Genomic DNA, 115,343 nt, shown 5'->3' on the forward strand with positions numbered 1-115,343 from the left:
CACAGCAGGTAGCCGCGCATGCGGTTGAGCGAGCCGATCATCGCGGCGACCTCGTCGCCGGCGAGCGGGGGTTCCTGAGCGAGGTGGAGGGTCGTCATGTCCGGCACACTAGGAGCATTCCCGGACGATCCGCTTCCCCGACCGCTCGTGCTCTCGTCGCGCTCGAGCTGATCCAGGCACGCCCCGGGATCACCGCCGACGAGCTGGGCCTCGCCCTGGGGGTCACCGGGCGGGCCGCGCGCCGGTACGTCGCGATCCTCCGCGAGGCCGAGCTGCCGATCGAATCGGTGAGCGGTCCGTACGGCGGCTACCGGGTCGGCCGCGGGCTGCGGCTGCCGCCGCTGATGTTCACCGCCGCCGAGGCGGCCGGGCTGGTGATGGCCACGCTCGAGGGGCACCCGGGCGCGGCCGACCCCGCCGACGTCGTGGGCGGCGCGCTCGGCAAGATCCTGCGGTCGCTGCCCGACCGGGTGGCGGTCGCGCTGCCGGAGCCGACGCGGCCGGCGACGCCGTACGAGCACCTCGACCGGCTGCTCGCGGCGTGCTCGTCGGCGCGGCTGGTCCAGGTGTCCTACGGGCTGGGCGACCACGCGTCGGAGATGGTGCTGGAGCCGTGGGCGGTGGTGCTGCGGCACAGCCGCTGGTACCTGCTCTGCTGGTCCCGGAGCCGGTCCGCCCGACGGGTGCTGCGGGTCGACCGCGTCCTCGACGTGGTCTCGCTGCCGGAGACCTTCACGCCGCCGGCGGACCTCGACGCGCTGCGGACCATCGAGGAGAGCTTCTCGCAGGGCTGGCCGCTGACGATCGAGGTGCTGGTCGACGCCCCGCCGTCCTGGGTCTCCCGATGGGTGCCGCGGAGCCTCGCGCTGCTCGAGCCGGTGGGCGAGGACCGGACGCGGATGGTCGCGACCACCGAGGACCCGGACTGGTACGCCCGTCAGCTCGCCGCCATCCCGGTGTCCTTCACCGTCGTCGAGGGTCCCGAGCTGCGCGCGGCGCTGGCGGCGCTGGCCGCGCGGCTGGCCGGGTCGGCGGGTCCGGCAGGCGCGTGAGCGGCAGCCGGCGTCACCGCGTGACCTGGAACGCCACGTTCCGGGTGTGGTGGTGGCCGGAGGCGTCGACGTAGGTGACGGTGTAGCGGTGCTGGTGGCCGACCTTCAGGTGGTCGGTGCCGATCCGCAGGCTGGCGGTGCCGTCGGGGTCGACCGTGGTCCGGCCGACGACGGAGCCGTGGGAGTGGCGCGCGACGACCTTCGTCGACGGCTTGGCGCCGGTCACCGTGACCGCGGCCTTGCGCCCGGACCGTACGGCGTCGCTGACCGTCACCGAGCTCTGGCCCGAGGAGACCGGGCCGGTCGGGGCCGAGGCGGGGTCGGTCGGGAGCTGGTGCGGGACCGTCTGCGCGGCACCCGGGCGGGCGGGCATCGGCAGCGCGGACGCCGTCAGCTGGGCGGAGTAGTCCGCCTGGCGCACGTCGGGGTCGGCGGCCGCCATCGCGGCGCCGGGCGCGGCCTGGCCGGCCACCGGCTGGAACGCGCCGGCGAGGTCGTCGAAGGTCGACCGGCGCCAGGAGGTGATCGCGTCGAAGGTGACCGGGCCGTGGCCGGAGAGCCCACCGGCTGCGGCGATCGCCTCGATGAGCTGGAGCGGCGAGGTGTGGTCGGCGACCTGGGAGTAGACGTGGCCGCCCACGGTCCACGGCGAGATGATCAGGCACGGCACCCGGAAGCCCGCGCCCGCCGGGAGCCCGCCGCCGGGCGTGCCGCGCGGGGAGGGCATGTCGACGTACTCCTCGGCGTGCAGGACCGGGTCCGGGACCGGCGGCGGCACGTGGTCGAAGAAGCCGTCGTTCTCGTCGTAGTTGATGATGAAGACCGTCGACGCCCACAGGTCCGGGTTGCTCGCCAGCGCCTCGAGCTTGGACGCCAGGAAGTAGGCGCCCGCGGCGGGGGTGTTCGGCGGGTGCTCGTCGGAGGCGTAGGGGCCGTCCGGGAAGAGCCAGGTCACGTCGGCGAGGGTGCCGTTGGCGCAGTCCTCCTCGAAGGCGAGGTAGCTGACCGCCGCCCGCGTCGGGTTCAGCGGGTCGCCGACGCCACCGGGCTGGCCGTTGCCGTAGAGCGTGCCGGTGCCGTTGACCAGGTTGTAGAGCTCGGTGTCGACCTGACCCGGGGTCTTGAAGCTCTGCCACCACTTGAAGTAGTTGTACGACCCCGAGCTCGTGTAGGTCTTGACGGTGTAGCCGGCGTCCCACAGCACCTCGGCCGCGGACTTCCAGGTGAGGGTGTTCGGCGCGACCGTCTCCAGGATCGGGCCACCCTGCTGGCCCTGCGGGTCGTTGGTGCCCGACATCCAGATCGCCCGGTTGGGGTACGTCGGTCCCATCACCGAGCAGTGGTAGTTGTCGAGGAGGGTGAAGTTCTCCGCGAGCGCCCAGTGGAACGGGATGTCGTCCTGGGTCATGTAGCCCATCGTGTAGCTGCCCTTGGCCGCGCCGTCCGAGGCGACGTGGGTGCTCAGCCAGCCGTCCATCGCGCCCTTGTTCCACGACGCGTGCTGGTCGCGCCAGTCGTGCGAGAGCGACGGGATCGCCGCGGCGCCGGTCGTCTTGGTGTCCATGTGGAAGGGGAGCAGGTAGCCGTCGGGGTTGGCCGCGTCGGGCTGCATGAAGACCGAGTTGCCGTTGGCGAGCGTCATGGCGTCCGGGTCGTCGAAGCCGCGCACCCCCGGGAAGGTCCCGAAGTAGTGGTCGAACGACCGGTTCTCCTGCATCACGTAGACGACGTGCTTGATCCGCGAGAGGTCGAACTCCTCCGGCTCGGCCGCGGCCGCCGCCTCGAGCCGGGTCGGGAGCAGACCGGACATGCCGGCCGCGCCCGCGACCGCGGCCGCGCCCATCACCACCGTGCGGCGGGTCGTCTGCGCGTGGACGGGGTTGGTGCTCTGTTCGGTCATGGTTCCTTCTCGTGGGCTCTTCGGGATGTTCGGGTGCGGGAGGCCGGGTCAGCGGGCCCGGACGGCGTGCGTGACCCGTGAGGTGGCGGAGGCCGTGCGGTAGCCGGGGTAGCGGCCGGTGACCTCGACCGCGATCCGGTCGTGCCGGAACGTCCGCGTGATCGCCAAGGTGGCTCGCGTGGCGCCGGCGATGCGCCGGCCGTCGGCGTACCACTGGTAGTCGAGGTGGCTCGCGCCCAGGCGCACCGTCCCGGCCCGCCACGTGCTCGGCGAGGCGGTCAGCGTGCGGCCCACCCGCGCCTTGCCGCGGACCTTCGGCTTCCCGTGGGTCAGCGCCGCGGGCGACACGACGTGCGACCGGGAGACCACCGACGCCGACGGGTACGACGGGAAGCTGCCGGTCACGCGGACCGAGACGGTGGTCCGGGCGTCGGCGGCCGTCAGCGTGTAGGCCGGCGACGTCGCGCCCGTGATGGGAACCCCGTTGCGCAGCCACTGGTAGTCGAACGACGTGACCGTCGCGGTGCCCGCCCTCCAGGTGCCGGGGTCGGCCCGTACCGTCCTGTCCACGGTGAAGCTCCCGGACAGGGTCGGGACCCGGGTCGACAGCGTCTGGCCGGGGTCGCCCGGGTCGCCGGGGTCGCGCACGATGGACACGCCGGGCGAGGTGGCGCTCGCCGGGGCGAAGCCCTCCTTGACCGCGGTCACCGCGACCGAGACGACGCGGCCGCCGTCGGCGGTCGTCGTGGTGTACGTCGCCGCCGTCGCGCCACCGATCGGCACGCCGTTGCGCAGCCACTGGTAGGCGAAGCGGTCCGGCGTCGGCGTCCACGAGCCGGGGTCGGCGGTCAGCACCGAGCCCACGTCGAGACCGCCCGAGATGCTCGGCGCGCTCACCGACACGACCGGGCCGTTGGCGAGCTCGGCGCACGCGCCGGCCGAGAGACCGGAGCCGGTGATCGCGACCTGGTCGGCCGGCTCGGTCGGGCCCGCCGCATTGCCGTCGAACGCCGCGTGCACCACCTGGGCGACCGCGTTGTTCTTGGTGTCAGCGATGTAGAGGACGTTCGTCGACCGGTCGACCGCCACGGCGGACGGCGTGTTGAGGTGGGTGCTCCAGGGGAAGGAGCCGCCACCCACGGGGCTGATGTTCTCGGTGCCGCTGACCGCCGAGGTGTTGACCAGGGTCGAGATCGTGCCGTCGGCGGACACCTGCCGGATCGCGTGGTTGAAGGTGTCGGCGATGAAGAGGTCGCCGGCGCGGTCGAGCGCGATCGCCTGCGGCGTGTTGAGCTGGGCCGACGTCGCCGGGCCGCCGTCGCCCGAGTAGCCGCCGAGGCACTCGTTCTGGGTCTGGCCCGCGGCGAAGTCGCCGGCGACGGTCGTGATCACCCCGGACGCGGCGTCGACGCGGCGCACCACGTTGTTGGACGCGTCGGCGATGTAGACGTTGTCCTGGTGGTCGACCGCCACGCCCGTGGGCTGGGAGAGCCGGGCCGTCGGGCCGGCCGTGCCGTCCCCGGTGTAGCCCGCCCGGCCGGTGCCGGCGACCACGGTGATCGCACCGCCCGCCGTGACCTCGAGGACCCGGTTGTCGTAGGTGTCGGCGATGAGCACGTTGCCGGCGCTGTCGACCGCGACGCCGTTCGGGTGCCACAGGTTGACGCTCAGCGGGGTGCTGGCCTCGGTGACGGCGGCGCCCGCGCCACCGGCCACGCCGGTGCCGGCGAAGCGGTGGATGACGCCGTCGGTGGTGACCCGGCGGATCACGTTGTCGCCGCTGTCGGCGATGTAGACGTTGCCGGCGTCGTCGACCGCGGTGCCGCCGGGCTGGTAGAGCTGGGCGTCCTCGGCCGGACCCTCGTCGCCGAGGTCGCCGTACCCGGTCAGCGAGCCCGCCACCGTGCTGGTCTCGCCGCCGGTGATGGCCGCGAGCACGTTGTCACCGGTGTTGGAGACGTAGACGGTGCCGTCGGCCGCCGAGATGCCGCCCGGCCGGTAGAGACCGCCGGCCGGCGGCAGGGGCAGGCCGGTCGTCTCGTCGATGACCGGGTCGCCGCCCGTGCTGGAGTCGTAGGGCACCGCCGTGAGCAGCGGGCCGGTCGTGTCGACGATGCCGGCGCCGTCGGTGTAGGCGTAGCCCTGCGGCGCGAGCAGGGTCACCCAGTCCGAGGCGGCGAGGGTGAAGCCCGTGGTGCCCGACGGGAGCGCGAGGTGGGCGCCCGCCGCGAGCGTGGTCCCGGACGGCAGCTGGTAACGGGCTCCGGCCTTGTCCTCGAGGACGTAGCCGGACGCGTCGACCGTGGAGCTCGCCGTGTTGGTGAGCGTCACCGCGACGGCGCTGGTCTCGGTGATCTTGATGGCGCGGGTGAAGCCGAGCTGCTCGAGGTCGATCGTGCTGGGGCTGCTGAGCGACTTCTTCAGCGGGTGCGCGACCGAGTCGCCACCGGCGTACAGCGAGTTGTACCAGACGGCCGCGTCCGCGTTGCCGCGGTCGGCGGGCACCGCGTAGTGCTCGGCGTAGTTGCCGTTGGTGGCGGTGCAGACGACCGATCCGTTGAGCGTGTTCGCCGCGCACGGGGTGTCGACCCAGGCCCGCGAGACGAGCGTGCTGCCCTGGTTGACCGAGATGTAGTAGCTGTGGTCACCGCCCGAGTTGGCCATCGAGGTGAACCCGTAGACCAGGACGACCGGGGTGGACGCGGGGATCCCGTAGTTGGACCGGAACTGCGTCGTCGTCTTGACGCCGAAGTACTGGTTCTCGACCCACCAGAAGACCTGGGTGCCGTGCGCCGGGATGACCGGGTCGACCGTCGGCGAGGACTGGCTGGTGTCGGACGGGTCGTGGAAGGTCATCACGGCGCCGCTCTTGGTCATCGTGAGGCCGTACGCCGCGAAGTCGATCGGGTGGTCGGTGGTGTTGGTGACCTCGCTGTACTCGTAGTAGTCGGTGGAGTTGTTGTCGTAGTTGACCTCGGTGACCAGCAGGTCGTTGGGGCCGATCTCCGGGGTGCCGCTGTTGGCCGCACCCTTGGTCGCGTACGCCGAGACCGCGAAGTCACCGCTGCCGTCCGGGTAGCGCGCCCACGACGTCGGGGCCGCCGACGACCACGAGGTCTGGTCGAGCAGGGTGTCGTCGGACTCGGTGAGGTAGAGCGTGTCGGCGGCGGCCGCGAGGTCGACGTCCGCCGCGGCCAGGTCGGCGCCGTCGACGACGGTGAACCCGTGGGCCGCGACGTCCCGGGCCGGCAGCCGGACCGTGTCGCCGGCGCTGTCCTCCAGGACGAGCACCGCGTCGGTGATCGCGGCACCCGTGTTGTAGACCTCGACCCAGCTCTGCGCGGGCGTGTCGCCGACCCGGACCTCGTTGATGGTCAGCCCGGCGAGCGGGTCGCCCGGCTGGGGACCGCTCGTCGACGGGAGCACCACGATCGCGAACTCTCGCGAGACCGTCGCGTGCTCCGACGCGACCCCGCTGTCGATCACGGTGACCCGCACCCGGGAGCGGCCGATCGCCCCGGTCGGAGTGCCGCTGATGACGCCGGTGCTCCGGTTCAGCGTGATGCCGGCCGGCAGACCCGACGCGGTGTAGCTGTAGCCCGGGTGGCCGCCGTGACCGGTCAGCTGGATGTCGGTGATCGCCGTGCCCTGGTGGACCGAGACGTCCGCGACCGGGTCGAGGCGCAGGACCTTGCTCAGGGTGAGGACGAAGGACGTGGTGGCGGTGTCGCTCGGGACGTCGTCGGAGACGGTGACGGTCACGTCGTAGTCGCCGAGGGCGTCGGTGGCCGACGGCGTACCGCTGATGACACCGGTGGCCGGGTCGATCGAGACGCCGTCCGGCAGGCCGCTGGCGGCGTAGGACAGCGCGCCGTACACGGCGGACGCCTGGACCTGGATCGGGTTCATCTCGGCGCTGATCGAGACCTCGGCGTCGCCGACGGGCGTGATCGCGACCCGGTCGTCGTGCTGCGAGTGCGCCGCGAAGGAGTCGAGGTCGGCGACCGTGGTGAAGTCGGCGTTGTTCGCGTCGGAGTCGATGGCGTAGCCGCGGGCGAACTTCCGGGCGATGACACAGGCGTTGTTGGTGCCCGAGTCGAGGCCGGCCACCGTGGCGGAGCCCTTGCTCTCGGCAGCGGTCGGCTGGTTGGTCGAGGCGTTCATCCACCCGACCGCGTCCACGGCGCCGGCGGACTTCGCCGCGGACGACGAGAGGTCGCCGTTGATCGGGCTGGTCCCGCGGGTGGCGTCGAGCAGCTCGATCTGGCCGCCGGTGTTGCAGCCACCCATGTTGCTGCCGCCCTGGTTGCCGTTGGCGGCCGTCGCGACCGACATGTCGAGGTCGGGGGTGAAGCCCGCGGGGTAGGTGCCCTGGTCCGCCGGCGTGTGCGCGTTCTTGTACCAGACGAAGAAGTAGTGGTGCGGCGCGACGGTGCCGTAGAGCTTCACCAGGCTGGAGCAGGCGCCGGTCGCCGAGTAGCTGCGGTAGCAGAGCGCGTAGGCCGGGGTGACCGTCGCGTTCGGCGTCGTCGTCGGGTCGATCGTCCCGAGCGAGATCGGGTGGTCGGTCGGGTTGTAGAGCTCGACCCAGTCGTTGCTCCACCGGACGGTGTCGGAGTTGGCCCCGAAGACCGCCGCGATCACCAGGTCGTCGGTCGCGTAGACGGCGGGTAGGGCGTTGGTCGCGCCGCGGGTGACCCGCTTCGAGACCGCGAAGTCGCCGGTCCCGTCGGGGTAGCGCGCCCAGGAGGTGGACGGGTACGACGTCCAGCTGGTCTCGTCGAGGACGGTGTCGTCGGACGTGGTCAGGTCGAGGGTGTCGGTCGCGGCCAGGTCGAGCCCGGCGGTGGCGAGGTCGGTGCCGTCGACGACGACGTACGCGCCGGCGGCGATGTCACGCGTCGGCAGCCGGTAGGCGTCCCCGTCGGCGTCGACCAGGCTCACCGAGGCGCCGGTGAGGGCGCCGCCGATGTTCACCAGCTCGACCCAGTCGTCGACCGCGGTGCCCGTGGCCGTGACCTCGTTGATCCGGAGGCCGGCCAGGGGGTCGGTGCCGGAGGGGGCCGTGGTCCGCGGGCGCTCGACGACGGTGAAGTCCATCCCGGTCGACTGGTGGGCGCCACCGACGCCGCTGTCGCTCACCGTCACGTGGACGGAGTAGCGGCCGACCGCGTCGGCCGGGGTCCCGCTGATGACGCCGGTGGCGGGGTCGATGGCGAGTCCGGCCGGCAGGCCGGTCGCAGCGAAGGCGTAGTCGGGAGTGCCGCCGTGCGCCGTCACCTCGATCGGCGTGATCGCCATGCCCTTCCGCGCGGTGACGGTGTCCTGCTGGTCCACCCGGAGCGTGCTGCTCAGGCTGAGCGTGAAGGTGGTCGTGGCGGTGTCGGCCTGGCTGGGGGTCTGGTCGGAGACGGTCACCGTGACCGGGTAGTCCCCGAGGTCGTCGCTCGCGGCCGGCGTACCGCTGATGACGCCGGTGCCCGCGTCGATGTCGACGCCGGCCGGCAGGCCGGACGCGGCATAGCTCAGCGAGCCGACGCCCTTGCTGCCCTGGACCTGGATCGGCGCCATCGCCTCGCCCCGGCTGATCTCGGTGTCGGCGACGTCGGCGACCGCGACGCGGCTGCTGGCCTGCGAGCGGAGCGTGAAGTCGGCCGTGGTGAGGGGCGTGAAGTCCGCGGCGTTCTTGTCGGTGTCGACCGGGACGCCGTCGGTGAAGGTCCGGACGGAGACGGAGGCGTTGCTGGTGCCGGCCGAGGCACCGGTGATGGTGGCGACGCCACCGGTCTCGGCGCTGCCCGGCTGGGTGTAGCTGGGCGAGGCGTACTTGGTCCACGCGACGGCGTCGACCACGCCGGCCGTGCGCGCAGCCGACGACGAGAGGTCGCCCGAACCGGTGTAGACGCCGCCGGTCGCGGCGCTCAGCAGCAGGATCTGGCCGCCGGTGGAGTAGCCGCCGAAGCCGGTGTTGGACTGCCCGGAGGGATCGCTCGAGGTGCCCGCGGTGTTGCCGGCGTCGAGGGCGAAGTTCAGGTCCGGCCGGACCCCGGCCGGCGGCGTACCGCGGTCGGTGCCGGCGGCGGCGTTGTGGCCGTCCCAGATCAGGAAGTAGTGGTGCGCGAGCACCGTGCCGTAGAGCTTCATCGAGCTGCAGCTCGTGCCAGCCAGGCTGCGGTAGCACTGGTAGTAGCTCGGGGTGACCGTCGACCCGCTGATCGTGCCGAGCGAGATGTCGCTGTCGGTCGGGTTGTAGAGCTGCACCCAGTCGCTGGTGTAGGCGCCGCCGTCGCTGCCGAAGACGGCGGAGATGACGAGGTGGTCCGGCGTGGTCGCGGCCTCGGCGGGAGCCGCGGTGAGGGAGGCCGTCATCGTCGCGGTCAGGCCCGCGGTCAGGAGGGCAGCGACGAGGCCGCGCCAGCTCTTCAGGATGGTCACGAGGCGCGAGCATCTTGGTGACGACGCAACGGTCGGGGTTGGCCGGATGAACGAACGGGGGGCGTCAGATGATCGTTAGGATTCCTATGTAACTCGTGCCAGGGTGACCGATCGTGGCCGCCCTGAAGGACGTCGAGCACCTGCTCCTCCTCGTCGCCGAGGACGTGCTCGTCGAGGACCTCACCGCGGTGCCCGAGCAGGTCACCACCTGCCGCCGCTACCACCTCACGCCGGCGGGGGAGGACCGCGCCGAGCGCGTGTGGCCGGGCTTCGCGGTGGTGCTCCGCGAGGCCGACATCACCGTCCATCTGCGGGCGTCGATGCCCGACACCCTGGGCGACGTCACCGTGGTCGAGGCCGGCCGCGACACGGTCGAGGCCGTGCTGGGTGGACTGGACCGGCTGCCGCCCGCGACCCTCGTCGCCGTCGCGCTCGGCGGCGGCGACGCACCGCCCGTGGCCGAGACGTGGGGCGCCGCCCTCGGCGGGCCCGGGGTCCTGCTGCTGCACACCCCCTGGACCGAGCGCGCGTGGGTCAGCGACGAGGTCTGCGACCACACCTCGCTGATCCAGCTCTGCGAGCGCTGGGCGGCCAGCCGCGGGACCGACGTGCGCTACTGGATCTCCGAGTGGCGGCGGCACGTGTGCGGCGACCTGGTCGACGCGCTCGATCTCGGCGAGCCGGCCGACGGCCCGGACCGTCCGCTCCCCTACTCCCCGTCGGCGGACGTCGAGGTGGCCGACGGCCTGGTCACGCTCCGGCTCGCCAACGCCGGCGGCACGCGCGGGATCCACCTCCGCATCGACGACGGCACGGGGCCGACGGGCACGACGGTGCCCGCGTCCTCGCTCGCGCGCCCGCGCGCCGTCACCCTGCCGGTCGCGGTCCGCGACGGCCGGTACGACGTCTCCGTGACCGGCCCCGGCTTCACCCGACACCTCACCGGAAGGCTCCCATGAGCGACCCGACCCTGCCCGTCATGCCCCTGCTGCTCGAGCTCGACGTCGTCTCTCTCACGATGTCGCTGGTCAACATCCCCTCGGAGACCGGCGCCGAGGACGGCCTGGCCGCCGCGATCGAGGCCGCGCTCGCACCCCTGGCCCACCTCGCCGTCGAGCGGGTCGGCAACACCGTCGTCGCCCGCACGCCGGACGCCGGCGTCGCCGAGCGCGTGCTCGTCGCCGGGCACCTCGACACCGACCCCGGTGACCCCGACTCCTTCGCCTACGTCGAGATGGGCAAGCTCTTCGGCATCGGCGCGTGCGACGCGAAGGGCGGGCTCGCTGTCCTGCTCCGTTCGGCCGCCGCGACCCCCTCCCCGGGCGTCACCTTCGTCCTCCACGCCGGCGGCGGCCTCGCGACCCTGGCCGAGACGCGTCCCGAGCTCCTCGCCGCGGACGTGGCGGTCCTGGTCGCGCCGACCTCCGGCGGGGTCGCCGACCCGACCCACCCGGCACACGCCCGGCTGGCCGGGCTGGCGGACACCGCCGGCGTACCCGCGTCCGCGGACCGGCAGGCCGAGGTCGACCTCCTGGTCGCTCGCGGGATCCCCACCGTCTCCTTCGGGCCGGGCGACCCGGCGGTGGCACACGCGCCCGGGGAGTTCGTGCCGACGGCGGAGCTCACGCAGTGCGAGTACGTGCTGCGCACCTGGCTAGAGGGCTAGGCGCCCCGCCGCTGCGGTCCCGGCCGAGCCGACTGAGCGGCGTACTTCTCAGGCGACCCCGTCACTTCTCAGGCGTTGCAACGCCTGAGAAGTGAGGGATTCACCGGTGCACCGGTGAATCCTGCAGCAGCTACAGGCCCTGCCACTCCGGCTTCGCGGCGAACACCTCGCGGTAGTAGTCGGCCCGGGCCAGGCCCGAGGCGGCGGCGTCGTCGAGCAGGACGGTCGCGTGGGGGTGGAGCTGGAGCACCGACGCCGGGCAGGTCGCGGAGACGGGCCCCTCGACGGCCGCTGCGACGGCGGCCGCCTTGCCGGGGCCCGAGGCGATCATCACGAGGTGGCCGGCGCGCAGGATCGTGCCGAGGCCCTGGGTGAGCACGTGGTGCGGGACGTCGTCGACGGAGTCGAAGAAGCGCGCGTTGTCCTCGCGGGTCTGGGCGGTGAGCGTCTTCATCCGGGTCGCCGAGGCCAGCGACGAGCCGGGCTCGTTGAAGGCCAGGTGGCCGTCGCTGCCGATGCCGAGCACCTGGAGGTCGACGCCGCCGGCGGCCTCGATCGCGGCCTCGTAGCGGGCCCCGGCCGTGGGCAGCCCGTCGGGCGTCGGGTCCGGCGACTGCACCCGCTCGCGGGCGATGCCGAGGTCGTCGGTGAGCTCGCGCAGGATCGTCTCGCGGTAGCTCTCCGGGTGACCGGCCGGCAGGCCGACGTACTCGTCGAGGGTGAAGCAGCGCACCGCGTCGTACGACGGACCGGTGCCGGCGCGGTGCCGCGCGATCAGCTCCTGGTAGATCGGGAGCGGGCTCGAGCCGGTCGCGAGACCGAGCACGGCGTCCGGTCGGGCGCGGACCAGTGCCTCGATCGTGTCGGCGGCGAGCGCGCCCGCGGCGTCGGTGATCACGACCTCCATCAGGCCAGCTCCATCTCGTCGGTCAGCTCGATCGTCTCCTCGCGCGGCGGCAGGCCGAGCAGCGCGAGCGGGGTCGTGGTGGCGGTCGCGACGGCGTCGGCGACCGAGCAGCCGGTCTGCGCGACCAGCACCCGCAGGCAGTCGAGCAGCGACGCCGCGGACCCGGCGAGGGTGCCGTCGTGCAGGCGGACGGTGCCCGCGGACACGACGACGTCCTGGTCGCCGAGCCGGGCGGGACCGTCGGGCAGGCCGAGCGCGGCGGTGGTGTCCGAGACCGACACGAAGCGGTCCGGGCCGAGGGCGCGCCAGGCGGTCCGCACGAAGAGCGGGTCGAGGTGGTGGCCGTCGACGATCAGCCCGGCCCGCAGGTCCCCGCCGAGCGCGGCACCGACGGGACCTGGCTCGCGGGGCAGGAGCGGGGCCATGGCGTTGCCGAGGTGGGTCACGTACGTCGCGCCTGCGTCGACCGCGGCTGCGATCTCGGCGGTGGTGGCGGCCGTGTGGCCGACCGAGACGACGACGCCACGGGCGACCAGCAGCTCGATCACCTCGAGGGCGCCCCGCAGCTCCGGCGCGATCGTCACCATCAGCACCCCGGCCTCGCGCGACCAGCCGTCTACGAGCTCCGGCGACGCCGGCCGCAGCCAGTGCGTGGGGTGCGCGCCCTTGCGCGACGGCGCGATCATCGGCCCCTCGAAGTGCAGGCCGAGCGGCTCGGCCCCCGACCAGCCTGCGGGCGGGCCGGCGGCCAGCGTGGCCATGGCGGTCGCCCGCGCGGCCGGGTCGCTGGTGATGACGGTCGGCACGAACCCGACGACGCCGTACGCCGGGAGCGCGGCGGCGACCTCCCAGAGCCGGTGCGGCTCGGCGGTCAGGTCGATGCCGGCGGCGCCGTTGACCTGGATGTCGACCAGGCCGGGGTGGGTGGTCATCGGCCGAGCAGCGCGGCGCCGACGGCGGCGACCGGGCGGTCGGCCGGGACGACGCGGAGCCGGCCGGCGAGGTCGAGCGAGGCGAGGAACGGCGAGGACGCGGCCTGGTCGAGCAGCGCCGCGGCGACCACGGCCCGCAGCTGATCGCCGAGCTGGGCGACGCCCCCGCCGACCACGATGGTGCGGGGGTCGACCGCGAGGCTGAGCACCCGGATCGCCTCGGCGACGCCGACGGCGAAGCGGTCGCGCACTGCGATCGCCTTCTCGTCGCCGGCCTGGGCGGCCGCGAAGAGTGCCTGCGCCGGGGGGAGGTCGGTCGACGGCCATGCCGCCGCGATGGCCGACCCCGACGCGACGGTCTCCAGGCAGCCGCGCTGGCCGCACTGGCAGTAGACGCCCATCGGGTCGACGGGCACGTGGCCGATCTCGCCGGCGGCGCCGTGGACACCGCGGCGCAGCCGGCCGTCGAGCACGAGGCCGGCGGCCAGGCCGGTGCCGATGCTGAGGTAGACGAGGTCGTCCTCGCCGCTGAGCGCGGCGGCGCCGAGGCTGGCGACGTTGACGTCGTTCTCGACCACGACCTGCGCGCCGAGCCGGTCGCCGAGCAGGTCGCCGAGCGGCACCCAGTCGCCGTCGAGGCCGAGGTTGACCGCGTGCTTCACCGCGCCGCGCTCGACGTCGACGAGGCCGGGTACGCCGACGCCGACCGGGCCGGTCCACGGCTCGTCGACCGCGTCGCGCAGGGCGTCGACGACCTTCGCCGCGGTCCGCACGACGCCATCGGCGCCGGGCTCCGTGGGCTCGCGCACCTCGGCCTTGATCACGCCGTCGTCGGCGAGCACGAGCCCGAGGGTCTTGGTCGCGCCGATGTCCAGGCCGAGCCTCACCGGTCCCACCCCGCCTTCCTCAAGAGCTCGGTCACGGCCGCGGCCCCCGGCCGAGAGTAGCCACGTGTACAGATCCGGGGCCCGGGTCCGTCGTAGGGGCCGGGCCAGCCCCACTCGATGACGACCGGCGCGAGCCCGATGCTCACGAGTCGCGCCATGAGCTCGCCGATCTCGGGGCGCCGGTGCGCGTCGCGCACCTGCACGATGACAGGGCCGACGCCAGCGGCACTGAACCCGCTTCCTGGTGTGACCGTGAAGTCGGGAGGCAACCCCCAGGGAACCTCGCCGACCGCGATGTTGGCGGCGGTCGCGACACTGATGACGAACGCGCCCTTCAGATCGGGCAGCTCGCCCTCGATGGTGATCGCGGCCCGGGCGCCGGCGAGCTGCGCCTCGTCCAACTGGCGCAATTGCGCTGGTGGGGCAGTCGGATCGGCCATCTGGGCGTCGAAACGGCGCAATTGCGCGATTCGGTCGGCCGCAGACTCGAGCCGCTCGCGTGAGAGTCGCCCGTCGTGGACGGCAGCCACGATCGCGGCCTGGGTCTCGCGGACCAGGGACGCGGGCTTCTCGGGGCCGATGCAGAGCAGGTCGGCGCCGGCCGCGAGGGACAGCACCGCGGCCTCGGGGATCCCGCGGCCGGCCGAGGCGCCGGCCATGTCGAGGGCGTCGCTGACGATCACGCCGTCGTACCCGAGGCGCTCGCGCAGCAGGTCCAGGACCGGCGCGCTCAGCGTGCCGGGCAGCTCCGGATCGACGGCGGGTACGACGATGTGCGAGGTCATCACCGACGCGATCCCGACCTCGACGACCGCCGCGAACGGCACCAGCTCTCGGGCCGCGAGCGTCTCGAGCGGGGCGTCGATGGTGGGCAGCGCGAGGTGGCTGTCCTCGGCGGTGTCGCCGTGGCCCGGGAAGTGCTTGGCGCACGCGGCGACGCCGGCCTCCTGCAGCCCCATCGTCCAGGCGGCGACGTGGGCCGCGGCCAGGTCGGGGTCGGAGCCGAAGCTGCGGGTGCCGATCACCGGGTTGTCGGGGTTGGTGTTGACGTCGGCGACGGGGCCGAGGTCGAGGTTGATGCCGGTCGCGACCAGCTCGGCGCCGATCGCGCGGCCGGTGGCGCGGGTCAGCTCCAGGTCGTTCGCGGCACCGAGCGCGGCCGGGCCCAGCACCGGGCTCCCGTCGACGGCGTGCAGCCGGGTGACGTCGCCGCCCTCCTCGTCGACCGCGATCACGGCACGCGGGTTGGCCGCGCGGATCGCGGCGCTGAGCGCGGCGACGGCCTCCGGCCCGTCGGCGGTGTTGGAGCCGAAGTAGCAGACGCCGCCGAGGCCCTCACGCAACAGCTCGTCGTACTCCGCCGGCAGCGCGGAGCCCGCGAAGGCCGGCAGCTGCACCTGGAGCGCGAGCTTCTCGAGGGAGGTCGTCATCCCTTCACCGCCCCGGAGGTCAGGCCCGAGACCATGCGGCCCTGGACGATGAGGAAGAAGACGATCACCGGGATCGCGATCAGCGTCGAGCCGGCCATGATGCCGCCCCAGTCGGTGCCGCGGTTGACGTCGGTGAAGGTGGTCAGCCAGAGCGGCAGGGTCCGGTGGTCCTCGCGGGTCATCACGACGAGGGCGAGGGTGAACTCGTTCCAGGCCTGGATGAAGCCGAAGACACCGGTCGCCACGAGGCCGGGCGCGAGGAGCGGGAAGGTGACCCGGAAGAACGCCTGCACGCGGGAGCAGCCGTCGATCATCGCGGCCTCCTCCAGCTCGTAGGGGACGCCGGTGACGAAGCCGCGCAGCGTCCAGATCGTGAAGGGCAGCACCTGCGCGACGTAGACCAGGCTGAGGCCGATGACCGTGTTGAGCAGGTCCATCGCCTCGAGCATCTTGTACTGGGAGATGAAGAGTCCCTCGACGGGGATCATCTGGATGACCAGCAGCACGACGATGAAGGACATCCGGCCGCGGAAGCGGAAGCGGGACACGGCGACCGACGCGACGAACGCGAAGAGCAGCGCCACGAAGACGGTCAGCAGCGTGACCATCAGGCTCATCTTCAGCGCGTTGACGAACTGGTCGGTCTCGAAGACGGTCCGGTAGTTGTCGAGGCTGCCGCCGAACGGCACCCAGGTCGGGACCGGGTTGCGGATCTCGTTGCGGGCCAGGAAGGAGCTGTTGACCATCCAGTAGACCGGGAAGACCGCGACCAGGAAGGCCAGGACCCCCAGGACGTTGGCGGTGACCCGCAACGAGCGGCGCGCGGGGCGGGGCATGTCGTCAGGCCTCCCCTTCTTGCTTGAGCATGGCGCGGACGTACGGCGAGGTCAGCACGACGGTCAGCACGAGCATGAACATCGCGACCGCGGCGGCCATCCCGAACTCACCGCCGCCGATGCCGAGCCGGTAGATGTAGGTACCGAGCAGGTTCGTGTCGTGGGTGCTGCCGCCGGCCTTCTGCAGGATGTAGATCTGGCTGAAGACGCGCAGGTCCCAGATGATCTGCAGCAGCCCGACCACGAGCAGCACCGGGCGGACGCTCGGCAGGATGATGTGGCGCAGCCGCGACCACGCGCTCGCGCCGTCGATCTCGGCGGCCTCGAGCAGGTCCTCGGGCACCTGGGTGAGCGCGGCGTACACGGTGAACGCGACGAACGGGACGCTCATCCACACCACGATCACGGTCGCGACGAAGAAGAAGGAGAGCGGTCGCAGCAGCCAGGAGTGGCCCTCGAAGTCGAAGCCCATCTGCGTGAGCAGGTAGTTGATGACGCCGTACTGGGTGTCGAAGAGCCACTCCCACACGGTCAGCGACGCGACGACCGGCATCGCCCACGCGAGCAGGAGGCCGGTCTGCAGCAGGATCCGGACCGACCTGGCCATGTGCCGCATCAGCAGCGCGAGGCCGACCCCGACCGCCATCGTGGCGACGGCGTTGACGAGGCAGAAGACCAGGGACCGGAGGGTGACCCGCCACAGGTACGGGTCGGTGACCAGCTCCCGGTAGTTGTCGAGGCCGATCCACTCCGGCGGCCGGCCGAACTGCTGGGCCAGGCCGAAGTCCTGGAAGGAGAGGACCACCTGCCGCAGGAGCGGGTAGCCGAGCGCCACGAGCAGCGCGGCGATCGCGGGGACCAGCAGCACGTACGGCAGCGCCGTACGACGCGGGCGGGGTGCGGTGTCGCTCACCGGCTCCTCCTTCCTTCAGGCAGTTTCGGGCATGGCACGGCCGGGGCGGCGGATCGCACCGCCCCGGCCGTGGTGTCGTGCAGTCGAGCCGGATCAGCCGTTGAGCTGGCTGTCCATCTGCTCGTCGGCCTTGGCCGCGAGCTCGCTCACGTCGCCGCCCTGGGCGATCGCGCTGAAGAGGTCCTCCAGGACCCGCGAGCCCTCGACGTTGGCCCAGCCCGGCGCGGCCGGGGTGAGCTTGGCGTTGGACGCGGCGGCGATGGTGGCCTGGGCGTACTCGTCGTCACCGAGGAGCGAGGCGAGGGAGTTCTTGGCCGGGGTGAGGCCGTTCTGCGCCAGGATCGTCTGGTAGTCGTCGCTCAGCATCAGGGCGACCGCCTTCTGGGCCAGCTCCTGGTGCTGGGACTTCGACGCGATGGCGATGTCGGAGCCGCCGAGGAGCACCGGCGCGGGGCTGCCGTCGGAGCCGGGCATCGCGAAGACGCCGATCTGCTTGCCGAGGGTGTCGGGGCAGCCGGACTTCGGGTCGTTGATCAGGCCGGTGACCCAGCCCGGGGTCGACATCATGCCGACCTCACCGGCGCACCACGGCGTCCACGGGTCGGCCTCGTTGCCGTCCTTGGGCGCACCCGAGGCCTCGGTGAAGAGCTTCTGCGCGGTCTCGAGACCGGCGATCGACTCGTCGGACTCCAGGGAGCCGCTCCACTCGCCGCCGTCGTCGGTGGCGAGGTCGCCGCCGGCGTCCCAGATGAACGCGGCGCCGTTGCGCCAGTCCTGACCGGGGAACCAGAAGCCGGAGAAGTTGGCCGGCTTCGGGTTGGCCTGCTTGAGCTTGATGGCGTCGTCGACGAACTCGTCCATGGTGGTCGGGACGGCGTCGATGCCGGCGGCCTTGAAGAGGTCCTTGCGGTAGAAGATGTACTTCGAGCCGGCGTAGTAGGGCACGGCGTACGTCTTGCCGTCGACGGTGGCGCCGTCCACGAAGCCCTGGAGGAGGTCGTCGCCGCCGAGGTCGCCGAGCTGGTCGGTCATGTCGGAGAACGCCCCGGCACCGGTGAACGTCGGGGCCTGGGTGTTGCCGATCTCGACCACGTCGGGGGTCTCGGACTCGCTGGAGAGGGCGGTCGTCAGCTTCTCGACGAGGCCGTCCCACTCCTGCTGCTCGATGGTCAGCGTGGAGCCCGGGTTCTGCTCCTCGAAGGTCTTCTTCAGCCAGTCCCGCGCGTCCTGCGGGGTGTCCGTGCCGTTGAGCCAGACCCGGATGTCGGCGGCCTGGGGGGTGCTGTCACCGGACGAGCCGTTGTCGCCGTCGCTGCTGTCGCTGCCGCACGCACTCAGCGCGGTCAGGGCCAGGGCCGCCAGCGCGGCCCCCGCCAGGGTCTTCTTCATGCGCACCGCAGTGTTCCTCTCTCACGGACTTCTCTGGTGGTGATGGGTGGTGATGTGGGTGGTGGTTCCGAGACGTGGTGGGACGGTGGTGGACGGGTGGGTCAGGAGACGCCGAGCTGACCGGCGAGGACCAGGACGGCGGCGCCCACGAGGACCACGTCCTCGCCGAGCTTCGACGTCCGCACGACGAGGCCGTCGGAGCTGACGGGCATGGTCCGCTCGCGGATGGTCCGCTCGGCGGCCTCGCGCAGCGGGCCGTCCAGCAGCTCTGCCGGGCCACTCAGGACCAGCTCGTGCAGGTTGAGGGTGCCGACGACCGGCGCGAGCGCGGCGCCGAGCAGCTCGCCGGTGGAGGTGAGCACCCCGGCGCTGTCGTGCTGCTCGAGCCGGCGGCGCAGGTGGGGTACGGCGAGGATCGTCTCCAGGCAGCCGGTGCGCGAGCAGGCGCAGCGCTCGCCGTCGGGGTCGACGACGACGTGGCCGATCTCGCCCGCGGCGCCGAGGTGACCGTGGAGGAGGGCGCCCTCGAGGACGAGGCCCGCACCGACACCGGTGCCGACCCGGAGCAGCATCAGGCCGCCGTCGCCGCTCTCGCCGAACGTGTGCTCGCCGAGCACGGCGGTGTTGGCGTCGTTCGCGACGAAGACGGGGAGCCCGAGGTCGTCGGCGAGCGAGGTGGCGAGCGGGGTCTCGGACCACTCCAGGTTGGGGGCGTCGATGACCGTGCCGGCGGCGTCGACGACGCCGGGGCTGCCGACGCCGACGCCGAGGACGGGGCGGTCGGTCATCGCGATGAGCTCGGTGGCGAGGCGGTGGACCAGAGCGACGGCGGCGGCACCGCGGGCGCCGGCGATCTCGACCTCGTGTCGGGCCTGCACCTCGCCGGCGAGGTTGATGACGGCGCCGGTCATCCGGTCGGTCGCGGAGAGGTCGATGCCGATGATGTGCGTCGCGTCGGCCGCGAGGCCGACCAGCGTCGGCGGCTTGCCGACCCGGCTCTCGGCCGGCGCGCCCAGCTCCTCGACCAGCCCGTCGGCGACCAGCTCGGCCATCAGGTCGGAGACGGTCACGCGGGTCAGGCCCGTCGTCCGGGCGAGGTCGGCGCGGCTCGCGGGGCCCTCGCGGAAGAGCTGCTGGAGCAGCAGCGACCGGTGGTGGCGGCGGGTGTCCTCCTGGAGGAGCTTGCCGCGGGGCCGGAGCGGGCGGCCCACCGGAGAGGTCTGCGTCACGTTTGTTAGTTCAGCGCACTTACATATTCCTCGTCAAGTGTTTCGCCGAGATTCACCGGGTACCCGGTGGATCTCGCGCTGCCGGGACGAACCTTTGCCGGGGAGGCGTGAGCTCCGTCGGGGAACCCCTACGGCGTGAGCGCCGGCCGGTCGGGGAGGGCCAACGTGAGCACGGCGTCCTCGACCAGGGGGTGGTGCTCGATGTCCTCCTCCACCGCTCGCAGGCGGACGGCGAGGTGGTCCTCGGTGTCGTCGCCGACCAGGTCGACCGCCGCCACGACGAAGAGCCGCTGCGGGCCGACGAACTCCAGGTGCAGGTAGGTCAGCCGTTCGATCTGGGGGTGCTCGAGCAGCCGGGCGATGACGACCGAGCGGGTGCCGTCGGTCGGCGACTCGCCCAGGAGGTAGTCCATGTTGCGGCGGATCAGGAAGACCGCGACGAAGCCGAGCAGAACGCCGATCGCGATCGAGCCGAGCGCGTCGAAGCGCGGGTCGCCCGTGAGCTGGTGCAGGCCGATGCCCGCGGCGGCGATGAGGATGCCGAGCAGGGCCGAGAAGTCCTCGAGGAAGACCGCGCGGAGGGTCGGGTTGGAGGTGCGGTCGACGTAGCGCAGGGGGTGCATGCCGAATCGCTGCGAGGCACCGTGCACCTGCCGGCTGGCCTGCACGAAGGAGGTTCCCTCCAGCACGAAGGCGATGGCCAGGACCACGTAGTTGACGGTGAAGCTCGTCTCCTCGGTCTCGGCGGTCAGCTCGGTCAGCCCGTGCCACACCGACACGACCGCACCCGCGCTGAAGAGACCGAACGCCGCGATCATCGACCAGGCGTACGTCGCGCGGCCGTACCCGCGCGGGTGCTCCTCGTCGCGGGGGCGGCTGCCCTTGCGCTCGGCGAGCAGCAGGAAGACCTCGTTGCCCGTGTCCGCCCACGAGTGGGCCGCCTCGGCGACCATGGCCGCCGAACCGGTCAGCGCCGCCGCGACCGACTTGGCGATCGCCAGCAGCCCGTTCGCCACGAGCGCGATCACCACCGTCAGGAGCGACTCCGAACCGGTCTCGTCGGCGGCCTCCTCGGCCGGTGCGTCTCTGGTCACCATGTCTCCTTCGTACCCACTTCGACACGTACGGTCGACCCCATGCGCCGACTCGTACCCGCCCTGCTGCTGGTGGCCGCAGCCCTCGCCGGGTGCAGCGACGAGGCCTCACCGGCACCGGCGCCCGCACCCGCCGAGACCACCGGCTCCCCGACCGGCGCGCCGACGCAGTACGACCAGTACGTCGCGATCGGCGACTCCTACACGGCCGCGCCGCTGGTGCCGCCGACCGACGCCACCACCATCTGCCTGCGGTCGGAGCGCAACTACCCCGCGCTGCTGGCCGCGGCGATGCCGGGCACCGAGCTGACCGACGTCAGCTGCAGCGGCGCCCGGACCCGCAACGTGATCGAGCCGCAGACCGGCGCCACGGGATCGGTCCCGCCGCAGCTCGAGGCGGTCACGGCCCGCACCGACCTGGTCACCATCGGGCTCGGCGGCAACGACGACTCCCTCTTCGCCGGGACGCTCGGCCGCTGCATGAAGCTCGGCGGCACCGACCCCGACGGCTCCCCCTGCACCGACCACTACCGCGGCACCTCGACGGTCCGGGACGCCCTGGTCGACATCCGCGGCAACGTGGCGGCCGTCGTCGCGGCCGTGCACGCGAAGGCGCCGGACGCGCGGATCGTCGTGGTCGGCTACCCGCAGATCATCCCGGCGTCCGGCAGCTGCGACGACCTGCCGCTGGCCACCGGCGACTACGACCTGGCCCGGCGCATCAACCACGGCCTGGCGAGCGCGGTCGGCGCCGGCGCGCAGCTGGCAGGGGTGGAGTTCCTCGATCTGTGGACCCCGAGCGAGGACCACGACATCTGCGCCGAGGAGCCCTGGATCAACGGCCGGGTCACCTCGGCCCAGGTCGCGCTGGCCTACCACCCGATGGCGATCGAGCAGCAGGAGGTCGCCCGCCTGCTGATGCACCTGCTCGCCTCCGACTGATCGGCCCCGAGTTGCTGCATGCTGGCGCCATGCAGGCGCCACGCTGGGCGCGAGCGACGCCGATCGACGTCACGCGCATCACCGAACGGCTCTACCTCACGCGCGGCGACCGGGTCCGCAACCTCTCGGCCTTCGCCGTGCTGCTCGTCCTCGCCGCGGTCATCGCGTCGGCGGGCGTGGTCTCCGACTCCACCGCCACCGTCATCGGCGCCATGATCGTCGCGCCGCTGATGACGCCGATCCTCGGGACCGCGACCGCGATCGTGCTCGCCGACCGCCGGCAGATCCTGCACGGCATCGCGCTCACCGCCGGCGGTGGCGCAGCCGTCGTGGTGATCGGCTACGCCCTCGGGCTGCTCACCCAGGGCGACGTGGTCGCGGCCACCAACTCCCAGGTCGCGGGCCGGGTCAGCCCGGGACTGATCGACCTCCTCGCGGCGCTCGCCACGGGCGGCGTCGGCGCCTTCGCGCTGGTCCGCTCCGACGTCTCCGACACGCTGCCGGGGGTCGCCATCGCGATCTCGCTGGTGCCGCCGCTCGCGGTCGTGGGCCTCACCGCGGAGTCCGGCGCGTACGACGAGTCGCTGGGCGCCCTGCTCCTCTTCGGCACCAACGTGGCCGCGATCATCTGCACCGGCGTCGTCGTCCTGCTCTGGTCGGACCTGCGGGACGCGGCGGTCGCCGCCGGCGAGCCGGTCGGCGCGCTGGGTCGACGGACCCTCGCGGTGCTCGCGGCCTCGATGGTCGTGCTCGTCGTGCCGCTCGCGCTGGGCACCTGGCAGGTGGTCCAGGAGCAGCTCGTCATCGCCGCCGCGCGTCCGGTCGCCGACGACTGGGCGCACGACCAGGGGTGGGAGGTCACCGACATCGAGCTGCGTCAGGGCACGCTGCACATCACGGCCGTCGGCCGCACCTTCAAGGCGGACGACGCCGCCCTGCGCGCCGCGCTCGACGACGCCGGGCTCGCCGACCTGCCGGCCGAGGTCACGCTCGTCGCCGGCGGCTCCCGGTCGGTCCCGGTCAGCTGAGCGCGTCGAAGACCAGCCGGCCGTCGACCACGGTGGCGGCCACCGGCATCTCCCGCAGCGCCTGGCCGAGCGCGGCGGTGTCCGTGTCGTCGAGGTCGCGCAGCAGCGGGTCGCGGTCGAGCAGCACCAGGTCGCCGAGCGAGCCGACGCCAACGGTCGGCTGGCCGTCGACCGAGGCGGCCAGGGTCTCGCGCGGCGTGAGCGCCTGCTCGCCGTGCCAGGGGCCCCGCTCGTCGGCGCTGCGGTGGACGGCCGCGGCCATCGCCAGCCAGGGGTCCAGCTGGGAGACCGGCGCGTCCGACCCGAGCGCGAGCTCGACGCCGTCCTCGAGCATCCAGCGGAAGGCGAAGCACCGCTCCGACCGCTCGCCCCAGATCTTGTCGGTCAGGTCGCGGTCGTCGAGCAGGTGCGCGGGCTGGACGCTCGCCCGGATCCCGAGCTCCGCCATCCGGCGCACGTCCTCGCGGCGCGCCATCTGCGCGTGCTCGACCGAGCCGCGCGCACCGGTGTCGGCGTACGCCGCGAGCGCCTCCTGGACGGCCGCGTCGCCGATCGCGTGGGTCGCGATCTCCAGGCCACCGCCGTGGGCGCGGGCGAGCTGCTCGCGCAGCTCGACGCCGGACAGGTTGGGCTGGCCCGCGGGGTACTCCAGGCGGTGCGCGTCGCCGTAGGGCTCGCAGCACCAGGCGGTGCGGGTGTTGAGCGACCCGTCGCTGATGATCTTCAGCGGCCCCATCGTCAGCCGCGGGTCGCCGAAGAGCGGGTCCCCGGTGCGCAGCCCGGCCGCGATCACGTCGTCGAGGGTGTCGACGTACGTCGCCCACCGGATCCGCAGCAGGTCGCAGTCGTTGGCCCAGCGGTCGGCCCAGTCGTCGCGGCTGGCACCGAACTCGAAGTCGACCATGCCGACGATGCCCTGGCTCGCGGCGACGTCGAGCATCCGGCGGTAGGCCTCGGGCGAGGTGCCGTCGGTGCCGACCAGCGTGACCAGGCGGGGGTAGGCCGCGAACCACTCGGTCTCGCGCACCACCGAGTCGCGCACCGGCATCGCGAAGTGCAGCAGCGCCGTGGTGTTGAGCCAGGCGTGGTGGCCGTCGCCGCTGATCAGCACGACCGCGGTGTCGCCGGAGACGGCGTCGAGCTCGGAGACGGTGACCTCGCGGTCCCAGCCCGCCGATCGGTGGCCCCAGCCGATGACCGGGAGGTCCGGGGCGGCGGCGATCCGTTGCGCGACCGCGCGGGTGACCTCCTCGGGCGAGCGCGCGGGGGCGAGGTCGAGCCGCTGCGAGGACAGGGTCCACTGGGCCAGGTGCGTGTGCTGGTCCCAGAGGCCCGGCGCGACCCACCGCCCCGCCGCGTCGATCTCCTCGACCCCGGCCGGCCGGTCGAGGCCGGCACCGACGGCGGTCACCGTGCCGCGCTCGACGAGCACGTCGACCGGGGCGTCCGGGACGGCGTCGCCGGGCTGGACCGGGACCAGGCGGGCGTTGCGGAGGAGCAGGCTCGGCATGGGCCAGACGCTAGAGCAGGGGCAGGTCAGGCATGACGCCGGGACTGCACCATCCGGAAGCGGGGCGAGACGTACGACGCGTCGACGTACGACGCGCCGGAGGGGCTGCCGCCGCCGTGGAAGTCCGAGAACGCCCACGCTGCGTTGAGGACCACCTCCGCGTGCAGGTTCTCCGAGAGCATGATGCCGTGGTCGAGCGCGACCGATCGGACCTCGGCGACGACGTCCTCCGAGGTCGAGTAGACCGAGGCCGCCACGGCGCCGTGGCGGTCGGCGGTCAGGTAGAGCAGCGCGATCGACTCCTCGGTGTCCGCGGTCTCGATGAGGAAGGTGACGGGGCCGAGGGTGTCCCCGGGGTAGATCTCGGCGTCGACCGACGAACGCCCGAGCACCAGCGGCGTCCGCAGCACGGCGCCGGGGTGGTCGGGGTGCTTGAGCGGGCGGCTCGGGACCAGGACGGAGCCGAGGGAGGGTCGCGCCATGGCCTGGTCCACGGACGCACCGGCTTCCTCGCCGGCCAGGACCCCGATCAGCTCGACCGCCTGGCGCTCGTCGGCCAGCAGCCGGTCGAGCGCGGCGCCGATCCCGGCGGCGACCTCGGCCGGCGTCTTGGTGCCCTCGTCGGTCTCGATGCCGCCGCGCGGGACGAGGATGTTGTGCGGCGCGGTGATCATCTGCCCGGAGAAGATCGCGAGCGAGAGCGCGAGGTTGTCACACATCGCCTCGAAGTCCGGGGTCGAGTCGATCACCACGCAGTTGACCCCGGGTGTCTCGGTGAAGAGCCTCGCCTGGCCGGCCCGCCGCTCGAGCCACTGGCAGAAGTCGGCGTTGCCGGTGTAGTCGACGATCGCCACCTCGGGCCGGACCGCGAGCGACTGCCGCAGCGGGTCCCCTGGCTCGGCCACGGCGAGGGTCACCAGGGTCGGGTCGAAGCCGGCCTCGGCCAGCACCTCCTGGCAGACCTGGACGGTGATCGCGAAGGGCAGCACCGTCCGCGGGTGCGGGTGCACGATCACCGGGTTGCCGGCAGCCAGCGAGGCGAAGAGCGCCGGCCAGTCGCTCCAGGTCGGGAAGGTGTCGCAGCCGATCAACAACGACAGCCCGCGCGGGATCACCGTGTAGGTCTTGTCCATCGGCGTCCACCCGGGCCGCTCCCACCGGGCCGACCCGGCGACCGAGGTCATCACGCTCCACGACCAGGCGAGCGTCTCCAGCGACCGGTCGAGCGCGTTGGTGACGCCGGCGGCGTACGCCAGCCCGATCGGCATCCCGCACGTGTGCTGGAGCGCGTGCGCGAGCTCGAAGGCACGCGCATCGAGGCGGTCGAGGATCTCCAGGCAGACGCCCACGCGGGCGTCGGGCCCGGCGTCGCGCCAGGGCCGCCGACGGCGGCCGGCCGCGGCGACCAGGGCGTCGACGTCGACCACCCTCGGGTAGGCGACCCGGAGGTCGTAGCCGTACGGCGACCGCTCGGGCGCGATGGTGCCCTCGGCGCCCGGCGTGGCGATCGGGAACGTCGTGCCGAGCCAGGCCTCGAACGCCCGTCGTCCGGCGGCCATCGGGTCGGCCGGGGGCGACCCGGCGGACTCCGCGTCGGGAGGAGCGGCGGGCTCGTCGAACACGGAGAAGTGCGTGCGCAGGGCGGCCGCCTCGACGGCGCCGTCCAGACGCGCACGGTGCCGGTCGAACCAGCCGGAGCCGCGATCGTGACCCACGTGCCCTCCCGAGTGTTGTCAGGCGAGCACACTGTGACACACGGAAACCGGGTCGGCTGGCGAATGACGCGCCGACTAACCTCGGGCCCGTGAGGGTGCGCTGGATGGGGCTCGTGTGCGCGCTCGTCGTGGTGCTCGCGGTCGTCGCCGGCCTGGTCGGCTACCGCCAGGGGCAGGACGACCTGCCGACCCCCGCGTCGTTCTCCGCCGGGCCCGTGCCGGCCGTGCGTCCCAGCTACCCGGTCACGCCGGCCAAGGTGGTCCCGGACGACGACTACCCGGCTCTCCAGCCGGGGGTGAAGCTGCGGCCGACCGTCCTGGGCACGGCGCCGTTCCAGGCCCGGATCCAGGTGCCCCGCGGATGGGCGCGCGTCAACTCGCAGCCAGGGGTGTGGAAGTGGTTCCCGGCCCTCGACGCGACGAAGAACATCTACTTCGTCCGAGTCAGCCAGGTGGGCGTCAACAACGCGACCGTGCCGGCCGCCGTCAACGCGCGCATCAACGCGCTCCGGATCGCCTCCGACGTCGACGACTTCGTGCTGGAGCGGCAGGAGCCCGACCGCTTCGTCAGCCACTACGTGTCCGAGGACCACCTCCGGGTGGCCTTCGAGGGCTACCTGCCCCGCGGCGAGGTCGCCACCTGGTGGATCGCGGTCGTGGGGCGGGCGTCCGACCGGGACGGGCTCGCCGACCTCTTCGGCCGGATGATGGCGGCCTCGCAGACGACCGTCGGCTGATCAGCCGAAGCCGTGGGTCTCGACGTCGTCGAGGACCCGGTTGGCGACGGCGGTGCTGGCGCTGCGGACCTGCACCCACAGCAGGCGGTTCTCGGTCAGCTGCACGACCCGCTCGACGACCACGGCGTCGGTGTCCCCGCACCCGGTGAAGGTCACCGTGAGGGAGTCGGTGGCCTCGATCGGGTCCTGCGACGTCGCGCACTCGGGGTGGCCCGGCACGTGGTCGGGCAGCTCGGTGCCGGGCAGGATGCCGACGAAGACGCCCTGACCGTCCGGGTCGGTCGACCAGTCACCGGAGGTGCCGACGGAGAGGGCGGGCTGGTCGGTGTCGCTGCCCTTCGGGCGCCACCCGTCGTCGGCGACCGCGTGGTCCCACGACGACGGGACCGTCACCGTGAGGTAGCCGGAGGTGTCGGTGACCGTCGCCTCCGTGGGCTCCTCGTGACCGATCCGGTAGCCGAGCACGGCCCCGCCGGCGATGACGGCCAGCGCGACGACGCCACCGACCACCCGCCGGAGCCACCGCCGACGTCGCGGCAGCCGCGGCGGCGGGAGCGAGGCGTCGTCGGCGAGCATCGACGGCGGCGCGCCGGTCTGGGTCAGGTGCGGGTCGAGCGGGAGCTGGGAGGCCGCGCCCGAGGTGACGGGGGCGAGGGCGGACGTGAGCGCCGCGACGTACGACGCCACGTCGGGCCAGCGCTCGTCGCGCTCGACGGCCAGCCCCCGCGCCACGACGGCGCCGACCTCGTCGGGGTAGGGCCGGTCCGGCGACGACAGCGCCGGCGGCGACCCGGGCCTGGCGGCCGCCGACAGCGTCGCGTGCGAGAACGCGGCGCGACCGGCCAGGAGCAGGTAGGTGAGCGCGGCCAGGGAGTAGAGGTCCGAGCGCGGGTCGAGCGGCTCTCCCTGCGCCTGCTCCGGCGAGACGAAGGACGGCGTGCCGGCGATCACGGTCAGCCGCGACGAGACCTCCATCGACTTGCCGAGGCCGAGGTCGGCGACCATCGCCCGCACCTCGCCGTCGACGGCGCGGAAGAGCACGTTGGCGGGCTTGAGGTCGCGGTGCAGCACCCCGCGCTCGTGCAGCGTCTGCAGCCCGGCGCCGACCTGGCGGACCACCTCGAGCGCCTGGCCGGGGGTGAGCCCGTCGATCTCGAGGCGATCGGCGAGGGTGCCCTGGTCGGCGTACGACATCACCAGGTAGGGGCGGCCGTCGTCGATCTCGCCGGCGTCGTAGACGGTGACGACGTACGGCGACTCGACCTTGCGGAGGAAGCGCCCCTCCTCGAGGAAGCGCTGCCGCACCGCCTGGTCCTCGGTCCAGTTGTCGGCCAGCACCTTGACCGCGACCGGCGAGTCGAGCTGCTCGTCGTAGGCGAGCCAGACCGTCGCGAAGGCGCCCGCGCCGAGGCGTCGGCGCACGGCGTAGCGACCGAGACGGGCAGGCATGGGCACCGCGCCATTATCGGGGGACGGCGGCCGGACCCCCGAGGTCGCACCCCGAGGCGTGTCGGGGTCGGCTCAGGGACGCTCAGGGACGGGCCGCCGTCGTTCCCCGATGTGGGACCGCAGCCCGCGCCACGAGGGTTGACCCATGATCAAGGTCGAGTCCCTCACCAAGCGCTACGGCGGCTTCACCGCCGTCGACGACGTCACCTTCACCGCTCGGGCGGGCCGGGTCACCGGCTTCCTCGGCCCCAACGGTGCGGGCAAGTCCACCACGATGCGGATCATGGTCGGCCTCACGCCGGCCAGCTCCGGCATCGCCGAGGTCAGCGGGCGCCGCTTCGCCGACCTCCCCAACCCCGGTCTCGAGGTCGGCGTCCTCCTCGACGCCTCCGCCCAGCACGCCGGGCGCACCGGCCGCGAGATCCTCACCATCGCGCAGCGCACCATGGGCCTCCCGGCCCGGCGCGTCGACGAGATGCTGGACCGGGTCAGCCTGACCCCGTCCGAGGCCGGCCGACGGGTCCGCAACTACTCCCTCGGCATGCGCCAGCGGCTCGGCATCGCGACCGCGCTGCTCGGCGACCCCGAGGTCCTCATCCTCGACGAGCCCGCCAACGGGCTCGACCCGGCCGGCATCCGGTGGATGCGCGACCTGCTCCGCGGGTACGCCGACCAGGGCGGCACCGTGCTGCTCTCCAGCCACCTGCTGCACGAGATCGAGGTCATCGCCGACGACCTCGTCGTCATCGGCCAGGGCCGGATCGTCGCCCAGGGCACGAAGGCCGAGCTGCTCGCCGCCGCCGGCACGCTGGTGCGCACCCGCGACGTCCCGACGCTCGCGCGCGCCCTCGTCGACGCCGACCTGGAGTTCAGCCAGACCACCGACGCGCTGCGCGTCGACGCCGATCCCGACGTCGTCGGGGACCTGGCGCTCGCCGCCGGCGTGGCCCTCACCGAGCTGCGCGCCGCCGACGGCGCCGGCCTCGAGGAGATGTTCCTCGAGCTCACCTCCGAGACCCAGCGTGAATCGATCCGAGAAGGAGCAGCGGCATGACCGCCACCACCGTCGACACCGTCGACCCCCAGGTCGTCCGGACCGCGCGACCCACCCCCGCCCGGATCCCGACCACGCGGATCCTCGCCGTCGAGCTGCGCAAGTCGTTCGACACCCGGTCGGGCTTCTGGCTGATGGCGAGCATCGCCATCCTGTCCGTGGTCGCGACCGGCGCGACGATCCTCTTCGCGCCGGACAGCGAGCTCGACTACGAGGCGTTCGCGACCGCGATCGGCTTCCCGATGGCCGTCATCCTGCCGATCATCGCCGCGCTGTCGGTGACCAGCGAGTGGAGCCAGCGCACCGGCCTGACGTCGTTCACGCTCGTGCCCCACCGCAGCCGGGTGATCGGCGCCAAGCTGGCCGTCACCATCGGCGTCGGCGTCGTCTCGATGCTGCTCGCCGCCGCGATCGGCGCGGTCGGCAACGTGGTCGGCACCGCCATCACCGGCACCGACACCATCTGGAACGTCAGCGCGACCGAGCTGTCCTACATCGTGCTCGGCAACGTGCTCGGCATGCTGGTCGGCTTCATGCTCGGCGTCCTGCTGCGCAACTCCGCGGGCGCGATCGTGGGCTACTTCGTCTACGGCTTCGCGCTCCCGCCGCTGACCTTCCTGCTCGCCCAGAGCCAGGAGTGGTTCGAGAAGGCCCAGCCGTGGGTCGACTTCAACTTCGCGCAGGGCAACCTCTTCAACGGCTCGATGTCCGGCGACCAGTGGGCCCAGCTCGGCGTGACCACGCTGGTCTGGCTCGTCATCCCGCTCGTCGTCGGGCTCCGGATGGTGCTCCGGTCCGAGGTGAAGTGACAGGTATCTCCGGAACCGAGTCCCTTCTCCTCTCGTCCGAACTAGTCGTCTAGTTTGCTGACGAGAGGGGAAGGGACATGGTCATGACCGCAGACGCGCTGACCGCCGACGAGATCGACGACCTCGCGCGCCGCGCCCAGGGCGGGGACACCGACGCGATGGAGGCACTGCTCGCCGCGGTGCGTCCCCGCACGCTGAACGTGTGCCGCGGGGTGCTGCCGCACCTCGCCGACGCGGAGGACGCCTGCCAGGAGGCGCTGCTCAACGTCGCCCGCAAGATCGGCAGCTGGAACGGCCGGGGCCGCTTCACCACCTGGCTGCACGTCGTCGCCGTCAACAGCGCCCGCACGACGTACCGCCGCCTGAAGAACCAGGCCACCCCGCAGGACCCGCAGGAGAGCTTCGGCCTGGACCGGCCCGACCCGCGCACCACCAGCGTCATCGCCGGCACCCGCCTCGACCTCCTCGAGGCGATGGAGACCATCGAGAAGGACCACCCGCAGTTCGTCGAGCCGCTGCTGCTGCGCGACGTCTACGGCCTCTCGTACGACGAGATCGCCACCCTGCTCGGAGTGCCGCTCGGCACCGTCAAGGCGCAGATCCACCACGGCCGCAAGCTCGCCCGTCCCCTGCTCAGAGGCGGCGAGTGAGGGCCACCCTCGCGCTGATCCTGGCGCTCGGCGTCCTCGTCACCGGCTGCACCGGGAGCGAGAGCGCCGAGCCCACCCCGACGCCGTCCGGCTCCGCCACCATCCCCGACCCGACGCCCCTGGACTCCCGCAGCGTGCCGGTCGAGGACCGCGTCTACCCGGAGTACGGCGACCCGGTCGTGGACGCCCTCACCTACGCGCTCCACCTCGACTGGTCGCCGACCACGCGGACCCTGCGCGCCCGGGAGGTGCTGGACTTCCGCGCCACCGACGACGCACCCGTCGTCCACCTGGCGCTCGGCGAGCCGCTCACCGTCGAGCGCGCCCGGCTCGACGGCAGGCCCGTCGAGGTCGCCCACGACGGCACGGACCTCGTCGTCCGCCAGCGCGTCCGGGGCGGGCAGTCCTACCGGCTCGCGCTGACCTACGCCGGCCGCCCTCGGCCCGCCGACGCGCCGACGCAGCGCAGCGACATCGACGGCCTCGGCTGGACGACCACCGCCGACGGCGAGGTGTGGACGATGCAGGAGCCGTACGGCGCGTTCACCTGGTACGCCGTCAACGACCAGCCCTCCGACAAGGCCCGCTACCAGATCGAGATCACCGCGCCCCGCCCGATGGTCGGCGTGGCCAACGGCTCGCTGGGCCTGCGCACGACGAAGCACGGCGAGACCACGACCTCCTGGGACGCCGCCGCGCCGATGTCGTCGTACCTCGTGACGGTCGCGATCGGCGACCTGCGGGAGACCGAGGACCGCTCGGAGTCCGGCGTCCCGCTGACCTACTGGACGCCGGCCGGCCGGCCCGGACTCGTCGACCGGTTGCGGGAGACGCCGGACGCGCTCGCGTGGCTCGAGGACCGCCTCGGCCCCTTCCCCTTCAGCAGCCTCGGCATCCTCGTGGTCGACTCGCGCAGCGGCATGGAGACCCAGACGATGATCACGCTCGGCGACACGGCCTACGCCACCTCGCCGGACGTGCTGGTGCACGAGATCGCGCACCAGTGGTACGGCGACCTGGTCACGCCCACCGACTGGCGCGACGTGTGGATGAACGAGGGCATGGCGATGTACCTCCAGGCCGTCTGGGCCGCGCACGACGACCCGGACGTGCTGCGCAGCACCCTCGCCCAGTGGGCGTCGGACGACCAGGACCTGCGGGACGACGCCGGGCCGCCGGCCGACTACGACCCCGACTCCTTCGGCGCCACCAACGTCTACACGATCCCCGCACGGATGTGGGACGCGCTGCGCCAGCGGGTGGGCGACGACGAGTTCTGGCGGCTGGTCCGCGCGTGGCCGGTGACGCACGCCTACGGCAATGCGGGCTACGACGACATCACGGCGTGGTGGTCGAAGCAGACCGGCGAGGACCTGTCCGGCTTCTTCCACGACTGGCTGCTGGGCGAGACCACCCCGGGGTCGGACGCGTCCGCATCTGCTGTCGGCTGATCCGCTTGCCCCGGCCGCGGTCGGTCGGCGAGCGTGGCCGCATGCGCATCCTGGTCCTCGGCGGCACGGTCTTCCTCTCCCGGGCGGTCGCGGAGGACGCCGTACGCCGGGGGCACGAGGTGACCTGCGCCAGCCGCGGCGCGTCGGGCTCGGTGCCCGACGGGGTGCGGCACGTCGCGTGGGACCGGGACGCGACCGTCCCCGACGAGCTCGACGACACCTTCGACGCGGTCGTCGACGTGGCCCGGCACCCCTCGCGCGTCCGGTCGGCGCTGGCCCGTTTCCCCCGTGCCCACTGGGTCTTCGTGTCCACCGTCAATGTCTACGCCGACGACAGCACGCCCGGAGGCCGGCCCGGGACGCTGCCGCTGCGCGACCCCCAGCCCGAGGACGTCGACCTCTCCGTCGACCCGGAGGCCTACGGCCCGATGAAGGTCGCCTGCGAGCAGCTGGTCCGCGACGGCGCCGCGTCCTGGACGGTGGTCCGCCCCGGCCTGATCGTCGGTCCCGGCGATCCGAGCGGCCGCTTCAGCTACTGGCCGGTGCGGCTCGACGACGGCGGCGAGGCGCTCGCCGGCGGTCGGCCGGAGGACAGCATGCAGGTGATCGACGTGCGCGACCTCGCGGCCTGGATCGTCACCTGCGCCGAGGAGCGGACCACCGGCGTCTACGACGGCGTCGGCGACGTGCTGCCGGTCGGCGACGTGCTCGCCCAGGTCGCGTCCGGCGTCGGCGCGACGGCCACGCTCACCTGGGTGCCGCAGGAGGTGCTGGCCGAGCAGGGCGTCGAGCCGTGGATGGGTCCGGACGCGCTGCCCCTGTGGCTCCCCCGGCCCGAGTACGACGGCCTGCCCGCCCACGACCCGGCGCCGTCGTACGCCGCCGGGCTGGCGACCCGCTCGATCGCCGAGACCGCGCGCGACACCCTCGTCTGGGTGCGCGCGACCCCGGACGCGCCGACGACAGGCCTCTCGCGCGAGAAGGAGGCCGCGGTGCTGGCCGCCTGGCACGCCTCAGAGGGCTAGCGGCTCCTCGAAGCGGGCGCCGAAGGCGACCTCGCCCATCGGCCTGCGGGTGCGCGGCGCGAGCTCGCTCTCGACCGCGAGCCCGACGGCGATGCCCGTGGTGACCTGCCAGTGGGCCGGGACCGCCGCCGCCCGCGCGAGACCGGCGTGGTCGAAGGCCGCGAACTGGTGGCAGGAGAGGCCGAGGGCCCCGGCCTGGACCGTCAGCAGCGCGACCGCCTGGCCGAGGTCGTAGGCGGCGTAGTCGGAGTAGACGAGCGCATCCTCCTCGGGACCCGAGGCCGTGCGGTGCAGCGTGAAGACCAGGGCCGACGCCGCCGGTGCCCACCTGCGGACGCTCGGCGCGAGCAGCGGCACGAACGCGTCGTGGGCGGCGTCGCCGCGGCGGCCGACCAGGAACGCCCACGGCTGCGAGTTGCCGGCCGACGGCGCCCACCGTGCCGCCTCCAGCAGGGACGCGAGCTCCGCGTCGCCGAGCTCGTGGCGTCCGTCGTACGCCCGGACGCTGCGCCGGTCGCGCAGCAGCGGCAGGATCTCGGGCTGGTCCATGTCGGGGCAGCCCGATCGCGAGCCGTCCTATTCCTGCCAGTCCGGGCCCCTGCGCGACGGCACAACATGCCCTCCGCAACGGACCCGGGCCCCACTAGCCTCGGGGGATGACCGAGGCCCGCCCCGCGCGACTCTCCGCCGCCGAGCTGATCGACCTCGTGCTCGACGAGGGGTCGTGGCACTCCTGGGACACCCCACCGGACCGCAGCGGCGTCTCCCCGGCGTACGCCGAGGCGCTGGCGGCGGCCTTCGACGCGTCGGGTGCCGACGAGTCGGTGCTCACCGGCGAGGGCCTGATGAAGGGCCGCCGGGTGGCGGTGCTGATGGGCGAGTTCGGCTTCCTCGCCGGCTCGATCGGCCGCGCGTCCGCGGACCGCCTGGTCGCCGCGATCACTCGCGCGACGGCCGAGGGCCTGCCGCTGCTGGCCGGGCCGGTGTCGGGCGGCACCCGCATGCAGGAGGGCACGCCGGCGTTCGTGCAGATGGTGCGGATCACCGAGGCGGTCGCCGCGCACAAGGCGGCCGGGCTGCCCTACCTCGTCTACCTCCGGCACCCCACGACCGGCGGTGTGATGGCGTCCTGGGGCTCGCTCGGGCACGTCACCGTCGCCGAGCCCGGCGCGCTCGTCGGCTTCCTCGGGCCGCGGGTCTACGAGGCCCTCTACGGCAAGCCCTTCCCGCCCGGCGTGCAGACCTCCGAGAACCTCTACGCCCACGGCATCGTCGACGCGGTCATGCCGCCCTCGGAGATCGCCGGGATCCTCGACCGGGCGCTCACCATCCTGCTCGCGCCGCGGCACGGCATCCGGCCCGTCCCCGACCCGGTGCCGCTGACGCCGCTGCCCGAGGTCGAGACGTGGGACGCCGTGCTGCGCTCGCGGCGACCCGACCGCCCCGGCGTACGACGGCTCCTGAAGTACGCCGCCAGCGACGTGATCCCGCTCAACGGCACGGGTCAGGGCGAGCGCGATCCCGGGCTGCTGCTCGCGCTGGTGCGCTTCGGGGAGGCGCCGTGCGTCTTCCTCGGGCAGGACCGGCGCGGCCAGACCGACGAGCACCCGATGGGACCCGAGGCGCTGCGCGAGGCCCAGCGCGGGATGCGGCTCGCCTCCGAGCTCGGGCTGCCGCTGGTGACGGTGATCGACACCCGCGGTGCGGCGCTGTCGGCCGAGGCCGAGGAGGGCGGACTGGCCGGCGAGATCGCCCGCTGCCTGCACGAGCTGGTGACCCTCTCCGCCCCCACGCTCTGCCTGATGCTGGGCGAGGGCAACGGCGGCGGCGCACTCGCCTTCCTGCCCGCCGACCGGGTGATCGCCGCCCAGCACGCCTGGCTCTCCCCGCTCCCGCCTGAGGGCGCCAGCGCGATCGTGCACCGCGACCTCGACCACGCCCCCGAGATGGCACGCGCGCAGCAGGTCCGCGCCCTCGACCTCCGCGACCGCGGCATCGTCGACCGGATCGTCGCCGAGCACCCCGACGCGGCCGACGAGCCCGAGGAGTTCTGCCGCCGGGTCGGCGCCGTCCTCGAGCACGAGCTCGCCGCGCTCCTCGACTCCGGCCCCGGCTCGCCTGCCGACCGGGCGCGGCGCTACGCCTAGCGGCGGGTTTCCCCGGCTGCCCGGGGAAACCCGCCCGCCACGCCGGGCAGGTACGGCGTGGCGGGCGGGTTCTGGCTGACGACCCGCGCCAACGGACTAGAACGCGTTACAGTTCTGGCCCATGAAGACGTACGCCGTGAGCGGGGCGGCCTCGGGCATCGGCGCGGCGACCGCGAGGATGCTGCGCGCCCAGGGCCACCGGGTGATCGGGATCGACCGGACTGCGGCCGACGGGGTCGACGTCCGGGCCGACCTGGCCACGCCGGAGGGCCGCGCGCAGGCCGTCGCCGACGTCAGGGCGCTCACCGACACGTTGCACGGACTGGTGCCGGCCGCCGGGATCACCGGGCGCACGGGGGTCGACTCGGCGCTGCTGGTGTCGATCAACTTCTTCGGCGCGATCGCGCTGGTCACCGGCCTCCACGACGAGCTGACCCGCGGCGCACGGGACGGCGGCGCGGGCGTGGTGCTGCTGGCCTCCAACTCCATCACCGGCATGCCCGGCTGGAACGCACCCACCGCGCAGGCCTGCCTCCGCGACGACGAGCCGCTGGCCCGCGAGGAGGCGGCGAAGGTCGACTCCGTCTTCGTCTACCCCGCCAGCAAGGCCGCGCTCGCCTGGTGGGCGCGCCGCGAGGGCGTGAAGCCCGAGTGGGCCGGCGCCGGCATCCGGCTCAACTCCGTCGCCCCCGGCGCCACCGAGACGCCGATGGTCGCCGAGATGCGCGCGGACCCGGTCTTCGGCCCGGCCATCGACGCCTACCCCAACGCGATCGGCCGCACCGGGAGGCCGGAGGAGGTCGCGGCGACCATCGGCTTCCTGCTCTCCGACGGCGCGGCCAACATCGTGGGCGCGGTCATCTACGTCGATGGCGGCACCGACGCGATCCTGCACCCGATCAGCCCGCAGGGCTGGGAGGTCACCGGCATCGAGCCGTAGCGGTACGCCGTACCCTCGACGACATGCGCGTCGCCCTGGTGCTCGGCTCCGGCGGCGCCCGTGGCTACGCGCACATCGGCGCGATCGCCGAGCTCGAGCGCCGCGACCACGAGGTCGTCGCGATCTCCGGCTCGTCGATGGGCGCCCTCGTCGGCGGGCTGTACGCCGCCGGCTCGCTCGACGGCTACACCGCCTGGGCGCGCTCGCTCCACCAGCGCGACGTGATCCGGCTGCTCGACCCGAAGTGGTCCGCGGGGGGCGCGATCAAGGCCGACCGGATCTTCGCCGAGGTGGAGTCGCTGGTCGGCGACCGGCTGATCGAGGACCTGCCGATCCCCTTCACCGCGGTCGCGACCGACCTGCGCGCGCGGCGCGAGGTGTGGTTCCAGCGCGGTCCGCTGCTCTCCGCGATCCGTGCGTCGATCGCCATCCCGGGCGTCATCACCCCCGTCGTCATGAACGGCCGCCTGCTCGCCGACGGCGGCCTGATGAACCCGGTCCCCATCGAGCCGACCGCCGCCGCGGCCGCCGACCTCACCGTCGCGATCTCGCTCTCCGGCGAGCGCGTGGCCGGCGAGCAGGCCGGGCCGGCGCGCGAGCCGTCCACCCCGACGTGGCGCGAGGAGCTCGTGGGGCGGGTACGCCGTACCGTCGGCCGCGAGCGGGGGCCCGACCCCGAGCCCGAACCGGAGCCCGATCCCGGACCCGAGCAGCTGCGGATCACCGACGTCGTCGGGCTGTCGATGGACGCCATGCAGGGGCTGGTCACCCGCTACCGGATGGCCGGCCTGCCGCCCGACGTCCTGGTGACGGTGCCGGTCTCGGCGGCGCGGTCGCTGGACTTCCACCGCGCCGCCGAGATGATCGAGCTGGGTCAGCGCCTCACGGCCGAGGCCCTCGACGCCGCAGGACGCTGACCGGTCAGTAGAGCAGCGCCGAGCCCGGGTCCTGCAGGATCCCGGCGACGTCCGCGAGGAAGCGCGAGCCCTTCTCGCCGTCGATGTGCCGGTGGTCGAAGGAGAGCGCCAGGGTGGTGACGTCGCGGACGACGATCTCGCCGGTGACCTCGTCGACCCACGGCCGCTTGTTGATCGCGCCGAAGCACAGGATCGCGGACTCGCCGGGGTTGATGATCGGGGTGCCGGCGTCGACGCCGAACACGCCGACGTTGGTGATCGTGAACGTGCCGCCGCTCATCTCCGCCGGCTGCGTCTTGCCCGACCGCGCCGTCTCCACGAGCTCGCCGAGCGCGCCCGCCAGGTCACCGAGCGACATCGCGTCGGCGTCCTTCACGTTGGGCACGACCAGGCCGCGCGGCGTCGCCGCGGCGATGCCGAGGTTGACGTAGTGCTGGTAGACGACCTCCTGCGCGGCCTCGTCCCACCAGGAGTTGATCTCCGGCGTACGACGGATCGCGAGCAGGGTCGCCCTGGCCAGCAGGAGCAGCGGGTTGACCCGCACGTCGCGCAGCTCGCGCCGTCCCTTGAGCCGCTCGACGAGCTCCATCGTGCGGGTGACGTCGACGGTGACCCACTCCGTGACGTGCGGGGCGGTGAAGGCCGACTGGCTCATCGCCTGCGCCATCATCTTGCGCACGCCCTTGATCGGCTCGCGGGTCTCGCGTGCCCCGGTGGGAACGGGGCTTCGAGACGGTTGCTGCGCCGCCTCCTCGACCACCGTTCCGACGGCGCCCTCGACGTCCTCGCGGCAGACGGTGCCGTTCGGACCCGTGGGCGTCAGGGTGCGCAGGTCGACGCCGAGGTCCTTGGCCAGCTTGCGCACCGGCGGCTTCGCGAGCACCTGCACCGACCCGGTCGCGACGGCGGCCGGCGCCGAGGGCACCGGCTCGGGCGCGGTCTCGGCCTCCACCATCGGCGACGCGCCGACCTCGAAGGCGGCCTGCGCCTGCATGTGCGCGGCAACCGCGCCCGACGAGACCTTGCGGGCCCGGCGGACCGGGCCGCGGTCGGCCTTGTTGCGGCCGACCAGCGACTCGCCCTCGACCCCACCGGACGCGGCCGGGTTGGACAGGTCGATCTCGGCGGGCGCCTCGGGCGTGGCCGCGGCCGGCTCGCCGATCGCGATGATCGGGGTGCCGACGGCGACGGTCTCGCCGACCTCGACGAGCAGCGCGCCGACCTCGCCGGCGTACGGCGAGGGCAGCTCCACGATGGACTTGGCGGTCTCGATCTCGACGACCACCTGGTTGATCTCGACGACGTCGCCGACCTTCACGTGCCAGGCCACGATCTCGGCCTCGGTCAGGCCCTCGCCGACGTCGGGCAGCTTGTACTCCGGCATCCCAGCCCCTCAGAATCCGAGCGATCGGTCGACGGCGTCGAGGATCCGGTCGAGGTCGGGGAGGTAGTCCTCCTCGATCCGCGACGGCGGGTAGGGCGTGTCGAACGCCCCGACCCGCAGCACCGGCGCCTCGAGGGAGTAGAAGCACTCCTCGGTGATCCGGGCCGCGACCTCCGCGCCGAGGCCGAGGTTGACGTGCGCCTCGTGGGCGACGACCGCGCGGCCGGTACGGCGTACGGACTCCAGCACCGGGCCCATGTCGAGCGGCGAGAGCGTGCGGAGGTCGATCACCTCGAGCGAGCGACCCTCGCCGGAGGCGGCCTCGGCCGCCTTCATCGCGGTGCGCACCATCGGCCCGTAGGCCAGCACGGTGACGTCGGTGCCGGCGCGCACCACGCGCGAGCGGAAGAGCGGCTCGGGCGTCGCGGTGTCGTCGAGGTCGGCCTTGTCGGCGTGGTACTGCCGCTTGGGCTCCAGGAAGATCACCGGGTCGTCGCAGGCGATGGCCTGCTGGATCATCCAGTAGCCGTCGACCGGGTTGGAGCAGGCGACCACCTTGAGGCCGGGCGTGTGCGCGAACTGCGCCTCCGGCGACTCGCTGTGGTGCTCGACCGCGCCGATGCCGCCACCGAAGGGGATCCGGATGACCATCGGCATCTTGACCTTGCCCTGCGAGCGGTAGTGGATCTTCGCGACCTGGCAGACGATCTGGTCGTACGCCGGGTAGACGAACCCGTCGAACTGGATCTCCACCACCGGACGGTAGCCGCGCATCGCGAGGCCGACCGCGGTGCCGACGATGCCGGACTCGGCGAGCGGCGAGTCGATGACCCGGTCCTCGCCGAAGTCCTTCTGCAGGCCGTCGGTGATCCGGAAGACGCCGCCGAGCTTGCCGACGTCCTCGCCCATGAGGAGGACCTTGGCGTCGTCCTCCATCGCCTTGCGCAGGCCCATGTTGAGGCCCTTGGCGAGCGTGATCTTCTGAGTCCCCTGCGTGCTCACGAGTGCGCCCCCTCGAACGAGTCGAGGTAGTCCGCGAAGCCGTCGCGCTGGACGGCGAGCTCCTCGGTCATCTCGGCGTAGACGTTGTCGAAGATCTGCAGCGGCTGCGGGTCGGGCAGCGCCTTGCAGCCCTCGCGCAGGTGGACGCCGAGGTCGTCGGCCTCGCCCTGCACCGCCGCGAAGAAGTCGTCGTCGGCGAGCCCGTTGCGCCGCAGGTAGACCTCGACCCGGGCGATCGGGTCCTTGAGCTTCCAGCGCTCCAGGTCGTCGGAGAGCCGGTAGCGGGTCGGGTCGTCCGTCGTGGTGTGGGCGCCCATCCGGTAGGTGTAGGCCTCGACGAACGTCGGGCCCTGGCCGTCGCGGGCACGCTGGAGCGCCGCCTGCGTCACGGCGTACGTCGCGAGCACGTCGTTGCCGTCGACCCGGACGCCGGGAAAGCCGAAGCCGAGAGCCCGCTGGTAGAGCGGGATCCGGGTCTGCCGCTCGATCGGCTCCGAGATCGCCCACTGGTTGTTCTGGCAGAAGAAGACGACCGGGGCGTTGTAGGACGCGGCGAAGATGAACGACTCGTTGACGTCGCCCTGCGAGGAGGCGCCGTCGCCGAAGTGGGCGATCACCGCGGCGTCCCGCTCGGCGTCGCCGGTCCCGACGACCCCGTCGCGCTGCAGGCCCATGGCGTAGCCGGTCGCGTGCAGGGTCTGCGCGCCGATGACGATCGTGTAGAGACCGAAGTTGTTGTCGTTCGGGTTCCAGCTGCCGTGGTCGACACCGCGGAAGAGGCCGAGCAGGTCGAGCGGGTCGACCCCGCGGCACCAGGCGACGCCGTGCTCGCGGTAGGTCGGGAAGACGAAGTCCTGCGGGCGCAGGGCGCGGCCGGCGCCGATCTGCGCGGCCTCCTGGCCGAGCAGCTGGGCCCAGATGCCGAGCTCGCCGTGGCGCTGGAGCGCGGTGGCCTCGACGTCGATGCGCCGGGTGAGGACCATGTCGCGGTAGAAGCCGCGGATCACCTCGTCCTCCGGGACACCGCCGGTGTCGAACCGGAAGTCCGGGTGGTCGACGCGCTCGCCCTCGGGCGTCAGGAGCTGGACCAGCTCCGGACCTCCGTCCTGCTGGGACGGACCGAAGACCTCGACGAGGTCCGGGCCGAAACCATCTGGCTGCTGGGTCACGTGCACTCCTTCGAGGTCATCGGCCTGGGCGGGGTCTCCGCGTGCCGAGGTCAGCTGCTCCGGACGCGGGCGCGGGGTGGTGGCCCTGTGACCCGGAGCACATCGTGCACGGCAAAAGTACCTGCGGCATCGTGGCCGCCGCCAATCAGCCCCGCCCCGAACCGTCGGGATGCACCAGCGGCCCGCTCCACCACGCCGGGAGGAGCGACTCGTCGAGGTCGACGAACGCCTGCGGGTCCGGCGCCCCGGACGCCCCCAGCCACACCCGGACGACGCCGACCGTGCCGAACGCGACGAACGACGCACCCGCCTCGTCGACCCGCAGCCGACCCTGCTCGCGCAGCAGCAGGCTCGAGGCGAGGAAGTGCTCGGCCAGCATCGTGACCAGGCTGCCCGGACCCGCGTCCGGCGCGAGGCCGCGCCGGTAGATCGCCGCGTGGTCGCGCAGGTGCGCGGCGACGTCGTACGTCGTGCGGCGCACCGCCTCGGCCGCGTCCAGGCCCGGGTCGGCCAGGTGGTGGGCGCGGATGCCGTCGAGCTCGGCGGTGAGGGCGTCGCGGAGCAGGTCGCCCGGCGACGCGGCGTGCTCGTAGAACGTCGACCGGTGCACCGCCGCCGCCTCCGCGACCGCGGTCACCGACAGCTCGGCGACGGGGGTGTCCTCGGCGAGCCGCAGCACCGCGGCGTACAGCCGCTCCTGGCTCCTGCGCTGCCGGGCGTCCACGAGGGAATGCAATCCGACACGTGTCGGTTACGTCAATATCCGACAAGTGTCGGACAACTCCAGAAGGGATGACAACCATGGCCACCTACGACGTCTCCGAGCGCTCCGCGATCGTCACCGGAGCGGGCTCCGGCATCGGCCGCGCGATCGCGAGGCTGCTCGCCGCCAACGGCGCGGCGGTGCTCGTCACCGACCTCCTGCCCGACGCCGCCGACGCGGTCGTCGCCGAGATCGTCGAGGCCGGCGGGACCGCGAAGGCCTTCGTCGGCGACGCGTCCGACCCCGAGGTCGCGGCCCGGGCCGTCGAGGAGGCGAACGCCCTCGCCCCGCTGCGGATCGCGGTCAACAACGCCGGCATCGGCGGCGCGAACGCACCGGTCGGCGAGTACCCCGTCGACAGCTGGCGCAAGGTCATCGACGTGAACCTCAACGGCGTCTTCTACGGCGTCCGCGCGCAGGTCCCGGTCATCGCGGCCAACGGCGGCGGCGCGATCGTCAACATGGCCTCGGTGCTCGGCTCGGTCGGCATCGCCGGCTCCTCGGCGTACGTCACCGCCAAGCACGGACTGCTGGGCCTGACCAAGAACGCCGCCCTCGAGTACGGCGACCAGGGCGTCCGCGTCACCGCCGTCGGCCCGGGCTTCATCCACACCCCGCTGGTCGACGCGACCCTCGACGCCGCCACCCAGGAGGCGCTCGCCGCCCAGCACGCCGCCGGCCGCCTCGGCACCCCCGACGAGGTCGCCGCCCTCGTCGCCTTCCTGGTCTCCGACGCCGCCACCTTCGTGACCGGCAGCTACCACCTCGTGGACGGCGGGTACGCCGCCTCCTGAGCCGCACCCGGCCCACCTCGGCGCCGCCTCCTCGTGCGATCCTGGAGGCGGCGCACACCGGTTCGGGGACGGAGGACGCGATGAGCGACGAGCAGCTGGTCAACCGGGTGGTGAGCACCCTGCGCAGCAGCCGTCCCAGTCCCGTCGCCGAGTCGGTGCACCAGGCGGTCCTGGACGCCGCCGCCGCCCTCCAGGTGCGTCGCAGCGCCCTCGCGTCCCGCCTCGCGGCGGGCCGGCCGGCCGAGGCGGACGTCGTCGGCGTCGGCCCGGAGGGGATGAACGCCTGGATGGCCCGCCGCTCGGCGCACTGGCGGACGTTGCTGTCCACCCGCCCCAACGGGCTGCTCGAGCACCTGCGCGTCGGCCTGCCGCTCAGCCGGGTCCGGATCCGCGGCGGCACGCACATCGAGACCGTCTACGACTACTGGGGCCTCGAGCCCGCGGCCCGCGTCATGGTCGCCAACGAGACCCTCGGGATCTACCGCCAGGGCCACGCGCCGTTGCAGATGAGCCTGGTCGACGACCGGTTCGTGCTCCTGCACGGCCCGGAGGTCGACGGCCAGCCGTCGCTGATGGCGACGACGGACACCGCCTGCCTCGCTGCGGCCCGGCACTACTGGGATGCCGCGCGCGCCTCGACCTTCGAGGTCCCGGCGCCGCCCGTGATCGCCGACCTCTCCCCGCGGCAGCGGCAGGTCGTCGCCCTGCTGAGCGAGGGTCACGCCGACGACGTCATCGCCACCTCGCTCGAGGTGAGCATCCGCACCGTCCGCACCGAGGTCGCGGCGGTGCTCGCCACCCTCGGCGTCCGCTCCCGCTTCGCCGCCGGCACCCGCCTCCAGCTGGCGGACGTGCTGCAGACCGACGACCCGCCCGGTCCCTAGTCTGGACACATGTCCGCCTCCGACGTCTCCGCCTCGACCACGATCGCCGCCCCGCCGGCGACGATCTTCGCGATCCTGGCCGACCCGCGGCAGCACGCCCGGATCGACGGGTCCGGCACCGTGCGAGGCGCGGTGTCCGGGCCCGAGCGGCTCGAGCTCGGCTCCCGGTTCGGGATGCGGATGAAGCTCGGCGCGCCGTACCGGATCCGCAACACCGTCGTCGAGTACGACGCGGACCGCCTCATCGCCTGGCGACACGTCGGCACCCACCGGTGGCGCTACGAGCTCGAGCCGACCGCCGAGGGCACCCGCGTCACCGAGACCTGGGACGTCAGCCGCTGCAACGGCCCGACCCGGTGGGTGCTCGGCGCCCTCGGCTACCCGCGGACGCACGCGCGCTCGATCGAGCGGACCCTGGCCACCCTCAAGACGGTCGCCGAGGCAGACACGGCGGCCACGGCCGCCCCGTGACCCCCGAGGACCTGCCGGTCGGCGTCGGCCAGGGCCCGGGGTCGCGGATCCCGTCGAGCGCGCGCCAGGCGGTCCTCGACGCCGCGGCCGTGCTGCAGGTCCGGCGTACCGAGGCGGCCGCGGAGGCCGCTCGGGGGCGGCTCGCCGAGGGCGAGATCGTCGCGATCGGCATGAAGGCGATCAGCGAGTGGATGGCCAGCACGGCCGAGACCTGGGGCGAGATCCTCTCCGTCCGGCCGACCGCGACCGTCGCCCAGCTGCGGGCCGGCCTGCCCGCGAACCGCGCCGGGTTCGAGCGCGGGGTCTCGATGGTCAGTGTCTTCGACTTCTACGGCACCAGCGCCGAGGGCCGCATCCTGCTCGCCAACGAGCCGGTCGGGGGCTACCTCCTCGGCTGCGGTCCGGTGCAGATGAAGATCATCGACCGGCGCAGCGTCCTGCTCGAGGGCCCCGAGGTGGACGGCTTCCCCAGCCTGATGAGCGTGGGTTCCGCCGCGTGCATGGAGGCGGCGTGGCGCTACTGGGAGGCGGTGCTGGCGTCCTGCGTCCCGGCCGACGCCCCGTCGGAGCGCACAGCGGGCGAGTTCACGCGACGGCAGCGCCAGGTGATCGCGCTGATGGCCTCCGACCTCGGCGACGACGCCATCGCGGCCTCCCTCGGCGTCAGCGTGCGCACGGTGCGGGCCGACATCGCCGGCGTGCTCGCGGCGGTCGGCGTCCGGACCCGCTTCGCCGCGGCCGTGCGGCTCCACCGGCTCATCAGCGAGCCCGACTGACCTGCAGGTTCCTGCAGCCGGCGCGACAGGGACGGCCCGGGTCGTGTGTCCTGCTCCCCTCGGGGTTCGGCCGGCCCGCGGGGGAGCCGGCCGATCGTCCCGCGCCACCCGGGTGGGTCAGCGATCTGCCGGACCGGTCGACCGTCGGACGACGAGCTGGGTCGGCAGCACCCGGGTGGGCGGGTCGTCGCTGCGCGTGAGCACCTGGGCCGCGACCGCCTCCAGCGCGCGGGCCCCGGCGTCCTCGGTGCGCTCGGCGAGCGTGGTGAGCGCCGGGCTGCAGAAGTCCGAGCCGACGATGTTGTCGAAGCCGACCACGCTGACCTCCCCGGGCACGGCGACGCCGCGCTCCGCCAGCCGCAGCATCACCCCGATGGCGAGCATGTCGTTGTGGGCGACCACCGCGGTGGCACCCGCGGCCAGCACCGCGTCGGCGGCCGCCGGGCCGCCCGCCAGCACCGGCGCATAGGGCCCGAACCGGGTCGCCGTCATGCCCCGCGCCTCGGCGGCGGCGCGCAGGCCTGCCCAGCGGCGCGCGCCCGACCACGACTCCGGCGGGCCGCCGAGGAAGACCAGCGCCTCGTGGCCGAGGGAGGCGAGGTGGTCCACGATCTGACGCGTGCCGGCGTCGTAGTCGGCGACCACGCAGGCCAGACCCGGCGTCGCCCGGTTGACCAGGGCGATGGGGTTGAGCTCCGCCGCCCGGCGCAGCTCCTCGTCGGGCAGCCGGGAGGCGCTGAGCACGAAGCCGTCGACGGCCGGCCCGAGACGGCGGACCAGCTCCGCCTCGGCGCCGGGGTTCTCCGAGGTGTCGCCGAGGACGAGCGTGAGCCCGGCCCGCGCGGCCGCGCGCTCGGCGCCCTTGATGACGCCGGCGAAGTAGGGGTTGGTGATGTCGGGGACCAGCAGCGCGACCGTGCCGGTGCGCCCGGACTCGAGCGCCCGCGCGGCCGGGTTGGGCGCGTAGCCGAGCTGCTCGGCGACCGCCAGCACGTGCTCGCGGGTCTGGTGGTTGACCCGGCCCGGGTTGGTGAAGGCCCGCGAGACCGTCGACGCGGCGACGCCGGCGGCTGCCGCGACGTCGGTGATCGTGGCACGCTTGCGAGGAGGCACCCTCCGATTGTGGCAACAAATGGCAAACGCTTGTCATGTGACGCCCGCCACCTGAACCTCGACGCCATGACCGCACCGACCACCGCAGCACCGGCCACCGAGCCGGCCCGCACCCCGGGCAAGGCGGCGCTCGCCGCCTGGTTCGGCAGTGCGCTGGAGTACTACGACTTCGCGATCTACGGCACCGCCGCCGCGCTTGTCTTCCCCGACATCTTCTTCCCCGAGGGCAACGACACGGCCGCGACCGTCGCGGCGTTCGCCACCTTCGGCGTCGCCTACGTCGCGCGTCCGATCGGGTCGTTCTTCCTCGGCCACATCGGCGACGGCCTCGGCCGCAAGAAGGTGATGATCGGGACCATCCTGCTGATGGGCATCTCGACCTTCCTGGTCGGCTGCCTGCCGACCTACCACCAGGTCGGCATCCTCGCGCCGGTGCTGCTCGTGGCGCTGCGCATCCTGCAGGGCATCTCGGCCGCCGGCGAGCAGGCCGGCGCCAACTCGATGTCCTTCGAGCACGCCCCCGACGACCGGCGCGGCTTCTTCACCAGCTTCACGCTCAGCGGCACCCAGGGCGGGCAGATCCTCGCGCCCGCGGTGTTCCTGCCGCTGGCCGCGGTGCTCTCCGACGACGCCCTCCAGTCGTGGGGCTGGCGGATCCCCTTCTGGATCAGCGCCGCCGTGGTCCTCGTCGGGCTGGTGATCCGGCGCCGCCTCGACGAGACCCCGGAGTTCCAGGCCGAGGCGGAGGCCGAGGACACCCCGCGCGCGCCGCTGGCCGTGCTGTTCCGCGACCACTGGACCGCGGTGCTGCGGGTCTTCTTCGCCGCGTTCATCGCCACGGTCAACACGATGTTCGCCGTCTTCGCGCTCAACTTCGCGACCTCGGACGACTACGGCATCGGGATCGGCAAGACCACGATGCTCTGGCTCGCGATCGTCGCCAACCTGGTCGCGATCGCAGTCATCCCCTTCTGGGCGACGCTCTCCGACCGGATCGGCCGCAAGCCGGTCTTCGTCACCGGCCTGCTCGGCAGCGCGGTGCTCGTGGTCGCCTTCCTCGGCGCGATCGCGCACGGCCAGGTCGTGCTGATGTTCGTGCTCGGGGTCGCCCTCGCCGGTGTCGTCTACTCGATGCCCAACGCGGTCTGGCCGGCGACGTACGCCGAGTACTTCCCCACGCGCGTCCGGCTGTCCGGCATGGCGATCGGCACCCAGTTCGGCTTCGCGCTGGCGGGCTTCACCCCGACGATCGCGGGCGCGCTCATGAACGGCGACGCGGACAACTGGTACAAGGTCGCCCTCTTCGCCGCCGGCGCGTGCCTGGTCTCGGCCGTCGCCGTGGCCACCGGTCCGCGCGGCACCCACCTGGTCCCGACCCGCGAGGTCGGGCGGCGTACACCGCCCGCGGCGGCCGAGGCCTCCCGCGTGCACGTGAGCGTCGCATGAGCGAGCGCTACCTCCTCGGCCTGGTCGGCACCGGCATCGGCGCCTCCCTGACCCCGGCGATGCAGGAGCGTGAGGGCGCCGCCCACGGGCTGCGGGTGCAGTACCGCATCCTCGACGCCGACGAGCTGGGCCTCGGCGCGGACGACCTGCCGCAGCTGCTGACCTGGGCCGAGCGGCTCGGCTACGACGGGCTCAACATCACCCACCCCTTCAAGCAGGCGGTCATCCCGCTGCTCGACGAGCTCTCCGACGACGCCGACGACCTCGGCGCGGTCAACACCGTCGTGCTCCGCGACGGCCGCCGGCTCGGCCGCAACACCGACTGGTCGGGCTACGCCCGGGCGCTGCGCACGGCACTGCCCGACGCCGTCCGCGACCGGGTCGTCCTGGTCGGCGCCGGCGGCGCCGGCGCCGCGGTCGGCTACGGGCTGCTCGACCTCGGCGCCGCGCACGTGGCGGTCGTCGACACCGACACCGAGCGGGCCGAGGCGTGCGCGATCCGGCTCGCCAAGCGGTACGGCGACGACCGCGTCTCGGTCGCGTCCGACCTCGAGGCCGCGCTCGCCGACGCCGGTGGCGTCGTCAACGCGACCCCGGTCGGCATGCACGGCCACCCCGGCTCCGCCGTACCCGTGGGGCTGCTGCGGCCGGACCTCTGGGTCTCCGACGTCGTCTACTTCCCGCTCGAGACCGAGCTGGTCCGGGCGGCGCGTGAGCGGGGCTGCCGGGTGGTGCCGGGCGGCGGGATGGCGGTCGGCCAGGCCGTCGACGCGTTCGGACACTTCACCGGACGGGTCGCGGACGCCGACCGGATCGCGGCGCACTTCCGGGAGCTGACGGCATGAGGACCGGGATCGCGACCGTCTCCCTGAGCGGGGTCCTCACCGACAAGCTGGCGGCGATCGCGGCGGCGGGCTTCGACGGGATCGAGGTCTTCGACAACGACCTGATCGCCTCGCCGCTCTCCCCGCGCGAGGTGGCCCGTCGGTGCGCCGACCTCGGGCTGGCGATCGACCTCTTCCAGCCGGTGCGTGACGTCGAGGGCGTCCCGCCGGACCGCTTCGACGCCGTGCTGCACCGCTTCGGGGCCAAGCTCGGCGTGATGGAGGAGCTCGGCGCGACCACGGTCCTCTGCTGCTCCAACGTCGGCGCCGACGCGCTCGACGACCGCGACCTGTCCGCCGAGCAGCTGCACCGGCTCGGCGACCTGGCCGCCGAGTGCGGCGTGACCATCGCCTTCGAGGCGCTCGCCTGGGGCCGACACGTCGACCGGGTCGGTCAGGCCTGGGACGTCGTACGCCGCGCCGACCATCCCGCCGTCACCGTCGCGGTCGACACCTTCCACCTGCTCGCCCGCGGCGACGACGGCGCCGCGCTCGCCGGCATCCCCGGTGACCGGATCGGCTTCCTCCAGGTCGCGGACGCGCCACTGCTCGACATGGACGTGCTCGAGTGGAGCCGGCACTTCCGCTGCTTCCCCGGCGAGGGCACGCTCGACGTGGCCGGGGTGGTCGCCGCGACCCTCGCGGCGGGCTACACCGGACCCGTCTCGCTCGAGGTCTTCAGCGACGTCGTGCGCGAGGCCGACCCGGCCGACACCGCTCGCGACGCGATGCGCTCCCTGCTCCTCCTCGACGACCAGCTGCGCGCCACGCTGCCGCCGGCCCCGGTCGCCGTCGAGCCGGCCTTCCTCGAGGTGCCCGCCGGCCGCGGCGTCACGCCCGCGCTGCGGGCGCTCGGGCTGGCCCCGGTCGGCACCCATCGCAGCAAGCCGGTCACCCGCTGGAGCAACGGCGGCGTCGACGTCGTGGTCAACGACGACGACGCGGCCGAGCTGTCCCTCGGCGTCACCGCGGCCCCGGTCGCCGGGATCGCCGAGCGCGCGAAGGCGCTGCTGTGGCCCGAGGTCGACCGCACCCGCGGCGCGGGCGAGGCGCTGCTGCCCGGCATCGGCTCCCCGAGCGGGCTGCACCTGCTGGTGAGCGCGGAGGCCGGCGGACCCGACCACTGGGCGGACGACTTCGTCGGCACGGCGCCCGCCGCCGAGGACCTGGTCGCGATCGACCACGTGGTGGTCGCCGTCCCCACGCTGCGGCTCAACGAGGAGGTCTCCTTCCTGCGCTCGCTGCTGGCGCTGGAGCCCGGCGCGCCCGAGGAGTTCATGGAGCCGCACGGCCGGCTGCGGTCGCGCGCCTTCCGGCCACGGACCGGTGGCCTGCGCGTCGTGGTCAACGTCGAGGACACCGGCGCCGCACCGGCCACCGGCATCACCCAGGTCGCGCTGGCCTGCTCCGACGTCCGGGCCCGGGTGCGGGCCCTGCGGGACGCCGGCGTCCCACTGCTCGCCGTGCCGGACAACTACTACGCCGACCTCGACGCCCGCTTCGGCCTCGACGCCGAGCTGCTCGCCGACCTGCGCGCGCACAGCCTCTTCTACGACCGGGTCGGCGACGGCGAGCTGCTGCACGCCTTCACCGGCCCCCTCGCCACCGGCTTCCACGTCGAGCTGCTCGAGCGGAGCGGCGGGTACGACGGCTACGGCTCGGCCGGCACCCACGTGCGGCTGGCGGCGCAGCGGTCCGCGGGTCAGCTCGCCAGCGGGGGCTAATGCACCTCGCCGAGGTCCTCGTGGGCCTGGTGGGTGACGGGCTCGACCTGGAAGGTGGAGTGGCGCACGTCGAAGTGGGCGGCGGTGCAGTCGGCGAGCCGGTCGAGCACGCCGCCGACGCCGTGCTCGTCGAGGACCTCCTGGGTGACGGTCACGTGGGCGGAGAGGCTGGGCATGCCGCTGGTGATCGTCCAGGCGTGCAGGTCGTGGACGTCGACGACGCCGGGCATCTCCAGCAGGTGGCGGCGTACGTCGTCGAGGTCCATGCCGGCCGGGGCGATCTCGAGGAGCACCGAGGCCGACTCCTTCAGCAGCACGAGCGAGCGCGGCAGGATCAGCACCGCGATCACGAGCGACGCGAGCGGGTCGGCCCGGTGCCAGTCGGCGAGCAGGATGAGCAGGCCCGCGACCACCGCGAGGATCGAGCCGACCAGGTCGGCGAGCACCTCGTTGGCGGCGCCCCGGAGGTTGAGCGACCCGGTGTCGGAGCGGTTGAGGACGACGAGCGAGGCCGCGTTGGCGACCAGGCCGACGAGCGCGAAGCCGACCATCGGTCCGGCGTCGACGTGGGTCGGGTCGGCCAGGCGGGAGATGCCGGCGTAGGCGAGGTAGCCGCAGACCACCAGCAGCACGAGCGCGTTGACCATCGCGGCCAGGATCTCGGCGCGGTGCAGGCCGAAGGTGGACCGCTTCCCGCCCCGCAGGGAGGCGACGTACGACGCCCCGAGCGCGAGCACGACCGCGGCCGCGTCGGTGGCCATGTGGCCGGCGTCGGCGAGCAGCGCGAGCGAGCCGGTGAGCACCGCGCCGACCACCTCGACGACCATCACGACGAGCGTCACGCCGAGCACGATGCGCAGCCGCGACCGGTCCGCCGCGCGGCCGGCGGCGTGCCCGTGTGCGTGCCCGTGGTCGTGCCCCATGGGTCCATTGTGACAACCCGGTCACGACCGGCGGGTGGTGTGGGGGGACGGGAGTTTCGTCGGGGAACCCCGGCGGACCCGACCCCCGGACGGAAGCGCCAGCGTCTACGACGTCCAGACCGACAGGTCCGGCCCCTTCGGGACCACCTGGGTCGGATTGATGTCCCGATGGACGACGTAGTAGTGGGTCTTGATCTGGTCGAAGTCGGTGTTGTCGCCGAAGGCGGGGATCGCGTAGAGCTCCCGCGCGTAGCGCCACAGGTGCGGCATCTCGGTCAGCTTCTGGCGGTTGCACTTGAAGTGGCCGTGGTAGACCGCGTCGAAGCGGGCGAGCGTCGTCCAGAGCCGGACGTCGGCCTCGGTGAGGAGGTCGCCCATCAGGTAGCGGCGGGTCGAGAGCCGCTCCTCCAGCCAGTCGAGGGCGGTCCAGAGACGGTCGTACGCCGCGTCGTACGCCTCCTGCGAGCCGGCGAAGCCGCAGCGGTAGACGCCGTTGTTGACCTCGGTGTAGATCCGCTGCATGACCGGCTCCATCTCGTCGCGGAGGTCGGCCGGCCAGAGGTCGGGCGCATCGTCGCGGTGGAACTCCCGCCACTCGAAGAAGAAGTCGTGGGTGATCCACGGGAAGTCGTTGGTGACGACCTCGCCGCTGGCCTCCTCGACGACCGCCGGGACGGTGATCCCCTTCGGGTACTCGGGGAAGCGCGCGAGGTAGGCCTGCTGGAGCCGCTCGATGCCGAGCACGGGGTCGACTCCGCCGGGGTCGAGGTCGAAGGTCCAGCTGCGCTCGTCGTGGGTCGGGCCGCAGAGCCCGAGCGAGATGACGTCCTCGAGCCCGAGCAGCTGCCGCACGATCAGCGTGCGGGTCGCCCAGGGGCAGGCCTTCGCCGCGACGAGGCGGTAGCGGCCGGGCTCGACCGGCCACATCCGTCCGTCGGTCGGCCCGTGCTCCGGGGTCCGCGCGTCCTTGGTGATCCGGTCCGGGATGTACGACGCATCCCGCTTGAACTCGCCCGAGCTCGCATACGACATGCCGCCAGCGTAGGTGAACGATCAACCACCCGGCTCACCCCGGGGAGGATGAGTCCGGGCGGAGGGACGCCACGAACTCCAGCTTCTCCACGACCCGCGGCGGGATCACGAACGGGTAGAGGTCGTCCTTGCCCATGCTCCGGTTGACCATGTTGAGCGCGACCGCGAGCGGCACCCACACCCCGGCGACCACGTCGCCGAAGGCCGAGAACGCCGTGACCGGAGCGACCGCGGTCAGCCCGAACTCCCCGGCGGTCTCGATGGTGTCGCAGATGTGCAGGTAGTGCGCCCAGGTCTCGGCGAAGTCCTCGAAGGGGTGCATGGTGGCGTACGTCGAGATGAACTCGTCCTCCCACCCGACCGGCGCGCCCTCGGCGTAGTGCCGGTCGATCGCGGCCTGGTAGTCGGCCGACTCGTCGCCGAAGAGCTCGCGGCAGCGAGCCATCCGGTCGTCGCCGCGGACCAGCTGCCACTCGTAGTAGTGGCCGATCTCGTGGCGGAAGTGGCCGAGCATCGTGCGGTAGGGCTCGTCGAGCCGGGCCCGCACCTTCTCCCGGTAGGCGTCGTCGCTCTCGGCAAGGTCGATGGTGATCACGCCGTCGGCGTGGCCGATGACGACGTTCTCGTCCGTGCCACGGTCGGTGGTGCTGAGCAGGTCGAAGGCGAGCCCGTTCTCCGCGTCGACGGTCTTGGCGACGACCGGGAAGCCGAGGCCGTCGAGCTCGGCGACGAGGTGCCGCTTGGCCTGCTCGGCGAGCCGGAACTGCGCGAGCCCCTCCACGTCGTCGTCGGCCGGTCGCGTCCGGGTCAGGTCGCAGGCCGTGCACTGGCCGCCCTCGACGGTCGCCAGCCAGGTGCAGCCGGAGAGGTCGAGGTTGCAGCAGACCCACCAGACCAGACCCGAGGCGTCGACGTACGACCCCCGCTCGTCGACGGGGACGATGGCCCGCTCGTCGCGGGAGTAGCCGAGCGCCGTCCCGCAGGACATGCAGACGGAGTTCTCGAAGTAGAGGGCGTTGTCGCACACCCGGCAGCGATAGGACTTCACGGCGCCGTCGTACCCACTGGAGCCACCGGAGCCACATCGACGGACACGGTGAGCGTCGACTTCTTGGCCTCGGTGAAGATGACGCCCTTCACGGGCGGCACGTCGCCGTAGTCGCGGCCCCAGGCGACGGTGACGTAGCGGTCGCCGACCCACTGGTCGTTGGTCGGGTCGAGGGCGAGCCACTCGCCCTCGTCGACGCCGGGGACCCAGACCGCGGCCCAGGCGTGCGAGGCGTCCGCGCCGACGACCCGGTCCTTGCCGGGCGGCGGCAGGGTCGCGAGGTAGCCGCTGACGTAGCGGACCGCCAGCCCGTGCGAGCGGAGGCAGGCGATCGTCAGGTGCGCGAAGTCCTGGCAGACCCCGGCCCGGTGCCGGAAGGTCTCCTCGACCGTCGAGGTCACCGTCGTCGCGGTCGCGTCGTAGCGGAAGTCGGCGTGGATGCGGTGCATGAGGTCGGTGACCGCCTCGCCGACCGGGCGGCCGGGCCGCAGCGACGCCGCCGCGTAGGACCAGGCCTCGTCGGTCTGCTCGGCGCCCGCCGAGGGCAGCGCGAAGTCGGTGGCCCGCCACGCGCCCGGCGCCTCCGGGTGCCACAGCGGACGCGCCCGCTCCCAGGGGGCGGCCAGCGCGTCCCCGTCGTACGCCGGGGTGCCGACCTCGACCTCGCTGCGGCCCTCGACGGTGAGCCGGCGGTGCGGCCGGGTGACCTGGAAGTAGGTCACGGTGTTGCCGTAGCAGTCGGTGTCGGCGGCGAGGTCGACCGGCTCCGGGTCCACGAGGACCTCCGAGCCGAGCACCTCCTGGGCCGGCGTCGGCCGCGGCACCAGGTGGCCGACGCCGAGGCTGTCGGTGACGTCGTCGTCGTAGGAGTAGGTGGTGGTGTGGGTGACGACGTACCTCATCCGGCACCGCCGCCGAAGGGACGCGGAGCGGGTCCGCTGGCGAAGTGGACCTCGGCGACCGCGTCCGCGAGCCGGCCGATGGCGACGAGGAAGTGGTCGAGGAAGCGGACCAGGTTGGGCCGCTCGACGCCGCCGATGGTGACCAGCTCGGCCACGTCGACCGACCCGAGCTCGGCGACGAGGTCCTCCAGCAGCCGCTCGGGACGCGAGGAGCCGGTCGAGCCGGGGAGCGCGGCCAGGTGGGTCCGCGCCTCGGCCAGCGCGAAGGTGACCGAGCGCGGGTTGGCGGGATCCATGAGCAGCAGCTCGAGCACGCCGGTGGGCCGCACGTAGCCGCGGTAGCGCCGACGGTGGGTCACGGCGCTCTCGGCCGAGGCCAGCACCGCGTTGAGGACCTCGCGGTCGACGTCGATGCCGCGCCGCTCCGTGGTGGTGGCGGCCAGCAGGTGCGCGACCTGCAGCGCCCGCTCGAGCGCCCGGCCGAGCCCGATCGCGTGCCATCCGGCGTCGCGGATCATGCTCGCGGTGACGCCCTGGAGCGACAGGATCCCGGTCAGCATCCGGCCGGCGCTCTCGGCGACCTGGTGGCTGTGCGGGTTGGCCTCGAGCGCGTCCGCGGCCCGGTCGGTGGTGCCGAACGCACGCCAGGTGTCGGACGACAGCTGGTCGCGCACGCCCCGCAGCGCGTCGCGCAGCCCGTCGAGGCCGTGGTCGACGCCGCCGATCCGGCGCGGGTCGAGCAGCACCGAGCGGAAGTCGGCGTCCAGGTCGCCGTCGACGTACGGCGAGGGTCCGGCCAGCCGGTGCACCGCGTCCATGAGCACCGCCAGGCTGGCACCGCCGGTGGAGCGCGGGCGGGCGCGGAAGTCGTCGGCGAGGGCGTGCGCGGCGAGCACCAGGCGGAGCAGGTCCTCGACCCGCTCGGCGTAGCGGCCGAACCAGAACATGCCTTCCAGCACGCGCGGGACCGTCGTCGGCACCGACCGCGCGGCCGTCATCGGCAGCACGCCGGACAGGCCCTGGTCGGGGTCGGTCGGGTCGGACTTGAGCACCCAGACGTCCATGCTGGTGGGCGACCTCGCGTCGTCCCAGCCGTTGGCGAGCCCGCCGACCAGCGGCCGGTAGGCCGAGCCGTAGCGCAGCGTGAAGGTACGCAGCGTGACCGGCGTCGGCCGGGTCTGCCCCCGCGACCACACCGGCGTCTGCGAGAGCGTGAGCCGGTCCTGGCCGACGAAGCGGTACGGCGCCGCCAGGATCCGCTGGCGCACCTCGTCGACCGAGAGGTCGAGGAGCACCTCGGCCGGTCCGTCGATGGGCCGCACGATCAGGCCCTCGCCGATCTCGCCGAGCCGGTCGAGCACCACGTCGAGACCGGCGGGGTCGCCGCACCACCAGGTCGGCGCGGACGCGAGCCGGAGCGGCTCGCCGAGCAGCGCCTCGCACGCGGCGGGGAGGTAGGGCATCAGGCCGGGGTTCTCCAGGACGCCGGCGCCGAGCCCGTTGACGACCCGCACCCGGCCGCGGCGTACGGCCTCGACCAGCCCGGCGACGCCGAGCTGCGAGTCGCCGCGCAGCTCCAGCGGGTCGCTCCACGCGGCGTCGACCCGGCGCAGGATCACGTCGACCTTCTCCAGCCGGCCGGGCGCGCGCAGGTAGACCCAGCCGTCGCGGACGACGAGGTCGCTGCCCTCGACGAGCGGGAAGCCGAGGGTGGAGGCGATGAACGCCTGGTCGTACGCCGTCTCCGAGTGGGTGCCCGGCGACAGGACCACGACCCGCGGGTCGGCGAGGTCGCCCTGGGCGGACTGGATCAGCGCGGAGCGCAGCGCCCAGAAGTAGGGCTCCATCCGGTGCAGCCCGGCCTCGCGGTAGAGCTCGGGGAGCACGCGGGAGATGACGCGACGGTTCTCCATCGCGTAGCCGATGCCGGACGGCGCCTGGGCCCGGTCGGCGAGCACCCGCCACTGGCCGTCGGCGTCGCGGCCGAGGTCGGTCGCGGCCAGCACCAGCGGCCGCGGGTCGATCGCGTCGGGACGGGCGACGACGCGGGTGTAGCCGCTGTGCCCGAAGACCACCGGCGCCGGCACGATCCGCTCGCGCAGCAGCCGCTGCTCGCCGTAGAGGTCGACGAGCACGGCGTTGAGCAGCTCGGCGCGCTGGGCCAGCCCGACCTCGATCGGCGACCACGACGAGGCGTCGAGCACCAGCGGCACCGGGTCGAGCCGCCACCGGCCCTGGCTGCGCCCGGGGCGCGCGTAGGTGACGCCGTCGTCGGTCAGGAAGCGGCCGATCTCGGCCTGCACCCGGCGCAGGTCGGCGTCGGTGAGGCCGACCGCGATCTCGGCGAGCCCCTTCCAGGCCGGCCGCAGCGAGCCGTCGGGCGCGACCACCTCGTCGTACGGCGGCGCCCCGCCGACCAGCGCGGGCTGGGTGACGGCGGCGGCGTAGTCGCGCAGCACGGTCATGCGGGTGGCACTCGCCGGAGGTCGAGCAGGTGGGGGTAGTCGGGGGTGGCGGCGCGTCGGCCGGCCTCGCGGAGCGCGCCGACGTCGATCGTCCCGGCGGTGTGGCCGCGCGGCTCGAAGCGGCTGTGCCGCCGGGCCTCGGCCTCCTGCGCGTTGACCGGCGGGTGCTCGTAGGCGCGGCCGCCCGGGTGCACGACGTGGTAGGACGCGCCGCCGAGCGAGACCGCGGCCGCGGTGTCGACCACGTCGAAGCGGAGCGGGGCGTGCACCGGGATGCTCGGGTGCAGGGCCGACCACGGCTGCCAGGCGCGGTAGCGCACCCCGGCGTACGTCTCCCCCGTCGGGGTGGTGGTCAGCGGCACGGGCACACCCTGACACGTGACGAGGTGCCGCGCGGGGTCGATCCCACGGACCAGCACCTGGAGCCGCTCGACGGAGGAGTCGACGTAGCGGGCGGTGCCGCTGCCGGAGGCCTCCTCGCCGAGGACGTGCCAGGGCTCGATGGCGCTGCGCAGCTCCAGCGCGATGCCGTCGCCGAGGGTGGCCAGGCCGATCCGCGGGAAGCGGAACTCGGTGAACGGGTCGAGCCACGACTCCTCGAAGGGGATGCCGAAGGCGCGCAGGTCGGCGGCGACCTCGGCGATGTCCGCGATGCAGCCGGCGGGAAGCAGGGCGTCCTCGTGGAGGCGGGTGCCCCAGCGGACGAGCGGCGCCGTCAGCGGGCGCTCCCAGAACATCGCGACCAGCGAGCGGACGAGCAGCGCCTGCACCAGCGCCATCTGCGGGTGCGGCGGCATCTCGAAGCCGCGCAGCTCCAGCAGGCCGAGCCGGCCGCGCGAGGAGTCGGGGCTGTAGAGCTTGTCGATGCAGAACTCGGCTCGGTGGGTGTTGCCGGTCAGGTCGGTGAGCAGGTGCCGCAGCGCCCGGTCGACCAGCCACGGCCGCGGCTCCTCGTCCTCGTCGAGGTCGGCGGTGATCCGGGCCAGCTCGGCCAGCGCGATCTCCATCTCGTAGACCGCCTCGGGCCGGCCCTCGTCGAAGCGCGGCGCCTGGCTGGTCGGGCCGACGAACCGGCCGGAGAAGAGGTAGGACAGCGCCGGGTGCCGCTGCCAGTAGGTGATCAGGCTGGCCAGCAGGTCCGGGCGGCGGAGCAGCGGCGAGTCGACCGGCTGGGTGCCGCCGAGGGTGATGTGGTTGCCGCCGCCGGTGCCGGTGTGCAGCCCGTCGAGGTCGAACTTCTCCGTGGTCAGCGCGCAGTGGCGAGCGGCGTCGTAGAGGGTCGTGGTGAGGTCGCGCTGCTCGGCCCAGCTGGCCGTCGGCTGGACGTTGACCTCGATGACGCCGGGGTCGGGGGTGACCACGAGCTGCGTGAGCCGCGGGTCCGGCGGCGGACCGTAGCCCTCCAGCACGAGCCGGCAGCCGGCCTTCGTCGCGGCGAGCTCGACGACGTGGAGCAGGTCGGCGTACGCCTCGAGCCGCTCGGTCGGCGGCAGGAAGACGTGCACGTGACCGTCGCGGACCTCGAAGGCGAGCGCGGTCGTCGCGGCGCCGGCCGGGTCGACGACGGTCACCTCCGGCACCGAGGGATCGAGCGTCGGGCCGGCCTCGAGGTACGACGGGGCCTCGGGCGCCTCGGGGTCGACCCACGAGATCGCGTCGAGCGGCAGCCGCAGCCCCACCGCGCTGGTGCCCGGTCCGAGCACCAGCCGGCCGCGACGGAAGCGCCAGGCCGGGCTGGTCCAGCCGGTCTCCTCGGTCGTCAGCGGCAGCACCCACCCGGTGGGCTCGGTGACGTCCGCGTCCAGGGGCGCGGCGGAGTCGGGCTCCTCGGGCGCCTCCCCCCACGGCTGGCGCGCCTCGGCGACCACGGCCGCGAGCGGATCCTCGTAGGCAGGGAGCAGCTGCTCGGCGGGCAGTCCGAGGAGCGCGGTGACCTCCTGCGCGAGCCGCTCGGCCACCTCGCTCTCGTCCGCACCGGGGGTCCACGGCGCGGCGAACCGGTCCGGGTCCGACCACAGCGGCTCGCCGTCGGTGCGCCACTGGAGCGCGATGTTCCAGCGCGGCAGCGGCTCGCCCGGGTACCACTTGCCCTGCCCGCGGTGGACCACCCCGCCGGCGGCGTACGTCGCCCGCAGCCGCTCGGCGAGCTCGTCGGCGAGGGCGCGCTTCTCGGGGCCGTCGGCGTCGGTGTTCCACTGCGGCGTCGTCGCGTCGTCGCGGGAGACGAAGGTCGGCTCGCCGCCCATGGTCAGCCGGACGTCGCCGGCCACCAGGCGCCGGTCGACCGCCTCGCCGAGCGCGTCGATCCGCGCCCACTGCTCGTCGCTGTAGGGCTTCGTGACCCGCGGGTCCTCGTGCACGCGGGTGACGGTGTTGTGGAAGGAGAAGGTGACCTCGACCGGGTCGGTCGCGCCCTCGATGGGGGCGGCGTTGCTCGGGTGCGGGGTCGCCGAGAGCGGGATGTGGCCCTCGCCGGCGAAGAGCGCGGAGGTCGGGTCGAGCCCGATCCAGCCGGCGCCCGGGACGAAGACCTCGGCCCAGGCGTGCAGGTCGGTGAAGTCCTGTGCCGTCCCGGTCGGGCCGTCGAGGCCGACCATGCTGTCCGGGTCGGCCGCGAGCTGCACGAGGTAGCCGGAGACGAAGCGGGCGGCGAGGCCGTACTGCCGCAGCAGGCTGACCAGCAGCCACGCGGAGTCGCGGCACGACCCGATGCCCAGCGACAGGGTCTGGTCGGGGGTCTGGACGCCGGCCTCCATCCGCACGGAGTAGGCGACGTCGCCGTGGACGGCCGCGTTGAGGTCGGCGAGGAACTGCACGGTGGCGACGCCGTCGTCGGGCAGGTCCGGCAGCTTCTCGCGCCAGGCCGCGGCGGCGGTGCTGTCGTCGACCGGCCGGAGGTACGGCGCGAGGTCGGCGGCGAGGGCGTCCTCGTAGGTGAAGGGGAAGCGCTCGGCGTACTCCTCGATGAAGAAGTCGAACGGGTTGATCACCATCAGGTCGGCGACCAGGCCGACGGTGATCTCGAGGGTGTCGACCAACTCGTTGAAGACCAGGCGGCCGACCCAGTTGCCGAAGGGGTCCTGCTGCCAGTTGAGGAAGTGCTGGGCGGGGCTGACCTGCAGGGAGTAGGCCTCGATCGGCGTCCGGGCGTGCGGCGCGGGCCGGAGCCGGACCACGTGCGGTCCCACCTCGACCGGGTGGGCGAACGCGTAGGTGGTGCGGTGCTCCAGGGCGACCTTGACCGACATGGCCACAGCCTCCCCGAGGATCGTTGCGAGGAGGTAACCCCGGCCTATCCGCGTGCGGTGAGCACCATCCCGTCGGCGGTCTCCAGGCGCCACTCGGCGGTCACCGGTCCGGCGATGCCCACCACGCCCGTCGAGACGACCCGGACGTCGCCGTGGGCCTCGGCGGTCCCGGCCAGCCGGGCGAGGTGGTCGACGGAGAGACCGGAGACCTGCCAGCGCGAGCGCTCGGGGTGACTCGGCCCCACGTGGTCGGGGGTGCCCTGCTCGTCGAGCACGGTGGTGCTCACGTCCGCGCTGTCGACCAGGATGCTGATCCGGTCGCCCTGCTTGGTGATCTCGGTGATGTGGCCCGCCTCGTGGCGGGTCTCGAAGCGCCGGCCCAGGTCGGGCAGGTGGCGCAGCTCGCGCAGCCGGCGGCGGGCGACGACCGCGGCGGCGGCCACGCAGACGGCGGCGGCGGTGAGGACGAGCAGGGCGAGGGCACCGATGACGGCGAAGACGGTGGTCATGCCCCTACGGTGGGCCGACGGCTTGTGGGTCTCCTGTGCGTCCTCTGTGCTGATCAGAGGAGTCCGCGGTCGTCCTTGGCGCGCAGGATGCGGAGCGCCGCGCCGTCGACCAGCGCGCGGAACGCGGCGTGGTCGCGGGCGCGGGTGAGGACCGCGCCGTACATCGCCGGCAGCGTCTCCGGGTGGACGGTGAGCACCAGGTCGCCGCCGGCCGCGAGGAAGCGGGTCGCCCGCTGGCCCATCGGGACGCGGGCGACCTGCGCCGCGCCGCCGAGGTCGTCGGAGACGACGACGCCGTCGAAGCCGAGGTCGCCGCGCAGCATCGTGCCGACGACGTACGGCGAGAACGCCGCGGGCCGGCCCGGGTCGAGCCGTGCGTAGATCGCGGTCGACATCATCACCGCCGGTGCGCCGGCGTCGACGGCCCGCGCGAAGGGCCGGAGGTAGGCGTCGTGGCGGGTGGTGACGCGGTCGGTGACGCCCGCGTGGGTGTCGGTGTTGGCGTGCACGCGGCCCAGGCCCGGGAAGTGCTTGACCGTCGCGCCGACACCGCCGGCGGCCAGGCCGCGGACCAGCGCGACGGCGTGGCTCGCGACCCGCCGCGGGGTGAAGCCGAGCTCGCGGTCGTAGCGGCCGATCGGCGGGTTGTGCCGCGCCGCCCGCCGGCTCGGGACGGTGTCGGCGACGGGGGCGAGGTCGAGGTTGACCCCGGCCCGGCGGAGCTGGCCCGCCCAGGTCCGCGCGTGCGCCCTCAGGGTGGCCGGGGACCAGGTGCCCTGCACGAGGGCGGTCGGCATGTCGTCGAAGCCGCTGCCCTGCAGCACCTGCACCTGGCCGCCCTCCTGGTCGGCCGCGACGAGGAGGTCGACGCCGGCGGTCGTCCGCCGGGTGACCTGCTGCTGCATCGTCCGCGAGACCCGGCGCGGGTCGCGCACCCCGTCGTAGCTGCGGCCGGTCAGGATCACGTTGCCGACGTGGTAGCGGCCGATCTGACCGCGCGTCCGCGCGTCGACCTCGTCGGCCGGCGTACCGACCATGAACAGCTGCCCGACCTTCTGCGGCAGGCTCATCCGCGCGAGGACGGCCCGGGGGCTCCCCTTCGGCGGCTCGCGGTGGAGGGTGACCGCGTGGTGCACCCGCTGGGGCGGCGGCCCGCCCTCGGCGACGGGAGCGTGCGCCTGCGCCGGGCTGGCGGTGAGGACGGCGGCGACGGCGGTCAGGGCGGCCAGGGCGAGCGGGGCGGAGCGAGACATCGCGGGCGACCGTACCGACCCGGCGCCGCCGCCCGGTGGGCGCCCCGCCGGACGCGGCCGAATATGTAACGCGGAGTTACGGGATCCACCGTGCCGTTCTGCCGGCTCAGCAGACTCCATAACTCCGCGTTACTTGCACTGGCGACGATCGCAAAGAATCGTTTGCAAATGAATCTTTGCAGTCGTACGGTGACGACGTGGACCTCACCTCGATCACCCCGTCGCCCCAGCAGCTCAAGGCGCTCACCCACCCGGTGCGGGTGCGGATGCTCGGGATGCTGCGCCTCGACGGGCCGGCGACCGCGACGGTGCTCGCGGACCGGCTCGGCCTCAACACCGGCGCGACGTCCTACCACCTGCGCCAGCTCGCCCAGCACGGCTTCGTGGTCGAGGACCCCGAGCGCGGCAACGCCCGCGACCGGTGGTGGAGGGCCGCGCACCAGACGACGACCACCGACACCGCGGGTCCTGCCGAGCCCGAGGCGCGCGACGCCCTCGACGCCTACCTCCAGTCCGTGGTCACGGTGACGACCGAGCGCCTGCAGCGCTCGATCGAGGAGCTGCCGCTGCTGCCCGAGGAGTGGCGGGACGCGACGACCTACAGCGACTGGGTGGTGCGGCTCACCCCGCGCAAGGCGCTGGCGGTGATCGAGGCGCTGATGACCTCGATCCAGGAGATCGACGCCGAGGAGGACGACGACGAGGCGGCGCCGTTCGTGCTCCAGCTCAACGCCTTCCCCTACCCCGGCAAGGTCGGTGCGCCGTGACCACCCGCGCGAGCAGCCGTACGCCGATGCGCGGGTGGCTGGTCTCCGAGGCGATCTCGCTGACCGGCACCCGGGTCTCGATGATCGCGCTGCCGTGGTTCGTGCTCACCACGACCGGCAGCCCCACCCGGACCGGCGCGGTCGCGCTCGCCGAGATGCTGCCGCTGGTGGTGCTCAAGGTGCTCAGCGGCCCGGTCATCGACCGGATCGGCGCGCGCCGGGTGAGCATCGCCTGCGACACCGCCTCGGTCGCGGCGGTCGGGGCGATCCCCCTGATGCACGAGGCCGGCCTGCTCGGCTTCCCCCTCCTGCTCGTCCTGGTCGCCCTCGCCGGCGCGCTGCGCGGCCCCGGCGACGCCGCCAAGGCGGCGCTCACGCCCGCGGTCGTCGCCGAGGCCGGCGTCCCGATGGAGCGTGCGACCGGACTGCACTCGACGGTCGACCGCACGGCGGGGCTGGTCGGCGCCGCGGCGGCGGCCGCGCTCGTCGCCGCCCTCGGCGCCGCGGACGCGCTGGTCGTCGACGCCCTCTCCTTCGGACTCTCCGCCGCGGTCCTCGCGGCCACGACCGGACGCCTGCCCCGGGTGCAGAGCGAGGAGGCCGGGGACGCGACGCCGTACGCCGCCCGACTGCGGCTGGGCTGGGACTTCCTGCGCCGCGACCGGGTGCTGCTGGGCGTCACGATCATGGTCGCGCTCACCAACCTGCTCGACGCCGCCTACGCCACCGTCCTCGTGCCGGTGTGGTCCGATGAGGTCGTCGGCTCCGCCGGCGGCGTCGCCCTGGTCTTCGCGGTCTTCGGCGGCAGCGCGGCCGCCGGGGCGTTGGTGGCCGCCGCCTGGGCGGCGCGCCTGCCGCGCTACCGCACCTACCTGATCGCCTTCCTGGTCTGCGGGCTGCCGAGGTTCGCGGCCTTCGGCCTCGGGCTCCCGCTCGGCGTCGTCGTCGCGGTCATCGCGGTCTCGGGCTTCGCCGCCGGCTTCATCAACCCGGTCCTGAGCGCGGTGATCTTCGAGCGCATCCCGGAGCCGCTCGTCGGCCGGGTCTCGGCGCTGACCACCGCGATGTGCTTCGCCCTGATCCCGTTCGGCGGCCTCCTCGGCGGCTCGCTGGTCGCGGCCGCCGGGCTCGCGACGGCCATGCTCGTCGCCGGCCTGGCCTACTTCGTCGTCACCATGGCGCCGGCCGTCGACCCGCGCTGGCGCGAGTTCGACCGCCGCCCGGAGCCGGTTCCCGTCCCGGCCTGACAGGAGATTCACAGGACCGAAAAGAAGCACGCCGTGAGGGCGCTCCGGCTGTAACAAATCGCGTCCTCGACCGATACAGGGTTCAACTAATTTCGCCCGCGGCGGCGGGCCCGACGGCGTGCCCTGCCGCCGTCATCGCTCTCTCGGGCGGGACAGGCGGGCCTTCCGCGGACCCCGGAGCACACCCCCCGAGCTCCGGACACCGACGTCTCCCCCGATCGCCGGTCTCCCGAGCCTGCCCTGAGGGAGCACCATGCGTACACGCACCCACGCGATCAGGAGGGCGGTGGCCACGGCCGCCGCGAGCCTGGTCACCGCCGGCCTCCTGGCCGGCGTCCCCGGCGCCGCGGCCGCAGCGCCGGCAGCCCCGAGCGACTGGTCGGTCACGGCCGTCGCCGGCGGCTACCAGGTCTCGCTGGACCTGGACGAGCCGCTGCCGGTCGTCGACGACGCCCCCGTGCTCGTCGTCGACGGCACGGACTACGGCATCGCCACCGAGTCGGCCGACGGCCTGACGCTGTCGATCGTCACCAGCGACGCCTCCGTCGCCGACGCCGACAGCGTCGAGATGGCGTGGTCGAGCGGCACCGTCGAGCAGTCGGAGCCGACCGACGGCCCGGTCACCACCACGCTCGCCAAGGCGCTCAAGCCGGTCGCGAAGAAGGTCGCCCGCCAGGCTGCGTACACCGACGGCTCGACCGCCGGTCCCTACAGCTACGTCGAGGACGACTACGACTTCGGCGACCAGGCGATCCCGATGGCCGGCATCGGCGGCATCCGCGGCGAGATGACCGGCCGGATCTACCTGCCGACGACCGGCGGCGCCCGGCCGACGGTGGTGCTCCTGCACGGCCGCCACACCTCCTGCTCGACCCTCGTCAGCGGCACCCAGAACCCCAACCGCTGGCCCTGCGTCGACGGCCAGATCGAGGTCCCGTCGTACAAGGGGTACGACGCGCTCGGGCAGCTGCTCGCCACGCACGGGTACGCCGTGGTGTCGATCTCGGCCAACGCGATCAACGCCAACGACGCGCAGCTCACCCTGGACAACGGCGCGCTGGCCCGCGGCCAGCTGGTCATCGACAGCCTGGAGATGCTGAAGAAGGCCACCGCCGGCAACCCGGTCAGCTACTACGACGCGGCCCTCGACCAGACGCTCACCCTGGACCAGGCGCTCGCCTCCACCGTGCCGGACTCCTCGGGCCCGATCCCGACCGGCAGCCTGACCGCCGCCGACCTGGTCGGCCGCTTCGACCTGTCGAACGTCGGCATCATGGGCCACTCGCGGGGCGGTGAGGGCGTCGTCTCCGCGGTGACGCTCAACCAGGCCCGCGCGAACCCGTTCGGCATCAACTCGGTGCTGCCGCTGGCGCCGGTCGACTTCGGCCGGATGACGGTGACCGACACCGACATGCTGGTGATCCTCCCCTACTGCGACGGCGACGTGTCGAACCAGCAGGGCCAGCACTTCTCCGACGACTCCCGCTACGCCTTCGACGACAACGCCCTGCGATCGACGGTCTGGGTCATGGGAGCCGACCACAACTTCTTCAACACCATCTGGACGCCCGGGTCCTACCCGTACTCCTCCAGCGACGACTGGAGCCCGACCGGCTCCTCGACCCGCAACGACACGGTCTGCAGCACCTCGATGGCCGGCAACCAGCGCCTCAGCGCCGCCGACCAGTCCCAGACCGGCGCGATCGTGATGTCGGACTGGTTCCGGCTGACGCTCGGTGGTGAGGACGAGTACCTCGACATGTTCGACGGCTCGGTCAAGCCCGCGCTCGACTCGGTCCCGGCCGCGGACGTCCGCGCCGTCGCGACGGCTCCGGCCGACGACCGCGCCGACATCGAGACGTTCACCGGGCCGGCCGCCGACGTGCGCCTGTACGGGTCGGCGACCACCGCGGTGTGCGCCAGCGCCTCCGGTCGCACGCTGCCGCAGGCCCTGCCGGCCTGCGCCACGACGAGCACCCTCCGCTCGACGAGCGCGATGCCGCACTGGACGCCGGCGTCGTTCGCGCCCAACGTCCCGGCGACGCCGATGACGAAGTTCCTCTGGTCGAACGTGACGGGCGGCAGCGCCGCCTCGATCCGGGTCGGCGTGCCGGCCTCGGCCCAGAACGCCTCGTCGTACGACGCCCTCACGTTCAAGACCGCGCCCGACGAGTCGGTCCTGTCGGGCACGGACCTGACGGTCACGGTCGTCGACGGCTCCGGGGCCACCTGGTCCACGCTGGTCTCGGCGGTCAACCCGCTCGCGGTCAAGCGGATGCCGATCAGCGGGTCGACGACGCTGAACAAGATCGTCCTGCAGCAGGTGTCGATCCCGGTCGCCTCCATGAGCGGCATCGACACCAGCCACATCCGCGAGGTGCGGTTCGCCGCCGCCACGGGGCTGGACGGCACCGAGACCGGCGGCGTCTACCTCAGCGACCTCGCGTTCTCGCGCTGGGCGGTCGGCACCCCCGCGGTGACCGGCAGCCTCGCGACGATCGGCGTCGCCCCGACGACGATCGAGGAGGGCTCGGGCCCCGACACCCACGAGGTCGCCGTCGTGCTCAGCAAGCCGGTCGCGACCACGGTCTCCGGCTACTTCACGCTCATCGGCTCGACCGCCAGCACCGCCAAGGCGGGCCTGGCGATGGAGAAGGTGACGTTCGCGCCGGGCGAGACCTGCCAGACGGTCCTGATCCCGACGTACGGCGACAGCGCCGCGTCCTCGAGCGCCACGACGGCGTACAAGATGGACGTCGCGAACCCGCAGGGCGTCATCACCGGCGACCACGCGTTCGACAACGTCACCATCCGCGAGGACGACGGCCTCACCGCCGGCAGCCCGATCCCGGCCGTGGGCGAGCAGGGTGACGCGTGCGCCGAGTACGCCGCACAGTCGCGGGTGTTCCCGCTCGACGCCACCGCCACCAGCGTCACCGACGGGACGCCGGTCACGCTGACGGCGACCGGCTACCGGGTCGGCGAGACGGTGACGTTCGCCGAGGGCGGCGCGGTGCTCGGCACGGTGCTCGCCGACGCCGACGGGTCGGCGACGGTGAGCACCACGGTCACCGGCCTCGGCGCACACGCCTACACCGCGACCGGCGCCGGCTCGCTGCGGGACTCGGCGGTCACGGTGACCGTCCTCGCCCCGACGGCGACGTCCCTCGGGATGTCGCCGGCCACGCCCTCGGTCAAGCAGCCGGTCACCCTGACGGCGACCGTCACCGGCAACGTGCCGTGGCCGACCGAGGTCGTCTTCACCGACGGTGCGACCCGCCTCGGGACCGCCCAGGTCGTCGACGGCACCGCGGTGCTGTCGCTGCCCGGCGGCTTCGCGGTCGGCAGCCACTCCGTCGTGGCGACGCTCCCGGCGACGACGTCGACCACCGGGTCGACGTCGGAGGTCCTGGCGTTCACCCTGGCGAAGGGCGTCTCGACGACGATGCTGTCGCTCTCGTCCCCGACCACGACGTACGGGACCGGCGCCACCGGGACCGTCACCGTCGCGGGCGCGGACGGCGGCACGGTCACGGTCGGGTACAACGGGACGGAGACCGAGCTCGCGCTCGGGTCGGACGGCACGGCGTCGTTCGAGCTCCCCGCCTCGCTCGCGGTCGGCAGCTACCAGGTCACCGCGTCGTACTCCGGCAGCGACAGCGTCGGGTCCAGCACCGCCGCGGCCACGGCCTACGCGGTGACCAAGGCCGGCTCGACGTCCGCGGTGACGGCGAAGAGCACGGTCAAGAAGGGCAAGTCGCTGGCGGTCGCCGTCACGGTGGCCGGGGTCGACGGCGTCGACGCCCCGACCGGGAAGGTGACGGTCACCTTCCTCGGCGTCACGAAGAAGGTGACGCTCGTGGACGGAGCCGGCAAGGCGACCTTCAAGGCCACCAAGACCGGCAAGCGGAAGATCTCGGTCGCCTACGCGGGCGACGAGAGCTACGCCGGCAGCACGGCGGGCACCACGGTCAAGGTCGTCAAGAAGTGACCTGATCCGGCAGCACCCGGGCCCGCCCCGGTCGCCCTCGCGGCGGCCGGGGCGGGCCTCTTCCCGGCGCCGGAGCTCAGCGGAACGCCGCGGCGACCTGGATCAGCCGGTCGTTGGCCTCCGGCTCGCCGATCGAGACGCGGGCGCCCTCGCCGGCGAAGGGTCGCACGGTGATGCCGGCCGCGTCCGCGGCGGCCGCGAAGTCGGCCGTCCGGTCGCCGAGGTCGAACCACACGAAGTTGCCCTGCGCCTCCGGCACGTCCCAGCCGGCCGCGCGCAGCCCCTCGACGACCCGGGTCCGCTCGACGACCAGCGCCTCGACCCGCTCGAAGAGCTCGTCGCGCCGCTCGAGGGACGCGATCGCCGCGGCCTGCGCCACCGTCGAGACGCCGAAGGGCAGCGAGACCGCGCGCAGCGCGGCCGCGATCGGGGCGGGCGCGACGGCGTACCCCACGCGGAAGCCGGCCAGCCCGTAGGCCTTGGAGAAGGTGCGAGTGAGCACGACGTTCTCGTGGCGGCGGTAGGTCGCGATGCCGTCGACGGGGTCGGCCATCCGGACGAACTCCACGTACGCCTCGTCGACGACGACGAGCACGTGCGAGGGGACCTGCGCGAGGAACGCGTCGAGCTCGGCCTGGGTCACGGCCGGGCCGGTCGGGTTGTTGGGCGTGCAGACGAGCACGACCTTGGTGCGGTCGGTGATCGCCGCCGCCATCGCCTCGAGGTCGTGCCGGCCGTCGGGGAGCACCGGCACCTTCACGGCGGTCGCGGCCGCCGCGGTCACGGCGATCGGGTAGGCCTCGAAGGAGCGCCACGCGAAGACGACCTCGTCGCCGGGATCGCAGAAGGCCTGCACCAGCTGGTAGATCAGGCCCACCGACCCGGTCGCGACCGACAGGTCGTCGGCGGGCACGTCGAAGGTCTCCGCGAGCGCGGCGTAGAGCGCGGCGCTGCCCATGTCGGGATAGCGGTTCATCGCCGCGACCCCGGCCTGCACCGCCTCGACGACGCCGGGCAGCGGCGGGTAGGGGTTCTCGTTGGAGGACAGCTTGTACGACGTCATCCCGGGTCGGACCGTCGGCGGCTTGCCCGCGACGTACGGCGGGATCTCCGCCACGGTCGCTCGGGGCTGGGGGGTGGTCATGTCCCGCACCCTAGTGTCGCGGGTGGAAAGTATCTGGAGGGTTGGTGTCGTCAGGGTGCGTGCCTGGCAAGGCGGCGTCGCGCCGGGCTACCGGGCGTAACTCCAGCGATGCCAACGCAGCCAGGTGCGTGCCATGGCGGCTCGAACCGTCCAACGACTTTTCGCCCGCGGCACTAGTGGCGCGCGTCAGCGCGGGCTGCGCGCCCGCCAGGGCCGGAGCAGGAGCGCCAGCACGATGCCGATCCCGACGCCGATCGCGGCGCCGGTGGTGTTGTCGATCATGTCGGTGACGTCGCAGGCGCGGTCGATCCGGGCGAGCGCCAGCTGCGTGTACTCGATCCCGACCGAGTAGGCCGCGAGGCCGGCAAGGCCAAGCGGGACCACGACCAGGGCCGCCCGGGGCCAGCGCACGACGGCCAGGACCAGCAGCACCCCCGACGGGACGAAGACGACCGTGTTGAGCAGCCGCTGGCCGCCGGAGAAGATCCAGAATCCGTCGGGGGCCGGGCCGCCGATGTCCCACGAGCAGGTGGTCAGGCGGCCCTCGGCGGAGACGATCCCGGGGGCGCCGTTGGCCGGGATCAGCGTGATCGTGGCGATCACGGCGACCGACCACACGAACAGCGCGACCGACCAGGCGGTCAGCGCATCCAGGCGGCGTCGCAGCACGAGCCCGAGGAGCAGGGAGAGCCCGCCGGTCACGGCGACGAGGACGAGCATCACCCCCACGCCGCCGACCGGAAACACGGGGTCGAGGTTACGGGGCCGCCATTTGCGGGCAGGGCCTGGAGATGACCACGACCGAGGCACCCGGCGCCCCCACCCTCCAGCGCGGGCTCAAGCAGCGCCACCTGACGATGATCGCGATCGGCGGCGTCATCGGCGCCGGCCTGTTCGTCGGGTCGGGCGCGGTGATCAGCGAGACCGGGCCGTCGGCGTTCCTCTCCTACGCGATCACCGGGGTGCTGATCATCCTGGTGATGCGGATGCTCGGGGAGATGGCGACGGCCAACCCGACGACGGGCTCCTTCTCGGAGTACGCCCGCAGCGCCCTCGGGGGCTGGGCGGGCTTCTCGACGGCGTGGCTCTACTGGTACTTCTGGGTGATCGTCGTCGGCTTCGAGGCGGTCGCCGGCGCGGAGATCGTCCGCTACTGGATCGACGCGCCGCTGTGGCTGGTCTCGCTCGTGCTGATGGTCCTGATGACCGCGACCAACCTGATCTCGGTGCGGTCGTACGGCGAGTTCGAGTACTGGTTCGCCGGCATCAAGGTGCTCGCGATCATCGCCTTCCTCGTCCTCGGCACCCTCTACGTCGTCGGCCTGTGGCCGGACAAGGGCTTCGACGTGAGCCTGATGACCAGCCACGGCGGCTTCTTCCCGATGGGCGTCGGGGCGGTCTTCTCTAGCATCGTCGTGGTCGTCTTCTCGATGGTCGGCGCCGAGATCGCCACCGTCGCCGCCGCGGAGTCCGACGACCCCGAGCGCGCGGTCGCCCGGGCCACGCAGTCGGTGATCCTGCGCGTCGCCACGTTCTTCGTCGGCTCGATGATCCTGCTCGTGCTGATCGTCCCGTGGGACGACAGCGAGCTCGGCCAGTCGCCGTACGTCGCCGCCTTCACCGAGATGGGCATCCCGCACGCCGACGACATCATGAACGCCGTCGTCCTCACCGCGGTGCTGTCCTGCCTCAACTCCGGGCTCTACACGGCGTCGCGGATGGTCTTCGTGCTCGCCGACCGCGGGGAGGCGCCGCGCGCGCTGACCCGGGTGAGCTCCCGCGGGGTGCCGGCCGGCGCGATCCTGACCTCGACGGTCGTCGGCTTCCTGTGCGTGATCGCCGCCCGCGTCTCGCCGGACACGGTCTTCCTCTTCCTGCTCAACTCCTCGGGCGCGGTGATCCTCTTCGTCTACCTGCTCATCGCCGTCAGCCAGCTGGTGCTGCGCCGGCGGACTCCGGAGGACGAGCTGGTCGTGAAGATGTGGGCCTACCCGGTGCTGACGCTGGCCGCCATCGCCGGCATCGTCGCGATCCTCGTGCAGATGGGCATCAAGGACGACACCCGCAGCCAGCTGCTGCTCAGCCTGCTGTCCTGGGGCGTCGCCCTGGTGCTGTACGCCGTGACCCGCCGCTTCTCGCGACCGCGGGAGGGCGCGGAGGTCAGCCCCTCCGAGATCAGCTGAGGGACGCCAGCAGGTGGGCGAGCATCGGCTGCAGCACCTGCGTCTCGGGGTCGTCGAGCATCGAGTAGAAGTCGGCGATCTCGAGCACCACGAAGCCGTGCAGGGCGGTCCAGAACTGCGCCGCCACCGGCTCGGGATCCCCTCGCCGGATCGCACCGGCCGCCATCGCCCGCTCGACGAGCGCCACCAGCTGCGCGAAGGCGGCCAGCCCGACCTCGAGCTCCTCCTCCCGGAGCCGGTACTCCCCGAGCGACGCCGAGCCGAACATCACCGAGTAGAGGTGCGGGTCGGCCAGCGCGTTCTCGCGGTACGCCGCCGCCGACGCCACGAGGTCGGCCACGGGGTCGTCGGTGACCGCGACCGCGGCCACCCGGTCGTAGAGCCGCTGGAAGCCCTCCGCGACCACGGCTCGCACCAGCGCGGGCATCCCGCCGAAGTGCGTGTAGACCGCCATCGTCGAGGTGCCGGCGTCGCGGGCGAGGCGCCGGGCGCTCAGCGCCGCCGGCCCCTCCTCGCTCAGCAGGTCGGCCGCGACCTCGATCAGCCGGCGGCGGACGTCGGGCTCGACGGGATCGGGGGGCACGGTTGCCAGCCTGCCATCACACCGTTATGGTCACTCGATAACAGCGTTATGGAGGCGCGTCATGAACCGGTACCTGCAGGACAACTTCGCTCCCGTCCACGAGGAGCTCACCGCGTTCGACCTCGAGGTCTCCGGCACGGTGCCCGACCACCTCGACGGCCGGTACCTGCGGATCGGACCCAACCCGGCCACCGATCCGGGCGAGGGCTACCACTGGTTCCTCGGCGAGGGGATGGTGCACGGCGTCCGGCTCGGCGGCGGCCGCGCGCAGTGGTACCGCAACCGCTACGTCCGCGCGGTCGGCGACGACTTCGCCCCCAACACCAACGTCCTCGAGCACGCCGGTCGCACCCTCGCGCTGGTCGAGGCGGGCGGCACGCCGTACGAGCTCACGACCGACCTGGAGACGGTCGGCCCCTACGCGCTCGGCACCGTCACCGGCGGCTACACCGCGCACCCGCACGAGGACCCGTCGACCGGCGAGCTGCACGCGCTCTCCTACAGCTGGACCCGGGGCAACCTCGTCGACTACTCCGTCGTCGGCACCGACGGCCGGGTGCGGCACCAGGTCGAGATCGAGGTGACGGGCAGCCCGATGGTCCACGACTGCGCGCTGACCGAGCACTACTTCGTCGTCTACGACCTGCCGGTCACCTTCGACCTGGGCATGGTCGCGGGCGAGGCACCGCGGCCGCAGCAGGCGACCGACCGCCTCATCGACCAGACGCTCCGCACCGGGACGGCCCGCCCGCTGCCCTACTCGTGGGACGACGACTACCCCGCCCGGATCGGCCTGCTCCCGCGCGAGGGCAGCGGCGCCGACGTGCGGTGGTTCGAGATCGACCCGTGCTACGTCTTCCACACCCTCAACGCCTACGAAGAGGGCACCGACGTCGTCATCGACGTGGTCCGCCACGACCGGATGTTCGCCACGGACTTCACCGGCCCCAACGAGGGCCCGGCGTACCTCACCCGCTTCACCGTCGACACGGCCGCGGGCAAGGTCCGCGAGCACCGCTTCGACGAGCACAGCCAGGAGTTCCCGCGCTACGACGAGCGGCTGACCGGTCGCCGGCACCGCTACGGGTACGCCGCCGGCGTGGCCGCGGCCGGCGTCCGGACGGGTGACTCCGTGCTCAAGCACGACGTGGTCGCCGGCACGACCACCGAGCGCCGACTGGGCGCCGGGCGGGAGGTCAGCGAGTTCTGCTTCGTCCCGGCCGCACCCGACTCGGCCGAGGACGAGGGCGTCCTCCTGGGCTACGTCTTCGACCCCGGCACCGGACGCAGCGACCTGCGCATCCTCGACGCCGCGACCCTCGACGACGTCGCGACCGTCCACCTGCCCGGCCGGGTCCCGGCGGGGTTCCACGGCAACTGGGCCGCAGACCCCGCTCAGACCTGAGGCAGCACGACCTCGCCGCCGGGCACGACCGCGAGGTCGCGGCCGATCTCGACGTCGACCGGGTTCGTCAGGCACCGGATCGAGCCGCCGCCCTTGTGGAACTCCGACACGTCCACGACCACCACGGTGAAGCCCCACTCCTCGAGCTGCGCACGCACCCGGTCCGGGCAGGCCGGCATGATCACGGTGGAGCCGAGGACGATCGAGTTGGCGCAGAACGTGGTCAGCGCCTCCTCCTCGGTGAGCACGATCGGCTCGGGGACGAGCTCGAGCAGCGCGGCGGCCGACGCCTCGTCGAGCGCGGCCGGGCAGACCAGCGCGCGCCGGTCGTCGAGCGGGCAGAAGGCCAGGTCGAGGTGGTACATCCCCGGGTGGGTGATCCGCAGGCCGCGGACCCGGATGCCGAGCTCGGTGGCGAGGTGCTTGAGCGCGAGCTCCTCGGTGCGCGGGCCGTAGCCGACGACGAGGGCGTCGCCGAAGGCGAAGGCGTCGCCGGCCTCCAGGTGGGCGCCGACGCCGTCGCGGCCGACGTACGACGTGGTGAAGCCGCGCTCGGCGAACCACGGCTGCGCGGAGGAGGTCTCCATCCGGCGCTCGGCGTAGCGCATGTGCGACATCACCACGTGGGACTGGCCGTCCTCGCGGACCAGGCCGAGGCCGAGGTTCATCGCGTAGACCATGTCCGGGGCGTCCTCGCGCTGCGGCAGCGCCTCGACGGTGCCGCCGTGCCGCTCGATGGTCGCGACGAGCTCGCGCCACTGGGCCATCGCGAGCGCCGGGTCGGGCTGGTCGTCGGGATCCATGAACGGGTTGATGACGTACTCGACCCGGAAGTGGGTCGGCTCGACCGCGACGTAGCGGCGACCCCAGCTCAGCTCCACGGAACCCTCCTCGACATTGTCCGCATGATTGCTTGATTGTCAGACAATCTGACATGGAGAGTGTAGAGCACAATAGGCGCCATGTCCCAGCCGACGGGCCCCTCCCCGGGAGAACAGCGCTCGCCGTTCCGCACGCTGCACCTCGAGCTGTCCTCGACCGTCGACCGCGTCGCCGACGAGCTGCGCCGGGCCGTCTTCGACGGCGAGCTCGAGTCGGGCACGCCGCTGCGCGAGGTCGCCCTCGCGGAGTCGCTGGGCGTCTCCCGGCCGACCGTGCGCGAGGCGCTGGGCATCCTGGTCGCCGAGGGGCTCGCCGTCCGCGAGCCCAACCGCGGCGTCGCCATCTCCACCCCGGAGGGCGACTCGGTCCGCGACATCTGCCGCGCCCGGTGGGTGCTGGAGGGCGCCGGCGTACGCCGCTGGCCGGACGCCGACGAGACGCTGCGCGACGCCGTCCGCACCTCCCTGGTCGCCTACACCAGCGCGGTCCGCTCGGGTGCGTCGTACCAGGAGCTCAACGAGCGCCACCTCGCCTTCCACGTGTCCCTGGTCGGCCTCACCGGCTCGCCGCGGCTGGTCGCCATGGCCGACAGCCTGATGGTCGAGCTCAAGCTCGCGCTCGCGCAGGTCGACCGGATCCGCCGCAACGCCCACGACCAGGCCGACAGCCACACCGCCCTGGTGATGCTGCTCGAGCGCGGCGACGTGACGGGGGCCGCGGACTTCCTGGAGCGACACCTCGCCGACGCGGAGGCCTCGATCCTCGACGCGCTGCGCCTGGACTGACAGGCTGGACCCGTGGGCATCCTCAAGTTCCTCGGCTGGCTGGGGACCAACGCGGTGGCCGTCGCGGTCGCCGCCTGGATCTTCGACGGCATCTACTTCGGCACCGCCGCCAACACCGCGTCCCAGGACTGGACCGACAAGTTCTGGCCGCTGGTGTTCGTCGCGCTGATCGTCGGCATCGTCAACTCGTTCGTGAAGCCGATCATCAACATCCTGTCGATCCCCTTCATCATCGTGACGCTGGGCCTCTTCCTGCTGCTCACCAACGCGCTGATGCTGGCCTTCTCCGAGTGGATCGTCGGCCTCTTCGACGTGAAGTTCACCGTGGACGGCTTCTGGACCACGATCGGCGGCGCGCTGGTGATCACGATCGTCACCTGGATCGTCGGGATGGTCTTCGGCACCGACGCCGAGTGAGCGAGGCGTGACCCCGCTCCCGCCGGCCCGCACGCCCGGCCGCTATCACGTCGAGCTCGTCTGCCTGGGGAACATCTGCCGCTCCCCCACGGCCCACGTCGTGCTCGAGGAGCGGGTGGCGGACGCCGGGCTCGACGACGTCGTCACGGTGACCAGCTCCGGCACCGGCGACTGGCACGTCGGGCAGCCGATGGACCGGCGCGCAGCGGCGACGCTGACCGCGGCCGGGTACGACGCGAGCCGGCACCGCGCCCGGCAGTGGTGCGGGCCGGACGACCCCGAGCCCGCCGACCTCTACCTCGCGATGGACGATGCCAACCTCGCGGACCTCGGTGGGCCGGGGCAACGGACCCGCAAGTTCCGCGACCTCGACCCCACGGATCCGGGCACCGACGTGCCGGACCCGTACTACGGTGGGCCCGACGGTTTCGAGGAGGTGCTGGGGATGGTCGAGCGCACGGCGTCCGCCCTCGTCGAGGCCCTGCTCGCCGAACGGCCCTGGGACACCAGCCGACCGTGACCCGCCAGCCGTTGGTCGCGCAACGTGCCGAGACGCTCCTCGGCACGTCGGTCGTGGCCACGGCCCCCGTCGCGGGCGGCGACATCGCGACCGCGACCCGGCTGCGCCTCAGCGACGGCACCACCGCACTGATGAAGACGCTCCCCCACGCCCCCGACGACTTCTTCCCCGACGAGGCCGCCGGGCTGCGCTGGCTGGCCGAGACCACCGCCGACGGCGGCGTGCAGGTGCCCGAGGTGCTCGGCGTCGACCACGAGTGCGTCATCGTGCGCTGGGTCGAGCCGGGCAAGAACACCGTCGACGCCGCGGCGGCGTTCGGCCGCGCGCTCGCCCGCACCCACGCCGCGGGCGCCCCCTGCTTCGGCCTCGACCGCGACGGCTCCCCCGACTCCTACATCGGCCGGCTGCCGCTGCCCAACCGGCCCGCCGACACCTGGGCCGAGTTCTACGCCGTGCGCCGGGTGCTGCCCTACCTCAAGCTCGCCCGCGACCGCGGCCACGCCGACGGCGAGCACGCCGCCGCCATCGAGGCCGTCGTCGGCCGGCTGCCCGACCTGCTCCCGGACGAGCCGCCCGCGCGGCTGCACGGCGACCTCTGGAACGGCAACGTGCTCTGGGGTCTCGACGGCCAGGCGTGGCTGATCGACCCGGCGGCGTACGGCGGCCACCGCGAGGTCGACCTCGCCATGCTCGCCCTCTTCGGGCTGCCGCACCTGCCCCGCGTGCTCGACGCCTACCTCGAGGAGACGCCGCTCGCCGACGGGTGGGAGGACCGGGTCGCCCTGCACCAGCTCTTCCCGCTCCTGGTGCACGCCTGCCACTTCGGCGGCGGCTATGCCGCCCGGGCCGCCGAGGTGGCGGCTCAGTACACGTGACTGCCGTTCTCAGACCGGGTTCAGGCTCGGCTGGCAGAGTGGCCCCGTGAGCAGCACGACCGCACCCAAGCCGCGCGTCCTCGTCGTCGACGACGACAAGGCGGTCCGCGAGTCGCTGCGGCGGTCGCTGGAGTTCAACGGGTACGACGTCGCGCTCGCCGAGGACGGCGCCGACGCGTTGGCCCGGATCGCCGCCGTCGCCCCCGACGTCGTGGTGATGGACGTGATGATGCCGCGGCTCGACGGCATCGAGACCACCAAGGCGCTGCGCACCGCCGGCAACGACATCCCGATCCTCGTGCTCACCGCCCGCGACGCCGTGGGCGACCGGGTCGAGGGCCTCGACGCCGGCGCCGACGACTACCTCACCAAGCCCTTCGCCCTCCAGGAGCTGCTCGCCCGGATCCGCGCCCTGCTGCGCCGCGTCGTCCCGCGCGACGAGGGCGCCGAGGACGAGCTCCTCTCCTTCGCCGACCTCTCCATGGACATCGCGACCCGCGAGGTGCGCCGCGGCGAGCGCACCATCGAGCTGACCCGCACCGAGTTCACCCTCCTCGAGATGTTCCTGCGCCGGCCGCGGCGCGTGCTCGAGCGCTCCTTCATCCTCGAGGAGGTCTGGGGCTACGACTTCCCCACGACCGCCAACTCCCTCGAGGTCTACGTCGGCTACTTGCGCCGCAAGACCGAGGCCGAGGAGGAGCCGCGGCTGCTCCACACCGTGCGCGGCGTCGGCTACGTGCTGAAGGAATCGTGACCGTCTTCCCCACCGTGGGACCCGACGGTCGATGGCACTACCGCCGGTCGCTCGCCTCCCGCGTCACCGTGCTCACCGCGCTGGCCGCCGGCGCCACCGTCGCGCTGGTCGCGTTCGGCGCCTACGTCACGGTGCGCATGCAGCTCACGGCCACGACCGACGACTCGCTGATCCACCGCGCCGAGACCGCGTCCGCCGAGCTGTGCCAGAGCGGGTCGGTGACCACGGCGTTCCAGCAGGCCGCGAACGTGTGGGTGGCCTGCTTCCTCCAGAACAACCCGAAGGGGGTCAGCAGCGACCCCAACGTCCCGTTCGAGCTCGGTAGCCCCGAGGTCAAGGTCTGGCAGGGCGACACGCACGAGTCGGTCCGCACCATCATCGGCACGGACGGCAGCCGCTGGCGCGTGGTCGCCGTGCACCACGACACCGGCGAGACCATCATGCTGGCGCAGTCGCTGGACTCGCAGGAGGACCTGCTCCGCAAGCTCGGCCTGGTCATGTTCCTCTTCGGCGCGGCCGGCGTGATCGCGGCCGGCATGGCCGGCTGGGCGGTGGCCCGCAACGGGCTCCGGCCCGTGCGCCGGCTGACCACCTCGGTCGAGGACATCGCCCGCACCGAGGACCTCACCCCGCTGCCGATCGAGGGCGACGACGAGATCGCCCGCCTGGCCACGGCGTTCAACCAGATGCTCACCGCGCTCGCGGCGTCCCGTGACCGCCAGCGCCAGCTGGTCGCCGACGCCGGGCACGAGCTGCGCACCCCGCTCACCTCGCTGCGCACCAACATCGACCTGCTCAGCCAGGCCGACGAGACCGGCGGACTGATCCCGCCCGAGGCCCGCGCCGAGCTGCTCGACGACGTCCGCGCGCAGATCGAGGAGCTGACCACCCTCATCGGCGACCTGGTCGAGCTCGCCCGCGACGAGCCGCTCACCCACGTCGTCGAGCCGGTCGACCTGCCCGAGGTGCTCGACCGGGCCGTCGCCCGGGTCCGCCGCCGGGCCACCGGCATCGCCATCGAGGTCGAGACCGAGCCCTGGTACGTCGTCGGCGAGAGCGCCGGCCTCGAGCGTGCGATCACCAACCTGCTCGACAACGCCGCCAAGTGGAGCCCGTCCGGCGGCACCATCCACGTCCGGCTCGCCGAGGGCGTGCTCAGCGTGGACGACGAGGGACCGGGCATCGCCGAGGAGGACCGACCGCACGTGTTCGACCGCTTCTACCGGGCGCGCGAGTCCCGCTCGATGCCGGGCTCCGGCCTCGGCCTGTCCATCGTGCGCCAGGCCGTCGAGCGGCACGCCGGCTCGGTGCACGTCGACGAGTCGCCGTACGGCGGCGCCCGCCTCGTCATGTCCCTGCCCGGTGCCCGCACCCCCGTACCCGACTGGACCCCCGCCTGATGCGCACGCCCACTCGCGCGGCCGCCCTCGTGCTGGCCGCCGTCCTCGCCACGTCCCTGTCCGCCTGCAGCTCCTCCGACGGCTCCGACGGCTCGGCGTCCGACGCCGCGTCCGAGGCGGCCGGGGTCGGCTGGACGCCGTGCGACGGGATCACCGCCGCCGAGGTGAGCCGGATCGCGGGCGAGAAGCTCACCATGCAGACCGGCACCGCCGACTCGCCGCGTTGCGCGTTCCTGCCGAAGCAGAAGGGCGACGCGGCCTTCGAGGTCAGCTACGTCTTCTACGACGGCGGCCTGGATGCCGCGCTCGACGCGATGGGCTCGGCCAGCGACCAGCTGAGGTCGATCGACGTCGACGGGGCAACGTCCGCCCGGATCGCGGTGCGTACCAAGAAGAACGCCGCGGCCGTCACCGGCTTCGTCGAGACCGAGGGTCTCGTGCAGAGCGTCAACGCCGCCCAGCTCGCGCCGTACGACGAGGACGACCTGGTCGCGGTGACCAAGGCGCTGCTCGCGACCCTGGCCGCCGCCGCGCCGGACCCGAGCGACGCCTAGGTGTCGTTTCCCGCAACCGCCACAATGGCGCCGTGACCGCCACCCCGTTCGACCGCACCGACGTCGCCTACTTCCGCAAGGACGGCGACACCCTGCTCCCGAACCAGCCCGCGTGCAGCATGTGGAGCGACGACCAGATGCACGGCGTCGCCCTCAGCGGCGCGCTGGCGCGGGCCGCCGAGCAGCAGCTCGCCGCGGTGGACCGGCCCGAGCTGATCCCCGCGCGGTGGACCGTCGACCTCTTCAAGCCGGCGCGGATGCAGCCGTGCTCGTTCAACACCGAGGTCGTGCGCGAGGGCTCGCGGATCTGCCTGGTCGACGTGACGATGACCCAGCACGGCCAGCGGGTCGCGCGCGCCTCGGCGACCTTCCTCAAGCCGACAGCGGCCGCGCCCGGCGAGGTCTGGGAGCCGGCCGAGCGGCCGTCCCCGCCGCCGCTCGACGTGGCTCCGCCGGCGACCAGCGCGCACGTGCCCTTCTTCCGCTCCGACAGCGCGTGGTCGCAGGACTTCCGCGAGCACCAGAACGCCGGGCGCAAGGCGTCGTGGAACAGCTCCTTCCCGGTCGTCGCGGGCGAGCGGCTGACCGGCTTCCAGGCGGCCGCCGCGATCGCCGACGGCGCCAGCATGGTCACCAACTGGGGCACCGGCGGCGTGGAGTACATCAACACCGACATCGCCCTGACCCTCGCCCGGCCGCCGGCCGGCACCGAGATCGGGCTGCTCGCCACCGACCGGGTCGAGCACGACGGGATCGCCGTCGGGACGGCGACGATGTACGACCGGGAGGGGCCGCTCGGCACGGTGATCGTGGCGGCGCTGGCCAACGCCGGCCGGACGGTCAACCTCTCCGGCGTGGAGTACACCGACGACGGCGAGCGCCGGCAGGTGTGAGCAGGGGCGAGCGCCTACTGGCCCATCACGTTGTGCTCGCGCCACGAGCGCTCGAACGGCAGCCGCCAGGCATGCGGCGCCACGAGCTGGTGGATCGCGTTGGGTCCCCACGATCCGGGTGAGTAGACGCGCACCGGCGGGGGGTTCTGGATCAGCGGCGCGGACTTCTCCCACAGCGTCTCGATGCCCTCGGCGGTGGTGAAGAGCGTGTGGTCGCCGCGCAGCGCGTCGTAGATGAGCCGCTCGTAGGCCTCGAGGACGGCGTACGCCGAGGAGGTCTCGTGCGTCGCGAACTGCATGGAGAGCTTCTCGAGCTTCATGCCCGGCCCGGGCCGCTTGCCGTAGAAGGACAGCGACATCTTCGACTGGTCGGCGAGGTCGAAGGTGAGGTGGTCGGGACCCTGGGTACCCGCGTTGGAGCCGGCCGGGAACATCGTCAGCGGCGGCTCCTTGAACGCGATCGAGATGATCCGCGCGCCCTCGGCCATCTTCTTGCCGGTGCGCAGGTAGAAGGGCACGCCCGCCCAGCGCCAGTTGTCGATCTCGACCTTGAGCGCCACGAACGTCTCGGTGTCGGAGTCGTCGGCCGTCTCGTCGTGGTCGCGGTAGCCGGCGTACTGGCCGCGCACGACGTTGTGCGGCTCGAGCGGCCGCATCGAGCGGAAGACCTTGAGCTTCTCGTCGCTGATCGGGTCGGGCGCCAGGGACGTCGGCGGCTCCATCGCCATGAACGCCAGCACCTGCATGAGGTGGGTGACCACCATGTCGCGGTAGGCGCCCGTGCTCTCGTAGAAGCGGGTGCGGTCCTCGAGGCCGAGGGTCTCGGGAACGTCGATCTGGACGTGGTCGATGAAGTTGCGGTTCCAGATCGGCTCGAAGAGACCGTTGGCGAAGCGGAAGGCGAGGATGTTCTGGGCCGCCTCCTTGCCGAGGAAGTGGTCGATCCGGAAGATCTGGCTCTCGTCGAAGACCTGGTGGAGCCGCTCGTTGAGCTCGACCGCGGTCTTGAGGTCGGTGCCGAAGGGCTTCTCCATCACGATCCGCGACTGCTTGACCAGGCCGGCGGCGTCGAGCTGGTGGACGACGTCGAGGGCGGCCTTCGGCGGCACGCTCAGGTAGTGGAGGAAGTCGACCGGGCGGCCGCCGCGGGCGAGCTCGCTCTCCGCGGCCCGGACCGCGTCGGCGAGCGCGGGCGGGCCGGCCATGTGGGGCACGAAGCTCAGCAGCGCGGCGAACTCGTCCCAGCGCGCGTCCTGCTGCCCGTGCTTCCCGAACTCGTGACAGGCCTGGCGGGCGATGTCGACGAACTGCTCGGTGTCGATGTCGTCCATCGAGGTTCCGACGATCCGGGAGTCGTCGATCAGGCCCGCCTGCCACAGGTGCATCAGCCCAGGCAGCAGCTTGCGCTTGGCCAGGTCGCCCGTGGCGCCGAACAGCACGATGACGTGTCCGTTCTCCATGCCCCCACCGTAGTCACCTGCGGTTACAGGGTGATCAACGCCGATCGAAAACCCGGAGCAGCCGGTCGGCCTTCCAGCCGGCCTCGGCGTACTCCTCGGCGACGTCGGAGCGCACCGTGATGCCGCCGCCGGTGCCGAGGCTCCACCGGCCGTCGCCGGTGGTCGTCAGGCTGCGGATGACCACGCCGAGGTCGGCGCGGCCGTCGGCGCTGACCCAGCCGAAGGCGCCGGCGTACACCCCGCGCGGGCTGTCCTCGACCTCCTCGATGACCTGCATGGTGCGCAGCTTGGGCGCGCCCGTCATCGATCCCGCGGGGAAGAGCGCGCGCAGCGCGGCGACGGTGGTGACGTCGTCGCGGAGCCGGCCGCGGACGGTGCTGACCAGCTGGTGCACGCTCTCGTAGGACTCCACCTCCATCAGGAGCGGGGTGGCGACACTGCCCGGCGCGCAGACCATCGAGAGGTCGTTGCGCAGCAGGTCGACGATCATCAGGTTCTCGGCGCGGAACTTCGGGTCGTCGCGCAGCCTGGTGCGCTGCTCCTCGTCGCTCGCGGGCGTGCTGCCGCGGGGCGTGGTGCCCTTGATCGGCTTGGTCTCCAGCGTCCGGTCGGCGGTGATCAGCGCGTAGCGCTCCGGGCTGCTGCTGAGCAGCCACGCCTCCGCCCCAGGCACGTCGTGCTGCAGGAAGCCGGCGTACGGCGCGGGGTTGAGCTCGCGCAGGCGCAGGTACGCCGTCACCGGGTCGACCTCGCTCTCCCGCTGCTCGCGGTAGGTGAGGTTGACCTCGTAGCTGTTGCCCGCCCGCAGGTGCTCCTGGACCCGGTCGAAGGCGGCGGTGTAGGCCGGGGGAGTTTCATCGGCCGGCCGATGAAACTCCTGCCGGGACGATGAAGCTTCGTCGTCCCGGCGTGAGATCTGTCGGCCGGCCGATGAAACTCCCTCGTGCTCGAACAGCCGGACGTGGTGCGGCCGCATCCAGACGGCGTCGGGCAGGTCGGAGCCGACGAGGGCGGGGAGGTCGGGGCGGCAGGCGTAGCCGAGGTACCCGAACCACTGGGCGTCGGGCGGGCCGGCGGCCAGCTCGGCGGCGAGGACGTCGAAAACGTCGTCCCCGACGACCTCCGAGCGCCCGCCGGCATGGCGGCGCACGACGCGGGCGCCGGCGTCGTAGGAGATCGAGACGTCGTCGGGGTCGAGCCAGCCGACCAGCGAGCGGCGGCCGGACCACTCGCGGGCGCCGCCGCCGTCGAGCCAGAAGCAGCGGGGGTGGTCGGCGGCGACGGACCGGAAGAACGGGACGGGATCCGTCACGACCGCCCCAGGAAGTTGGCCACCAGCGCGGTGCCGTGCTCGGAGAGGACCGACTCGGGGTGGAACTGCACGCCCTCGAGCGGCAGCGACCGGTGCCGCACCCCCATCACGACACCATCCTCGGCGCGGGCCGTGACCTCGAGCGCGGGCGGCACGTCGAGGGCCGCGAGCGAGTGGTAGCGGACGGCCTTCAGCGGTGACGGCAGGCCGGCGAAGACGCCGCGGCCGTCGTGGGTGACCTCGGCGACCTCACCATGGGCCGGCTCGATGCGGTCGACGGTGCCGCCGTACGCCGTGACCAGCCCCTGCATGCCGAGGCAGACCCCGAGCACCGGGCGGGTGCCGGCGGTGAGGACCTCGCGGCCGACGGCGAAGTCGGCGAGGACGTCGGGGCGACCGGGCCCGGGCGAGAGGACGACGTGGTCGAAGGCGAGCACCTCGGCGGCGGTGACCTCGTCGTGCTGCACGACGGTCGGCAGCGTGCCGGTGACCGCGGCGACCAGGTGGACGAGGTTCCACGTGTAGGAGTCGTGGTGGTCGACCACGACCACGCGCGTCGCGATCACGGGGTCAACCTACTCAGAAATAGCGGAGGGCCCGATGAAGCTGGGGGGCAGTCTTCACCGGGCCCATGAGCGGACTCCGCCGTAGTACGTGCCGGAGCCTAGCGGCCTGCCGAGTCGCTTGTCTCCCGAAACACCAGAAGGTCGGCGACGAGCTCGTGGAGCAGGTCGTAGCCGTGCTCGGTGAGGATGGATTCAGCGTGGAACTGGATGCCGCGGTAGTGCGGACCACGCACCAGGTGGATGTCACCGGTCTGGACATCTGCCTCGACCTCGACGCCCTCCGGCACCTCCGCGGAGCCGACGCGACCGACGAACGTGTTGTAGAAGCCGACCCGCTCGGTGCGTCCGGAGATCTCGACCGGCGACTGCGTGCCCTGGAAGACGATGTCCTTGTAGGCCAGCGGCAGGCCCAGGTGGTGGCACAGCGCCTGGTGGCCCAGGCAGACGGCGAGGAACGGCCGCTCCGCCGCCATCAGCTCCGCGACCGCCGCACGCAGCTGCGCCATCTTCGGGTCGTCGCCGTCGCGGGGGTCGCCGGGACCCGGCCCGACGATCACCAGGTCGAAGCCGTCGAGCACACCCGGCGCGTAGTCCTCGTGGCGGACGACGGTCGAGGTCATGCCGAGCACGCCGAGGACGTGGCGCAGCATGTTCACGAAGTCGTCCTCGCCGTCGAGGATCACCACCGACTTGCCCCGGAGGCCCGGGTCCGGCGCAGCACCGCCCTGGTCGGTCAGCCAGAAGCGGGAGAGTCGGCGGTTGCGCTGGTTGAGGGTCAGCAGGACGTCCTCGTCGTTGACCAGCTCGGCGATGTCGGTCGTCGGCACCGGCGCCGGCTCGACCAGCCCGAAGGCGCTGAGGATGCCGCCGGCCTTGGCGTGCGTCTCCGCGACCTCGTACGCCGGGTCCGAGTCGCGCACCAGGGTCGCGCCGGCGGTGACCCGGAGCCGGCCGTCGAGCCCGACGTCGGCCGTGCGGATCACGATCGGGCTGTCCACGATCGGGCCGCCCTTCTCGTCGCGACCCAGGATCGCCAGCGCGGCGCCGTAGTAGCCGCGGCCCTCGGTCTCGTAGCGGTGGATCAGCCGGCAGGCGTTCTCCACCGGCGAGCCGGTCACGGTCGCGGCGTACATGGTGTCGCGCAGGACCTCGCGGGGGTCGCGGGCGGTGCGGCCGGCGAGGAGGTACTCGGTGTGCACGAGACGGCTCATCGGCTTGAGGAACGGGCCGAGCACCTGGCCGCCCTCGCTGCAGATGTCGCACATCATCTTGAGCTCCTCGTCGACGACCATGAAGAGCTCGTAGATCTCCTTCTCGTCGTGGAGGAAGTCGAGGAGCTGGCCCTTGACGTCACCCTCGCGAGGGATCCGGAAGGTGCCGCTGATCGGGTTCATCCGGACGTCGCCGTCGTGGATCGACACGTGCCGCTCGGGGCTCGCGCCCACGAGGTAGCGGTCACCGGTGAAGAAGACGAAGGTCCAGTAGGACCCGCGCTCGCGCTCGAGCAGCCGGCGGAAGACGGTCAGCGCCTTGTCGGCTCCCCAGTCGGCGACGGTGGCGCGGTAGTGGCGCCCGATCACCAGGTTGGCGCCCTCGCCCTGGCCGATCTCGTCGTCGATGATCGTGCGCACGAGCTTGCCGTACTCGTCGTCGTCGGTCTCGAAGCCGCCGCGGTCGGCGAACTCGATGCCGGTGTCGTCGATCGCGTCCAGCACCTCGGCGACGGAGAACTCCAGCTCGGTCTCGACGTCGACCACGACGAGCGGGGTGCCGTCGTCGTGGGCCTCGAAGCCGCGCTCGCGCACCTGCCGGAACGGCACGGCGATGAGCCGGTCGGCGATGTGGCCGCCCTCGGGCACGCCCTCCTCGAGCGGGACGTCGAGGATCGACTCGACCACGCGTCGCGCGCCACCGACGACGCCGACCGTGGCGCGGTCACCGGCCCTGGTGGAGCGTCGGATGATCGCCCAGGCCTCGTGCCCCTGGACGGCCGCGATGGCTTCCCGGGCAGAGATCTGGTTCGTCGTCATGGACGAACTCTACGAGTCAGCCGACCCGGAGCCGGAAGCTGTCCGCGACGCAGCCGCGCAGCACCACGTTGCCCTGGTCCCGGCTGCGCTTGAGGTGCCTGATGCCCTCGGTCCGCACCCGGGCGTCGGCGAAGCGCGCGGGCACGAAGACCCGCAGCGCGCACCGGCCCGCGCGGCCCGCGTGGGTGCCCTTCAGGTCGAGCGTCCCGGCGCGCCCGTCGGAGGTCAGGCGCGTGATCGTGCCGGGCACCGCGCGAGCGGTCGGCCGGCTGAGGGTGTCGCCGAACGCCGGGTCGATCGGCTGCGCGACCTGGTCGGGGCAGGTGTAGCGGTTGAGGCTCGGCGACACCGGGTCGGGCTCGCCGCCGGGCTGGTGCACGACGTGCGGGTTGCCGCAGGCCTGCTTCCAGTCCCACCAGGCGCCGCCGTAGAGGTGGGCGTCCTCCGCCGCGGCGTAGCGGTCGAGCGTGTCGGCGGCGTCGGCCGGGTCCGTGGGCCAGAAGCCGTACTCGCCGCCCCAGACCGTGACGCCGTGCTGCCGCGCGACCTGCTGGGCGCTCGTGAAGCCCGAGGGGATCGGGTTGGGCGAGAGCGACTCGGCGTAGATGTGCGGCGCGAAGACGAGGTTCTTGTCGGTGCTGAAGCCGCGGTCGGGCACCGGGTTGCTGCCCAGCGCCGACCACAGGACGCTCGGCTCCCAGAAGACGATGTGGTGGTAGCCGTAGCCCCAGTCCTCGCCTGCACGGATCGCGGTGATGGCCCGCGCGTAGAAGCGACCGAGGTCGGTGGTGCTGTTGCTCGCGTCGTACCCGAAGCCCGGCTCGTTGAGCAGGTCGTAGCCCGCGACGTTGCGGACCCGTGCGAAGTCCTCGGCCAGCCGGCCCCAGGTGTCGACCAGGTGCGTCTGCACGCCGACGCCGTCCGCGGCGGGCACGTCGTCGAAGAAGTTCTGCCAGGCGTGCCGGACCGCCGGCGCGAGCTCGCGCTCGCCGGTCGTGCAGGTGGAGGCGTCGTCGGTGATCGTGGCCCACGCCGGCGCGCCGTCCCAGCCGTTGTTGGGGTGGGTGCCGTCCGGGCAGGTCTCGTCGAGGGGCGTGTCGACCGCGATGCCGTAGGCGTCCTGGTGCATGTCGAGCACGACGTAGAGGTCGTACGACGCCGCCCAGCGCACGGCCTGGCGGATCCGCGCGACGTAGTCCTCGTCGTAGGCGCCCGGGGTCGGCTCGAGCGCGGACCAGCTGACGACGAGGCGCACGGTGTTGAAGCCGAGCCGCGCGATGTCGCGGAAGTCCGTCCGGGCGATCGGGACGACCGGGGCCAGGTCGGGGTCGGCCTGGAAGTACTCCCCGAGCTGGTTCACGTTGATGCCGTGCAGCAGGACCTGGGCGTCGTGCTGGTCGCGGATCGCCGCGTGCTTGCCGTGGGTCGCGTGGAGGCGCGGGAGCGGCTCGGCGGACGCGGCGGCGCTGGGGAGGACGGGGGTCAGCAGGATCGCCGCGACGGCGACCAGAAAAGCGCGCATGTCACGACAGTGTGGTCAGGAGCTGCGTCGCGCGGGTGAGAACGACGTACAACGTCGCCTTTCCGGTCGCGGACTCGTCCTCGATCTCCTGCGGCCGGACCACCACGATGCCGTCGAACTCGAGGCCCTTGGTGTCGAGGCCGGTGAGCACCACGATCCGGTCGTCGCCGGACGGCGTGACCGAGGAGTCGACCGCCGCGCGGGCGCCGGCGGCGTCGTCGGCGACCTCGGGCCAGGACGCGAGCCAGGCGTTGACCTCGGAGCGCCTGGCCACCGGCACCACGATGCCGACGGTGCCCTCGACCCGGCCGGCCAGGTCGAGCACGGCGTCCCGGGTCGCGCTCTCGAGGTCGGAGACGCCGGTGACGACCTGCGGCTCGACGCCCGTCGAGCGGACCGCGGTCGGGAGGTCGGCGTCGAGGCCGACGCGCTGGGCGTAGGCCGCGGCGTAGGCGTAGATCTCGGCGGAGTTGCGGTAGTTGGTCGAGAGGTGGAACTCGTGGACGTCCTTGCCCTCCAGCGCAGCGGCGCGGGCGGCGGCGGACTCCTCGGCGACCGGCCACGACGACTGGGCGGGGTCGCCGACGATCGTCCACGACGCCGTGCGGCCGCGGCGGCCGACCATCCGCCACTGCATCGGCGTGAGGTCCTGCGCCTCGTCGATGAGGACGTGCGCGAAGGGGTCGTCCTCGATCTTGTGCGTCGGCGGCGCCCACGCCCGGCCGGACGGCGCGAACTCGCGGTCGGCAGCGGTGAAGAGCTCCTGCATGTCGATGCCGCCCTCGAGCAGCCCGGTGTCGTCGAGGTCGCGCTCGTCGTCGGTGCGCGCCGGGACGTCGCCGATCGCGTAGCGCAGCTCGTCGAGGAGCGGGATGTCCTCGACGGAGAGGTCGGGGTGGTTCCAGGACTTGGCGAGCAGCCGCTGCTCCTCCGGGCTGAGGATGCCCTCGGCGACCCGGGCCAGGAACTCCGGCTCGCGCAGCCAGCCGAAGACCTCGGCCGCGTCGAGCGGCGGCCACCAGGCGGCGACGAAGTCGACGAACGACCGCTCGGAGAGCAGGTCGTCGTCGAACGCCTCGCGGCCGCGGTCGCGACCGCGCTCGCCGCGGACCTGGCGCCACATCGCGTCGAGCAGCGCGCCGGCCACCCGCGGGAGCTGGCGGTTGCGGCGGCCCTGCGACATCAGGTTGCGGCGGATGTTCCCCAGGATGCCGCGGTCGAGCACGATCGTGTCGTCGCGCCAGAAGATCCGGAACTCGCGCGGGCTGCCCGGCGCCTGCTGCCGCGCCGTCCGCCGCATCACCTCGGCCATCCGGCCGGCGCCCTTGACGTCGGCGACGGCCGGCTCGTCGTGGCGGGTGGCGCGGACGCCGTCGACGACCTCGCCGAGCGAGCGCAGCGCGACCGCGGTCTCGCCGAGGCTCGGCAGCACCCGCTCGATGTAGCGCATGAAGACGCCGCTGGGGCCGACGACGAGGACGCCGCCGCTCTCGTAGCGGCGGCGGTCGCTGTAGAGCAGGAACGCCGCACGGTGCAGCGCGACCACGGTCTTGCCCGTGCCGGGACCGCCGGAGATCGCGACGACGCCCTTGCCGGGCGCGCGGATCGCCTTGTCCTGCTCGGCCTGGATGGTGGCCACGATCGAGTGCATCGAGCGGTCGCGGGCGCGGGAGAGCTGCGCCATCAGCGCGCCCTCGCCGACGATCGGGAGGTCCGTCTCCGCGTCGGCGTCGAGCAGCTCGTCCTCGACACCGACGACCGCGCGGCCGGCGGCGCGCAGCACCCGGCGGCGTACGACGCGCTGCGGCTCCGCGGCGGTGGCCTGGTAGAAGACCGCGGCGGCCGGGGCGCGCCAGTCGATGAGCAGCGAGTCGCGGTTGGCGTCGCGCAGCCCGATCCGGCCGATGTAGCGCGGCTCCGGGTCGAGCTCGGGCTGCATGTCGAGGCGCCCGAAGACCAGGCCCTCGTGCGCGGCGTCGAGCTGCGCGATCCGGCGAGCGGCCTGGAAGACCATGGCGTCGCGCTCGACGAGGCCGCCCTCGTGCCCGAGGCGGCCACGACTGTGACCCTCCGTGGCGATGGCCTGCGCGGCCTTGGCCGACGCCTCCAGCTGCACGTAGACGCGATCCACGAACGCCTGCTCGGCAGCGATCTCCCGCTCCACCAGCTCTTCCGACAACGCCCTGTCCCCTCAACAGTTTCAGCGAGTCGACAAGCCTACCTGCCCGTTACCTCTTGCGAGACAGGAACTCCGTCATCGCGGTCCTCGCCTCGTCGGAGGCGAAGAGCCGGGCCGACAGCTCGGCCATCTCGGCGCCGTGAGCGTCGATCCGGGCGACCAGCTCGCGGTTGAGGATCCGCTTCGACTCCCGCAGCCCCTGGGCGGCGCCGGTGGCGAGCGAGGCGCAGACCGCGGCGACCTGGGCGTCGAGGTCGTCGGCGGGGACGGCCCGCGTGACCAGCCCGTACGACGCCGCCTCGGCGCCGCTGAAGACCTCGCCGCCGAGGGTGGTGAGCGCCGCGGCCCGCGGGCTCATCCGGTGGTGGACCGTCAGGGAGATGATTGCCGCGGCCAGTCCGAGCTTGACCTCGGTGAGCGCGAACGTCGCGTCCTCCGCGGCGACCGCGATGTCGGAGGCCGCGACGATGCCGATCCCGCCGGCGCGCACCGCGCCGTACAGGCGGGTGACGACGGGCTTGTCGAGGGTGGCGATCAGGCGCTGGAGCTCGACGATGCGGCGGGCGCCCTCGTCCATGCCGCCGGTGGACGCCTCGGACAGGTCGGCGCCCGAGCAGAAGACCCGGCCCTCGGAGGTGATCAGGACGACCTTCACCTCGTCGTCGGCCGCGGCCCGCTCGATGCCCTCGAACAGCTCGGTGACGAGCTGGCGGGAGAGCGCGTTGCGGTTGTGCGGCGAGTCGAGGGTGATCGTTGCGACCTGGTCGGCGACGGCGTAGTGCACGAGTTCAACGGGAGCGGGCTCGGACATGCGGCCATCCTGCCGCACGTCCGAGCCCGTCTCGCCCGGCTCCCCGGTCAGCGCTTGATGCGCACCGTCCGGGTGGTGCCGTCGATCGTCAGCTTCGCCTTCTTCAGGCCCTTGCCGAGCAGCTTCCTGCCGGCCCGGGTCGTCTTCAGGTGCAGCGTCGCCTTCTTGCCGGCCTTGATCCGGTAGCTGCCCTTCGCCAGGAGCGTGCCCTGCGCGGTGAGGGTCGCCTGGCCCGAGCAGCTGCCGACGCCGGTGCTGCAGGAGACGGTGGCGGCGACCCGCGAGGAGCTGACCGTGACCAGCGGAGCGACCGGGGTGACGGCCGGCGACACCTGGATGGTGGCGCTGTCGCTGTTGTCGCCGGCCTGGCTCTCCGGGGTCGAGGTCGTCACGTTCGCGGTGTTGACGATGTGCCCGCCCTGGTCGGCGCCCTTCTCCGTCCGGTTGGCGAGGCAGAGGAGGTAGAGGTCGGCGCCGAGAGGCTGGTTCGTCGGGTTGTAGAACTGGAAGACCCGGACGATCGGCCGCGGGTCGTTGCCGAGCACGGCGAGGCCCTCGTCGACGTCGTACCCGGCCACGATGCCCTTGGCGTCGGCCGCGCAGGACAGCGTCACCTCCATGGTCTGGCCGGCCGGGACGGTGACCGACCTGCGCACCTCGGAGAAGCCCAGCGCGTGGGTGTGGCCGTTGGCGACGCTGACCAGGTTGTCGAGGCAGCGCAGGGTGAACGTCGCCTGGGTGGCACCGTCGCTGCCGTCGTTGACGACCGCGAAGACCCAGCCGTTCGAGTCGTCCGGGTAGGTCGTCAGGACGGGCGCGACCCCGTCGAGCTGGTAGCCCGGCTGGATCGGCGTCTGGCCCGCGGCGCAGGTCAGCGTGGTCGCGGTGCGCCCCACGGGCAGCGCCACGGTCTGGCTGATCGGGCTGCCGACCACGAGGTCGTGGACGTGACCGTTGACGTTCTCGCTCTCGATCTTGACGCAGACGCCGAAGACCTTGGCCTGGGCACGACCGGTCGCCTCGTTGACGAAGGTCGAGGTCCAGCCCGTGTCGCCGACCGCGTGGTTGGCGGTCATGTGCATGTCGGCGAGCGTGCCGGTGCCCTGGTCGACGTGGTCGATGCGGCCGGAGCCGTCGGTGACCTCGTAGCCCGCCATGCACTGGGCGGTACCGGTCGCGGTGTCACCGGCCTCGACGTCGACCTGGACCTCGGTCTTCTGCACGTCGAAGAGGTGCTGGTGGTCCGCGCCGATCGCCGGGAGCGGGTCGACCTTCACCCGGACGTCGAAGCTCCGGGTCGCGCCGGCGGGGACGGTGCCGATCTCGCAACGCACCGTCGAGCCGGTGCGGGTGCACGGCGCGTCCGCGGACACGTAGGTCACCCCGGTCGGCAGGGCGTCGGTGATGACGACGTCCCGCGCGTCGGCCGCGCCGGTGTTGGTGACGGTCAGGGTGTAGGTGACGACGTCACCGACGTGCGGCGTGGCGTCGTCGACCGTCTTGCGGATCGTGACGTTGGTGACCGTCGGCTGGACCGAGGTCGTGGTGGAGTCCGTGTCCTGCACGGTGCCGCCGCTCGGCGTCGTGCCCGTCGCGGTCGCGGTGTTGTCGACCTTGCCGGCGGCCACGTCGGTCGGGGTGACCGTGTAGGTGACGTCCGTGCAGTCGAAGGACTCGCCGGGCTCGAGGCCGGCCGTCGGGCAGGTGACCGGTCCGACCTTCGGGTCGCTCACCGTCACCGGGTCCAGGTGCACGTTGCCGGTGTTGGTGACGCGGAAGGAGTAGGTGATGGTGTCGCCGGCGTCCGGTCCGTTGCCGTCGGTGTCGACGAGCGGGCCGGCGGTCTTCACCAGCTGGATCGCGCCGGTGGCGGGGAGGTCGACCGTGCGGCTGTCGTCGTCGGCGACCGTGCCGCCGCTCGGCGTGGTGCCGGTGGCGGTCGCGGTGTTGTCGACCGAGCCGTGGTCGATGTCGGCCTGCGTGAGCGTGTAGGTCCGCGGATCGCAGCTGACCGACGCGCCCGGCGCCAGCGGCGCCGTCGGGCAGGTGACCGGTCCGACCTTCGGGTCGGCGACGGTCACGTTGGTGAGCGTCACGTTGCCGGTGTTGGTGACCTTGAAGGTGTAGGTGATCGTGTCACCGTCGTCGAGGCCGTTGCCGTTGACGTCGTAGACCGAGCCGGCGGACTTGAGCAGCTCGATGCCCGGGTGCGGGGCGATCGGCGTGGTCGTCGAGTCGCTGTTGGTGACCGGCGACCCGGTCGGCGGGGTGCCCGACGCGGTCGCGGTGTTGTCGACCGTCCCGGCGTCGATGTCCGCCTGGGTCACGACGTACGCCGCGGCGGTGCAGGTGACCGACGCGCCCGGCGCGAGGCCGCCGTTCGGGCAGGTGACGGTGCCGACCTTGGGGTCGTTGACCTTGATCGGGTTCAGCGTGACGTTGCCGGTGTTGGTCACCGCGAAGGTGTAGGTGATCTTGCCGTTGGTCACCGGACCGGCGGACTTGTCCAGGTGGATGCTCGGAGCGGCCGGGACGGGGGTGGTGGTCGAGTCGGTGTCGGTGAGCTTGGTGCCGCTCGGCGCGGTGCCGGTCGTGGTCGCGGTGTTGTCGACGTGACCGGCGTCCACGTCGGCCTGGGTCAGGGTGTACGTCGTCGTGGTGCAGCTGATCGACGCGCCCGGGGCGACCGCGCCGCTCGGGCAGGTGATCGTGCCGCCGAGCTTCGGGTCGTTCAGCGTGACCGGGTCGAGGGTCACGTTGCCGGTGTTCTTGACCGTGAAGGTGTAGGTGATCTTGCCGTTGGTCAGCGGGCCCGCGACCTTGTCGAGCGTGATCGCCGGGCCCTGCGGCACCGGGGTCGTGGTCGAGTCGGTGTCGGTGACCTTGGTGCCGGACGGCGCCGTACCGGTCGTCGTCGCGGTGTTCTGGACGGTGCCGGCGTCCACGTCGGCCTGCGTCAGCGTGTACGTCGTCGACGTGCAGGTCGTGTTCGCGCCCGGCGCCAGCGTGGTCGCCGCGCACGTGATCGTGCCGCCGAGCTTCGGGTCGGTGAGGCCGACCGCGGTGAGCGTCACGGTGCCGATGTTGGTCACCTTGAACGAGTAGGTGATCTTGCCGTTGGTGAGCGGACCGGCCGTCTTGTCGAGCTCGATGGCCGGCGTTCCGGGCAGCGTGGTCGTGGTCGAGTCGGTATCGGTGACCTTGGCGCCGGACGGCGAGGTGCCGGTCGTGGTCGCGGTGTTCTGGACCTTGCCGGCGTCGGTGTCGGCCTGCGTCAGCGTGTAGACCTTCGAGCCGCAGGTCACCGACGCGCCGGGCGCGAGCGTGGTCGGCGAGCAGCTGATGCCGGACGGGAACATCGGGTCGGTGACGCCCACCGCTGTGAAGGTCACGTTGCCGGTGTTGGTCACCTTGAAGCCGTAGGTGATGGTGCCGTTGGAGATCGCGCTCGCGGTCTTGTCGAGCTCGATCGCGGGCAGCGCCGGGACCACCGTCGTGGTCGAGTCGGTGCCGGTCACCGGCGAGCCGGTCGGCGGCGTACCGGACGCGGTGGCGGTGTTGTCGACCTTGCCGGCGTTCACGTCGGCCTGGGTCAGGACGTACGCCGCGGCGGTGCAGGTGACGGTCGCGCCGGGCGCGAGCGCGCCGCTCGGGCAGGTCACGGTGCCGACCTTCGTGTCGGCCACGGTGACCGGGTTGAGCGGGACGTTGCCGGTGTTGGTCACCTTGAAGGAGTAGGTGATCGTGTCGCCGGCGTCGGGGCCGTTGCCGTCGACGTCGGTGATCGCGCCGGCGGTCTTGTCGAGGGTCAGCGCGGGCTTGGCCGGGATGAGGACGCTGACCGAGTCGGTGTCGGTGACCGTCACGTTGTTGGTCGCCTTGCCGCTGGTGGTCGCGGTGTTGTCGACCTTGCCGGCGTTCACGTCGGCCTGGGTCAGCGTGTAGGTCCTCGACGAGCAGGTGACCGAGGCGCCGACGGCCAGCGTCGTCGGCGAGCAGGTGATGCCCGCGAGCATCGGGTCGGTGACGCCGACCGTGCTGAGCGCGACGTTGCCGGTGTTGGTGACCTTGAAGCCGTAGGTGACGGTGTCGCCGGCGTCGGGACCGTTGCCGTCGAGGTCGGCGATCGCGGACGCGGTCTTGTCGAGCTCGATGGCGGGCAGGATCGGGAGGTCGGTGAAGGTGCAGATCACCGTCGCGCCCGACGTGCTCGGCATCGTGAAGGTGCCGGTGCTGCCGGACCCGGAGGCGACCGTCGTACCACCGGCCTGCTCGACGCACTTCCAGGTCGGGGTGAAGTAGTCGTTGAGGTCGGTGCCGCCCGCGGCTGTCTGGGTGATCGTGTAGGTCGTGCCGGGGAGCACGACGACCGGGCCGGCGACCTCGGCATCGGTGTTCTGCAGGCCCGTGTCGGTGCCGGCGGTGGTGCCCGTGTTGCCGGTCGTCACGCCGCTGCCGGTGATGGTGACCTTGAACTGGTCGGCGGCGTCGTGACGGCCCTGCGGCAGGTCGACCCGGGCGGCGGCGGTGCTCGGCGACGAGCACGAGGCCATGTCGTGGAGGTTGAGCGAGACCGTCTTGGTCTGGACGAGGACGCCGCTGGTCGGGTTGACCTTGAGGACCTTGCCGGCGCCGGTGCCGATGATCAGGTAGCCGTTGCCGTCGAAGGCCATCGAGGCGTACTGCCCCGAGTTCTCGGGGAGCGTGGCGAGCGAGGTGGCGGCGAGGGAGGAGCTGCCCGCGGTGCTCGGCAGCGGGCCGTTGACCCGGGCGAGGGTGCCGGCCGCGGTGGTGCTCGCGTTGCTGACGACGTAGAGGTTGCCGACGGCGTCGAAGGCCATGTCGCCGTTGTTGGACAGGCCGCTGATGGTGCCGACCTGGCCGATGCCGGTGTTGGTGCTGGTGTTGAAGGCGTAGAGCTTCCAGGGCGAGCCGCCGGCGGCGTAGTAGTAGAGGCCGTTGACCGGGTTGATCGCGCCCGCGATCACGCTGCCGGCGCTGCTGTTGGAGGACAGGCTGTAGGTGTCCTCGTCGTTGGTCGACGCGTCGAAGCGGACGACGTCGTTGCTGGTGCGGTCGAAGGCGTAGATGTAGCGGCCGCCGCCGTTGGGCAGGGCGAGCGCGTTGAGCGTGTGGCTGCCGGCGTCGATCGTCCCGTTGGCGGTGAAGGTGCCGGCGGTCGGGTTGATCTTGCTGATCGCGTGGGAGTCGCCGTCGATGCTGTAGACGACGTCGGCGGCACAGGCGAAGCTCGGCGAGGACGACGAGCCGCTGCCGCCGCCGGTCGCCCGCGCGGGTGCCGTCGGCAGCAGCGCGAGCGCCACGGCTGCGAGTGCGGCGACGAGCAGGAACACCCCGGTACGTCGTACCGGGTCCGCTGCGTGCGGACGCGAAATTGCGCGCGACAGTGACATATCGCCGGCCCCCCAGCCGTGCCTGCCCCGTGCACGGTGCACGGCATCTCAGGCGATCGGACGGAACGCTAGGGCCCGGATTCACAGGAACTGAGGGTCCTGCGGCGATCTTGAGCCAATCTTTGGAGGATCTTGAGTGCCCGGCCGCAGACCAATCAGATGCGGCCGCCGCGACGAACCACGGGCATGATCCAGCGACTCGTCCGTGCCCTCCTCGGTGTCCTCTCCGCGCTCGTCGGGGTGGCCGCTGGGCACCTGGTCGCGTCCCTGACTGACCCGACCTCCTCACCGGTGCTCGCCGTCGGCTCGGGCGTGATCGATCGCACCCCGACGCCGCTGAAGGAGTGGGCGATCGCCCATTTCGGCACCCACGACAAGGACGTGCTCGTCGGCTCGGTGATGGTCGGGGTGCTGCTGCTGGCCGCCGTCGCGGGCCTGCTCACCCTGCGGCGCTTCTGGTACGGCGCCGTGCTGCTCGCGATGCTGACCGTCATCCCGGCGGTCCTCGCCTCGAACGTGCTCCCGAGCCTGGTCGCCGCCGTCACCGGGGTCGCCGCCCTCGCCTGGCTGACCCGCGTCGCGCCCGAGCCGGAGGGAGGGACCGGGGAGGGACCGGGGCGCCGCGGCGTGCTCATCGCCGGCGGCACGCTCGCGGTCGCCGCGATCGCGATGGGCTCCGCGGGGCGGTGGATCACGTCGTACCGGACCCGCACGACGGTGGTCGACCTGCCGGCGGCGACCGACGCGGCGAAGGCGCTCCCGAAGGGGCTGGACTCGCGGGTGCCGGGGATCACGGCCTTCCGCACGCCCTCGTCGGACTTCTACCGCGTCGACACCCGGCTGGTGCTCCCGATCGTGGACGTCGACAGCTGGACGCTGACCATCGACGGGGACGTGGGGCGCGAGGTGACCTTCACCTTCGACGACCTGCTCGCGATGCCGCTGATCGAGCGGGACATCACGCTGACCTGCGTCTCCAACGAGGTCGGGGGGAAGTACGTCGGCGGGGCGCGCTGGCTCGGCGTACGGCTCCAGGACCTGCTGGATCGCGCCGACATCTCGTCGACCTCGGCCGACCAGATCCTCTCGACCGACGTCGACGGGATGACCATCTCGACGCCGCTCGACGTCGCCACCGACGGCCGGGACGCGATGATCGCCGTCGGCATGAACGGCACGTCGCTCCCGCAGGAGCACGGCTTCCCGGCCCGGATGGTGGTGCCCGGCCTCTACGGTTTCGTCAGCGCCTGCAAGTGGATCACCCGGATGACCCTGACGACGTACGCCGAGCAGGACGCCTACTGGACCAAGCGCAAGTGGGCCACCGACGCCCCGATCAAGATCGCCAGCCGCGTCGACACCCCCAAGCCGCTCGCCACCGTCGACGCCGGCCGCACCGTGATCGGCGGCATCGCCTGGGCGCAGCACCAGGGGGGCGTCTCGAGGGTGGAGGTGAAGGTCGACGACGGCGAGTGGCAGCAGGCCCGCCTCGGCCCGTCCGCCGGCTCCGACTACTGGCGCCAGTGGTACCTCCCCTGGACCGCCGAGCCCGGCCAGCACGCCATCTCCTGCCGCGCCACCGCAGGCGACGGCGACCTGCAGACCACCGAGCGCGCCTCCCCCTTCCCCGACGGCTCCTCCGGCATCCAGGAGATCGTGGTCACCGTCAGCTGAGCTCTTCCGCCCGTTGAGGTGCGAGTGCGCGCCAGCGCGGGAGCCTCGAAACCCGGCGAGCTGACCTTCGGCATGCGGGAGGACACGTACTGCTCGCCGACAGGCAGCAAAGGCGGCGCGGCGCGCTTCGGGTCGACGTCGCCTCCCGGGTTTCCGGTGGTCTCGGCACGGTGGTTGAGGTGTGAGGAGCGCCAGCGACGAGCCTCGAAAACCGGCGAGCTGACCTTCGGCCTACGGGAGGACACGGACTGCTCGCCGACAGGCAGCAAAGGCGGGTACGCCGCGCTCCCGGTCACCGCCGCCCCCGAACTTTCCGGTAAGTGCCAACCCGGTGGTTGAGGTGCGAGGAGCGCCAGCGACGAGCCTCGAAACCCCGGAAAGCCAACCATGACCTGGTGTCCGGGGAGTCGACTGTCGGCGGTCGACGAGCCGGCTTTCCGGCGCGGGACCACGGCTCGGGATCGTGACCATCCTGTGACCCCAGAACCCTGTGGATACGGGGTTCTGAGCATCATCAGTGTCGGTGGCCAGTGCTTGAGTTGAGGCATGGCAACAAGCGCGACTCCCACCCACCGAGTATCGGTGGCGATCGCGCACGCCAGTGCTGATCTGACCTCCGTCGCCGACACTGCCGCATGGTCGATGAGCGACACCGAGGCAGCCAGTGCTCTCGTCGAGCTTCAGTCACTGAAGGCGCAGGTCGCCGAGCTCGAGGCCCGCGTCGCCAGGCACGCCGACGACCAACACGTCGGGCAGGACAGGGGCGCGTCCTCGACCGCGGTGTGGCTCGCGAACCAGACCCGGACCACCCGCGCGGCCGCGCACAGCATCGTGAAGCTCGGCAAGGACCTCCACGCCCACCCGTTCACCCGTCAGGCGCTGGCTGCCGGGGTGATCGGTCGCGACCAGGCCCGGGTCATCCTGCGGTGGGTCGACACCCTCCCCGACGAGACCACCGCCGAGCAGAAGACCACGGCCGAGCAGCACCTCCTCGACCTCGCGATGGACCACGACGCCACAGCCTTGGACCGGCTCGGCCGGCGGTTGTGGGAGGTCATCGACCCCGACGGCGCCGACGCCCGCGAGGCCGAGATCCTCGAACGCCAAGAGGCCAAGGCGCTGCGATCGATGTACCTGAAGGTCTGGGAGGACGGCGACGGCTCGACCTGTGGGGCGTTCAAGATGCCGCAGCTCGGTGGCGCCGCGTTGCGGAAGATCCTGGCCGCGGTGATGGCTGCTAAGCACCAGAACGCCACCAAGGGCGCCGGCACCGGCCACCTCGCCGCTGTCCGGACCGGGCCGGAGGCTCAGGGGCAGGCGTTCTACGAGCTCCTCATGCGGTTCCCGAAGAACAAGCTCCCCAAGCTCGGCGGCCTCAACGCCACCCTGCTCGTGACGATCTCCGAGGAGTCGCTGCTGGGGCGGCGGGAGCAGGCCGGGACCATCCTCGACACCGGCGACCGCATCTCACCCGCCCTCGCGAGGCAGCTGGCCTGCGAGGCCGGGATCCTCTCCGTCGTCCTCGGCGGCGAGTCCGAGGTCCTCGACCTCGGCCGCGAGCAACGGCTCCACTCCCAGGCCCAACGGATCGCGATCACCATCAGACAGGGTGGCCAGTGCGCGACCGAGGGCTGCGACCGGACCAACGGGCTGCACGCCCACCACCTCATCGAGTGGGCCAAGGGTGGACCCACCGACCTCGCCAACGCCGTCGGACTGTGCCACTGGCACCACATGCGTGCCCACGACAACGCGTACGGCATGAGCCGCGGCCCGAACGGGTCGGTCACCTTCCACCGGCGCGAATAGGCCAACCCGGCACACGCTCACACCTTCCCCCGGACGCCGACTCCCGGCTCCCCGGGTTTCGAGGCTCGTCGCTGACGCTCCTCGCACCTCAACCAGCGAGCCTCTTGCGCGCTTGCACGCCTTCGCACCTCAACCAGCGATCCAGCGCGTTGAAAAGAAGGACCAATCCGGTCCGGCGAGGCTGCCGAATCCCTTCCCGACCAGACCCCCACGGGAAGGCACCACGATCATGAACCGCTCCCTCCGCCGTACGACCGGTCTCGCGGCCATCGCGCTGACCGCCACCCTCGGGCTCGCTGCTTGTGGCAGCGACGACAGCGACGGTGGTGCGACCGACACCCCGACCTCGAGTGCTCCGAGCTCCGACACGATGAGTGACTCGCCGTCCGAGGCGAGCGGCGCCGCGGCGCAGACCTTCGGTGACGGGTGCGCGGCCGTGCCGACGTCCGGTGACGGGTCGTTCGACGGCATGGCGACCGAGCCGGTCGCCACCGCCGCGAGCGCCAACCCGCTGCTGAAGACGCTCGTCGCCGCCGTCACCAAGGCCGGCCTCGTCGACACGCTCAACTCCGCCGACGGGATCACCGTCTTCGCGCCCACCGACGACGCGTTCGGGAAGATCCCGAAGAAGACGCTGAACGCGGTGCTGGCCGACAAGGCCACGCTGACCAAGATCCTGACCTACCACGTGGTTCCGGGCCAGCTGTCGCCCGACGACATCGCCGGCACCCACAAGACCCTCGAGGGCGAGAAGCTCACCGTCGACGGGTCGGGCGAATCCTTCACCGTCGGAACGGGTAAGGCCAACGTCATCTGCGGCAACATCCCGACCGCGAACGCGACCGTCTACGTGATCGACTCGGTCCTCATGCCGGGATCGATGAGCTGACACCCACCCCTAGGCAAGGATCGACACGTGGACCATCGCGGCCCCGCCGAGACCGGCGCTCCGTCCCCTGAGGACGGAGCGCCCGTCGGCGCCCCCGATCTCGGCGACCTGCTGCGCCGGGCGGGGCGCGGCGACGAGCAGGCCTTCGCCCGCCTGTACGACCTCGTCGCGGCCCGCGCGTACGGCCTCGCCGTCCGCGTGGTCCGCGACCGGGCCCAGGCGGAGGAGGTCACCCAGGAGGCCTTCCTCGAGATCTGGCGTACGGCGAGCCGCTACGACCCCGATCGCGGGAGCGCGCTCTCCTGGATGCTCACCATCACCCACCGGCGTGCCGTCGACCGGGTCCGGTCGGCCGAGGCGGCCACCCGCCGCGACCTGACCTACCAGCACCAGAACCAGTCCGTCGACCACGACGCGACCGCCGAGGCCGTCCAGGCCTCGCTCGACGCCCACCGGGTCCGCAGCGCCATGGCGGCCCTCACCGAGGTGCAGCGCGAGGCCGTCAGCCTCGCCTACCTCGGTGGCTACACCCACACGGAGGTGGCGACCATGCTCGACCTACCGGTCGGCACCGCCAAGACCCGCATCCGCGACGGCCTGATCCGGCTGCGCGACGCGATGGGGGTCGGATCATGACCACGCCCCAGGAGTTCCACGCCATGACCGGTGCCTACGCCGTCGACGCGCTCGACGACACCGAGCGTGCCGCCTTCGAGGAGCACCTCACGGAGTGCCCCGACTGCCGCGCGGAGGTCGCCAGCCTCCGCGAGGCCGCCGCCCTGCTCGCCGAGACGACCGCGATCGAGCCGCCCGCCGCCCTGCGCGACCGGGTGCTCGCCGACATCACCTCCGTGCGGCCGCTGCCGCCCGAGGTCCCGGCGCCCGTCGTCCCCCTCGCGGAGCGTCGTCGCCGCCGGCCCCGGCTGCTGCTCGCCGCCGCGGCCGCGGTCGTGCTCGTCGGCGCCGGAGCCGTCGTCTGGCAGCAGCCCTGGGACGACAGCAGCACCACCCAGCTGACCGGTGCCGCGGCGGTGCTCGCCGCCTCCGACGCCCGCAGCACCTCGCTCGACTTCCCCAGCGGTGCGTCGGCGACCGTCACCCACTCCGACTCGCTCGGCGAGGCGGTCATCGTCACGAAGAAGATGCCGGCGCCGCCGGCCGGCAAGGTCTACCAGCTCTGGCTCGACCAGCCCGGCGTCGGCATGGTCTCGGCCGGCGTGATGCCGGTCGAGGAGGACCAGACGGTCCTGCTCACCGGCGACGCCGCGACCGCCACCGGGGCCGGCATCACCGTCGAGCCGGAGGGCGGCTCGGACGCGCCGACCTCCAAGCCGATCGCGCTCTTCGACTTCGGGAGGTCCAAGGCGTGACCTCTCCCCGCAGGATCGCCGTCGTCGGCTCGGGCGTCGCCGGTCTCGTGGCGGCGTACGTCGCAGCTCGACCGGACAACCACGCGCACGTCACACTCTACGAGGCCGACGACCGGCTCGGCGGCCACGCCGACACCCACCGCGTCGACGGCCACGCGATCGACACCGGCTTCATCGTCCACAACGAGCGCACCTACCCGACGCTGCTCCGGCTCTTCCGCGAGCTCGGCGTGCCCACCCAGGACTCCGAGATGTCGCTGTCGGTCCGCGACGACGCCACCGGGCTCGAGTACGCCGGCGCGCTCGGCCCGCGCGGACTCTTCCCGCGCACACGCAACCTGACCGACCCGCGCTACCTGCGGATGCTGGCCGAGATCCCCCGCTTCCACCGGCACGCGAAGCGGCTGATGTCGCAGGACGGCGACGACCTGACGCTCCGGGCGTTCCTGGAGCGGGGCGGGTTCACGGCGTACTTCCGCCGCCACTTCATGGAGCCGCTGGTCGCCGCGGTCTGGTCGTGCGACCCGGCGGTGGCGCTCGACTACCCCGCGCGCTACCTCTTCACCTTCCTCGAGCACCACGGGATGCTCGGCGTCTTCGGCTCCCCGCAGTGGAAGACCGTCTCCGGCGGCTCGCACACCTACGTCGACCGGGTCGCGGCCGGGCTGCACGAGGTCCGCACCGGCACCAAGATCACCTCCGTCCTCGAGACCGCCGCCGGCGTCGAGGTCACCGACGGCAACGGCCGGGTCCTCACGTACGACGCGGTCGTGATCGCCACCCACCCGGACCAGGCGCTGGCGATGCTCGCCGAGCCGACGCCGGCGCAGCGCGAGGTGCTGGGCGCGATCACCTACTCCCCCAACGTCGCGCTCCTGCACACCGACACCCGGCTCCTCCCGCACGCGGAGGGCGCCCGCGCGTCCTGGAACTTCCGCCGCCCGGTCGAGGACCGCGGTCACGTCACGGTCACCTACGACCTCACCCGGCTGCAGCGGCTCCCCACCGACACCCACTACCTCGTGACCCTCGGCGGCGAGCACCTCGTCGACCCCGCGGCGGTGATCGAGCGGCGCGAGTACGCCCACCCGCTCTACACCCCGGCCTCGGTCGCCGCCCAGGCGCGGCTGCCGGAGATCTCGACCGATCGACTCGCCTTCGCCGGTGCCTACCACGGCTGGGGCTTCCACGAGGACGGCGCGCGCTCGGGGCGCGCCGCTGCGGAGCGGCTGGGGCTCGGATGGGGGGAGTCCCAGCCGCCCGCCGCGGAACCCGGTGTCTACGCGACCACCATCCGCCACACCCGTCGTACGCCGTGGCGGCGGTCGTTCACCCACCGATCGCACACCTGGCTCGTCGACCTCGACGACCTGCCCGACCACGGCCTCCTCGGCCGGTTCGAGGCCCGCGACCACCTGGGCGACCCCGACCGCAGCATCCGCGACAACCTGGCCGCCTTCCTGGCGCGCGAGGGCGTGGAGCTCGGCGCCGGCCGGGTGCTGATGGCCGCCCACCCACGGGCGTTCGGCTTCTGCTTCAACCCGATCAGCGTCTTCTGGGTCCGCCCGGAGCACGACCGGCCGTGCGTCGTCGTCGAGGTGCACAACACCTACGGCGACCGGCACGCCTACCTCGTCCACCCCGACGCCCAGGGCCGGGCGACGACGCCCAAGGCGATGTACGTCTCGCCCTTCCACGGCACCGACGGCACCTACGACCTGGCCGTTCCCGAGCCGACCCGACGGCTTCACGTGGCCGTCACGCTGACCACCGACGATGGAGCCCGGTTCAGCGCGTCGCTCGCCGGTCACCGCACCGACCACGGCGCCCTGCGTGCCGCACCGGCCGCCCTGACGGGCGCCGTGCTGATCCGACTGCACGGGATCGCGCTGTGGCTGCGCCGCCTGCCGATCCGCCCCCGACCCGACCACCACCAGGAGGGAGTCCGGTGACCCTCGCCGCCGACCGACCCACCCCCACCTCCGAGCAGACCCGGGCCTGGCCCGGCCTCGAGGTCGTCCCGTCCGGCCCTCGCACCGCGGTCTCGGCCGCCGTCGCCCGCCGGCTCTTCCGGCACGCCGTACGCCGACTGCCGGTCAGCGTCTCGATCGACGGGGAGCTGCTCGGCACCGGCGGCCCGACGATGGCGGTGCGCCGGCCCGACGAGTTCTTCGCCCGGCTCGGTCGCGACGGGCTGATCGGCTTCGGCGAGGCCTACCTCACCGGCGCGTGGGAGGCGGAGGACCTCACGGCCTTCCTGACCGTGCTCGCCGCCGACGTCGCCGACCTGATCCCGCGGCCGCTCCAGCGGCTGCGCGGCGCGGTGCAGCACCGGATGCCGCGCGCCCACCGGACCACCAAGGACCACACCCGCGACCTGATCGCCCACCACTACGACCTCTCCAACGACCTCTTCCGGCTCTTCCTCGACGAGACGCTCAGCTACTCCTCCGCGCTCTTCGACACCACGCTCTTCGACCCGGCCATCGACCTCGCGACCGCGCAGCGCCGCAAGATCGACCGCCTGCTCGACGTCACCGGCGTCGGCGGGGGCACCCGCGTGCTCGAGATCGGCACCGGCTGGGGCGAGCTCGCCATCCGCGCCGCCGCCCGCGGCGCGATGGTCCGCTCGATCACCCTCTCGAGCGAGCAGCAGGCGCTCGCCCGGGAGCGGATCGCCGCGGCCGGGCACGCCGACCGCGTGCAGGTCGACCTCTGCGACTACCGCGACGCCGCGGGTGAGTACGACGTCGTGGTCAGCGTGGAGATGATCGAGGCCGTCGGGCTGGAGTTCTGGCCGACCTACTTCTCGACCATCGACGCGCTGCTCGCACCGGGCGGCCGCGCCGGCATCCAGGCGATCCTGATGCCGCACGACCGGATGCTGGCCACCCGCGGCAGCTTCACCTGGATCAACAAGTACATCTTCCCCGGCGGCTTCCTGCCCTCCGCGCAGGCGATCGACGAGATCACCGCGAAGCACACGACGCTGCGGGTGACCGACCGGCTGGCCTTCGGCCTCGACTACGCCGAGACGCTGCGCCGGTGGGACGAGACGTTCCTGGCGCGCGCCGCCGAGGTCCGCGGGCTCGGCTTCGACGAGACCTTCCTGCGGATGTGGCACTTCTACCTCTGCTACTCCCGCGCCGGCTTCGCCTCGCGCTACCTCGACGTGCAGCAGCTGCTGCTCACCCGGGAGGCCTGATGGACGTCGCCACCCGTCTCGCCGACGCGGTCGAGCCGTTCGTCGGCGGCGACCTGCCGGTCCGGCTGCGCGCCTGGGACGGCTCCGAGGCCGGCCCCGCCGACGCGCCGCTCGTCGTGCTGCACTCGCCCGACGCCGTACGCCGCCTGCTGTGGCGGCCCGGCGAGCTCGGTGCCGCCCAGGCCTACGTCACCGGCGAGCTCGACGTCCCCGGCGACCTGGACGAGGCCCTCACCCACGCCTTCGCGGTGGCCGCGGAACGGGGCCTGCCGCGGCGGCCCGGTCCGCGCGCGGTGCTGCGTGCCCTCGGCGCGGCCCGTGCCCTCGGCGTGATCGGCCGGCCGCCGCGCACCCCGGCCTCGCAGGTACAGGTCGCGCGCGACCACTACGACTTGTCCAACGACTTCTACGAGCTCATCCTCGACCCGGCGATGGCCTACTCGTGCGCGTGGTTCGAGCGACCGGACATGTCGCTCGAGGAGGCGCAGCGCGCCAAGCTCGACCTGGTCTGCACGAAGCTCGGCCTCGAGCCCGGCATGCGGATGCTCGACGTCGGCTGCGGCTGGGGCTCGCTCTCGCTGCACGCCGCCGAGCACTACGGCGTCGAGGTCCTCGGGGTCACCATCGCCGGACAGCAGAAGGCGTTCATCGACAAGCGCATCGCCGACCGCGGACTGACCGACCGGGTCGAGATCCGGGTCCAGGACTACCGCGAGATCCCCCACCTCTCGACGTCCGGGGGCGGCTTCGACGCCGTGGGCTCGCTCGAGATGGGCGAGCACGTCGGACGTCGTCACTACGCGACGTACGCCGGCGTCCTGCACCGCGCCGTCCGACCGGGCGGCAGGGTGCTGGTCCAGCAGATGTCGCGGCAGGGCCGCAACGGCGGCAAGCACCCGGGCGGCGGTCCGTTCATCGAGACCTTCATCGCCCCCGACATGCACATGCGGCCGGTCGGCGAGACGATCGGCTACCTCGAGGCCGCCGGGCTCGAGGTGCGCGACGTCCAGGCGCTGCGCGAGCACTACGTGACGACGGTGGCCGGCTGGCTCGAGAACTTCGAGGCCCACCTCCCCCAGCTGACCGCGCTCCTCGGCGAGGAGGTCGTCCGGGTCTGGCGCCTCTACCTCGTCGGCGGCTCGATGGCCTTCCGCGACGGCCGGATGGGAGTCGACCAGATCCTGATGGAGCGGCCGCGGTGAACGGCCTCCTGCCGGTCGCGGGTCTCTCGCTGGCCGCGGCCGCGATCGTGATGACCCTGACGGCGTACACCGCCCGCCGCACCGGCCGGGTCTCCGTCGTCGACACCGCGTGGGGCATCGCACTGCTCGCGGTCGCCCTGGTCTGCGCGGTCCTCGCCGGCACCTGGCAGTCGTGGCTGCTGGTCGTGCTGGTCGGCTTCTGGGCCGGCCGGCTGTCCTCCCACATCTTCACCCGCTCCCGCGGCCACGGCGAGGACCCGCGCTACGAGAAGCTCCTCGGCGGCAGCCTCGACGAGGTCGGCATGGGCGTGGCGGTCCGCAAGGTCTTCCTGGTCCAGGGCGCGGCCGTCTGGCTGGTCTCGCTGCCGCTCCAGGGCGCGGCGGTCGCCGGCCCGGACCGGGGGTGGGTGGTCTGGGTCGGCGTCGCCGTCTGGGTCCTCGGCGTGGTCTTCGAGACCGTCGGTGACGCCCAGCTCAAGGCCTACAAGGCCGACCCCGACCGCGGGCCCGTGATGGACCGCGGCCTGTGGTCGTGGACGCGCCACCCCAACTACTTCGGCGACGCCTGCGTCTGGTGGGGCATCTGGCTGGCCGGCGGCGTCGCGTCCGGGTGGGTCCCGGGCCTGGTCACCGTGCTCTCGCCGGTCGCGATGACGGTCTGGCTGGTGTGGATCACCGGCGCCCGGCTGCTCGAGCAGACGATGATGCAGCGGCCGGGCTACCCGGAGTACGCCGCGCGCACCTCGATGTTCGTGCCGCTCCCGCCGAAGGGTTAGGACTCCTCGCCGGCCTCGCGCTGGCGCTTCTTCTGCTCCTCGTAGGCCTTGCGCTGCGCCTCGGCGCGCTCGCGGACCTGACGGAGGAACTCCGCGTCCTTCTCGGGGTCGACCGCGGCCGCGCGGCCCGGCCGGTCGTACTCCGGGAACGCCGGCTGGTCGCGCTCGTGCGCCGAGGGCCGGCGCACGCCGCTCTCGGGACGCCCGGCCGCCAGCCAGGCGATCGACCCGACGAGCGGGAAGAACAGGATGATCAGGACCCATCCGACCTTGGGCAGGTTGCGGATGCGGTCCGACGGGCTGCCGATCGCGTCCACCAGGCAGAAGACCCAGAGGGCGAACACCACGACACCGAGAAGTCCCTCGAGCTTGATCACGGCGCCGAGTGTCCCCCATCGGGGTGGCTCGTGGGGTCACTTCGCGTGACACTCGGGAGATGGCCGACCCCGACCGGGTGGCGGACGCGTTCCGGGCCGCCCCGCGCGTGTGGTTCCTGCCCGCGGGCGAGCGGCACCGCGCGGCGTACGACGGCCCGATCCCGATCGGCCACGAGCAGACCAGCTCCCAGCCGCGCACGGTCGAGGCGATGCTGCGGCTGCTGGACGTGCGGGCCGGGCAGCGGGTGCTCGACGTCGGCTCCGGGTCGGGGTGGACGACCGCGCTGCTCGCGGCGCTGGTCGGGCCGGACGGCACCGTGCTCGGGCTCGAGCGGGTGCCGGAGCTGGTCGCCTTCGGCCGCGAGAACCTCGCGCGCGGATCCTGGCCGTGGGCGCGGATCGACCCGGCCGACCCGGACCGGCTCGGCGACCCCGCGGGCGCGCCGTACGACCGGGTGCTGGTGTCCGCGGAGGCGGGCGAGCTGCCCGGCGACCTCGTCACGCAGCTCGCCCCGGACGGGAGGATGGTGATCCCCGTCCGGGGCGAGATGCTGCTGGTCGAGCCGACCGCCGGTGCGCCGCGGGTCACGACGCACGGGCGCTACCGGTTCGTGCCGTTGCGGTGAGCCGGTCGGCTCAGAGCGCCCGGCTGCTGGTCGCGTAGGCCTGCGCCTCGAACGCTCGCCAGTGCGACTCGTTCACGTACCGCCACGTGCCGCTGACCGTGTAGTCGGACTGCCAGTGGCCGCGGAAGCAGACGGTGTGGGTGCACACGTGGAACGCGTTGCCGCTCACCGGGCCGCTGCCGATCAGGTTGTGGTCGATGTGGACGTGGTTGACCGAGCCGTGGGCGTAGCCGAACTTGACGCTGAGCCCGCTGTGGTCGCGCCCCATGTAGGAGCCGACGTACGGCGTGATCACGCTGGTGCTCACCGAGAAGGCGGTCCAGTGCGAGGACCCGCCGTGGCGCCAGAAGCCCTGGATGTGCTTGTCGGTGACCCACTGGCCCTTGGTGCACCAGCCGCCGTGACAGGTCTCGTGCCACATGCCGTTCGAGACGTGAGCCCCGCCGAAGGACTGGCTGCCGACCATGAGGTGGGTGACCTGGTTGCCGTGGAAGGTCAGCGACACCAGCCGGCCGCCGTGGTCGACGCCGGAGTAGCTGCCGTTCGCCGGGATGACGCTGGCCGAGGCCGGGCCGCTGGTGGCCACGGTGATGCCGATCAGGCCGGCCGCACTCAGCAGCAGGGCGGCCAGCACGGACACGAGCTTGCGATGCATAGGGGCTCCTCGTGGTGGGGGATGGACAGCGCGAGCCCGAGCGGCACCGGTTGCCGACGCTAGGGCGCCGGCGGCTGTGGGTGTGTCGGGTTCCTGACACACGGCCGAAACATCCGCTCCGGTCCAGACAGATGCGCGTCCGGTCCTGGTCACCCCCGAGTCACCCCGCACCCCTATCCTGCGCAGGTGACCGACACGCACCCGTCCTCCCGGCCGATGCCCGAGGAGCTGATCCGGCTCGCCTCGGCCGACAACTTCCGCGACGTCGCCGGCACCGGCACCGGCTACCCGGTGGCCGGCGGTCGGATGCGGCGCGGGATCTTCTTCCGCTCCAACGAGCTCCAGCTGACCGCAGCGGACGCCGGTGCGCTCGCCGACCTCGGCGTCGCGATCATCCACGACCTCCGCAGCTCGATGGAGGTCGACGCGCACCCCGACGCCGAGGTGCCCGGCGCGACCTGGCAGCACGTCGAGGTCACCGGCATCCCCACCGAGATGGTGCAGGGCCTCGCCGACGCCGGGGCGGCGGCGCGGGTGATGCGCGAGGTGTACGACGCTTTCGTCGTCTCGCCCGCGGCCCGCGCGTCCTACGCCCGGCTGCTCACCGACCTCGCGACCGGCCCGCTGCCGCAGCTCTTCCACTGCACGGCCGGGAAGGACCGGACCGGCTGGGCGTCCGCGCTGCTGCTGGAGGTCGCCGGCGCCGACCGCGCGACGATCCTGGCCGACTACCTCCTCACCAACGACGTCTCCGCCGCAACCCGGACGAAGTACCTCGGGATGATCGAGGAGCACCTCGGCCCGGACGCCGTGGCGGTCTACGAGCCGACGATGGTCGTGGACGAGTCCTACCTCCAGGCGGCCTACGACAAGGTCGCCGAGCACTACGGCTCGGTCGACGGCTACCTCCGCGAGGGCCTCGGCCTCGACGACGAGGTCCTCGGCGCGATTCGCAGCCGACTCGTGGCCTGAGCCCCACACTGGTCAGGTGACCCGACCTGCGTACGCCGCGCGCGAGGTCGGCGCCGTCTGCGCGGTGCTCGCCGCGGGTCTCCTCGCCCTGTCCGCCCGCTACGGCCCGCACCGCGACGAGCTCTACTTCGTGGTCGCCGGGCACCACCCCGCCTGGGGCTACCCGGACCAGCCTGCCGTCACGCCCCTGGTCGCCGCGCTCGCCGACTCGATCGCGCCGTCGCACCTGGTGGTGCTGCGGGCCGCGAGCATCCTGGCCGTGGTCGGCGTGGTGCTGCTGGCGGTGCAGCAGGCCCGGTTGCTCGGGGCGCAGCGCGCGGGCCAGGTGCTCACCGCCGCCAGCGTCGGCTTCTCCGCACTCGTCCCGGGGCTCGGGCACCTGCTCTCCACCGCGACCTTCGACCTGCTCGCCTGGACCGCGGTGCTCGTGGTCGTCACCCAGTCGCTGGTCGACGACCGACCGCGCCTGTGGCTGCTCGCCGGCGCGATCGCCGGCGTCGGCCTGAACAACAAGCACGCCGTTGCCTTCTGCCTCCTCGGCGTCCTGGTCGGCGTCGCGGTCGTCCGCGAGACCCGAGCGGTGCTGCGCACGCCGTGGCCCTGGCTGGCAGGCCTCCTGGCGCTGGCGATGTGGCTGCCCAACCTGGTCTGGCAGGCCCGCCACGACTGGCCGGTCTTCGCGCTGTCCGCCGACATCGCCGACGAGTACGGCGGGGTGGGCGGCCGGATCAGCATGGTGCTCGAGGCGTTCATCATGTTCAGCCCGCTCATCGGGATCGTCTGGATCCTCGGCATCGTCCAGCTGCTCCGCCGCCCGGAGTGGGTCCGCACCCGACCGGTCGCGATCGCGTTCCTGGTGGTGCTCGCCGTCTTCCTGGTGACCGGCGGCAAGGGCTACTACCTCGCCGGGCTCGTCCCGCCGCTGATCGCCGCCGGCTGCACGGTCCTCGCGGCCTCCCGCTCGCGTCGGGGCGTGACTCGGCTCGGGGCCGTGCTCGTCGCCTCGGCCGCGGTCGCCTACCCCGCCGTCCTGCCGGTCCTGCCCGCCGGGACCTTCGCAGGCTCCCCCTGGGAGCAGGTCAATGACGACCAGCTCGACACCATCGGGTGGCCGGGCTACGCCGACCAGGTGCGCGCCGTCGTCGACGGGCTGAGCCCCGAGGACCGCCGTACCGCGGTGATCTTCACCGGCAACTACGGCGAGGCGGGCGCGATGTCCTGGTACGACGTCGGGCTGCCGGTCTACAGCGGCCACAACGGCTACCGCGCCTGGGGCCCGCCGCCCGACTCCGCGTCCCCGGTGGTCGTCGTCTACCAGGGCTCGCCCGCGGGCGACTTCGAGGGCTGCACGCTCGAAGCCCGGCTGCGGAACTCCGCCGGCGCCGACAACGAGGAGGTCGGCGCCGGGGTCTGGGTCTGCGACGGGCCGGCCGGCTCGTGGTCCGAGGCCTGGCCGGACCTGGTGCACTACGACGCGTGATCTGCGTCGTCGTCCGGCTCCTCGGCGATGATCCGCATCTTCATGGTGTCGGTGAAGGTGACCTCGACGGTCTCAAAGCCCTTGTGGCGCTGGGCTCTCGCGTACCCGATGTAGGCGCGGCGGTCGGCGTCGGTGAGCTCGACGTGGTCGGTGAAGGGCGTCAGCAGGGCCCGCGGCCAGAGCCGTCGCTCGAGCACGACGTTGACCTCGATGCCGAGCACACCGATGACGGCGGTCAGCCAGATCAGCCCGATGAGGCCGAGGACCAGGCCGAAGGTCTGGTTCATCTGGCTGGTCTCGGTGAGCACGTTGGTGACATAGGCGGTGCCGAGCTTCTGCAGCCCGATCCACAGGAGCGACGCGGTGACGGCACCGGGCACGGAGCCGCGCCAGATGTTGTGGCTGCGGGCCGCGCCCACCCGGAAGAGCAGGGTGAGGACGGCGGTGTTGACCACGACGGTCAGCAGCGTGATCGGCCACCGGTAGGAGGAGATCGAGTCGCCGAGCACGTCGGTGTTGGCGGCGAGGGTCGAGAGCACCGAGATGACGAGCACCGCGACGCCGGCGGTCATCAGGAGGAGGAGGCTCTTGAGCCGGAGCAGCACCGGGTTGGGGCGGCTGTTGCGCGGCACCGACCAGGCGATGTTGAGGGCGTTCTGGAGTGCCTGTCCGAGCCCGAGCGCGCCGTACAGCGCCACGAGGCCACCGACGACGATCGCGGCGGTCGAGCCGGTCAGGCCCTCGGGGGTGCCGAGCTGGTCGCCGATGATCGGGAACTGCGCGAGCGCGGAGTCCAGGAGGTCCTGCGCGCGCTCGGGGTTGCCCTGGAGGAAGAAGCCGAGGATCGAGGAGCCGAGCAGCAGCAGCGGGAAGATCGCGATGAACGCGTAGTAGGTGATGATCGCGGCGAGGTAGTTGCCCTGGTCGTCGAAGTACTTGTAGATCACCGCGAGCGGGTAGCCGAGCACCGAGAAGCGGCGTTGCGTCCGGTCGACGGCATCGATCGCTCCCACGACCGACAACCTATCCGGGCTCAGCCCGCCGGCGGCTCCACGACCGTCAGGTTGCCGTCCGCGTCGGTGGTGAAGAGCTCGATCCCGTCGGTGACCGCGGCCGCGTCGGCGCCCAGGGCGACCGCGATCTTGTTGGTGGCGTTGCGGGTGACGTCGAGGATCACCTCGACGACCTGCTCGGGCGTCAGGTGCTCCTCCGCGGCGTCGGCGACCTGCTCCGGGACGGCGTACGGCGACCAGATCATCGCGTCGGTCAGCGCGAGCGCCGCGCGCGTCGCCTCGGGGAGGTCGCTGGTCTCGTGGTGGTCGACGGCGGCGAACGTGTCGTCGCCGGCGCCCGCCTCGAGCGCGGCGAGCGAGCGGCGGGACTTGCACAGCCGGCAGTCGTGCTGGCGCGCCCCGCGGAGCCGGACCAGCTCGGTGACGACCGGGTCGAGGGTGTCGAGCCGGGCCACCTCGCGCATGAAGTCCTCGAGCAGCGGCCAGAGCTCGACCGGCTCGATCCGGGGCAGCTGCTCGCTGGTCACCGGGCCGAAGAGCTGCATGCACATGGCGGCGACCCGCGGCCAGTAGTCGTCGACGTAGATCGCCTGCACGACCTCGAACGCCGTCGGCCCGGTCGCCTCCAGGAAGCGGCGTCGCAGGTCGTCGTCGATGATCGAGACGTCGACGCCGAACTGGTCGGCGAAGAGCTCCACCCGCGGCTCGGTGAGGTCGAGGTCCAGCGCGCGTCGGGCCTCGAGGACGGCGGCCATGACGACGGCCACGTCCGGGGCGTAGCGCTCGATCGGCGGGAACACGGGCTCACACTAGGGCGACGGGGCCGGGGTCGGGGAGGGTCGGCATCTCGAGGCCGGTACGCCGGCCGACCAGCGCCGCCCGGGTCACCGACGCGGAGCCGAACCGGCCACGGACGAGGTCGAGGGCCGCGTCGAGGCCGGACTCGTGGACGACGTCGGGGAAGAGCGGCAGCTCGAGCTGCTGGGACCGGCCGTCGACGAGGCCGGAGATGGTGACCCCGAGCAGCGTGCAGCCCCGCTCGTCGATGAGAGGCCAGGCGACGTCGAGCAGGCGGCGGCCGGTCTCCAGCCAGGTCGCGGTCGCGGCGCTCGAGTGGGCGAGGGTGGCCGAGCGGGTGGCGCGGCCGAAGTCGTCGAAGCGCAGCCGCAGCGTGAAGGTCTGGCCGATCCGCTCCCCGGCCCGGAGCCGGCGGGCGACCCGGTCGACCAGGCCGGCGAGCAGTGCCTCCAGCTCCGGCCGGCTCTTCCTCTTCCCCGGCCGGCCGATGGCGGCCTGGGAGCCGATCGAGCGGCGCCGTCGGCCGACCTCGACCGGGCGCGGGTCGAGCAGGTTGGCCAGCGCCCACAGGTGCCGCCCGGCGGCCTTGCCGACCGTGGTGCGCAGCTCGGCCTCCTCACGAGCGGCCAGCTCGCCGATGGTGCGGATGCCGTCGGCGTGCAGCTTGGCGGCGGTGATCGCCCCGACGCCCCACAGCCGCTCGACCGGCAACGGGTGGAGGAAGGTCTCCTCGCCCTCGGGGTCGACCGCGAGCAGGCCGTCGGGCTTGCTCACCGCGCTCGCGACCTTCGCGAGGTACTTGGTGCGAGCGATCCCGACCGAGATCGGCAGACCGACCTCGTCCCTCACCCGGCCGCGCAGCGTCGTCGCGATCTGCTCGGGCGGACCGACGAGGCGGCGCAGCCCGCCGACGTCGAGGAACGCCTCGTCGATGGAGATCCCCTCGACCAGCGGCGTGGTGTCGTCGAAGATCTCGAAGACCTGCTTGCTCGCCTCGACGTACGCCGAGAAGCGCGGTGGCACCACCAGCGCGTCGGGGCAGAGCCGCTGCGCCTCCCGCCCGCCCATCGCCGAGCGCACGCCGTAGGCCTTGGCCTCGTAGCTGGCGGCCAGGACCACCCCGCCGCCGACGATCACGGGCCGGCCGCGCAACCGCGGGTCGTCGCGCTGCTCGACCGAGGCGAAGAACGAGTCGAGGTCGGCGTGCAGGATCACCTTGCCATGATCGAACATGTGTTCGATCATGGCAAGCACCCGACGCGTCGCGGGAGTTTCATCGGCCGGCCGATGAAACTCTCTCGATCCGCTCAGTAGGACTTCGGCAGCCCCAGCGAGTGCATCGCGACGAAGTTGAGGATCATCTCGCGGCTGACGGGGGCGATCCGGCCGGCGCGGGTGGCGACCAGGAGGCCGGCGACGCCGTACTCCTGGGTGATGCCGTTGCCGCCGTGGGTCTGGACGGCCGCGTCGGCGGCGTTGCAGGCGGCCTCGGCGGCGGCGTACTTGGCCATGTTGGCGGCCTCGCCCGCGCCGAACTCGTCGCCGGCGTCGAAGAGCGCGGCGGCCTTCTGGGTCATCAGGCGCGCCATCTCGGTCTCGATGTGCACCTGCGCGAGCGGGTGCGCGACCGCCTGGTGGGAGCCGATGGCGCCCTGGAAGACCGTGCGCTCCTTGGCGTACGACGTCGCCTTGCCCAGCGCGTAGCGGGCCAGGCCGGTCGAGAACGAGGCGGCCATGATCCGCTCGGGGTTGAGTCCGGAGAAGAGCTGTGCGAGGCCGCCGTCCTCGTCGCCCACGATCGCGTCGGCCGGCAACCGGACGTCGTCGATGAAGACCTGGAACTGCAGCTCGGGGCTGACGATCTCCATCGGGATCGCCTGGTACTCGAAGCCCGCGGAGTCGGTCGGCACGACGAAGAGCACCGGCTTCACCTTGCCGGTCCTGCTGTCCTCGGCCCGCGCCACGACAAGCACGTTGTCGGCCTCGTCGACGCCGGAGATGTAGATCTTGCGGCCGTTGAGCACCCACTCGTCGCCGTCCTTCCGGGCGGTCGTGGTGATGTTGTGGGTGTTGGTGCCGGCGTCCGGCTCGGTGATCGCGAAGGCCATCGTGCCGGTGCCGTCGCAGATGCCCGGGAGCCAGCGCTGCTTCTGCTCAGGCGTGCCGTACTTGGTGATGATCGTCCCGCAGATGGCCGGGCTGACGACCATGAGCAGCAGCGGGCAGCCCTGCGCGGCCAGCTCCTCGCAGACCGCCGCGATGTCGCCGATGCCGCCGCCTCCGCCGCCGTACTCCTCGGGGATGTTGATGCCGAGGTAGCCGTTCTTCCCGATCTCCAGCCAGAGCTCGGTGGTCTTCTCGCCGGCGCGGGCCTTCTCGGTGAACCACTCGCGGCCGTACTTGCCGGCCAGCCGGGCCACGGCCTTGCGCAGCTCCTGGCGCTCCTCGGTCTCGCTGAACGTGCTCACTCCTGCTCCTCCACCACTGCTAGGACCTCCCCGGCGGCGACCTGCGCGCCGGGCTTCACGTCGATCTCGGTGACCGTGCCGGCGTACGGCGCGCTCACGGTGTGCTGCATCTTCATCGCCTCGAGCACCAGCACCTGCTGCCCGGCCCCGACCCGCTGGCCCGCCTCGACGGCCACGCTCACGACCGTGCCGGGCATCGGCGCGAGCAGGCTGCCACTGGCGACCTGGTCGGCCGGGTCGACGAAGCGCGGCACCCGGGTCAGGTGCACGTGGCCGCGACTGCTGTCGACGTCCACATCCGCGCCGTTGACGGTGATCGAGTAGGTCGTGCGCACCCCGTCGGTCTCCAGCGTGACCTCCGCCGGACCGGCGGCGACGACCTCGTGCCCGTCCACGGCGTACGCGCCGAGCCACTCGACCTCGGCCTCCTCGAAGACCGTCCGCTGCGGCTGCGACACCACGTTGCGCCACGCGACCGGGATGCCGCGTTGGACGGTACGACGCTCCTTGGCCTGCTCGGCCAGCGCGATCGCGGCCGCCACCGCGGCCCCGGTGGTCGAGGAAGGCGCGCCGGCCCCTGTCTCGAAGCCCTCGAGGAAGTCGGTCGACACGTCACCCGCGATGAATCGCGGGTCGCGCAGGATCGCGACCAGCTGGTCGCGGTTGGTGACCACTCCGTGGATCCGAGCCCGGGACAGGACGCCGGCGAGCTTGCGGGCCGCCGCGTGCCGCGTCGGCGCGTAGGCGATCACCTTGGCCAGCATGGCGTCGTAGTGGGTCGACACCTCGCTGCCCGACTCGAAGCCGGCATCCACGCGGATCCCGTCCTCGAGCGGGATCTCGAACGTGGTCAGCGTGCCGCTCTGCGGCTGGTAGTCGGCCGCCGGGTCCTCGGCGTACAGCCGCACCTCGATCGCGTGGCCCTGCGGCGCCCCGGCCCGGACCCCGAAGGCGTCGGCCTCGGCCGCGATGAGCTGGAGCTCGACGAGGTCCGTGTCGTGCACCAGCTCCGTGACCGGGTGCTCGACCTGGAGCCGGGTGTTCATCTCCAGGAAGAAGAACCGCTCGGCGGACGGGTCGTAGAGGAACTCCACGGTGCCCGCGCCGCGGTAGCCGACCGCCTCGGCCGCCTTCCGGGCCGCCTCGTGCAGCCCGGTGCGGACCTCGTCGGGCAGGTCCGGCGCCGGCGCCTCCTCGACGACCTTCTGGTGACGGCGCTGGATCGAGCAGTCCCGCTCGCCGAACACGCTCGTCCCGACGACCTGGACCTCGACGTGCCGACCGCGCTCGACGTACGGCTCGACGAAGACGGTCCCGTCGCCAAACGCCGACAGCGCCTCCGCCTCGGCCTTCGCGATCTCGCCGGCCAGGTCCTCGAGGCGACGGACGACGCGCATCCCGCGACCACCACCACCGGCGGATGCCTTCACGAGCAGCGGCAGGTCGGCCTCGGTCGGCTCGGCCGGCGCCTCGAGCACGGGTACGCCGGCGGCCTTCATGA

At 72.9% G+C, this 115,343-nt stretch carries 94 protein-coding genes (2 of these 94 cut by a window edge); 46 read left to right on the forward strand and 48 right to left on the reverse strand.

The annotated features are described in order from the left end of the window. Nucleotides 1-98, reverse strand: the 5' end (the start) of a protein-coding gene (locus tag K8U61_RS07245) for a mycothiol transferase (protein ID WP_224122327.1). 472 nt of this gene lie to the left of the window's left edge; only the first 98 of its 570 coding nucleotides appear in the window; its start codon is at nt 96-98; its stop codon lies off the left edge, out of view. Here K8U61_RS07245 and K8U61_RS07250 point away from each other — a divergent pair. Then, nucleotides 84-1,052 (forward strand): helix-turn-helix transcriptional regulator, encoded by a 969-nt coding sequence (locus tag K8U61_RS07250; protein WP_224122328.1) that lies wholly within the window; start codon nt 84-86, stop codon nt 1,050-1,052. The genes K8U61_RS07245 and K8U61_RS07250 overlap by 15 nt on opposite strands. A 13-nt stretch (nt 1,053-1,065) precedes the next feature. Here K8U61_RS07250 and K8U61_RS07255 read toward each other — a convergent pair whose 3' ends face one another. Both K8U61_RS07255 and K8U61_RS07260 read right to left on the reverse strand, forming a co-directional pair. Continuing rightward, a complete protein-coding gene (locus tag K8U61_RS07255; RefSeq protein ID WP_224122329.1) occupies nt 1,066-2,952 on the reverse strand; it encodes a phospholipase C in 1,887 nt (628 codons plus the stop codon). A gap of 48 nt (nt 2,953-3,000) precedes the next feature. Then, nucleotides 3,001-9,387 (reverse strand): putative Ig domain-containing protein, encoded by a 6,387-nt coding sequence (locus tag K8U61_RS07260; protein ID WP_224122330.1) that lies wholly within the window; start codon nt 9,385-9,387, stop codon nt 3,001-3,003. A 113-nt stretch (nt 9,388-9,500) separates the two neighbouring features. Between K8U61_RS07260 and K8U61_RS07265 the strand changes: the two genes are divergently transcribed. Next, nucleotides 9,501-10,346, forward strand: a complete 846-nt coding sequence (locus tag K8U61_RS07265) for a phospholipase domain-containing protein (protein ID WP_224122331.1) — start codon at nt 9,501-9,503, stop codon at nt 10,344-10,346. Next, nucleotides 10,343-11,053, forward strand: a complete 711-nt coding sequence (locus K8U61_RS07270) for a zinc-binding metallopeptidase family protein (protein ID WP_224122332.1) — start codon at nt 10,343-10,345, stop codon at nt 11,051-11,053. Before K8U61_RS07265 ends, K8U61_RS07270 begins: the two co-directional genes overlap by 4 nt. 130 nt (nt 11,054-11,183) lie before the next feature. Here the strand turns inward: K8U61_RS07270 and K8U61_RS07275 are convergent, their stop codons facing one another. The 9 genes from K8U61_RS07275 to K8U61_RS07315 form a co-directional block, all read right to left on the reverse strand. Next, entirely contained in the window at nt 11,184-11,960 is a 777-nt protein-coding gene (locus K8U61_RS07275; RefSeq protein WP_224122333.1) for a glucosamine-6-phosphate deaminase, read from the reverse strand. Beyond that, nucleotides 11,960-12,892, reverse strand: a complete 933-nt coding sequence (locus K8U61_RS07280) for an N-acetylglucosamine-6-phosphate deacetylase (protein ID WP_224122334.1) — start codon at nt 12,890-12,892, stop codon at nt 11,960-11,962. Before K8U61_RS07280 ends, K8U61_RS07275 begins: the two co-directional genes overlap by 1 nt. After that, nucleotides 12,889-13,788, reverse strand: coding sequence for an ROK family protein (locus K8U61_RS07285; protein WP_224122335.1), 900 nt, complete (start codon nt 13,786-13,788; stop codon nt 12,889-12,891). Before K8U61_RS07285 ends, K8U61_RS07280 begins: the two co-directional genes overlap by 4 nt. Continuing rightward, complete coding sequence (locus K8U61_RS07290) at nt 13,776-15,209, reverse strand: glycoside hydrolase family 3 protein (protein WP_224122336.1); 1,434 nt, start codon at nt 15,207-15,209, stop codon at nt 13,776-13,778. Before K8U61_RS07290 ends, K8U61_RS07285 begins: the two co-directional genes overlap by 13 nt. After that, nucleotides 15,206-16,045 (reverse strand): carbohydrate ABC transporter permease, encoded by an 840-nt coding sequence (locus tag K8U61_RS07295; protein ID WP_224122337.1) that lies wholly within the window; start codon nt 16,043-16,045, stop codon nt 15,206-15,208. Before K8U61_RS07295 ends, K8U61_RS07290 begins: the two co-directional genes overlap by 4 nt. A 4-nt stretch (nt 16,046-16,049) precedes the next feature. Beyond that, entirely contained in the window at nt 16,050-16,958 is a 909-nt protein-coding gene (locus K8U61_RS07300; RefSeq protein WP_308043115.1) for a carbohydrate ABC transporter permease, read from the reverse strand. Nucleotides 16,959-17,051: 93 nt separating this feature from the next. Continuing rightward, nucleotides 17,052-18,347 carry an extracellular solute-binding protein gene (locus tag K8U61_RS07305; protein ID WP_224122338.1) on the reverse strand — a complete coding sequence of 432 codons (1,296 nt, stop codon included), beginning with the start codon at nt 18,345-18,347 and terminating at the stop codon, nt 17,052-17,054. Nucleotides 18,348-18,448: 101 nt separating this feature from the next. Next, nucleotides 18,449-19,576 (reverse strand): ROK family transcriptional regulator, encoded by a 1,128-nt coding sequence (locus K8U61_RS07310; RefSeq protein WP_224122339.1) that lies wholly within the window; start codon nt 19,574-19,576, stop codon nt 18,449-18,451. Nucleotides 19,577-19,704: 128 nt separating this feature from the next. Continuing rightward, the gene (locus K8U61_RS07315; protein WP_224122340.1) at nt 19,705-20,673 is read right to left on the reverse strand and encodes a cation diffusion facilitator family transporter; all 969 of its coding nucleotides are present in this window, start codon (nt 20,671-20,673) and stop codon (nt 19,705-19,707) included. Between the two features lie 39 nt (nt 20,674-20,712). Here K8U61_RS07315 and K8U61_RS07320 point away from each other — a divergent pair, with 39 nt between their 5' ends. Continuing rightward, the gene (locus K8U61_RS07320; protein WP_224122341.1) at nt 20,713-21,612 is read left to right on the forward strand and encodes an SGNH/GDSL hydrolase family protein; all 900 of its coding nucleotides are present in this window, start codon (nt 20,713-20,715) and stop codon (nt 21,610-21,612) included. A gap of 29 nt (nt 21,613-21,641) precedes the next feature. After that, nucleotides 21,642-22,640 carry a DUF389 domain-containing protein gene (locus K8U61_RS07325; protein WP_224122342.1) on the forward strand — a complete coding sequence of 333 codons (999 nt, stop codon included), beginning with the start codon at nt 21,642-21,644 and terminating at the stop codon, nt 22,638-22,640. Here the strand turns inward: K8U61_RS07325 and K8U61_RS07330 are convergent. Next, entirely contained in the window at nt 22,633-24,150 is a 1,518-nt protein-coding gene (locus K8U61_RS07330) for an amidohydrolase (RefSeq protein WP_224122343.1), read from the reverse strand. The genes K8U61_RS07325 and K8U61_RS07330 overlap by 8 nt on opposite strands. Nucleotides 24,151-24,176: 26 nt before the next feature. After that, complete coding sequence (gene paaN / locus K8U61_RS07335; protein WP_224122344.1) at nt 24,177-25,865, reverse strand: phenylacetic acid degradation protein PaaN; 1,689 nt, start codon at nt 25,863-25,865, stop codon at nt 24,177-24,179. An 89-nt stretch (nt 25,866-25,954) separates the two neighbouring features. Here paaN and K8U61_RS07340 point away from each other — a divergent pair, with 89 nt between their 5' ends. Continuing rightward, nucleotides 25,955-26,602, forward strand: a complete 648-nt coding sequence (locus K8U61_RS07340; RefSeq protein WP_224122345.1) for a hypothetical protein — start codon at nt 25,955-25,957, stop codon at nt 26,600-26,602. On the opposite strand, the gene K8U61_RS07345 is transcribed toward K8U61_RS07340, so the two are convergent. Beyond that, nucleotides 26,603-28,051 (reverse strand): serine/threonine-protein kinase, encoded by a 1,449-nt coding sequence (locus tag K8U61_RS07345; protein WP_224122346.1) that lies wholly within the window; start codon nt 28,049-28,051, stop codon nt 26,603-26,605. 145 nt (nt 28,052-28,196) lie between these two features. On the opposite strand from K8U61_RS07345, the gene K8U61_RS07350 reads away from it, so the two are divergent. The 5 genes from K8U61_RS07350 to K8U61_RS07370 all read left to right on the forward strand — a co-directional run bounded on the left by K8U61_RS07350 (nt 28,197) and on the right by K8U61_RS07370 (nt 33,040). Continuing rightward, entirely contained in the window at nt 28,197-29,105 is a 909-nt protein-coding gene (locus K8U61_RS07350) for an ABC transporter ATP-binding protein (RefSeq protein WP_224122347.1), read from the forward strand. Then, nucleotides 29,102-29,914, forward strand: a complete 813-nt coding sequence (locus K8U61_RS07355; RefSeq protein WP_224122348.1) for an ABC transporter permease — start codon at nt 29,102-29,104, stop codon at nt 29,912-29,914. Before K8U61_RS07350 ends, K8U61_RS07355 begins: the two co-directional genes overlap by 4 nt. Before the next feature lie 77 nt (nt 29,915-29,991). Continuing rightward, nucleotides 29,992-30,564, forward strand: coding sequence for an RNA polymerase sigma factor (locus K8U61_RS07360; protein ID WP_308043117.1), 573 nt, complete (start codon nt 29,992-29,994; stop codon nt 30,562-30,564). Next, nucleotides 30,561-32,015: a M1 family metallopeptidase gene (locus K8U61_RS07365; protein ID WP_224122349.1), complete on the forward strand. Its 1,455-nt coding sequence runs from the start codon at nt 30,561-30,563 to the stop codon at nt 32,013-32,015. Before K8U61_RS07360 ends, K8U61_RS07365 begins: the two co-directional genes overlap by 4 nt. A 41-nt stretch (nt 32,016-32,056) precedes the next feature. Continuing rightward, complete coding sequence (locus K8U61_RS07370) at nt 32,057-33,040, forward strand: NAD-dependent epimerase/dehydratase family protein (RefSeq protein ID WP_224122350.1); 984 nt, start codon at nt 32,057-32,059, stop codon at nt 33,038-33,040. Here K8U61_RS07370 and K8U61_RS07375 read toward each other — a convergent pair. Continuing rightward, nucleotides 33,029-33,589, reverse strand: a complete 561-nt coding sequence (locus K8U61_RS07375) for a nitroreductase family protein (protein ID WP_224122351.1) — start codon at nt 33,587-33,589, stop codon at nt 33,029-33,031. The two genes, K8U61_RS07370 and K8U61_RS07375, sit on opposite strands and share 12 nt — an antisense overlap. A 107-nt stretch (nt 33,590-33,696) precedes the next feature. On the opposite strand from K8U61_RS07375, the gene K8U61_RS07380 reads away from it, so the two are divergent. From K8U61_RS07380 to K8U61_RS07390, 3 genes are all read left to right on the forward strand, one after another. Beyond that, nucleotides 33,697-35,187 (forward strand): carboxyl transferase domain-containing protein, encoded by a 1,491-nt coding sequence (locus K8U61_RS07380; protein ID WP_224122352.1) that lies wholly within the window; start codon nt 33,697-33,699, stop codon nt 35,185-35,187. Between the two features lie 121 nt (nt 35,188-35,308). Beyond that, nucleotides 35,309-36,127, forward strand: coding sequence for an SDR family oxidoreductase (locus tag K8U61_RS07385; RefSeq protein WP_224122353.1), 819 nt, complete (start codon nt 35,309-35,311; stop codon nt 36,125-36,127). Nucleotides 36,128-36,150: 23 nt separating this feature from the next. Beyond that, complete coding sequence (locus K8U61_RS07390) at nt 36,151-37,044, forward strand: patatin-like phospholipase family protein (RefSeq protein ID WP_224122354.1); 894 nt, start codon at nt 36,151-36,153, stop codon at nt 37,042-37,044. 4 nt (nt 37,045-37,048) lie between these two features. On the opposite strand, the gene K8U61_RS07395 is transcribed toward K8U61_RS07390, so the two are convergent. The 4 genes from K8U61_RS07395 to K8U61_RS07410 all read right to left on the reverse strand — a co-directional run bounded on the left by K8U61_RS07395 (nt 37,049) and on the right by K8U61_RS07410 (nt 41,323). Further along, the gene (locus K8U61_RS07395) at nt 37,049-38,428 is read right to left on the reverse strand and encodes a dihydrolipoamide acetyltransferase family protein (RefSeq protein ID WP_224122355.1); all 1,380 of its coding nucleotides are present in this window, start codon (nt 38,426-38,428) and stop codon (nt 37,049-37,051) included. Between the two features lie 9 nt (nt 38,429-38,437). After that, nucleotides 38,438-39,430, reverse strand: a complete 993-nt coding sequence (locus K8U61_RS07400) for an alpha-ketoacid dehydrogenase subunit beta (RefSeq protein WP_224122356.1) — start codon at nt 39,428-39,430, stop codon at nt 38,438-38,440. Then, nucleotides 39,427-40,599, reverse strand: a complete 1,173-nt coding sequence (gene pdhA, locus K8U61_RS07405) for a pyruvate dehydrogenase (acetyl-transferring) E1 component subunit alpha (RefSeq protein ID WP_372454205.1) — start codon at nt 40,597-40,599, stop codon at nt 39,427-39,429. The genes K8U61_RS07400 and pdhA overlap by 4 nt, the downstream gene beginning before the upstream one ends. A 145-nt stretch (nt 40,600-40,744) precedes the next feature. Further along, nucleotides 40,745-41,323, reverse strand: coding sequence for a hypothetical protein (locus tag K8U61_RS07410; RefSeq protein ID WP_224122357.1), 579 nt, complete (start codon nt 41,321-41,323; stop codon nt 40,745-40,747). A gap of 77 nt (nt 41,324-41,400) precedes the next feature. Here K8U61_RS07410 and K8U61_RS07415 point away from each other — a divergent pair, with 77 nt between their 5' ends. The 4 genes from K8U61_RS07415 to K8U61_RS25390 all read left to right on the forward strand — a co-directional run bounded on the left by K8U61_RS07415 (nt 41,401) and on the right by K8U61_RS25390 (nt 44,287). Beyond that, nucleotides 41,401-42,156 (forward strand): SDR family NAD(P)-dependent oxidoreductase, encoded by a 756-nt coding sequence (locus K8U61_RS07415; RefSeq protein WP_224122358.1) that lies wholly within the window; start codon nt 41,401-41,403, stop codon nt 42,154-42,156. 80 nt (nt 42,157-42,236) lie between these two features. Next, the gene (locus K8U61_RS07420) at nt 42,237-43,040 is read left to right on the forward strand and encodes a helix-turn-helix transcriptional regulator (protein ID WP_224122359.1); all 804 of its coding nucleotides are present in this window, start codon (nt 42,237-42,239) and stop codon (nt 43,038-43,040) included. Between the two features lie 9 nt (nt 43,041-43,049). Continuing rightward, a complete protein-coding gene (locus tag K8U61_RS07425) occupies nt 43,050-43,511 on the forward strand; it encodes an SRPBCC family protein (protein ID WP_224122360.1) in 462 nt (153 codons plus the stop codon). Further along, on the forward strand, nt 43,508-44,287 hold the full coding sequence (locus K8U61_RS25390; protein ID WP_224122361.1) for a helix-turn-helix transcriptional regulator: 780 nt from the start codon (nt 43,508-43,510) through the stop codon (nt 44,285-44,287). Before K8U61_RS07425 ends, K8U61_RS25390 begins: the two co-directional genes overlap by 4 nt. A gap of 117 nt (nt 44,288-44,404) precedes the next feature. On the opposite strand, the gene K8U61_RS07435 is transcribed toward K8U61_RS25390, so the two are convergent. Then, nucleotides 44,405-45,400, reverse strand: a complete 996-nt coding sequence (locus tag K8U61_RS07435) for a LacI family DNA-binding transcriptional regulator (RefSeq protein ID WP_224122362.1) — start codon at nt 45,398-45,400, stop codon at nt 44,405-44,407. A gap of 66 nt (nt 45,401-45,466) precedes the next feature. Here K8U61_RS07435 and K8U61_RS07440 point away from each other — a divergent pair, with 66 nt between their 5' ends. Genes K8U61_RS07440 through K8U61_RS07450 form a run of 3 tightly spaced genes read left to right on the forward strand, consistent with a single transcriptional unit; the run spans nt 45,467 to nt 49,454 of the window. Beyond that, nucleotides 45,467-46,846, forward strand: coding sequence for an MFS transporter (locus K8U61_RS07440; RefSeq protein ID WP_224122363.1), 1,380 nt, complete (start codon nt 45,467-45,469; stop codon nt 46,844-46,846). Then, a complete protein-coding gene (locus K8U61_RS07445; protein ID WP_224122364.1) occupies nt 46,843-47,691 on the forward strand; it encodes a shikimate dehydrogenase in 849 nt (282 codons plus the stop codon). Before K8U61_RS07440 ends, K8U61_RS07445 begins: the two co-directional genes overlap by 4 nt. After that, entirely contained in the window at nt 47,688-49,454 is a 1,767-nt protein-coding gene (locus tag K8U61_RS07450; protein ID WP_224122365.1) for a sugar phosphate isomerase/epimerase and 4-hydroxyphenylpyruvate domain-containing protein, read from the forward strand. The genes K8U61_RS07445 and K8U61_RS07450 overlap by 4 nt, the downstream gene beginning before the upstream one ends. On the opposite strand, the gene K8U61_RS07455 is transcribed toward K8U61_RS07450, so the two are convergent. The 8 genes from K8U61_RS07455 to K8U61_RS07490 form a co-directional block, all read right to left on the reverse strand. Beyond that, nucleotides 49,451-50,377, reverse strand: coding sequence for a cation diffusion facilitator family transporter (locus K8U61_RS07455; RefSeq protein ID WP_224122366.1), 927 nt, complete (start codon nt 50,375-50,377; stop codon nt 49,451-49,453). The two genes, K8U61_RS07450 and K8U61_RS07455, sit on opposite strands and share 4 nt — an antisense overlap. Nucleotides 50,378-50,482: 105 nt before the next feature. Continuing rightward, a complete protein-coding gene (locus tag K8U61_RS07460; RefSeq protein WP_224122367.1) occupies nt 50,483-51,409 on the reverse strand; it encodes a glutathione S-transferase family protein in 927 nt (308 codons plus the stop codon). Nucleotides 51,410-51,443: 34 nt separating this feature from the next. Then, entirely contained in the window at nt 51,444-52,457 is a 1,014-nt protein-coding gene (locus K8U61_RS07465) for a zinc-binding metallopeptidase family protein (RefSeq protein WP_224122368.1), read from the reverse strand. Further along, a complete protein-coding gene (locus K8U61_RS07470; protein ID WP_224122369.1) occupies nt 52,454-53,359 on the reverse strand; it encodes a transglutaminase family protein in 906 nt (301 codons plus the stop codon). The genes K8U61_RS07465 and K8U61_RS07470 overlap by 4 nt, the downstream gene beginning before the upstream one ends. Then, entirely contained in the window at nt 53,356-55,824 is a 2,469-nt protein-coding gene (locus K8U61_RS07475) for a circularly permuted type 2 ATP-grasp protein (RefSeq protein WP_224122370.1), read from the reverse strand. Before K8U61_RS07475 ends, K8U61_RS07470 begins: the two co-directional genes overlap by 4 nt. Continuing rightward, nucleotides 55,821-59,072, reverse strand: coding sequence for a transglutaminase family protein (locus K8U61_RS07480; RefSeq protein ID WP_224122371.1), 3,252 nt, complete (start codon nt 59,070-59,072; stop codon nt 55,821-55,823). Before K8U61_RS07480 ends, K8U61_RS07475 begins: the two co-directional genes overlap by 4 nt. A 44-nt stretch (nt 59,073-59,116) precedes the next feature. Further along, entirely contained in the window at nt 59,117-59,581 is a 465-nt protein-coding gene (locus K8U61_RS07485; RefSeq protein WP_224122372.1) for a hypothetical protein, read from the reverse strand. Between the two features lie 53 nt (nt 59,582-59,634). After that, nucleotides 59,635-60,834, reverse strand: a complete 1,200-nt coding sequence (locus K8U61_RS07490) for a glycoside hydrolase family 3 N-terminal domain-containing protein (protein ID WP_224122373.1) — start codon at nt 60,832-60,834, stop codon at nt 59,635-59,637. Nucleotides 60,835-61,031: 197 nt separating this feature from the next. Here K8U61_RS07490 and K8U61_RS07495 point away from each other — a divergent pair, with 197 nt between their 5' ends. The 3 genes from K8U61_RS07495 (at nt 61,032) to K8U61_RS07505 (ending at nt 66,839) form a co-directional block, all read left to right on the forward strand. Further along, nucleotides 61,032-61,601, forward strand: coding sequence for a winged helix-turn-helix domain-containing protein (locus K8U61_RS07495; protein WP_224122374.1), 570 nt, complete (start codon nt 61,032-61,034; stop codon nt 61,599-61,601). After that, complete coding sequence (locus tag K8U61_RS07500) at nt 61,598-62,848, forward strand: MFS transporter (protein ID WP_224122375.1); 1,251 nt, start codon at nt 61,598-61,600, stop codon at nt 62,846-62,848. The genes K8U61_RS07495 and K8U61_RS07500 overlap by 4 nt, the downstream gene beginning before the upstream one ends. 253 nt (nt 62,849-63,101) lie before the next feature. Next, the gene (locus K8U61_RS07505) at nt 63,102-66,839 is read left to right on the forward strand and encodes an Ig-like domain repeat protein (protein ID WP_224122376.1); all 3,738 of its coding nucleotides are present in this window, start codon (nt 63,102-63,104) and stop codon (nt 66,837-66,839) included. A 76-nt stretch (nt 66,840-66,915) separates the two neighbouring features. On the opposite strand, the gene hisC is transcribed toward K8U61_RS07505, so the two are convergent. After that, the gene (gene hisC / locus K8U61_RS07510) at nt 66,916-67,983 is read right to left on the reverse strand and encodes a histidinol-phosphate transaminase (RefSeq protein WP_224122377.1); all 1,068 of its coding nucleotides are present in this window, start codon (nt 67,981-67,983) and stop codon (nt 66,916-66,918) included. A gap of 186 nt (nt 67,984-68,169) precedes the next feature. Next, nucleotides 68,170-68,730 carry a VanZ family protein gene (locus tag K8U61_RS07515; RefSeq protein WP_224122378.1) on the reverse strand — a complete coding sequence of 187 codons (561 nt, stop codon included), beginning with the start codon at nt 68,728-68,730 and terminating at the stop codon, nt 68,170-68,172. A 44-nt stretch (nt 68,731-68,774) separates the two neighbouring features. Between K8U61_RS07515 and K8U61_RS07520 the strand changes: the two genes are divergently transcribed. Beyond that, nucleotides 68,775-70,166, forward strand: coding sequence for an amino acid permease (locus K8U61_RS07520; protein ID WP_224122379.1), 1,392 nt, complete (start codon nt 68,775-68,777; stop codon nt 70,164-70,166). On the opposite strand, the gene K8U61_RS07525 is transcribed toward K8U61_RS07520, so the two are convergent. Beyond that, the gene (locus tag K8U61_RS07525; protein WP_224122380.1) at nt 70,159-70,749 is read right to left on the reverse strand and encodes a TetR/AcrR family transcriptional regulator; all 591 of its coding nucleotides are present in this window, start codon (nt 70,747-70,749) and stop codon (nt 70,159-70,161) included. The genes K8U61_RS07520 and K8U61_RS07525 overlap by 8 nt on opposite strands. 61 nt (nt 70,750-70,810) lie before the next feature. Between K8U61_RS07525 and K8U61_RS07530 the strand changes: the two genes are divergently transcribed. Continuing rightward, nucleotides 70,811-72,154: a carotenoid oxygenase family protein gene (locus K8U61_RS07530; protein ID WP_224122381.1), complete on the forward strand. Its 1,344-nt coding sequence runs from the start codon at nt 70,811-70,813 to the stop codon at nt 72,152-72,154. Here K8U61_RS07530 and K8U61_RS07535 read toward each other — a convergent pair. Further along, a complete protein-coding gene (locus K8U61_RS07535) occupies nt 72,145-73,035 on the reverse strand; it encodes a dimethylarginine dimethylaminohydrolase family protein (protein WP_224122382.1) in 891 nt (296 codons plus the stop codon). The two genes, K8U61_RS07530 and K8U61_RS07535, sit on opposite strands and share 10 nt — an antisense overlap. Nucleotides 73,036-73,116: 81 nt before the next feature. On the opposite strand from K8U61_RS07535, the gene K8U61_RS07540 reads away from it, so the two are divergent. The 8 genes from K8U61_RS07540 to K8U61_RS07575 are packed head-to-tail and all read left to right on the forward strand — an operon-like array spanning nt 73,117 to nt 79,234. Then, nucleotides 73,117-73,821, forward strand: coding sequence for a GntR family transcriptional regulator (locus K8U61_RS07540; RefSeq protein ID WP_224122383.1), 705 nt, complete (start codon nt 73,117-73,119; stop codon nt 73,819-73,821). Between the two features lie 12 nt (nt 73,822-73,833). Continuing rightward, nucleotides 73,834-74,238, forward strand: a complete 405-nt coding sequence (locus K8U61_RS07545) for a phage holin family protein (protein ID WP_224122384.1) — start codon at nt 73,834-73,836, stop codon at nt 74,236-74,238. A gap of 7 nt (nt 74,239-74,245) precedes the next feature. Next, complete coding sequence (locus K8U61_RS07550) at nt 74,246-74,758, forward strand: low molecular weight protein-tyrosine-phosphatase (RefSeq protein WP_224122385.1); 513 nt, start codon at nt 74,246-74,248, stop codon at nt 74,756-74,758. Next, a complete protein-coding gene (locus K8U61_RS07555; protein WP_224122386.1) occupies nt 74,755-75,633 on the forward strand; it encodes a fructosamine kinase family protein in 879 nt (292 codons plus the stop codon). The genes K8U61_RS07550 and K8U61_RS07555 overlap by 4 nt, the downstream gene beginning before the upstream one ends. A gap of 46 nt (nt 75,634-75,679) precedes the next feature. Continuing rightward, complete coding sequence (locus K8U61_RS07560; protein WP_224122387.1) at nt 75,680-76,387, forward strand: response regulator transcription factor; 708 nt, start codon at nt 75,680-75,682, stop codon at nt 76,385-76,387. Then, complete coding sequence (locus tag K8U61_RS25395) at nt 76,384-77,787, forward strand: sensor histidine kinase (RefSeq protein ID WP_224122388.1); 1,404 nt, start codon at nt 76,384-76,386, stop codon at nt 77,785-77,787. Before K8U61_RS07560 ends, K8U61_RS25395 begins: the two co-directional genes overlap by 4 nt. After that, on the forward strand, nt 77,787-78,341 hold the full coding sequence (locus K8U61_RS07570; protein WP_224122389.1) for a hypothetical protein: 555 nt from the start codon (nt 77,787-77,789) through the stop codon (nt 78,339-78,341). Before K8U61_RS25395 ends, K8U61_RS07570 begins: the two co-directional genes overlap by 1 nt. A 32-nt stretch (nt 78,342-78,373) precedes the next feature. Continuing rightward, nucleotides 78,374-79,234, forward strand: coding sequence for an acyl-CoA thioesterase domain-containing protein (locus K8U61_RS07575; RefSeq protein WP_224122390.1), 861 nt, complete (start codon nt 78,374-78,376; stop codon nt 79,232-79,234). A 14-nt stretch (nt 79,235-79,248) separates the two neighbouring features. Here K8U61_RS07575 and zwf read toward each other — a convergent pair whose 3' ends face one another. The 8 genes from zwf to K8U61_RS07615 form a co-directional block, all read right to left on the reverse strand. Next, nucleotides 79,249-80,694: a glucose-6-phosphate dehydrogenase gene (gene zwf / locus K8U61_RS07580; RefSeq protein WP_224122391.1), complete on the reverse strand. Its 1,446-nt coding sequence runs from the start codon at nt 80,692-80,694 to the stop codon at nt 79,249-79,251. Nucleotides 80,695-80,728: 34 nt separating this feature from the next. Continuing rightward, on the reverse strand, nt 80,729-82,006 hold the full coding sequence (locus K8U61_RS07585; protein WP_224122392.1) for an anthranilate synthase component I family protein: 1,278 nt from the start codon (nt 82,004-82,006) through the stop codon (nt 80,729-80,731). Then, nucleotides 82,003-82,572, reverse strand: a complete 570-nt coding sequence (locus tag K8U61_RS07590) for an anthranilate synthase component II (RefSeq protein WP_224122393.1) — start codon at nt 82,570-82,572, stop codon at nt 82,003-82,005. The genes K8U61_RS07585 and K8U61_RS07590 overlap by 4 nt, the downstream gene beginning before the upstream one ends. 98 nt (nt 82,573-82,670) lie before the next feature. After that, nucleotides 82,671-84,602, reverse strand: coding sequence for an anthranilate synthase family protein (locus K8U61_RS07595; protein ID WP_224122394.1), 1,932 nt, complete (start codon nt 84,600-84,602; stop codon nt 82,671-82,673). A 16-nt stretch (nt 84,603-84,618) separates the two neighbouring features. Then, entirely contained in the window at nt 84,619-86,124 is a 1,506-nt protein-coding gene (locus K8U61_RS07600; protein ID WP_224122395.1) for a glycoside hydrolase family 5 protein, read from the reverse strand. A gap of 1 nt (nt 86,125) precedes the next feature. Continuing rightward, entirely contained in the window at nt 86,126-88,303 is a 2,178-nt protein-coding gene (locus tag K8U61_RS07605; protein ID WP_224122396.1) for a HelD family protein, read from the reverse strand. A 49-nt stretch (nt 88,304-88,352) separates the two neighbouring features. Next, nucleotides 88,353-89,114 (reverse strand): enoyl-CoA hydratase-related protein, encoded by a 762-nt coding sequence (locus K8U61_RS07610; protein ID WP_224122397.1) that lies wholly within the window; start codon nt 89,112-89,114, stop codon nt 88,353-88,355. A 47-nt stretch (nt 89,115-89,161) separates the two neighbouring features. Next, nucleotides 89,162-94,468 carry a CLIPPER-2 domain-containing protein gene (locus tag K8U61_RS07615; protein WP_224122398.1) on the reverse strand — a complete coding sequence of 1,769 codons (5,307 nt, stop codon included), beginning with the start codon at nt 94,466-94,468 and terminating at the stop codon, nt 89,162-89,164. A gap of 246 nt (nt 94,469-94,714) precedes the next feature. On the opposite strand from K8U61_RS07615, the gene K8U61_RS07620 reads away from it, so the two are divergent. From K8U61_RS07620 to K8U61_RS07660, 9 genes are all read left to right on the forward strand, one after another. Next, nucleotides 94,715-96,202, forward strand: coding sequence for a molybdopterin-dependent oxidoreductase (locus K8U61_RS07620; RefSeq protein ID WP_224122399.1), 1,488 nt, complete (start codon nt 94,715-94,717; stop codon nt 96,200-96,202). Between the two features lie 642 nt (nt 96,203-96,844). Next, nucleotides 96,845-98,011, forward strand: a complete 1,167-nt coding sequence (locus tag K8U61_RS07625; protein WP_224122400.1) for an HNH endonuclease — start codon at nt 96,845-96,847, stop codon at nt 98,009-98,011. Between the two features lie 229 nt (nt 98,012-98,240). After that, nucleotides 98,241-98,900 (forward strand): fasciclin domain-containing protein, encoded by a 660-nt coding sequence (locus K8U61_RS07630; protein ID WP_224122401.1) that lies wholly within the window; start codon nt 98,241-98,243, stop codon nt 98,898-98,900. Nucleotides 98,901-98,927: 27 nt separating this feature from the next. Further along, complete coding sequence (sigK, locus tag K8U61_RS07635; protein ID WP_224122402.1) at nt 98,928-99,536, forward strand: ECF RNA polymerase sigma factor SigK; 609 nt, start codon at nt 98,928-98,930, stop codon at nt 99,534-99,536. Beyond that, nucleotides 99,533-100,270, forward strand: coding sequence for an anti-sigma factor (locus K8U61_RS07640; protein ID WP_224122403.1), 738 nt, complete (start codon nt 99,533-99,535; stop codon nt 100,268-100,270). Before sigK ends, K8U61_RS07640 begins: the two co-directional genes overlap by 4 nt. Continuing rightward, complete coding sequence (locus tag K8U61_RS25400) at nt 100,267-102,222, forward strand: FAD-dependent oxidoreductase (protein WP_224122404.1); 1,956 nt, start codon at nt 100,267-100,269, stop codon at nt 102,220-102,222. The genes K8U61_RS07640 and K8U61_RS25400 overlap by 4 nt, the downstream gene beginning before the upstream one ends. Continuing rightward, entirely contained in the window at nt 102,219-103,475 is a 1,257-nt protein-coding gene (locus K8U61_RS07650) for an SAM-dependent methyltransferase (protein ID WP_224122405.1), read from the forward strand. Before K8U61_RS25400 ends, K8U61_RS07650 begins: the two co-directional genes overlap by 4 nt. Then, nucleotides 103,475-104,677 (forward strand): SAM-dependent methyltransferase, encoded by a 1,203-nt coding sequence (locus tag K8U61_RS07655; RefSeq protein ID WP_224122406.1) that lies wholly within the window; start codon nt 103,475-103,477, stop codon nt 104,675-104,677. The genes K8U61_RS07650 and K8U61_RS07655 overlap by 1 nt, the downstream gene beginning before the upstream one ends. Continuing rightward, nucleotides 104,674-105,453 (forward strand): DUF1295 domain-containing protein, encoded by a 780-nt coding sequence (locus K8U61_RS07660; protein WP_224122407.1) that lies wholly within the window; start codon nt 104,674-104,676, stop codon nt 105,451-105,453. Before K8U61_RS07655 ends, K8U61_RS07660 begins: the two co-directional genes overlap by 4 nt. On the opposite strand, the gene K8U61_RS07665 is transcribed toward K8U61_RS07660, so the two are convergent. Next, nucleotides 105,450-105,830, reverse strand: a complete 381-nt coding sequence (locus K8U61_RS07665; RefSeq protein WP_224122408.1) for a PLD nuclease N-terminal domain-containing protein — start codon at nt 105,828-105,830, stop codon at nt 105,450-105,452. The two genes, K8U61_RS07660 and K8U61_RS07665, sit on opposite strands and share 4 nt — an antisense overlap. A gap of 59 nt (nt 105,831-105,889) precedes the next feature. On the opposite strand from K8U61_RS07665, the gene K8U61_RS07670 reads away from it, so the two are divergent. Further along, entirely contained in the window at nt 105,890-106,456 is a 567-nt protein-coding gene (locus K8U61_RS07670; protein ID WP_224122409.1) for a protein-L-isoaspartate O-methyltransferase family protein, read from the forward strand. A gap of 10 nt (nt 106,457-106,466) precedes the next feature. Here K8U61_RS07670 and K8U61_RS07675 read toward each other — a convergent pair whose 3' ends face one another. Beyond that, entirely contained in the window at nt 106,467-107,111 is a 645-nt protein-coding gene (locus K8U61_RS07675) for a hypothetical protein (RefSeq protein WP_224122410.1), read from the reverse strand. Between the two features lie 186 nt (nt 107,112-107,297). Between K8U61_RS07675 and K8U61_RS07680 the strand changes: the two genes are divergently transcribed. Next, the gene (locus K8U61_RS07680) at nt 107,298-108,083 is read left to right on the forward strand and encodes a tyrosine-protein phosphatase (protein WP_224122411.1); all 786 of its coding nucleotides are present in this window, start codon (nt 107,298-107,300) and stop codon (nt 108,081-108,083) included. Nucleotides 108,084-108,099: 16 nt separating this feature from the next. Further along, nucleotides 108,100-109,563, forward strand: a complete 1,464-nt coding sequence (locus K8U61_RS07685; protein WP_224122412.1) for a glycosyltransferase family 39 protein — start codon at nt 108,100-108,102, stop codon at nt 109,561-109,563. Here K8U61_RS07685 and K8U61_RS07690 read toward each other — a convergent pair. The 5 genes from K8U61_RS07690 to K8U61_RS07710 all read right to left on the reverse strand — a co-directional run. Continuing rightward, nucleotides 109,551-110,576, reverse strand: coding sequence for a YihY/virulence factor BrkB family protein (locus tag K8U61_RS07690; protein WP_224122413.1), 1,026 nt, complete (start codon nt 110,574-110,576; stop codon nt 109,551-109,553). The genes K8U61_RS07685 and K8U61_RS07690 overlap by 13 nt on opposite strands. A gap of 20 nt (nt 110,577-110,596) precedes the next feature. Continuing rightward, nucleotides 110,597-111,376 (reverse strand): carboxymuconolactone decarboxylase family protein, encoded by a 780-nt coding sequence (locus K8U61_RS07695; protein WP_224122414.1) that lies wholly within the window; start codon nt 111,374-111,376, stop codon nt 110,597-110,599. A gap of 4 nt (nt 111,377-111,380) precedes the next feature. Continuing rightward, entirely contained in the window at nt 111,381-112,607 is a 1,227-nt protein-coding gene (gene dinB, locus K8U61_RS07700) for a DNA polymerase IV (RefSeq protein ID WP_224122415.1), read from the reverse strand. 74 nt (nt 112,608-112,681) lie between these two features. Continuing rightward, the gene (locus tag K8U61_RS07705; protein ID WP_224122416.1) at nt 112,682-113,842 is read right to left on the reverse strand and encodes an acyl-CoA dehydrogenase family protein; all 1,161 of its coding nucleotides are present in this window, start codon (nt 113,840-113,842) and stop codon (nt 112,682-112,684) included. Then, nucleotides 113,839-115,343, reverse strand: partial view of an ATP-binding protein gene (locus K8U61_RS07710; RefSeq protein WP_224122417.1) — the 3' portion only. The gene runs 364 nt beyond the window's last position; the window shows 1,505 of its 1,869 coding nt (coding positions 365-1,869); its start codon lies beyond the right edge, outside the window; its stop codon occupies nt 113,839-113,841. Before K8U61_RS07710 ends, K8U61_RS07705 begins: the two co-directional genes overlap by 4 nt.

This window comes from Nocardioides mangrovi (genome assembly GCF_020073815.1).
GTDB lineage: Bacteria > Actinomycetota > Actinomycetes > Propionibacteriales > Nocardioidaceae > Nocardioides > Nocardioides mangrovi.

Excerpts from the sequence above, each read along its gene's own strand:
- K8U61_RS07490 (WP_224122373.1), bottom strand. The coding sequence starts at position 60,834 with ATGTCTCGCTCCGCCCCGCTCGCCCTGGCCGCCCTGACCGCCGTCGCC.
- K8U61_RS07475 (WP_224122370.1), bottom strand. The coding sequence starts at position 55,824 with ATGACCGTGCTGCGCGACTACGCCGCCGCCGTCACCCAGCCCGCGCTG.
- K8U61_RS07290 (WP_224122336.1), bottom strand. The coding sequence starts at position 15,209 with ATGACGACCTCCCTCGAGAAGCTCGCGCTCCAGGTGCAGCTGCCGGCC.
- hisC (WP_224122377.1), bottom strand. The coding sequence starts at position 67,983 with ATGACCACCCCCCAGCCCCGAGCGACCGTGGCGGAGATCCCGCCGTAC.
- K8U61_RS07540 (WP_224122383.1), top strand. The coding sequence starts at position 73,117 with ATGTCCCAGCCGACGGGCCCCTCCCCGGGAGAACAGCGCTCGCCGTTC.
- K8U61_RS07355 (WP_224122348.1), top strand. The coding sequence starts at position 29,102 with ATGACCGCCACCACCGTCGACACCGTCGACCCCCAGGTCGTCCGGACC.
- K8U61_RS07505 (WP_224122376.1), top strand. The coding sequence starts at position 63,102 with ATGCGTACACGCACCCACGCGATCAGGAGGGCGGTGGCCACGGCCGCC.
- K8U61_RS07655 (WP_224122406.1), top strand. The coding sequence starts at position 103,475 with ATGGACGTCGCCACCCGTCTCGCCGACGCGGTCGAGCCGTTCGTCGGC.
- K8U61_RS07485 (WP_224122372.1), bottom strand. The coding sequence starts at position 59,581 with ATGACCACCGTCTTCGCCGTCATCGGTGCCCTCGCCCTGCTCGTCCTC.
- K8U61_RS07620 (WP_224122399.1), top strand. The coding sequence starts at position 94,715 with ATGATCCAGCGACTCGTCCGTGCCCTCCTCGGTGTCCTCTCCGCGCTC.
- K8U61_RS07270 (WP_224122332.1), top strand. The coding sequence starts at position 10,343 with ATGAGCGACCCGACCCTGCCCGTCATGCCCCTGCTGCTCGAGCTCGAC.
- dinB (WP_224122415.1), bottom strand. The coding sequence starts at position 112,607 with ATGTTCGATCATGGCAAGGTGATCCTGCACGCCGACCTCGACTCGTTC.
- K8U61_RS07325 (WP_224122342.1), top strand. The coding sequence starts at position 21,642 with ATGCAGGCGCCACGCTGGGCGCGAGCGACGCCGATCGACGTCACGCGC.
- K8U61_RS07395 (WP_224122355.1), bottom strand. The coding sequence starts at position 38,428 with ATGCCGGAGTACAAGCTGCCCGACGTCGGCGAGGGCCTGACCGAGGCC.
- K8U61_RS07420 (WP_224122359.1), top strand. The coding sequence starts at position 42,237 with ATGAGCGACGAGCAGCTGGTCAACCGGGTGGTGAGCACCCTGCGCAGC.
- K8U61_RS07305 (WP_224122338.1), bottom strand. The coding sequence starts at position 18,347 with ATGAAGAAGACCCTGGCGGGGGCCGCGCTGGCGGCCCTGGCCCTGACC.
- K8U61_RS07625 (WP_224122400.1), top strand. The coding sequence starts at position 96,845 with ATGAGCGACACCGAGGCAGCCAGTGCTCTCGTCGAGCTTCAGTCACTG.
- K8U61_RS07470 (WP_224122369.1), bottom strand. The coding sequence starts at position 53,359 with ATGAGGTACGTCGTCACCCACACCACCACCTACTCCTACGACGACGAC.
- zwf (WP_224122391.1), bottom strand. The coding sequence starts at position 80,694 with ATGGAGAACGGACACGTCATCGTGCTGTTCGGCGCCACGGGCGACCTG.
- K8U61_RS07670 (WP_224122409.1), top strand. The coding sequence starts at position 105,890 with ATGGCCGACCCCGACCGGGTGGCGGACGCGTTCCGGGCCGCCCCGCGC.
- K8U61_RS07450 (WP_224122365.1), top strand. The coding sequence starts at position 47,688 with ATGAGGACCGGGATCGCGACCGTCTCCCTGAGCGGGGTCCTCACCGAC.
- K8U61_RS07530 (WP_224122381.1), top strand. The coding sequence starts at position 70,811 with ATGAACCGGTACCTGCAGGACAACTTCGCTCCCGTCCACGAGGAGCTC.
- K8U61_RS07320 (WP_224122341.1), top strand. The coding sequence starts at position 20,713 with ATGCGCCGACTCGTACCCGCCCTGCTGCTGGTGGCCGCAGCCCTCGCC.
- K8U61_RS07630 (WP_224122401.1), top strand. The coding sequence starts at position 98,241 with ATGAACCGCTCCCTCCGCCGTACGACCGGTCTCGCGGCCATCGCGCTG.
- K8U61_RS07350 (WP_224122347.1), top strand. The coding sequence starts at position 28,197 with ATGATCAAGGTCGAGTCCCTCACCAAGCGCTACGGCGGCTTCACCGCC.
- K8U61_RS07600 (WP_224122395.1), bottom strand. The coding sequence starts at position 86,124 with ATGCGCGCTTTTCTGGTCGCCGTCGCGGCGATCCTGCTGACCCCCGTC.
- K8U61_RS07390 (WP_224122354.1), top strand. The coding sequence starts at position 36,151 with ATGCGCGTCGCCCTGGTGCTCGGCTCCGGCGGCGCCCGTGGCTACGCG.
- K8U61_RS07520 (WP_224122379.1), top strand. The coding sequence starts at position 68,775 with ATGACCACGACCGAGGCACCCGGCGCCCCCACCCTCCAGCGCGGGCTC.
- K8U61_RS07610 (WP_224122397.1), bottom strand. The coding sequence starts at position 89,114 with ATGTCCGAGCCCGCTCCCGTTGAACTCGTGCACTACGCCGTCGCCGAC.
- K8U61_RS07640 (WP_224122403.1), top strand. The coding sequence starts at position 99,533 with ATGACCACGCCCCAGGAGTTCCACGCCATGACCGGTGCCTACGCCGTC.
- K8U61_RS07375 (WP_224122351.1), bottom strand. The coding sequence starts at position 33,589 with ATGGACCAGCCCGAGATCCTGCCGCTGCTGCGCGACCGGCGCAGCGTC.
- K8U61_RS07345 (WP_224122346.1), bottom strand. The coding sequence starts at position 28,051 with ATGCCTGCCCGTCTCGGTCGCTACGCCGTGCGCCGACGCCTCGGCGCG.
- K8U61_RS07415 (WP_224122358.1), top strand. The coding sequence starts at position 41,401 with ATGGCCACCTACGACGTCTCCGAGCGCTCCGCGATCGTCACCGGAGCG.
- K8U61_RS07255 (WP_224122329.1), bottom strand. The coding sequence starts at position 2,952 with ATGACCGAACAGAGCACCAACCCCGTCCACGCGCAGACGACCCGCCGC.
- K8U61_RS07425 (WP_224122360.1), top strand. The coding sequence starts at position 43,050 with ATGTCCGCCTCCGACGTCTCCGCCTCGACCACGATCGCCGCCCCGCCG.
- K8U61_RS07440 (WP_224122363.1), top strand. The coding sequence starts at position 45,467 with ATGACCGCACCGACCACCGCAGCACCGGCCACCGAGCCGGCCCGCACC.
- K8U61_RS07675 (WP_224122410.1), bottom strand. The coding sequence starts at position 107,111 with ATGCATCGCAAGCTCGTGTCCGTGCTGGCCGCCCTGCTGCTGAGTGCG.
- K8U61_RS07595 (WP_224122394.1), bottom strand. The coding sequence starts at position 84,602 with ATGACGACGAACCAGATCTCTGCCCGGGAAGCCATCGCGGCCGTCCAG.
- K8U61_RS07360 (WP_308043117.1), top strand. The coding sequence starts at position 29,992 with ATGGTCATGACCGCAGACGCGCTGACCGCCGACGAGATCGACGACCTC.
- K8U61_RS07315 (WP_224122340.1), bottom strand. The coding sequence starts at position 20,673 with ATGGTGACCAGAGACGCACCGGCCGAGGAGGCCGCCGACGAGACCGGT.
- K8U61_RS07330 (WP_224122343.1), bottom strand. The coding sequence starts at position 24,150 with ATGCCGAGCCTGCTCCTCCGCAACGCCCGCCTGGTCCCGGTCCAGCCC.
- K8U61_RS07385 (WP_224122353.1), top strand. The coding sequence starts at position 35,309 with ATGAAGACGTACGCCGTGAGCGGGGCGGCCTCGGGCATCGGCGCGGCG.
- K8U61_RS07480 (WP_224122371.1), bottom strand. The coding sequence starts at position 59,072 with ATGTCGGTCAAGGTCGCCCTGGAGCACCGCACCACCTACGCGTTCGCC.
- K8U61_RS07445 (WP_224122364.1), top strand. The coding sequence starts at position 46,843 with ATGAGCGAGCGCTACCTCCTCGGCCTGGTCGGCACCGGCATCGGCGCC.
- K8U61_RS07295 (WP_224122337.1), bottom strand. The coding sequence starts at position 16,045 with ATGCCCCGCCCCGCGCGCCGCTCGTTGCGGGTCACCGCCAACGTCCTG.
- K8U61_RS07380 (WP_224122352.1), top strand. The coding sequence starts at position 33,697 with ATGACCGAGGCCCGCCCCGCGCGACTCTCCGCCGCCGAGCTGATCGAC.
- K8U61_RS07275 (WP_224122333.1), bottom strand. The coding sequence starts at position 11,960 with ATGGAGGTCGTGATCACCGACGCCGCGGGCGCGCTCGCCGCCGACACG.
- K8U61_RS07570 (WP_224122389.1), top strand. The coding sequence starts at position 77,787 with ATGCGCACGCCCACTCGCGCGGCCGCCCTCGTGCTGGCCGCCGTCCTC.
- K8U61_RS07460 (WP_224122367.1), bottom strand. The coding sequence starts at position 51,409 with ATGTCGTATGCGAGCTCGGGCGAGTTCAAGCGGGATGCGTCGTACATC.
- K8U61_RS07455 (WP_224122366.1), bottom strand. The coding sequence starts at position 50,377 with ATGGGGCACGACCACGGGCACGCACACGGGCACGCCGCCGGCCGCGCG.
- K8U61_RS07280 (WP_224122334.1), bottom strand. The coding sequence starts at position 12,892 with ATGACCACCCACCCCGGCCTGGTCGACATCCAGGTCAACGGCGCCGCC.
- K8U61_RS07370 (WP_224122350.1), top strand. The coding sequence starts at position 32,057 with ATGCGCATCCTGGTCCTCGGCGGCACGGTCTTCCTCTCCCGGGCGGTC.